110 protein-coding genes, 1 other RNA gene and 1 other annotated feature (2 of these 112 cut by a window edge) are annotated in these 112,102 nt (G+C 57.1%); of the genes, 59 read left to right on the forward strand and 52 right to left on the reverse strand.

Features of this window, described 5'->3' with window-relative positions:
• Window positions 1–1,149, reverse strand: partial view of a CynX/NimT family MFS transporter gene (locus ACMWLG_RS02345; RefSeq protein WP_023311250.1) — the 5' portion only. 39 nt of this gene lie to the left of the window's left edge; the window shows 1,149 of its 1,188 coding nt (coding positions 1–1,149); it begins with the start codon at window positions 1,147–1,149; its stop codon lies off the left edge, out of view.
• A 99-nt stretch (window positions 1,150–1,248) separates the two neighbouring features.
• On the opposite strand from ACMWLG_RS02345, the gene ACMWLG_RS02350 reads away from it, so the two are divergent.
• Window positions 1,249–2,040 (forward strand): AraC family transcriptional regulator, encoded by a 792-nt coding sequence (locus tag ACMWLG_RS02350; protein ID WP_045401558.1) that lies wholly within the window; start codon window positions 1,249–1,251, stop codon window positions 2,038–2,040.
• On the opposite strand, the gene ACMWLG_RS02355 is transcribed toward ACMWLG_RS02350, so the two are convergent.
• Entirely contained in the window at window positions 2,024–2,470 is a 447-nt protein-coding gene (locus tag ACMWLG_RS02355) for a DUF441 domain-containing protein (protein WP_024908579.1), read from the reverse strand. The genes ACMWLG_RS02350 and ACMWLG_RS02355 overlap by 17 nt on opposite strands.
• 145 nt (window positions 2,471–2,615) lie before the next feature.
• On the opposite strand from ACMWLG_RS02355, the gene yoaI reads away from it, so the two are divergent.
• Window positions 2,616–2,720, forward strand: a complete 105-nt coding sequence (gene yoaI, locus ACMWLG_RS02360; protein ID WP_010430055.1) for a small membrane protein YoaI — start codon at window positions 2,616–2,618, stop codon at window positions 2,718–2,720.
• Between the two features lie 20 nt (window positions 2,721–2,740).
• Here the strand turns inward: yoaI and ACMWLG_RS02365 are convergent, their stop codons facing one another.
• The 3 genes from ACMWLG_RS02365 to yeaG form a co-directional block, all read right to left on the reverse strand.
• Window positions 2,741–3,241, reverse strand: a complete 501-nt coding sequence (locus tag ACMWLG_RS02365; RefSeq protein ID WP_023311253.1) for a YbaK/prolyl-tRNA synthetase associated domain-containing protein — start codon at window positions 3,239–3,241, stop codon at window positions 2,741–2,743.
• Window positions 3,242–3,340: 99 nt separating this feature from the next.
• Entirely contained in the window at window positions 3,341–4,624 is a 1,284-nt protein-coding gene (locus tag ACMWLG_RS02370) for a YeaH/YhbH family protein (RefSeq protein WP_032651499.1), read from the reverse strand.
• Between the two features lie 75 nt (window positions 4,625–4,699).
• The gene (yeaG, locus tag ACMWLG_RS02375) at window positions 4,700–6,634 is read right to left on the reverse strand and encodes a protein kinase YeaG (RefSeq protein WP_008500713.1); all 1,935 of its coding nucleotides are present in this window, start codon (window positions 6,632–6,634) and stop codon (window positions 4,700–4,702) included.
• 431 nt (window positions 6,635–7,065) lie between these two features.
• Here yeaG and ACMWLG_RS02380 point away from each other — a divergent pair, with 431 nt between their 5' ends.
• Window positions 7,066–7,812: a MipA/OmpV family protein gene (locus ACMWLG_RS02380; RefSeq protein ID WP_023311255.1), complete on the forward strand. Its 747-nt coding sequence runs from the start codon at window positions 7,066–7,068 to the stop codon at window positions 7,810–7,812.
• A gap of 78 nt (window positions 7,813–7,890) precedes the next feature.
• Here ACMWLG_RS02380 and ACMWLG_RS02385 read toward each other — a convergent pair whose 3' ends face one another.
• Complete coding sequence (locus ACMWLG_RS02385; RefSeq protein WP_045401555.1) at window positions 7,891–8,775, reverse strand: D-hexose-6-phosphate mutarotase; 885 nt, start codon at window positions 8,773–8,775, stop codon at window positions 7,891–7,893.
• Window positions 8,776–8,848: 73 nt separating this feature from the next.
• Window positions 8,849–9,844: a glyceraldehyde-3-phosphate dehydrogenase gene (gene gapA / locus ACMWLG_RS02390; protein WP_023311257.1), complete on the reverse strand. Its 996-nt coding sequence runs from the start codon at window positions 9,842–9,844 to the stop codon at window positions 8,849–8,851.
• Window positions 9,845–10,184: 340 nt separating this feature from the next.
• On the opposite strand from gapA, the gene msrB reads away from it, so the two are divergent.
• Together msrB and ACMWLG_RS02400 are read left to right on the forward strand one after the other, a co-directional pair.
• Window positions 10,185–10,598 (forward strand): peptide-methionine (R)-S-oxide reductase MsrB, encoded by a 414-nt coding sequence (gene msrB, locus ACMWLG_RS02395; RefSeq protein WP_008500710.1) that lies wholly within the window; start codon window positions 10,185–10,187, stop codon window positions 10,596–10,598.
• A gap of 56 nt (window positions 10,599–10,654) precedes the next feature.
• Window positions 10,655–10,918 (forward strand): YeaC family protein, encoded by a 264-nt coding sequence (locus ACMWLG_RS02400; RefSeq protein ID WP_196238666.1) that lies wholly within the window; start codon window positions 10,655–10,657, stop codon window positions 10,916–10,918.
• A gap of 45 nt (window positions 10,919–10,963) precedes the next feature.
• Here ACMWLG_RS02400 and pncA read toward each other — a convergent pair whose 3' ends face one another.
• From pncA to sppA, 3 genes are all read right to left on the reverse strand, one after another.
• A complete protein-coding gene (gene pncA, locus ACMWLG_RS02405; RefSeq protein WP_023311259.1) occupies window positions 10,964–11,605 on the reverse strand; it encodes a bifunctional nicotinamidase/pyrazinamidase in 642 nt (213 codons plus the stop codon).
• A gap of 9 nt (window positions 11,606–11,614) precedes the next feature.
• Window positions 11,615–12,631 (reverse strand): asparaginase, encoded by a 1,017-nt coding sequence (gene ansA / locus ACMWLG_RS02410; RefSeq protein ID WP_045401552.1) that lies wholly within the window; start codon window positions 12,629–12,631, stop codon window positions 11,615–11,617.
• A gap of 63 nt (window positions 12,632–12,694) precedes the next feature.
• Window positions 12,695–14,551: a signal peptide peptidase SppA gene (sppA, locus tag ACMWLG_RS02415; protein ID WP_045401549.1), complete on the reverse strand. Its 1,857-nt coding sequence runs from the start codon at window positions 14,549–14,551 to the stop codon at window positions 12,695–12,697.
• A 167-nt stretch (window positions 14,552–14,718) separates the two neighbouring features.
• Here sppA and ACMWLG_RS02420 point away from each other — a divergent pair, with 167 nt between their 5' ends.
• The 3 genes from ACMWLG_RS02420 (at window position 14,719) to ACMWLG_RS02430 (ending at window position 18,341) form a co-directional block, all read left to right on the forward strand.
• Complete coding sequence (locus ACMWLG_RS02420) at window positions 14,719–15,270, forward strand: NAD(P)H nitroreductase (RefSeq protein ID WP_045401546.1); 552 nt, start codon at window positions 14,719–14,721, stop codon at window positions 15,268–15,270.
• Window positions 15,271–15,385: 115 nt separating this feature from the next.
• The gene (selD, locus tag ACMWLG_RS02425) at window positions 15,386–16,429 is read left to right on the forward strand and encodes a selenide, water dikinase SelD (protein ID WP_045401543.1); all 1,044 of its coding nucleotides are present in this window, start codon (window positions 15,386–15,388) and stop codon (window positions 16,427–16,429) included.
• A 4-nt stretch (window positions 16,430–16,433) separates the two neighbouring features.
• Entirely contained in the window at window positions 16,434–18,341 is a 1,908-nt protein-coding gene (locus ACMWLG_RS02430; protein WP_045401540.1) for a DNA topoisomerase III, read from the forward strand.
• 70 nt (window positions 18,342–18,411) lie between these two features.
• Here the strand turns inward: ACMWLG_RS02430 and gdhA are convergent, their stop codons facing one another.
• Window positions 18,412–19,755, reverse strand: a complete 1,344-nt coding sequence (gdhA, locus tag ACMWLG_RS02435; RefSeq protein WP_045401537.1) for an NADP-specific glutamate dehydrogenase — start codon at window positions 19,753–19,755, stop codon at window positions 18,412–18,414.
• A gap of 228 nt (window positions 19,756–19,983) precedes the next feature.
• On the opposite strand from gdhA, the gene ACMWLG_RS02440 reads away from it, so the two are divergent.
• Entirely contained in the window at window positions 19,984–20,259 is a 276-nt protein-coding gene (locus tag ACMWLG_RS02440) for a DUF1496 domain-containing protein (RefSeq protein ID WP_023311264.1), read from the forward strand.
• On the opposite strand, the gene ACMWLG_RS02445 is transcribed toward ACMWLG_RS02440, so the two are convergent.
• Window positions 20,222–20,638 (reverse strand): pyrimidine (deoxy)nucleoside triphosphate diphosphatase, encoded by a 417-nt coding sequence (locus ACMWLG_RS02445; RefSeq protein ID WP_045353667.1) that lies wholly within the window; start codon window positions 20,636–20,638, stop codon window positions 20,222–20,224. The genes ACMWLG_RS02440 and ACMWLG_RS02445 overlap by 38 nt on opposite strands.
• A gap of 75 nt (window positions 20,639–20,713) precedes the next feature.
• On the opposite strand from ACMWLG_RS02445, the gene ACMWLG_RS02450 reads away from it, so the two are divergent.
• A complete protein-coding gene (locus ACMWLG_RS02450; protein ID WP_045401534.1) occupies window positions 20,714–21,283 on the forward strand; it encodes a carboxymuconolactone decarboxylase family protein in 570 nt (189 codons plus the stop codon).
• Window positions 21,276–21,893, forward strand: a complete 618-nt coding sequence (locus ACMWLG_RS02455) for a CDP-alcohol phosphatidyltransferase family protein (RefSeq protein WP_045353669.1) — start codon at window positions 21,276–21,278, stop codon at window positions 21,891–21,893. Before ACMWLG_RS02450 ends, ACMWLG_RS02455 begins: the two co-directional genes overlap by 8 nt.
• Here the strand turns inward: ACMWLG_RS02455 and ACMWLG_RS02460 are convergent.
• From ACMWLG_RS02460 to xthA, 6 genes are all read right to left on the reverse strand, one after another.
• Entirely contained in the window at window positions 21,890–23,197 is a 1,308-nt protein-coding gene (locus tag ACMWLG_RS02460; protein ID WP_045401531.1) for a sulfurtransferase, read from the reverse strand. The two genes, ACMWLG_RS02455 and ACMWLG_RS02460, sit on opposite strands and share 4 nt — an antisense overlap.
• Before the next feature lie 73 nt (window positions 23,198–23,270).
• Entirely contained in the window at window positions 23,271–23,891 is a 621-nt protein-coding gene (locus tag ACMWLG_RS02465) for an ATP-binding cassette domain-containing protein (RefSeq protein ID WP_045401528.1), read from the reverse strand.
• A complete protein-coding gene (locus tag ACMWLG_RS02470; RefSeq protein ID WP_045401526.1) occupies window positions 23,891–25,420 on the reverse strand; it encodes a thiamine ABC transporter permease in 1,530 nt (509 codons plus the stop codon). The genes ACMWLG_RS02465 and ACMWLG_RS02470 overlap by 1 nt, the downstream gene beginning before the upstream one ends.
• Window positions 25,393–26,553 (reverse strand): ABC transporter substrate-binding protein, encoded by a 1,161-nt coding sequence (locus tag ACMWLG_RS02475; protein WP_414762951.1) that lies wholly within the window; start codon window positions 26,551–26,553, stop codon window positions 25,393–25,395. The genes ACMWLG_RS02470 and ACMWLG_RS02475 overlap by 28 nt, the downstream gene beginning before the upstream one ends.
• A 15-nt stretch (window positions 26,554–26,568) precedes the next feature.
• Entirely contained in the window at window positions 26,569–27,252 is a 684-nt protein-coding gene (locus ACMWLG_RS02480; RefSeq protein WP_045401523.1) for a TVP38/TMEM64 family protein, read from the reverse strand.
• Window positions 27,253–27,258: 6 nt separating this feature from the next.
• Window positions 27,259–28,065 (reverse strand): exodeoxyribonuclease III, encoded by an 807-nt coding sequence (gene xthA, locus ACMWLG_RS02485; RefSeq protein WP_045401521.1) that lies wholly within the window; start codon window positions 28,063–28,065, stop codon window positions 27,259–27,261.
• 433 nt (window positions 28,066–28,498) lie between these two features.
• Between xthA and ACMWLG_RS02490 the strand changes: the two genes are divergently transcribed.
• From ACMWLG_RS02490 to ves, 7 genes are all read left to right on the forward strand, one after another.
• Window positions 28,499–29,719 (forward strand): aspartate aminotransferase family protein, encoded by a 1,221-nt coding sequence (locus ACMWLG_RS02490; protein ID WP_029742016.1) that lies wholly within the window; start codon window positions 28,499–28,501, stop codon window positions 29,717–29,719.
• Complete coding sequence (astA, locus tag ACMWLG_RS02495; protein ID WP_045401518.1) at window positions 29,716–30,750, forward strand: arginine N-succinyltransferase; 1,035 nt, start codon at window positions 29,716–29,718, stop codon at window positions 30,748–30,750. Before ACMWLG_RS02490 ends, astA begins: the two co-directional genes overlap by 4 nt.
• Window positions 30,747–32,234: a succinylglutamate-semialdehyde dehydrogenase gene (gene astD, locus ACMWLG_RS02500; RefSeq protein WP_045401515.1), complete on the forward strand. Its 1,488-nt coding sequence runs from the start codon at window positions 30,747–30,749 to the stop codon at window positions 32,232–32,234. The genes astA and astD overlap by 4 nt, the downstream gene beginning before the upstream one ends.
• Entirely contained in the window at window positions 32,221–33,546 is a 1,326-nt protein-coding gene (astB, locus tag ACMWLG_RS02505; protein ID WP_045401512.1) for an N-succinylarginine dihydrolase, read from the forward strand. Before astD ends, astB begins: the two co-directional genes overlap by 14 nt.
• 10 nt (window positions 33,547–33,556) lie before the next feature.
• Complete coding sequence (astE, locus tag ACMWLG_RS02510; protein ID WP_045401509.1) at window positions 33,557–34,522, forward strand: succinylglutamate desuccinylase; 966 nt, start codon at window positions 33,557–33,559, stop codon at window positions 34,520–34,522.
• A gap of 337 nt (window positions 34,523–34,859) precedes the next feature.
• Window positions 34,860–35,354, forward strand: coding sequence for an ATP-independent periplasmic protein-refolding chaperone Spy (gene spy / locus ACMWLG_RS02515; protein ID WP_023311279.1), 495 nt, complete (start codon window positions 34,860–34,862; stop codon window positions 35,352–35,354).
• Window positions 35,355–35,651: 297 nt separating this feature from the next.
• Window positions 35,652–36,209 carry an environmental stress-induced protein Ves gene (gene ves, locus ACMWLG_RS02520; RefSeq protein ID WP_045401506.1) on the forward strand — a complete coding sequence of 186 codons (558 nt, stop codon included), beginning with the start codon at window positions 35,652–35,654 and terminating at the stop codon, window positions 36,207–36,209.
• Here ves and cho read toward each other — a convergent pair.
• Both cho and nadE read right to left on the reverse strand, forming a co-directional pair.
• The gene (gene cho / locus ACMWLG_RS02525; RefSeq protein WP_045401611.1) at window positions 36,187–37,065 is read right to left on the reverse strand and encodes an excinuclease Cho; all 879 of its coding nucleotides are present in this window, start codon (window positions 37,063–37,065) and stop codon (window positions 36,187–36,189) included. The genes ves and cho overlap by 23 nt on opposite strands.
• Window positions 37,066–37,243: 178 nt before the next feature.
• Entirely contained in the window at window positions 37,244–38,071 is an 828-nt protein-coding gene (nadE, locus tag ACMWLG_RS02530; protein WP_414762945.1) for an ammonia-dependent NAD(+) synthetase, read from the reverse strand.
• A gap of 232 nt (window positions 38,072–38,303) precedes the next feature.
• Here nadE and osmE point away from each other — a divergent pair, with 232 nt between their 5' ends.
• The 7 genes from osmE to chbG all read left to right on the forward strand — a co-directional run bounded on the left by osmE (window position 38,304) and on the right by chbG (window position 44,153).
• Window positions 38,304–38,648 (forward strand): osmotically-inducible lipoprotein OsmE, encoded by a 345-nt coding sequence (osmE, locus tag ACMWLG_RS02535; protein ID WP_010430142.1) that lies wholly within the window; start codon window positions 38,304–38,306, stop codon window positions 38,646–38,648.
• A gap of 281 nt (window positions 38,649–38,929) precedes the next feature.
• Window positions 38,930–39,247 carry a PTS N,N'-diacetylchitobiose transporter subunit IIB gene (gene chbB, locus ACMWLG_RS02540; protein WP_008500676.1) on the forward strand — a complete coding sequence of 106 codons (318 nt, stop codon included), beginning with the start codon at window positions 38,930–38,932 and terminating at the stop codon, window positions 39,245–39,247.
• 78 nt (window positions 39,248–39,325) lie between these two features.
• On the forward strand, window positions 39,326–40,684 hold the full coding sequence (gene chbC / locus ACMWLG_RS02545) for a PTS N,N'-diacetylchitobiose transporter subunit IIC (RefSeq protein ID WP_023311283.1): 1,359 nt from the start codon (window positions 39,326–39,328) through the stop codon (window positions 40,682–40,684).
• A 47-nt stretch (window positions 40,685–40,731) separates the two neighbouring features.
• Window positions 40,732–41,079 carry a PTS N,N'-diacetylchitobiose transporter subunit IIA gene (chbA, locus tag ACMWLG_RS02550; RefSeq protein WP_023311284.1) on the forward strand — a complete coding sequence of 116 codons (348 nt, stop codon included), beginning with the start codon at window positions 40,732–40,734 and terminating at the stop codon, window positions 41,077–41,079.
• A gap of 5 nt (window positions 41,080–41,084) precedes the next feature.
• On the forward strand, window positions 41,085–41,927 hold the full coding sequence (chbR, locus tag ACMWLG_RS02555; RefSeq protein WP_071789366.1) for a transcriptional regulator ChbR: 843 nt from the start codon (window positions 41,085–41,087) through the stop codon (window positions 41,925–41,927).
• Window positions 41,928–42,036: 109 nt separating this feature from the next.
• Window positions 42,037–43,392 carry a 6-phospho-beta-glucosidase gene (locus tag ACMWLG_RS02560; protein ID WP_045401502.1) on the forward strand — a complete coding sequence of 452 codons (1,356 nt, stop codon included), beginning with the start codon at window positions 42,037–42,039 and terminating at the stop codon, window positions 43,390–43,392.
• Between the two features lie 11 nt (window positions 43,393–43,403).
• Window positions 43,404–44,153: a chitin disaccharide deacetylase gene (chbG, locus tag ACMWLG_RS02565; protein WP_045401499.1), complete on the forward strand. Its 750-nt coding sequence runs from the start codon at window positions 43,404–43,406 to the stop codon at window positions 44,151–44,153.
• A 124-nt stretch (window positions 44,154–44,277) separates the two neighbouring features.
• Here the strand turns inward: chbG and katE are convergent, their stop codons facing one another.
• Complete coding sequence (gene katE / locus ACMWLG_RS02570) at window positions 44,278–46,506, reverse strand: catalase HPII (RefSeq protein ID WP_045401497.1); 2,229 nt, start codon at window positions 46,504–46,506, stop codon at window positions 44,278–44,280.
• Between the two features lie 188 nt (window positions 46,507–46,694).
• Between katE and cedA the strand changes: the two genes are divergently transcribed.
• Window positions 46,695–46,949, forward strand: a complete 255-nt coding sequence (gene cedA / locus ACMWLG_RS02575; RefSeq protein WP_071845469.1) for a cell division activator CedA — start codon at window positions 46,695–46,697, stop codon at window positions 46,947–46,949.
• A gap of 48 nt (window positions 46,950–46,997) precedes the next feature.
• Here cedA and tcyP read toward each other — a convergent pair whose 3' ends face one another.
• From tcyP to hxpB, 3 genes are all read right to left on the reverse strand, one after another.
• Window positions 46,998–48,389 carry a cystine/sulfocysteine:cation symporter gene (gene tcyP / locus ACMWLG_RS02580; RefSeq protein ID WP_008500667.1) on the reverse strand — a complete coding sequence of 464 codons (1,392 nt, stop codon included), beginning with the start codon at window positions 48,387–48,389 and terminating at the stop codon, window positions 46,998–47,000.
• A 127-nt stretch (window positions 48,390–48,516) separates the two neighbouring features.
• Window positions 48,517–49,107: a metal-dependent hydrolase gene (locus tag ACMWLG_RS02585; RefSeq protein WP_014883483.1), complete on the reverse strand. Its 591-nt coding sequence runs from the start codon at window positions 49,105–49,107 to the stop codon at window positions 48,517–48,519.
• Window positions 49,108–49,208: 101 nt separating this feature from the next.
• Window positions 49,209–49,880 (reverse strand): hexitol phosphatase HxpB, encoded by a 672-nt coding sequence (gene hxpB, locus ACMWLG_RS02590; protein ID WP_045401495.1) that lies wholly within the window; start codon window positions 49,878–49,880, stop codon window positions 49,209–49,211.
• Between the two features lie 148 nt (window positions 49,881–50,028).
• On the opposite strand from hxpB, the gene ACMWLG_RS02595 reads away from it, so the two are divergent.
• A complete protein-coding gene (locus tag ACMWLG_RS02595; RefSeq protein ID WP_023311291.1) occupies window positions 50,029–50,565 on the forward strand; it encodes a YniB family protein in 537 nt (178 codons plus the stop codon).
• 36 nt (window positions 50,566–50,601) lie between these two features.
• Here the strand turns inward: ACMWLG_RS02595 and ACMWLG_RS02600 are convergent, their stop codons facing one another.
• From ACMWLG_RS02600 to pfkB, 3 genes are all read right to left on the reverse strand, one after another.
• Window positions 50,602–51,462: a fructosamine kinase family protein gene (locus tag ACMWLG_RS02600; protein ID WP_414762946.1), complete on the reverse strand. Its 861-nt coding sequence runs from the start codon at window positions 51,460–51,462 to the stop codon at window positions 50,602–50,604.
• Between the two features lie 105 nt (window positions 51,463–51,567).
• The gene (ghoS, locus tag ACMWLG_RS02605; RefSeq protein WP_045401492.1) at window positions 51,568–51,858 is read right to left on the reverse strand and encodes a type V toxin-antitoxin system endoribonuclease antitoxin GhoS; all 291 of its coding nucleotides are present in this window, start codon (window positions 51,856–51,858) and stop codon (window positions 51,568–51,570) included.
• Window positions 51,859–51,964: 106 nt separating this feature from the next.
• Window positions 51,965–52,897 carry a 6-phosphofructokinase II gene (gene pfkB / locus ACMWLG_RS02610; protein ID WP_023311294.1) on the reverse strand — a complete coding sequence of 311 codons (933 nt, stop codon included), beginning with the start codon at window positions 52,895–52,897 and terminating at the stop codon, window positions 51,965–51,967.
• A gap of 295 nt (window positions 52,898–53,192) precedes the next feature.
• On the opposite strand from pfkB, the gene ACMWLG_RS02615 reads away from it, so the two are divergent.
• On the forward strand, window positions 53,193–53,951 hold the full coding sequence (locus ACMWLG_RS02615; protein WP_029740435.1) for a YdiY family protein: 759 nt from the start codon (window positions 53,193–53,195) through the stop codon (window positions 53,949–53,951).
• A gap of 80 nt (window positions 53,952–54,031) precedes the next feature.
• Here ACMWLG_RS02615 and yniD read toward each other — a convergent pair whose 3' ends face one another.
• Both yniD and yncL read right to left on the reverse strand, forming a co-directional pair.
• Window positions 54,032–54,139, reverse strand: a complete 108-nt coding sequence (gene yniD / locus ACMWLG_RS02620) for a small membrane protein YniD (protein ID WP_008500658.1) — start codon at window positions 54,137–54,139, stop codon at window positions 54,032–54,034.
• A 98-nt stretch (window positions 54,140–54,237) separates the two neighbouring features.
• A complete protein-coding gene (gene yncL / locus ACMWLG_RS02625) occupies window positions 54,238–54,510 on the reverse strand; it encodes a stress response membrane protein YncL (protein WP_080298627.1) in 273 nt (90 codons plus the stop codon).
• 142 nt (window positions 54,511–54,652) lie between these two features.
• On the opposite strand from yncL, the gene thrS reads away from it, so the two are divergent.
• The 14 genes from thrS (at window position 54,653) to selO (ending at window position 67,304) form a co-directional block, all read left to right on the forward strand.
• The gene (gene thrS / locus ACMWLG_RS02630) at window positions 54,653–56,581 is read left to right on the forward strand and encodes a threonine--tRNA ligase (RefSeq protein ID WP_008500657.1); all 1,929 of its coding nucleotides are present in this window, start codon (window positions 54,653–54,655) and stop codon (window positions 56,579–56,581) included.
• Between the two features lie 3 nt (window positions 56,582–56,584).
• Window positions 56,585–57,127: a translation initiation factor IF-3 gene (gene infC / locus ACMWLG_RS02635; protein WP_014069901.1), complete on the forward strand. Its 543-nt coding sequence runs from the start codon at window positions 56,585–56,587 to the stop codon at window positions 57,125–57,127.
• 97 nt (window positions 57,128–57,224) lie between these two features.
• The gene (gene rpmI / locus ACMWLG_RS02640; protein ID WP_003030583.1) at window positions 57,225–57,422 is read left to right on the forward strand and encodes a 50S ribosomal protein L35; all 198 of its coding nucleotides are present in this window, start codon (window positions 57,225–57,227) and stop codon (window positions 57,420–57,422) included.
• 51 nt (window positions 57,423–57,473) lie between these two features.
• Window positions 57,474–57,830, forward strand: a complete 357-nt coding sequence (gene rplT, locus ACMWLG_RS02645) for a 50S ribosomal protein L20 (protein ID WP_000124850.1) — start codon at window positions 57,474–57,476, stop codon at window positions 57,828–57,830.
• Window positions 57,831–57,947: 117 nt separating this feature from the next.
• Window positions 57,948–58,072, forward strand: a sequence feature (Phe leader region).
• Window positions 57,953–57,997, forward strand: a complete 45-nt coding sequence (gene pheM, locus ACMWLG_RS02650; protein ID WP_001386830.1) for a pheST operon leader peptide PheM — start codon at window positions 57,953–57,955, stop codon at window positions 57,995–57,997. Its footprint overlaps the feature before it by 45 nt.
• 62 nt (window positions 58,073–58,134) lie before the next feature.
• Window positions 58,135–59,118, forward strand: coding sequence for a phenylalanine--tRNA ligase subunit alpha (pheS, locus tag ACMWLG_RS02655; protein ID WP_029740434.1), 984 nt, complete (start codon window positions 58,135–58,137; stop codon window positions 59,116–59,118).
• 15 nt (window positions 59,119–59,133) lie between these two features.
• A complete protein-coding gene (gene pheT / locus ACMWLG_RS02660) occupies window positions 59,134–61,521 on the forward strand; it encodes a phenylalanine--tRNA ligase subunit beta (RefSeq protein ID WP_045620386.1) in 2,388 nt (795 codons plus the stop codon).
• Window positions 61,522–61,525: 4 nt separating this feature from the next.
• Window positions 61,526–61,825, forward strand: a complete 300-nt coding sequence (gene ihfA, locus ACMWLG_RS02665) for an integration host factor subunit alpha (RefSeq protein WP_003857805.1) — start codon at window positions 61,526–61,528, stop codon at window positions 61,823–61,825.
• Window positions 61,826–61,928: 103 nt separating this feature from the next.
• Window positions 61,929–62,909, forward strand: coding sequence for a vitamin B12 ABC transporter permease BtuC (btuC, locus tag ACMWLG_RS02670; protein WP_045401490.1), 981 nt, complete (start codon window positions 61,929–61,931; stop codon window positions 62,907–62,909).
• Between the two features lie 34 nt (window positions 62,910–62,943).
• A complete protein-coding gene (locus tag ACMWLG_RS02675; protein WP_414762947.1) occupies window positions 62,944–63,495 on the forward strand; it encodes a glutathione peroxidase in 552 nt (183 codons plus the stop codon).
• The gene (btuD, locus tag ACMWLG_RS02680; protein ID WP_045401488.1) at window positions 63,495–64,250 is read left to right on the forward strand and encodes a vitamin B12 ABC transporter ATP-binding protein BtuD; all 756 of its coding nucleotides are present in this window, start codon (window positions 63,495–63,497) and stop codon (window positions 64,248–64,250) included. Before ACMWLG_RS02675 ends, btuD begins: the two co-directional genes overlap by 1 nt.
• A 74-nt stretch (window positions 64,251–64,324) precedes the next feature.
• A complete protein-coding gene (locus ACMWLG_RS02685; protein ID WP_008500650.1) occupies window positions 64,325–64,789 on the forward strand; it encodes an NlpC/P60 family protein in 465 nt (154 codons plus the stop codon).
• Between the two features lie 294 nt (window positions 64,790–65,083).
• Window positions 65,084–65,800 (forward strand): EAL domain-containing protein, encoded by a 717-nt coding sequence (locus ACMWLG_RS02690; RefSeq protein WP_045401484.1) that lies wholly within the window; start codon window positions 65,084–65,086, stop codon window positions 65,798–65,800.
• A gap of 61 nt (window positions 65,801–65,861) precedes the next feature.
• The gene (gene selO, locus ACMWLG_RS02695) at window positions 65,862–67,304 is read left to right on the forward strand and encodes a protein adenylyltransferase SelO (RefSeq protein ID WP_045401482.1); all 1,443 of its coding nucleotides are present in this window, start codon (window positions 65,862–65,864) and stop codon (window positions 67,302–67,304) included.
• A gap of 40 nt (window positions 67,305–67,344) precedes the next feature.
• Here the strand turns inward: selO and ACMWLG_RS02700 are convergent, their stop codons facing one another.
• Genes ACMWLG_RS02700 through ACMWLG_RS02720 form a run of 5 tightly spaced genes read right to left on the reverse strand, consistent with a single transcriptional unit; the run spans window position 67,345 to window position 72,119 of the window.
• Window positions 67,345–68,115: a 3-hydroxybutyrate dehydrogenase gene (locus ACMWLG_RS02700; protein ID WP_039262084.1), complete on the reverse strand. Its 771-nt coding sequence runs from the start codon at window positions 68,113–68,115 to the stop codon at window positions 67,345–67,347.
• A 10-nt stretch (window positions 68,116–68,125) separates the two neighbouring features.
• Window positions 68,126–69,517, reverse strand: coding sequence for a GntP family permease (locus ACMWLG_RS02705; protein ID WP_023311304.1), 1,392 nt, complete (start codon window positions 69,515–69,517; stop codon window positions 68,126–68,128).
• Between the two features lie 44 nt (window positions 69,518–69,561).
• Window positions 69,562–70,743 carry an acetyl-CoA C-acetyltransferase gene (locus ACMWLG_RS02710; protein ID WP_045401478.1) on the reverse strand — a complete coding sequence of 394 codons (1,182 nt, stop codon included), beginning with the start codon at window positions 70,741–70,743 and terminating at the stop codon, window positions 69,562–69,564.
• Window positions 70,744–70,752: 9 nt separating this feature from the next.
• Entirely contained in the window at window positions 70,753–71,409 is a 657-nt protein-coding gene (locus ACMWLG_RS02715) for a CoA transferase subunit B (RefSeq protein ID WP_023311306.1), read from the reverse strand.
• Window positions 71,410–71,411: 2 nt separating this feature from the next.
• Window positions 71,412–72,119, reverse strand: a complete 708-nt coding sequence (locus ACMWLG_RS02720; protein ID WP_045401475.1) for a CoA transferase subunit A — start codon at window positions 72,117–72,119, stop codon at window positions 71,412–71,414.
• 140 nt (window positions 72,120–72,259) lie between these two features.
• Between ACMWLG_RS02720 and ACMWLG_RS02725 the strand changes: the two genes are divergently transcribed.
• Entirely contained in the window at window positions 72,260–73,183 is a 924-nt protein-coding gene (locus ACMWLG_RS02725; protein ID WP_023311308.1) for a LysR family transcriptional regulator, read from the forward strand.
• Here the strand turns inward: ACMWLG_RS02725 and ACMWLG_RS02730 are convergent.
• The 8 genes from ACMWLG_RS02730 to ACMWLG_RS02765 form a co-directional block, all read right to left on the reverse strand.
• Window positions 73,150–73,929 carry a heme ABC transporter ATP-binding protein gene (locus tag ACMWLG_RS02730; protein ID WP_045401473.1) on the reverse strand — a complete coding sequence of 260 codons (780 nt, stop codon included), beginning with the start codon at window positions 73,927–73,929 and terminating at the stop codon, window positions 73,150–73,152. The two genes, ACMWLG_RS02725 and ACMWLG_RS02730, sit on opposite strands and share 34 nt — an antisense overlap.
• The gene (locus tag ACMWLG_RS02735) at window positions 73,922–74,914 is read right to left on the reverse strand and encodes a FecCD family ABC transporter permease (protein WP_414762948.1); all 993 of its coding nucleotides are present in this window, start codon (window positions 74,912–74,914) and stop codon (window positions 73,922–73,924) included. The genes ACMWLG_RS02730 and ACMWLG_RS02735 overlap by 8 nt, the downstream gene beginning before the upstream one ends.
• Window positions 74,914–75,735, reverse strand: a complete 822-nt coding sequence (locus ACMWLG_RS02740) for a heme/hemin ABC transporter substrate-binding protein (protein WP_045401468.1) — start codon at window positions 75,733–75,735, stop codon at window positions 74,914–74,916. The genes ACMWLG_RS02735 and ACMWLG_RS02740 overlap by 1 nt, the downstream gene beginning before the upstream one ends.
• Complete coding sequence (chuS, locus tag ACMWLG_RS02745; protein WP_045401466.1) at window positions 75,732–76,760, reverse strand: hematinate-forming heme oxygenase ChuS; 1,029 nt, start codon at window positions 76,758–76,760, stop codon at window positions 75,732–75,734. Before chuS ends, ACMWLG_RS02740 begins: the two co-directional genes overlap by 4 nt.
• Before the next feature lie 35 nt (window positions 76,761–76,795).
• Window positions 76,796–78,778: a TonB-dependent hemoglobin/transferrin/lactoferrin family receptor gene (locus ACMWLG_RS02750; protein ID WP_045620381.1), complete on the reverse strand. Its 1,983-nt coding sequence runs from the start codon at window positions 78,776–78,778 to the stop codon at window positions 76,796–76,798.
• A gap of 77 nt (window positions 78,779–78,855) precedes the next feature.
• Window positions 78,856–79,038: a hemin uptake protein HemP gene (hemP, locus tag ACMWLG_RS02755; RefSeq protein WP_032668210.1), complete on the reverse strand. Its 183-nt coding sequence runs from the start codon at window positions 79,036–79,038 to the stop codon at window positions 78,856–78,858.
• A gap of 209 nt (window positions 79,039–79,247) precedes the next feature.
• Window positions 79,248–80,294 carry a 3-deoxy-7-phosphoheptulonate synthase AroH gene (gene aroH / locus ACMWLG_RS02760; RefSeq protein WP_033145292.1) on the reverse strand — a complete coding sequence of 349 codons (1,047 nt, stop codon included), beginning with the start codon at window positions 80,292–80,294 and terminating at the stop codon, window positions 79,248–79,250.
• Window positions 80,295–80,446: 152 nt separating this feature from the next.
• Window positions 80,447–81,280 carry a pyruvate, water dikinase regulatory protein gene (locus tag ACMWLG_RS02765; protein WP_023311315.1) on the reverse strand — a complete coding sequence of 278 codons (834 nt, stop codon included), beginning with the start codon at window positions 81,278–81,280 and terminating at the stop codon, window positions 80,447–80,449.
• Window positions 81,281–81,615: 335 nt separating this feature from the next.
• On the opposite strand from ACMWLG_RS02765, the gene ppsA reads away from it, so the two are divergent.
• From ppsA to ACMWLG_RS02780, 3 genes are all read left to right on the forward strand, one after another.
• The gene (ppsA, locus tag ACMWLG_RS02770; RefSeq protein ID WP_045401462.1) at window positions 81,616–83,994 is read left to right on the forward strand and encodes a phosphoenolpyruvate synthase; all 2,379 of its coding nucleotides are present in this window, start codon (window positions 81,616–81,618) and stop codon (window positions 83,992–83,994) included.
• Between the two features lie 233 nt (window positions 83,995–84,227).
• On the forward strand, window positions 84,228–85,628 hold the full coding sequence (locus tag ACMWLG_RS02775) for an MFS transporter (RefSeq protein WP_045401459.1): 1,401 nt from the start codon (window positions 84,228–84,230) through the stop codon (window positions 85,626–85,628).
• A 3-nt stretch (window positions 85,629–85,631) separates the two neighbouring features.
• Entirely contained in the window at window positions 85,632–88,007 is a 2,376-nt protein-coding gene (locus tag ACMWLG_RS02780) for a glycoside hydrolase family 3 N-terminal domain-containing protein (protein WP_045401456.1), read from the forward strand.
• Window positions 88,008–88,012: 5 nt separating this feature from the next.
• Here ACMWLG_RS02780 and rprA read toward each other — a convergent pair.
• Together rprA and ydiK are read right to left on the reverse strand one after the other, a co-directional pair.
• Window positions 88,013–88,120, reverse strand: an RNA gene (gene rprA / locus ACMWLG_RS02785) — antisense sRNA RprA.
• Between the two features lie 209 nt (window positions 88,121–88,329).
• Complete coding sequence (gene ydiK / locus ACMWLG_RS02790; protein ID WP_023311319.1) at window positions 88,330–89,445, reverse strand: AI-2E family transporter YdiK; 1,116 nt, start codon at window positions 89,443–89,445, stop codon at window positions 88,330–88,332.
• A 199-nt stretch (window positions 89,446–89,644) separates the two neighbouring features.
• On the opposite strand from ydiK, the gene ACMWLG_RS02795 reads away from it, so the two are divergent.
• From ACMWLG_RS02795 to ACMWLG_RS02805, 3 genes are all read left to right on the forward strand, one after another.
• Window positions 89,645–92,701, forward strand: a complete 3,057-nt coding sequence (locus tag ACMWLG_RS02795) for an FAD-binding and (Fe-S)-binding domain-containing protein (RefSeq protein ID WP_045401452.1) — start codon at window positions 89,645–89,647, stop codon at window positions 92,699–92,701.
• On the forward strand, window positions 92,698–93,108 hold the full coding sequence (gene menI, locus ACMWLG_RS02800) for a 1,4-dihydroxy-2-naphthoyl-CoA hydrolase (protein WP_023311321.1): 411 nt from the start codon (window positions 92,698–92,700) through the stop codon (window positions 93,106–93,108). The genes ACMWLG_RS02795 and menI overlap by 4 nt, the downstream gene beginning before the upstream one ends.
• 85 nt (window positions 93,109–93,193) lie before the next feature.
• Complete coding sequence (locus ACMWLG_RS02805; RefSeq protein ID WP_003857766.1) at window positions 93,194–93,388, forward strand: YdiH family protein; 195 nt, start codon at window positions 93,194–93,196, stop codon at window positions 93,386–93,388.
• A gap of 88 nt (window positions 93,389–93,476) precedes the next feature.
• Here ACMWLG_RS02805 and fdhF read toward each other — a convergent pair whose 3' ends face one another.
• The 4 genes from fdhF to ycgZ all read right to left on the reverse strand — a co-directional run bounded on the left by fdhF (window position 93,477) and on the right by ycgZ (window position 96,690).
• The gene (gene fdhF, locus ACMWLG_RS02810) at window positions 93,477–95,627 is read right to left on the reverse strand and encodes a formate dehydrogenase subunit alpha (RefSeq protein WP_045401449.1); all 2,151 of its coding nucleotides are present in this window, start codon (window positions 95,625–95,627) and stop codon (window positions 93,477–93,479) included.
• Window positions 95,628–95,818: 191 nt separating this feature from the next.
• The gene (locus ACMWLG_RS02815; RefSeq protein ID WP_023311323.1) at window positions 95,819–96,097 is read right to left on the reverse strand and encodes a biofilm/acid-resistance regulator YmgB/AriR; all 279 of its coding nucleotides are present in this window, start codon (window positions 96,095–96,097) and stop codon (window positions 95,819–95,821) included.
• Window positions 96,098–96,125: 28 nt separating this feature from the next.
• A complete protein-coding gene (locus ACMWLG_RS02820) occupies window positions 96,126–96,446 on the reverse strand; it encodes a hypothetical protein (RefSeq protein WP_045401446.1) in 321 nt (106 codons plus the stop codon).
• Window positions 96,447–96,450: 4 nt separating this feature from the next.
• Window positions 96,451–96,690 carry a regulatory protein YcgZ gene (gene ycgZ / locus ACMWLG_RS02825; RefSeq protein WP_045401442.1) on the reverse strand — a complete coding sequence of 80 codons (240 nt, stop codon included), beginning with the start codon at window positions 96,688–96,690 and terminating at the stop codon, window positions 96,451–96,453.
• A gap of 338 nt (window positions 96,691–97,028) precedes the next feature.
• Between ycgZ and ACMWLG_RS02830 the strand changes: the two genes are divergently transcribed.
• The 9 genes from ACMWLG_RS02830 (at window position 97,029) to ldtE (ending at window position 106,108) form a co-directional block, all read left to right on the forward strand.
• Window positions 97,029–98,249, forward strand: coding sequence for a diguanylate phosphodiesterase (locus tag ACMWLG_RS02830; RefSeq protein ID WP_023311325.1), 1,221 nt, complete (start codon window positions 97,029–97,031; stop codon window positions 98,247–98,249).
• A 188-nt stretch (window positions 98,250–98,437) separates the two neighbouring features.
• The gene (locus ACMWLG_RS02835; RefSeq protein WP_023311326.1) at window positions 98,438–99,166 is read left to right on the forward strand and encodes a MerR family transcriptional regulator; all 729 of its coding nucleotides are present in this window, start codon (window positions 98,438–98,440) and stop codon (window positions 99,164–99,166) included.
• A gap of 313 nt (window positions 99,167–99,479) precedes the next feature.
• Window positions 99,480–99,848, forward strand: a complete 369-nt coding sequence (sufA, locus tag ACMWLG_RS02840) for a Fe-S cluster assembly scaffold SufA (protein ID WP_008500631.1) — start codon at window positions 99,480–99,482, stop codon at window positions 99,846–99,848.
• Window positions 99,849–99,856: 8 nt separating this feature from the next.
• Window positions 99,857–101,347 (forward strand): Fe-S cluster assembly protein SufB, encoded by a 1,491-nt coding sequence (gene sufB, locus ACMWLG_RS02845; protein ID WP_045401439.1) that lies wholly within the window; start codon window positions 99,857–99,859, stop codon window positions 101,345–101,347.
• A gap of 9 nt (window positions 101,348–101,356) precedes the next feature.
• Entirely contained in the window at window positions 101,357–102,103 is a 747-nt protein-coding gene (gene sufC / locus ACMWLG_RS02850; protein ID WP_045401437.1) for a Fe-S cluster assembly ATPase SufC, read from the forward strand.
• Complete coding sequence (gene sufD / locus ACMWLG_RS02855) at window positions 102,078–103,349, forward strand: Fe-S cluster assembly protein SufD (RefSeq protein ID WP_045401433.1); 1,272 nt, start codon at window positions 102,078–102,080, stop codon at window positions 103,347–103,349. Before sufC ends, sufD begins: the two co-directional genes overlap by 26 nt.
• On the forward strand, window positions 103,346–104,566 hold the full coding sequence (gene sufS, locus ACMWLG_RS02860; protein ID WP_045353784.1) for a cysteine desulfurase SufS: 1,221 nt from the start codon (window positions 103,346–103,348) through the stop codon (window positions 104,564–104,566). The genes sufD and sufS overlap by 4 nt, the downstream gene beginning before the upstream one ends.
• A 14-nt stretch (window positions 104,567–104,580) precedes the next feature.
• Window positions 104,581–104,997, forward strand: coding sequence for a cysteine desulfuration protein SufE (gene sufE, locus ACMWLG_RS02865; RefSeq protein WP_023311331.1), 417 nt, complete (start codon window positions 104,581–104,583; stop codon window positions 104,995–104,997).
• Between the two features lie 97 nt (window positions 104,998–105,094).
• On the forward strand, window positions 105,095–106,108 hold the full coding sequence (gene ldtE, locus ACMWLG_RS02870; RefSeq protein ID WP_045401430.1) for a L,D-transpeptidase LdtE: 1,014 nt from the start codon (window positions 105,095–105,097) through the stop codon (window positions 106,106–106,108).
• Between the two features lie 60 nt (window positions 106,109–106,168).
• Here the strand turns inward: ldtE and lpp are convergent, their stop codons facing one another.
• From lpp to ACMWLG_RS02890, 4 genes are all read right to left on the reverse strand, one after another.
• Complete coding sequence (gene lpp / locus ACMWLG_RS02875) at window positions 106,169–106,405, reverse strand: murein lipoprotein Lpp (protein WP_001082307.1); 237 nt, start codon at window positions 106,403–106,405, stop codon at window positions 106,169–106,171.
• A gap of 309 nt (window positions 106,406–106,714) precedes the next feature.
• Window positions 106,715–108,136 carry a pyruvate kinase PykF gene (gene pykF, locus ACMWLG_RS02880; protein ID WP_029739779.1) on the reverse strand — a complete coding sequence of 474 codons (1,422 nt, stop codon included), beginning with the start codon at window positions 108,134–108,136 and terminating at the stop codon, window positions 106,715–106,717.
• A gap of 377 nt (window positions 108,137–108,513) precedes the next feature.
• Window positions 108,514–109,659: a trans-sulfuration enzyme family protein gene (locus ACMWLG_RS02885; RefSeq protein WP_045401427.1), complete on the reverse strand. Its 1,146-nt coding sequence runs from the start codon at window positions 109,657–109,659 to the stop codon at window positions 108,514–108,516.
• Between the two features lie 11 nt (window positions 109,660–109,670).
• Window positions 109,671–111,041 (reverse strand): pyridoxal-phosphate dependent enzyme, encoded by a 1,371-nt coding sequence (locus ACMWLG_RS02890; RefSeq protein ID WP_045401424.1) that lies wholly within the window; start codon window positions 111,039–111,041, stop codon window positions 109,671–109,673.
• Between the two features lie 400 nt (window positions 111,042–111,441).
• Between ACMWLG_RS02890 and ACMWLG_RS02895 the strand changes: the two genes are divergently transcribed.
• Window positions 111,442–112,102: the 5' portion of a methionine ABC transporter ATP-binding protein gene (locus tag ACMWLG_RS02895; RefSeq protein ID WP_045401420.1), read on the forward strand. The gene runs 362 nt beyond the window's last position; only the first 661 of its 1,023 coding nucleotides appear in the window; the start codon lies at window positions 111,442–111,444; its stop codon lies beyond the right edge, outside the window.

Genomic DNA, 112,102 nt, shown 5'->3' on the forward strand with positions numbered 1-112,102 from the left:
GCCGCAAATAGCCATTATCACGGCGGCCAGGGCGCAGCCCAGAAGCGGGATCCGCCAGTCTCCCGCGCTATCGTGAATTTTCCCCATCAGCGGAGGGCCGCAGGCGGCGAGCAGATAGCCAATCGACTGCGCCATGCCGGACAGCGCCGCAGCCTGGTGCGCAGAGCTGGCGCGCAGGCCGATGAACGTCAGGCCGAGGATCATCGTTGCTCCGGAGCCAAAGCCAAACACCAGCGTCCACATCACCGCCATGTCAGGCATAAACCATAGCCCCGCCGCGCTTACCGCGCACATCAGCGCCACCGCACCTGCGATCCCCCGCTGATCTTTCAGACGGTGGAGTACCAGAGGAACGGCAAGCCCCGGCACGGCCGTGGCCAGCTGCAACAGCCCGTGCACCGAGCCGGCCTGCGCTTCGCTGTAGCCGTGGCTGAGCAATATCGCCGGCAGCCAGCCGATGATGACGTAGTAAATCAGCGAGTTAATCCCCAAAAAGAGCGTCACCTGCCAGGCGAGGGCCGAGCGCCAGATGGCGCGATTATGCAGCGCGCCAGCGCCCGTTACCGTCGCAACGTGTTTCTGACGCCACTGCGGCAGCCATAGCAGCAGCGCGACCAGCGGAAACGCCATCAGCATCAGCAGCGCGCCATGCCAACCCGCGCTACCCTGCGCCAGGGGAACAATCATCGCTGAGCCAAAGGCCGCCGAGACGCCCATCGTCAGGGAATAGGCTCCGGTGAGTCGGGCTACCTGGCCCGGGAAGTCACGCTTAATTAATCCGGGTAACAGCACGTTACCGAGCGCAATCCCGCAGCCGATGACCGCCGTTCCGATGAAAAGCAGCGCGGCGGAAGGCAGCGAGCGAAGTGCAATTCCGGCGCAAATCAGCAGCAGGGCGACAAACAGGCTGCGCTCCATGCCGATACGTCGGGCAACGCCTGCGGCAAGCGGTGAGACAAGGGCGAAAGCCAGCAGGGGCAGGGTGGTCAGCAGACCGGTTTGCGCTGTGCTTAAGCCATAATCAAGACGAATAGTGTCGAGCAGCGGGGCTGCGCCGGTAAAGGTGACGCGAAGCGTAGTGGCAATCATCAGGATGCCTGCAATTAACAGCGCGCCGTGTTTTCCTGAGGTGCGAATAGCAGTAGTCATTATGTTCTCATACGTTCAAGCGAGCGCACACAATACCGATTTTCCAGGCGGTTGAAATCAGGCTAAAATGACAGTTTATCGCTAAAATCGGACAAACTGATGATTGGTCTGGGACTGGACGGCTATGATCCCGATAGCCAGCACGATGCGGCCGTCGCATTTCGCATCCGCGTGGTGGCGGAGGAACAGTATATTCCCCGACATCATCACCGTAAGGGGCAGCTCATTCTCGCCCTCGGCGGCGCGATCACCTGCGAAGTGGAAAATGCCATGCTGATGGTTCCGCCCCAGTACGCCGTCTGGATCCCCGGCCAGATGCCGCACAGCAACAGGGCCACCCCGGGCGCGCAGCTCTGCTTTTTATTCATTGAACCGGGGGCGGCAAGCTTGCCCGACCGCTGCTGCACCCTGAAAATCTCTCCCCTGGTGCGGGAGCTGATTTTATCCCTGGCGGAAAAATCGCCTGAACAGCTCACTCTTGCGGCCACCTCGCGCCTGGTGGACGTTCTGTTTGACGAGCTGCCGCTCCAGCGTCAGGAGCATCTGCAGCTGCCCGTCTCGCCTCATCCTAAAATTCGGCTGATGAGCGAGAAAATGGCGGAAGAGCCCGCCGCCTGGCAAACGCTGGCGCAGTGGGCGAGCCACTTTGCCATGAGCGAACGCAGCCTGGCGCGGCTGGTGGTGAAAGAGACCGGTTTAAGCTTTCGCCGCTGGCGGCACCAGCTGCAGCTGATCGTGGCGTTACAGCATTTGATTGGCGGGAAATCGGTACAGCAGGTGGCACAGTCACTGGGCTATGACTCGACCACCGCGTTTATCACCATGTTCAGAAAGGGGCTGGGCCAGACGCCTGCGCGATATATGGCCAGCCTGACTAGGACTTCCCGATAAACAGAGAGACAAGGCCTGCCGCAATCAGCGGCCCCACCGGAACGCCGCGAAAGAGCGCCACGCCCAGCACGGTGCCCACCAGCAGACCCGCCACCAGCGAGGGCTGGCTGCTCATCAGCGTAACGCCGCGCCCGCCCAGCCACGAAACAAAAATCCCCACCGCGATCGCCACCAGCGATTTCCAGTTTACAAACGAGTGCAGCAGGGTTGAGGCGGGAAGCGTGCCGCTGGCGATGGGCGCCATTACCCCGATGGTTAAAATGATGATCCCGATGGTGAGGCCTTGTTTTTCTATCCATGGGAAGAAGGTATTTAACGGGGTCACGCGAACAATAATCAGCACCAGAATCGAGATGGCGACGGTGGTGTTATGGCTGACAAAGCCGAGCGCGGCGAGTGCCAGAAGAATGAGCAGAGTAGGGTCAAACATAGGGAATCCTTGCCAGAAAAATTGTGCTATTTACTGTACGCGCAAACGCGGCGGAGGACAGTTTTAAAAAGATTTTGTCGTTGTCATAACCTTGTCATTTACGCGGATTAAAACGAAGGCAGATATCGCAAAAGGGGTCGCCATCATGAACGATCACATGTTTGTGGAAACGCTGATTATCTCCTCATCGTTTTTCGCTATTGCCGTTATTCTCGTCGCCTCCGTGCTGTTTCTGGAAAGAAAAGGCTGACAGGTCGTCAGACATCACGGTTACGCTTTGTGGAAGGTCACCAGCTCAGGACGGGCGATGCGCAGGTAATCCTGGGTATCCATAATTACGGATTTCTCCAGCAGGCCGGCGTTAAAGGCGATTTCGTCAAAACGCTCGAACAGCAGCGGGTCGGCAACCAGCGCCAGATCAGGATGGAAGCTAAAGGGCGGGATCGCGCCGAAAACGCAGGCGGTCAGGGTATCGACCTCAGCCGGGCTGGCGAGGGAGGCCTTCAGCCCGCCAAAATGGCGGGCAAGCTGGCTCAGGTCGGCCTGCAGATCGGCGGCGAGGATAGCCAGAACGTGTTTTTTTACGCCGTTTCCCTTCACCTTGCAGACGAGGGCCTTTGCGCCTTGTCGCAGATCGGTCCCGCGAATTTCACTTACCGCTTCACATTTCCCGACCGCCTCGTGCTCCATGACGCGAAACCGCGCGCCCTGCTCGGTGAGTAAGGTAATCAGCTGCTGGTGGGTGCCTGTTCCAATAACGTCGTCAGTCATAACGATTTTCCCGGTGATAATCCAGTATGCAGCGTTCTACATTAGCACGGGATGAACGGGGTCGAAAGAAAACAGCCAGCGCGTTCGCTGGCTGTTGGATTATGCGTTGCTGGTAGCAGATTGCTTGTGGAACAGCTCCCTGAACACCGGATAAATATCATCCTGGTCACGGATATGCTGCATGGCAAAATTATCGAACATTGCTTGCAGATGTTCATACTCCCGCCACAGGGTCTGGTGCGCGCGACGGGTAATTTCGATATAGCTGTAGTAACGCACCACCGGCAGAATTTTCTTCGCCAGAATCTCGTGACACAGCGGTGAGTCATCGGCCCAGTTGTCGCCATCGGACGCCTGCGCGGCATAAATGTTCCACTGCGCCGGGTCGTAACGCTCTTTGACCACTTCATCCATCAGCTTCAGAGCGCTTGATACGATGGTCCCGCCGGTTTCCTGAGAGTAGAAGAACTCATGCTCATCCACCTCCTTCGCCTGGGTGTGGTGGCGGATATAGACCACCTCTACGTTCTTATAGGTTCTGCTCAGGAAAAGGTAGAGCAAAATATAAAAACGCTTCGCCATATCCTTGGTTGCCTGGTCCATCGAGCCGGACACGTCCATCAGACAGAACATCACCGCCTGGCTGGAGGGCTCAGGGCGTTTTTCGTAGTTCTTGTAGCGCAGGTCAAAGGTGTCGATAAACGGGACCCGTTCGATCTTCGCCCTCAGCTCTGCAATCTCTTTACGCAGGCGCTCCTCTTCCAGCAGTTGCGCCGGTTCCGTGTTTTCAACCACCTTCAGGCTGCTCTCCAGCTCGCGCAGCTCGCGCCGTTTTCCTGCCGTCATGGCCGTGCGTCGCGCCAGCGAATTCTGCAGCGAACGTACGACGCTGATGTTGGCGGGTACGCCGTTGGCGGTGTAGCCCGCGCGGTGGGTTTTATATTCATTAAGCTGACGATGCTGATTCTTTTTCAGATTCGGCAGCGCCAGGTCTTCGAACAGCAGGTCGAGATATTCATCTTTTGAAATCTGGAAGACAAATTCGTCCTGACCTTCACCGTCCTGGCTGGCCTGTCCCTGACCGCTTCCTGAACCACCGCCGCCGCCCTGAGGGCGCTCAATTCTGTCGTTCTGAACGAAGTGGTCATTACCTGGGTGTACGCGATGGCGCAGGCCGCCTCGCCCCTGATGAAACATCGGTTCGCTGATGTCATCGGTGGGGATGGAGACAGACTCGCCGCTGTCGACGTCGGTCACCGAGCGTTTGTTGATGGCCTCGGAGATAGACTGTTTAATTTGCGCTTTATAACGACGCAAGAAGCGCTGGCGGTTCACCGTGCTCTTGTTTTTGCCGTTAAGACGCCGGTCAATAAACCAGGTCATATACCCCCCGTACTGCATTTGCCAACTTGCATTTTGTAGGCCCGGCAGGCTCTAAGCGCCACCGGGCACTTGTTTTTAAGACGATTTACGCACGCGCAGATACCATTCGCAGAGCAGGCGGACCTGCTTGCGGGTGTAGCCTTTTTCCATCATACGGTCGACAAAGTCGTCGTGCTTTTTCTGCTCATCGGTTGAGGTTTTGGCGTTAAACGAGATCACCGGCAGCAGCTCTTCGGTATTGGAGAACATTTTCTTCTCAATGACCGTGCGCAGCTTCTCGTAGCTGGTCCAGTTCGGATTGCGCCCGTTGTTATGCGCTCTGGCGCGCAGGACGAAGTTCACAATCTCGTTACGGAAGTCTTTCGGGTTGCTGATCCCGGCAGGTTTCTCGATTTTCTCCAGCTCCGCGTTCAGGGATTCACGGTCAAACAGCTGGCCGGTATCAGGGTCGCGGTACTCCTGATCCTGGATCCAGAAGTCAGCATAGGTGACGTAACGGTCGAAAATGTTCTGCCCGTATTCTGAATAGGATTCCAGGTAGGCCGTCTGGATCTCTTTGCCAATGAACTCGGCGTATTTCGGGATCAGGTAACCTTTGAGGAACTCAAGGTAGCGTTCAGCCTGCTCCTGCGGGAACTGCTCGCGTTCGATTTGCTGCTCCAGCACGTAGAACAGATGAACCGGGTTGGCCGCCACTTCCGCATGGTCGAAGTTAAAGACGCGGGAGAGGATCTTAAACGCGAAACGCGTGGACAGACCGTTCATCCCCTCGTCGACGCCAGCGTAATCGCGGTACTCCTGATACGACTTCGCTTTCGGGTCGGTATCTTTCAGGCTTTCACCGTCATAGACGCGCATTTTCGAATAGATGCTGGAGTTTTCCGGCTCTTTCAGACGCGAAAGGATGGAGAAGCGCGACAGCGTTTCCAGTGTTCCCGGTGCGCAAGGAGCGTGCACCAGCTCGCTGTGGTTAAGCAGTTTCTCGTAAATTTTGATCTCTTCGGAGATCCGCAGGCAATAAGGCACCTTGACGATGTACACGCGGTCAAGGAAGGCCTCATTGTTTTTGTTATTACGGAAGGTCACCCATTCAGATTCGTTCGAGTGGGCGAGAATAATCCCGTTAAACGGCAGGGCGGAGATACCTTCCGTCCCGTTGTAGTTGCCTTCCTGGGTAGCCGTCAGCAGAGGATGCAGCACTTTAATCGGTGCTTTAAACATCTCGACGAATTCCATAATCCCCTGGTTCGCACGGCACAGCGCGCCTGAGTAACCGTAGGCGTCCGGATCGTTTTGCGCGAAGTTTTCCAGCTTACGGATATCGACTTTACCTACCAGAGCCGAGATATCCTGGTTGTTCTCATCACCCGGTTCTGTTTTGGCGATGGCGATCTGCTCAAGGATAGACGGCCAGACCTTCACCACGCGGAATTTGGTGATGTCGCCACCAAACTCATGCAGGCGTTTTGCCGCCCACGGCGACATGATGGTCCCGAGATAGCGACGCGGGATGCCATACTCTTTATCCAGAATCTGCGCGTCTTCCTGCGGATTGAACAGGCACAGCGGATGGTCGTTCACCGGGCTGCGTTCACCGTTGGCGCTCAGCACATAGATAGGGACGCGCTGCATCAGCGACTTCAGGCGTTCAGCCAGCGAGGATTTACCGCCACCCACCGGGCCGAGTAAATAGAGGATCTGTTTCTTCTCTTCCAGACCCTGAGCGGCATGCTTCAGATAGGAGACAATCTGTTCGATGGCATCTTCCATACCATAGAACTCTTCAAACGCCGGGTATCGGGCGACCACCCGATTCGAAAAGAGACGGGAAAGCCGGGGTTCCAGGGCAGTGTCAACCATGTTTGGCTCACCAATAGCCATCAATAGCCGTTCTGCCGCATTGGCATAGGCACTGCGATCTTGCCGACAGATGGTAAGAAACTCCTGCAGTGTGAACTCTTCGTCCTTGGCAGCTTCATAGCGCTGGCGATAGTGATCGAATATATTCATGGCATGCCGTCCTTTCGTTTTTTAGCACAGGATAAGAGCCGTTCGTATGAGTAGTGGAGGCTCCCGGAAGAGAATCTCTCGCACCTCACTGCCAGAGCAGCAACCTGTGTGCCAGGTCAGACGCTAAGAACCGCAGGGTGTTCAGGAAAACTCTTCTTAAATTAAAGCGTAGATGGCATTTGCAAAACTTGCATGCCCAGAAAATCTACTTTCAATGACATATCAATAACTCATCCAAAAATTTCCACTGTCGTTATAAGACAAATGCACGTTTTTCATTCAGTGGTCATATAAATGAAAGCAGGTTGTCATCTGATAAGTTAAAAATAATGGGTTAATCGGACTGATTAGCAGGCAAAAAATTTTGGGATGTACGGGAATGGCGGTTACACTTCATCCGCTGATTATTTGACTACAGGAAAGAATGGATTGTGACCAAACTCAAACTTCTGGCATTAGGCATCTTTGCCGCGACCGCAGTGAACACCGCACAGGCGGAAAGTCAGTGGACGGTTGGCGCGGGTGTTGGCGTCATTAACAGCCCGTATAAACAGTATGACCGTGATGTTTATCCTGTTCCCGTTATCACCTATGAAGGCGACAACGTCTGGTTCCGCGGGCTCGGCGGCGGCTACTATCTCTGGAACGATAAGGCCGATAAGCTCTCCATCATGGCCTACTACGACCCAACGCACTTCAAGCCGGGTGACAGCGACAGCCATGCGCTTCGCCAGCTCGACAAGCGTAAAAGCACCATGATGGCCGGGCTCTCCTATGTACATAACACCGAGTATGGCTTCCTGCGTACGGCCCTGGCGGGTGATACGCTGGATAACAGCAACGGCTTTATCTGGGATCTGGCGTGGTTGTACCGCTACACCAACGGCGGGCTCACCCTGACGCCGGGTATCGGTGTGCAGTACAACAGCGAGAACTACAACGACTACTATTACGGCGTCTCTAAAAACGAGTCACGCCGAAGTGGTCTGAAAAGCTACAGTGCAGATGACGGCTGGGATCCTTATCTGGAGCTGACCGCGAGCTACAACTTCCTTGGCGACTGGAGCGTGTACGGTACCGGCCGCTATGAGCGTCTGAGCGACGAAGTGAAGGATAGCCCGATGGTCGATAAGTCCTGGGCAGGCATCTTCTCTGTGGGTGTGAGCTACAAGTTCTGATTGCGCACTAATATCGTGCAATTGATGCATTAAAACGGGGCGCTTGCGCCCCGTTTGCTTTAGCGTGGTGCAGAGAATTTATCGCTTAACAATGCGAATCGTCTGCCCTAAACGAGACGGTTTTTCTTCACTCGCTTTCTGCGGGTTGGTCACGCGAGCCGTTTCCACGCAGACAAACGTTTTATACCCATCATCCGTCATGTCGGCCATGCTGACGGACAGCGCCGGACCCGGGTTCCAGCCCACCACGTCGCTGTGATGATGATGAACCACTTCAATGCCGCGGTTCAGGGCGCCGTCGCGGATCACGCTGCACGCTTCCGGGTGCAGGTAAACGCGGTCGGTACGGTCAGGGAATGCCTGAACGCCGTCGCTCAGTTTGCCTTCTTTCGCGTTATCGACTTTATCAATATAGGTATCGCCAAGGCCGCTCACCTTCACGGCGCTGATATCACCCACGTTGAAATAGGTGTGCAGGGCAGAGGTGGTTTCGAACTCGCCGTGAGCTTCCAGTTCGATTTCACAGGTTTTACCCAGTTTGAAGCGGGCATACAGGGTGAAATCGTGCGGCCAGAGGGCGCGGGTTTCATCGTTTGCCTGCAGCTCAAAGGTCAGCGCTGCGCCGTTGTCATCTTCGTTATGCGCTTTCAGCGTCCACTGCTGGTTGCGGGCAAAACCGTGAGACGGCAAACCCGGCTGTGCGGACGGGCCGAACCACGGCCAGCAGATCGGCACGCCGCCGCGAATAGCCGCCCCTTTTTTGAAGGAGGTCGCATCGCTCAGCCACAAACCTTCGGCTTCACCTTCCGGTTTCCAGGAGAGCAGGTGAGCGCCGTTCAGCGCCACGGACGCTTTAACACGCGGATGGTCAACGACGATGATATCAGCACCGTCAATCTGACGGCGGGAGAGCACAGGGGTAAGCTGTTCGACTACCGGAAGTGCAAAAATTTTATTAATCATTAAGCAATCCTCTGTCTTATAAATAAAAAAAGGCGACCGAAGTCGCCTTTTTGGATCAAGCACTCATCTCAACTTATTTAGAGATGTGAGCGATCAGGTCCAGTACTTTGTTAGAGTAGCCAGTTTCGTTGTCGTACCAGGAAACCAGTTTAACGAAGTTGTCGTTCAGTGCGATACCTGCTTTAGCATCAAACACGGAAGTGCAGATTTCGCCGTTGAAGTCGGTAGAAACAACGTCGTCTTCGGTGTAGCCCAGAACGCCTTTCATTGCGCCTTCGGAAGCAGCTTTGATTGCTTTCTTAATTTCTTCATAAGAAGCAGCTTTTTCCAGACGAACGGTCAGGTCAACAACGGATACGTTAGGAGTTGGAACGCGGAACGCCATACCAGTCAGTTTGCCATTCAGTTCTGGCAGTACTTTACCTACAGCTTTAGCAGCACCGGTAGAGGATGGGATGATGTTCTGAGCCGCGCCACGGCCGCCGCGCCAGTCTTTGTGAGACGGGCCATCAACGGTTTTCTGAGTAGCGGTGGTTGCGTGAACGGTAGTCATCAGACCTTCGATGATGCCGAAGTTGTCGTTGATAACTTTAGCCAGCGGTGCCAGGCAGTTGGTGGTGCAGGATGCGTTAGACACGATATCCTGGCCAGCGTAAGTTTCGAAGTTTGCACCACGAACGAACATTGGGGTGTTGTCTTTGGAAGGACCAGTCAGAACAACTTTCTTCGCACCCGCAGTGATGTGTTTACGTGCAGTTTCGTCGGTCAGGAAGATACCGGTTGCTTCAGCAACAACGTCAACACCGATTTCGTTCCATTTCAGGTTAGCTGGGTCTTTTTCAGCAGTAACGCGGATGGTTTTGCCATTAACAACCAGGTGGCCGTCTTTCACTTCAACGGTGCCGTCGAAACGACCGTGAGTTGAGTCGTACTTCAGCATGTACGCCATGTATTCAGCGTCCAGGAGATCGTTGATACCAACGATTTCGATGTCAGAACGTTTCTGAGCAGCACGGAAAACAATACGGCCGATACGGCCAAAACCGTTGATACCTACTTTGATAGTCATATATTCCACCAGCTATTTGTTAGTGAATAAAAGGTTGCCTGTAAAATTACAAAAACCTTACGCAGCGTCAAGCGGAATCGTGTCAATCATTGCGACAAATCAATCCTGTGACTAACGTTTGTGCGACTGACTCGCCTCACTTTCCCTTTGAGCTTGCACCCATATGGGGGCTGAGCCGGGATTTTAAAGTCCTCGCAGGATAAAAATGTGAACATGATCACAATTGCCTGACCGCTTATTCGCGACACATAAGTTTAGATCAAAAGTGCACGCAAGGGTGTTAATGTTTTGTTAGAATCCGGGTTGAAAGATGTCTGTTTCTACAGCGAGATGTAAGCATATGTCGAACCAACGTAACCCTGACGATTTGAAAAAAAACCTCACAGAAATGCAGTTTTACGTGACGCAGAATCACGGAACGGAACCGCCGTTCACCGGGCGTTTACTGCACAACAAGCGAGACGGCGTCTACCACTGTCTGGTCTGTGATGCCCCGTTGTTCAATTCACAAACGAAATTTGATTCTGGCTGCGGCTGGCCGAGTTTTTACGAGCCGGTGAGCGATGAGGCCATCCGCTACCTGACCGACTCGTCGCACGGCATGGTGCGCACGGAAATTCGCTGCGGCAACTGCGATGCGCACCTTGGGCACGTCTTCCCGGATGGCCCACAGCCTACGGGCGAGCGTTTCTGCGTAAACTCTGCCTCAATGAGCTTCACCGATGATGAGAACGGTGACCAAATTAAGGGTTGAAAAAACGATTCAGCAAATTATTCCTTTGAAAGGGCGCGAGTGTGAATATTGATGACATGATTAGCGGCATGACGCCGGAAATTTATCAGCGTCTGGTGACCGCCGTAGAACTGGGAAAATGGCCCGACGGCGTCGCGCTGACGCCGGAGCAAAAAGAGAACAGTTTGCAGCTGGTGATGCTGTGGCAGGCGCGCAATAACACCGACGCGCAGCACATGACGATCGACACCAAAGGCCAGATGGTGATGAAGAGCAAGCGCGAGCTGAAAGAAGACTTCGGCATCACGCCGAAGCCGATTGCGACGATGAAAATGCAATAACGGTGCGGGTTGATGCCCTCTCCCACAGGGAGAGGGCGTAAAAGACTACGCCTGCGTTTCCAGCCAGTCTTCGAGCGTATACAGCGTTGCGCCTTCCGCAGCCATATCCATAAACGCCTGAGCGCTGTCCTGCGGATGAATGTTTACCCCGCGGCAGCCGTCGGTGATGACGCTGACGGTATAACCTAACTGGAGCGCGTCCAGCACGGTAAACTTCACGCAGTAATCCGTCGCCAGGCCCAGCACGATCAGCTCCGTGATTTCGTGATGACGTAACCACGCGTCCAGCGCCGTTTTCTGGCGATGCCCGTTATCAAAAAACGCGCTATAGCTGTCGATAGCCGGGTTTTCACCTTTATGGAACACCGCGTCGACGGCTTTCTGATTCAGGAGCGGATGCAGCTCCGCGCCTTCCGTCTGCTGTACGCAGTGATCCGGCCAGAAGGTTTGCGCCAGCCCGTCGAGTTCACCCTGAGTGAAAGGCTCGACGTTGTGCTGGCTGGCAAAGCTGCCGTGGTTCGCCGGGTGCCAGTCCTGGCTTGCGACAACCGCTTCGCCGCGGGCTTTGCACCAGTCAATCAGCGTGTTTGCCACGTCAACGGTGCTGTCACCTTCGGCGACGGCCAGCGCACCGCCCGCGCAGAAATCATTTTGCAAATCGACCAGTAGCAGGGCGCGTTGCTTCATGAGCACTCCTTATTCGTCCGGGGTCAGCTCGCCGCGCAGGTTTTGCATCATCGCGTTGCGAATGGACTGAATGTCCAGATCCTGACTCAGTAAATAGTGAAGTTTAGTCAGCGTTGCCTCAACGGTCATATCGAAGCCGCTAATAACCCCTGCATGCGCCAGCGCGTTGCCGGTGGCATAGCCGCCCATATTCACTTTACCGGACATACACTGGGTCAGGTTCACGACCACAATTCCGCGCTCGCTGGCTTCCTGGAGCTCTTTCAGGAATTCGCTGTTCTGCGGGGCATTACCTACGCCATAGGAGCGCAGAATCAGCGCTTTCACCGGCTGGCGGAGGAAGTTACGCACTACGTCGGCAGAGATACCCGGGTAGATAGTGACCACGCCAATCGGTTGCGGAGTGATCGGATGCACGATCAGCTCGCCGGCGGTGTTCGGCGCAGGCGGCGTGCCCAGACGACGGATATGAATTCCGGCCTCCAGCAGCGGCTGCAGGTTAGGGGAGGCGAAGGCGTCAAAACCGTCAGCATGGGCTTTGGTGGTGCGGTTGCCGCGATACAGACGGTTATTAAAGAATAGCGACACTTCGTTGATCGGATAATTCGCCGCCACGTACAGGGAGTTCAGCAGGTTGATCTGCCCGTCCGAGCGCAGCTCCGCCAGCGGGATTTGCGACCCGGTGACGATAACCGGCTTGCTCAGGTTCTCCAGCATAAAGGAGAGCGCCGAGGCGGTAAACGCCATGGTGTCGGTGCCGTGCAGGATCACGAAGCCGTCGTACTGGTCGTAATGGGCTTTAATGTCATCCGCGATGTGCTGCCAGTCTTCCGGCGTCATGTCGGAGGAGTCCATCAGCGGCTCGTATTCGTGGATGGTGAAGTCAGGCATTTCCGGACGGTGGAATTCCGGCATCAGCGCAAGCTGACGCTGAAGGTGGCCGGAGACAGGGATATAGCCGTTTTCAGAGCGCTGCATACCGATGGTACCGCCAGTGTAGGCTACATAAATCGATTTCTTCTGCATGGTAGTGAGTTCTTGTTCTTCAAAAGAAAAAAATCCCCTCTTCGCGGGAAGAGGGGACGGTTTTTAACGGACGTTAGCGCAGGTCAGGCAAAACGCGTAACGACTCTGTGGATCGTTAAAGGCCGCGAGCTTATCGCTTTCCGCCTTCATCGCTTTCGCTGCCGTGGCGACCGGCGCAGGCAGGTAAGCCTGCATCGCCTCCGGCAGCATGGCGCGTACCGAGCCGGACATGCTGTCCATGACCATATCGAAGAACGAAGGCTCGTCCTGGTAATACTCGATATGCCATTGCTTGAGCTTCGCCAGCTCGGCGGCTTTTTTCACCGCGTCATCGAAGTCGCCCAGGCTGTCCACCAGACCGTTGCTCTTCGCATCCTGGCCGGTCCAGACGTGGCCCTGCGCGATCTGGTCGATCTGCTCAGGCGTCTTTTTACGCGAGTCCGCTACCAGGGTGATAAAGCGCTTATAGCCGTTCTCAATGCTGAGCTGCATCATCTCAGAGACTTCTGGCGGCAGGGATTTGGTCACCGACACATCAGCCAGCGGAGAGGTGGCCACGCCATCGGTATGCACGCCCAGAGAATCCAGGCTGTTTTCCACGGTGTTGATCACCCCGAAGATGCCAATCGAACCGGTCAGCGTGCTTGGGTTGGCCACGATGTAGTTGGCTGGCGTTGAGATCCAGTAACCCCCGGAGGCGGCCATTCCGCCCATGGATACGACGACCGGCTTGCCGGCGGCACGCGCCGCAGCCAGTTCAGCGCGGATCACCTCGGAGGCGCTGACGCTGCCGCCAGGGCTGTTCACCCGCAGGACGATCGCTTTCACTTTCGGATCCAGGCGAGCATCGCGGATTTGTGACGCGGTAGTATCGCCGCCCACGTTCCCCGGAGTCTCCTGGCCGTCCATGATGGCGCCGTTGGCAAACACCACCGCGACGCTGTTACCGCTGTCATCAGGCTTTTTCGTCGAGTAATCATACATGCTGATGGCGCTGTAATTTTTGTCCTCTTTGCTCCAGCCAAACTGTTTGCTAAGGGATTTTTCAATCTCGGCGCTGGTGCCCAGGGCATCAACCAGTTTGTTATCGAGCGCATATTTTGCGGTATCACCGTCAACCTTACGCAGGCCATCCAGCACGCCCTGTGCGCCCGGGAACGCCTGCTCAGGCGTAATCTGGCGGTTGGCGGCAACGGTGCCGAGATAGTTCTGCCACAGCTCGCCAATCCAGCGGCTGTCCGCTTCACGGGCGGCTGGAGACATGTCGTCGCGGATAAACGGCTCGACGGCGGATTTGTACGTGCCGACGCGGAAGACGTGGGTGGTAACCTTAAGCTTGTCGAGCAGGGATTTATAGTACAGGCCGTTGGTGGCAAAACCGTGCAGATCCACCGTCCCCTGTGGGGAGAGCCAGATCTTATTGGCGAAGCTCGCCAGATAATATTGCCCCTGGCTGTAGCTGTCGCCTACGGCAATCACCGGCTTGCCGCTGTCGCGGAATTCGCGCAGCGCTTTACCGATGTACTGCATCGACGGCTGATCGCCTCCGGCAAAATCTTTCAGATCCAGCACGATCCCGGTGATGTTCCGGTCGTCTTTCGCCTGGCGGATGGTATCGACGATATCGAACAGGGAGTTTTCCTGCAGACGGTCTGACGTCGCGCCAAACAGCTGGCGGCTGATTGCCCCCAGACGGTTGCTGGCGGACGGTTTATCAACGATAACGCCGGTGATATCGAGTAACAGGGCCCCGCGAGTCGAATGCTGCGCCTGATTCGCGTTGCTGATATGCATCCAGATGCCCGCGCAAACCAGAACCAGCAGGATGAAGAAGATGTTCATCACCAGGTTGCGGACGAAGTTGAGCAGTCTCCACGTCCATTTAAAGAAACCGGCAATGATTCGCCAAAGGGTTCGCATGTATTCTCCCTAACCAGAAAATGACTGTTTCCGTCGCCACTGGACGGTAATGTTGGGTTATCGTAATGACCCAACCGCCACTTGTCAGCAGGAATCGCCTGCCAGGCTGTAACAAAATCTGCGGTCGTGTTAATTTTGTGAGTAAATTTCAAGAAAGGAGTTAACCAATGGACGCACTCGAACTGCTTGTTAACCGCCGTAGCGCTTCCCGTCTGGCCGAACCAGCCCCGGCAGGCGAGCAGCTGGAGAACATTCTGCGTGCCGGCATGCGTGCCCCCGATCACGGCACGCTGCAGCCGTGGCACTTCTTTGTGATTGAAGGCGAAGGCCGCGATCGTTTCAGCCAGCTGCTGGAGCAGGGCGCGATTGCCGCCGGGCAGGATGAGAAAGGTATCGACAAGGCGCGCAATGCCCCGTTCCGCGCCCCGATGATTATCGCCGTCGTGGCGAAATGCCAGGCTGACCATAAGGTGCCGGTCTGGGAACAGGAAATGTCCGCAGGCTGTGCGGTGATGGCGATGCAGATGGCCGCCGTCGCGCAGGGCTTTAACGGTATCTGGCGTACCGGTGCGCTGACCGAAAGCCCGGCGGTCCGTGACGGTTTTGGCTGCGGTGAGCATGACAAAATTGTCGGTTTCCTCTATCTCGGCACCCCGCAGCTTAAAGCCTCCAGCACCATCAGCATTCCGGACACCACGCCTTTCGTCAGCCATTTCTGATAACGCACCTGAACTGTCTGGATTCTGAGCATCTGCCGCAGAATTCAGACAGTCATACTTACCTCTTTATGGAATGAGCGCTACCATAGCGCGATTGAGATGACAGGAGACGTCCATGAGCGAGCAAACCATTCGTTTAACGCAGTACAGCCACGGAGCCGGTTGCGGTTGTAAAATTTCGCCGAAAGTGCTGGAGACCATCCTGCACAGTGAACAGGCGAAGTTTGTCGACCCGAACCTGCTTGTCGGCAACGAAACGCGTGACGATGCTGCAGTTTATGACTTAGGTAACGGCACAAGCATTATCAGTACTACCGACTTCTTTATGCCGATTGTCGACAACCCGTTCGACTTCGGGCGCATTGCGGCCACCAACGCCATCAGCGATATCTTCGCGATGGGCGGTAAGCCGATCATGGCGATTGCCATTCTGGGCTGGCCGATCAACACCATCCCGCCGGAAGTGGCCCGTGAAGTGATTGATGGCGGTCGTTTTGCCTGCCAGCAGGCGGGGATTGCGCTGGCCGGTGGACACTCTATTGATGCGCCGGAGCCAATCTTTGGCCTGGCCGTTACTGGCGTAGTGCCGACCGAACGCGTGAAGCGCAACAGCACCGCGCAGGCGGGCTGCAAACTGTTCCTCACCAAGCCGCTGGGTATTGGCGTGCTGACCACCGCCGAGAAAAAATCCCTGCTGAAACCGGAGCACAAAGGTCTGGCAACCGAAGCCATGTGCCAGATGAACCTCGCCGGTGCGGCGTTTGCCAATATCGACGGCGTGAAGGCGATGACCGACGTCACCGGTTTTGGTCTGCTGGGGCACCTCTCTGAAGTGTGTCAGGGCGCGGGCGTGCAGGCGCAGGTCTGGTATCAGGACGTGCCGAAGCTGCCGGGCGTGGAGGAGTATATTGCTCAGGGCGCGGTGCCGGGCGGTACCCAGCGCAACTTCGCCAGCTACGGTCACCTGATGGGCGAAATGCCTGCGGAGTGGCGCAACCTGCTGTGCGATCCGCAAACCTCCGGCGGCCTGCTGCTGGCGGTCACGCCGGAATCGGAAGCCGAGGTTCAGGCAACGGCCGCCGAGTTCGGCATCACCCTGACGGCAATCGGCGAGCTGGTGACCGCGCGCGGCGGTCGTCCGATGATTGAGATCCGTTAATTCGATGCGGTTGTTTATTGCCGAAAAGCCGAGCCTGGCCCGCGCCATCGCTGATGTGCTGCCTAAACCGCATCGCAAAGGTGACGGTTTTATCGAATGCGGTAACGGGCAGGTGGTCACCTGGTGTATCGGTCACCTGCTTGAGCAGGCGCAGCCGGATGTCTATGACAGCCGCTACGCCCGCTGGAATTTAAACGATCTCCCCATCGTGCCGGAAAAATGGCGCCTGCAGCCCCGACCTTCAGTCACCAAACAGCTCAACGTGATCAAGCGCTTCCTGCATGACGCCGCTGAAATCGTGCACGCAGGTGACCCGGACAGGGAAGGGCAGCTGCTGGTGGATGAGGTGCTGGACTATCTTGAGCTGGCGCCGGAAAAGCGCCAGCAGGTGCAGCGCTGCCTGATCAACGACCTCAACCCGCAGGCCGTCGAGCGGGCGATTTCGCGCCTGCGTGCCAACAGCGAATTTATTCCGCTGTGCGTCTCGGCATTAGCCCGCGCCCGCGCCGACTGGCTGTACGGCATCAATATGACCCGCGCCTACACCATACTCGGGCGCAACGCGGGCTATCAGGGCGTGCTCTCCGTGGGGCGCGTGCAGACGCCGGTGCTGGGGCTGGTCGTGCGTCGTGATGAAGAGATTGAGAACTTCGTCGCCAAAGATTTCTTTGAAGTGAAAGCGCATATCGTCACGCCTAAGGACGAGCGCTTTACCGCCGTCTGGCAGCCGAGCGATGCCTGCGAATCTTACCAGGATGAAGAGGGGCGCTTGCTGCACCGTCCGCTGGCGGATCATGTGGTTAACCGCATTACCGGCCAGCCGGCTATCGTCACCAGCTATAACGATAAACGGGAATCAGAACCCGCGCCGCTGCCGTTCTCTCTGTCGGCCCTGCAGATTGAGGCCGCGAAGCGCTTTGGCCTCAGCGCGCAGAACGTGCTGGACATCTGCCAGAAGCTCTACGAAACCCATAAGCTCATCACCTACCCGCGTTCGGACAGCCGCTATCTGCCGGAAGAGCACTTTGCCGGTCGCCACTCGGTGATGAACGCCATCGGCGTGCACGCGCCGGATCTGCTCCCGCAGCCTGCGGTAAACCCGGACACCCATAACCGCTGCTGGGATGATAAAAAAGTCGATGCCCACCACGCGATTATCCCGACGGCCCGCGCCAGCATCGTCAACCTGACCGAGAACGAAGCGAAGGTCTATCACCTGATTGCCCGTCAGTACCTGATGCAGTTCTGCCCGGACGCGGTATTCCGCAAGTGCGTGATTGAGCTTGAGATTGCCAAAGGTAAGTTTGTCGCCAAAGCGCGTTTCCTCGCAGAAGCGGGCTGGCGTACGCTCCTCGGCAACAAAGAGCGTGATGAGGAGAACGACGGCACGCCGCTGCCGGTGGTCGCCAAAGATGACGAACTGCTGTGCGAGAAGGGCGAAGTGGTTGAACGTCAGACCCAGCCTCCGCGCCATTTCACCGATGCGACGCTGCTGTCGGCGATGACCGGGATCGCCCGGTTCGTTCAGGATAAAGATCTGAAGAAGATCCTGCGCGCCACCGACGGTCTGGGAACGGAAGCGACGCGAGCGGGGATCATCGAGCTGCTCTTTAAGCGCGGCTTCCTGGAGAAAAAGGGACGCTATATCCACTCAACGGAGCCGGGCCGGGCGCTAATCCACTCTCTGCCGGAGCTGGCCGCCAGGCCGGACATGACCGCGCACTGGGAATCGGTGCTGACGCAGATCAGCGAGAAGCAGTGCCGCTATCAGGACTTTATGCAGCCGCTGGTCGGGACGCTTTATCAGCTGATCGATCAGGCGCGCAGCACGCCGGTGAAAACGTTCAGAGGCATGGTTGCGCCCGGTGGCGGCGCGAAGAAACCGTTCAAGAAGAAAAAGAGCGCGGCCTGACACACGTTTTTCTCCCCTCTCCCGGTGGGAGAGGGCCGGGGTGAGGGCACCCGGCCGCACGCGATAAACCTTAAATCACGCCCTGACCAATCATCGCATCCGCCACCTTCACGAACCCGGCGATATTCGCCCCGCGCACGTAGTTGGTTTGCGACGCCTCGCCGCCGTACTCCACGCAGGCATGGTGAATATCCAGCATGATGTGGTGCAGGCGCGCATCCACTTTCTCCGCCTTCCAGCCGAGACGTGCGGCGTTTTGCGCCATCTCGAGGCCGGAGGTCGCCACGCCGCCCGCGTTAGCAGCCTTGCCCGGCGCAAACAGCACGCCCGCTTCCAGGAACAGGTCCGTCGCATCGATAGTGGTCGGCATATTTGCCCCTTCGGCCACCGCTTTTACGCCGCTGCTAATCAGGGTACGCGCGGCGTCCGCATCCAGCTCGTTCTGCGTGGCGCACGGCAGGGCGATATCCACCGGAACGCCCCACGGCTGTTTCCCTTCCAGGTAGGTCAGGCCAAACTCCCGGGCATAATCCGCCACGCGGCCATCGCGGCTGGCTTTGATTTCACACAGGCGCGCCAGCTTCTCTGCCGTGAAGCCCGCTTCATCCACCACCGTGCCGCTGGAATCAGAGGCGGTCACCACGCGAGCGCCAAGCTGCATCGCTTTCTCAATCGCGTACTGCGCCACGTTACCGGAGCCGGACACCGCGACGCGCATGCCTTCAAAGCCTAAACCGTGACGCTTGAGCATCGCCTCGGTGAAGTAAACCAGGCCGTATCCTGTCGCTTCCGGGCGGATCAGGCTCCCGCCAAACGACAGCCCCTTGCCGGTAAAGACGCAGGCGCTGTTGTTGGATAGCTTTTTCATCATCCCGGCCATAAAGCCCACTTCACGTCCGCCCACGCCGATATCACCGGCAGGAACGTCGGTATCCGGGCCGAGGTGGCGGTAGAGTTCGGTCATCAGCGCCTGGCAGAAGCGCATCACTTCCCCTTCGCTTTTGCCTTTCGGGTCGAAATCGCTGCCGCCTTTCCCGCCGCCCATCGGTAGCGTGGTGAGGGCGTTTTTAAAGGTCTGCTCGAAGCCGAGGAATTTCAGAATCGACAGGTTCACGGACGGATGAAAACGCATGCCGCCCTTAAACGGGCCAATCGCCGAGTTAAACTGAACGCGCCACGCGCGGTTAACCTGTACCTGGTTGCGATCGTCAACCCACGTCACGCGGAACTGGATCACGCGCTCTGGCTCGATCATGCGTTCAAGCAGAGACATCTGGCGATAACGCGGGTTTTGTTCAAGGAAGGGCCACAGGGTGGTCATAACTTCACGCACGGCCTGAGCGAACTCGCTTTGGTGCGGGTCGCGCTGCTGAACATGGGCAAGGAAACTTTCCAGAGAGCGTGTCTGATCCATAGATATAAGAACCTCTTATCGTATTTTATGTGTATTACTTATGCGATTTGTGTTGTTTTTTTGACTATACCACCCGTACCGCTTTGTGAGGCAAGCAGAAATTTATGACGAAAGGGAAATTAATGAGAGGGCGGGCGTCATAACGAAAAGCGATGAAGAGATAAATTAAAGGTTCGGCTCTGGTTTACCGTTATAGTCAATATCAGGACACAACAGGAAGACAAGTCGATGAACCGTTATGTGATGACCGCGTTATGTTTGATGTTTACCGCTGGCGCTCAGGCTGACCGCATTCGTCCGGATGTGGAAGTGAATGTGCCGCCGGAAGTGTTTAGCTCCAGCGGCCAGAATCAAACGGTGCAGCCCTGCAATCAGTGCTGTATCTATCAGAATCAGAACTACTCGGAAGGGGCCGTTGTGAAAGCGGACGGCATTCTGCTGCAGTGCCAGCGCGACGAGCGCGCCATCAGCACGAACCCGCTGGTCTGGCGTCGCGTAAAATAATAAACGCTTCCAGCAGCGGAATATCCGCGGGGGCTAAGGGGTAGCCAAACGCCTCTTCCGGCGTACACCACGCCAGCGCGCTGTGGTAGTGCGCCGTGATATCGCCGCGGAAAGCAGGAACGTGCCAGGCATGCAGGTTAATCAACCGCTGGGAGACTTCCCGCTGGTGGCTTGCCACGTATTGTCCCGGCAGGGCGTCAATGCCCAACTCTTCACGCAGCTCGCGGATAAGCGCTTCTGGCTGGGTTTCTCCGGCCTCGACTTTACCGCCTGCAAATTCCCACATTCCCGGCTGGTCGGCGTGGACAGGGCGCTGCGCCAGTAAAATGTTGCCGTCTTTTTCGATGATGGCGGCAACGACATCGAGTGTTTTCAGCATGGTCGTCAATAATTGATAGCGAAAAAAGACATATTATCGTGCCCTTTCTCAGAGTCCAGTAAACAGGAGAATCAGGTGAAAGAGTCCCCCGCCTGGGTTGCCCCCCTCGAATCCCTTCCCGCCAGCCTAAAACCGATAGCCGCCATGCAGAAAAAGCATTTTGGCGCGGAGCTGAATCCCACCCGCTGGTGGGGGCGAATGCCGCGTCTGTTCTGGCTGGTGGCGCTGTTTGTCGGCTTTCTGGAGCGTCGTCGCGCGCGCCTGACGCCCGCGCTGCGTTCGCTACTCATGACGCGGGTATCCCAGCTCTGTCACTGCGCTTTCTGCATTGATGCCAACAGCCTGCGTCTGGCCGAGCGCTGCGGCACGCTGGATAAGGTTCAGGCCGTGAGCGACTGGCAGGATTCCGCCTTGTTCACCGAGCAGGAGCGCGCGGCGCTGGCCTACGCCGAGGCGATGACCGCCACGCCGCCCCGGGCGGATGAGGCAGTGAGAACGGCGCTGAAACGCCACTTCACGGACGATGCCATTACCGAGATGACGGCGCTGATTGCGTTTCAGAATCTCTCCGCCCGTTTTAATGCCGCGCTGGATATTCCGGCGCAGGGGCTGTGCGCCACGTTTAGCGAGACTCCCCATGCTTGACCGTCACCTGCATCCGCGGGTTAAGCCCGCTCTGAATCGTCTGGTTTCCGTGCTGGATAAGCCGGGCATCACGCCCGACGGATTAACCCTGACCGGGTTTGCCATCGGCGTGCTGGCGCTGCCGTTTCTGGCCCTCGGCTGGTATCCGGCTGCGCTGGCTGCCATCGTGCTTAACCGCCTGCTGGATGGTCTGGACGGCGCGCTGGCGCGCAGGAGAGGGCTGACCGATGCGGGGGGATTTCTTGATATCGCGCTCGATTTTCTGTTCTACGCCCTGGTGCCGTTTGGCTTTGCGCTCGCGGCACCCGCTGAGAATGCGCTGGCGGCCGCCTGGCTGCTGTTTGCGTTTATCGGGACCGGCAGCAGCTTTCTGGCGTTTGCGGCGCTGGCGGCGAAGCACGATATCGACAACCCCGGCTATGCGCACAAGTCGTTTTATTACATCGGTGGGTTAACGGAAGGGACGGAGACCATCGCGCTGTTCGTGCTGTGCTGCCTCTTCCCGGCGCACTTTACGCTGTTCGCGTGGGTATTCGGCGCGCTGTGCTGGCTGACCACCACAACTCGCGTCTGGAGCGGCTATGTGACGCTGAAGTCACTCAGCCCTTAGAGAGCGCTCTCTGGCCCGCGCTCTCCGGTGGTGACCGGGTTCTGCGGATGACTGCTCCATTCGTACCAGCCGCCGTCATAGACGGCGACATTCTTCCAGCCCATCGCCCGGGCGTACATAAAGGTTTCTGACGCCCGCCACCCGGTGCCGCAGTAAAACGCGACGTGCAGTTCCGGCAGAATATTCCAGCGCTTCCACTGGGCGGCGATATCGTCCGCGCTGCGCATGGTGCCATCCGGGTTATGGAAATCTTCCATATGGGTCGCGTCGCTGCCCGCATGACCCCAGCGGGCACCGGCAATTTCACCTTTTGGCTTGATGTAGCTGTAGCCGCTGGTTTCGCCGATGAACTCCGGCCAGGAACGAATGCTGACCAGGGAGGCATCCTGACGGTGCAGCATCCCGCGCGCCTGTTCCATATCAACCATCAGCTGCGGCTGGCCGGGGATCGGCGCGCCAAAATCGAGGGCTGGCTTCACTTTCGCGGGCGTGCCGCGTTCAACCGGCAGGCCTGCATCGGACCACGCCTTCCAGCCGCCGTCGAGAATACGCACATCCTTCACGCCTGCATACAGCATGATCTGCGCCACGCGCGCGGCGGCGTAAACGTCACGGCCATACAGAATGACGGTGGTGTCGTGACGGATCCCGTGCTTCGCCAGCATCGCTTTCAGCTTGTCGTCGGAGACTTTATTCCACAGCGGCTCGCTTTCCACCTCGTTGGTGTCGATGTAGCCCGCGCCGGGAATGTGGTTTAGCAGGTAAAACTTCGGTGCGCCCCAGGCGGCTTCAATCACTTTCCAGTCACCCGCCGGCGCGGCGGTCACGGGTTTACCCTGCTGGAGGCGGTGGATCCACTGCGGGTAAACCAGCTGTTCAAAGTGAGGCAGGCGCTGAAGGCGGTCGGGCGTCTTCAGAGCGTCGCTGAGCAGCGAGACGTGGCGGTATCCGGCTTTCTCCAGGCGCGATTTCACCGCCAGGTTATCGTTCTCGTCGCCGTACAGGGCGATGGCCGTCGCGGGCGTAAGCTGATGCTGTTTTGCCCAGCTCGCAATCTGTTCGTCGCTCATTGCACCCAGCCAGACGGCAGCCAGGTTGAGTGCGGCGGGTTCATGCCCGGAGGGGCCGCTGAGGGTCTGCGGCCAGCCGTTATAGAACGCGCTGGGGCGGGTGTCGACAGGCGTGCCGTGCTGTGCCTGAAGCTGGGAGAGCGTCATCGCGTTGGCCAAATCAGCCGCCAGAGAGGAAAAGGATGCGAGGCCGCAGAGCAGGGCCAGCGCGGTCAGTTGAGAAACACGTTTCATCGAATAACCTGACGTCAGTAAAAGAGGGGGGCATTGTCGTCTCTCCCGAAACGGAAAACATTGCGTTAGCACATTATTGCCAGCGAGAAATCTCAATCAGCTCGCCGCCGGGCGGAATATCGTCCTCATCGTGCGTGACCAGCACCACCGGGATATTGCGCGCGCGGACGGCGTCAAAAACCCATGTCCGAAACGTCGTGCGCAGCGTTTTATCGAGGCGGCTGAACGGTTCGTCCAGCAGCAGCGCCTGCGGCTCTGCGAGCAGGGCCCGCAGCAGGCTGACCCGGGCACGCTCCCCGCCGGAGAGGGTGGCCGGATCGCTGGCGTAATGACCGCACAGCCCGGCGGAATCCAGCGCCTGCTCGACCGCTTCCCGACGCGCTCTCCCGACGATCCGCTCAGGCAAGGCCAGCAGCAAATTTTGCCCGACGCTGAACTGTTCAAACAGCAGCGCATCCTGAAAGAGAATGCCCAGCCCGCGGGCTTCAACGGGAAGGCCGTCGCAGCGACGCGCGTCGAGCCACAGTTCGCCCCGCGCCTGGAAATCGTCTGACAGCGCGCCGACCATCCACGCAAAAAGGGTCGATTTGCCGCTGCCGGACGGCCCCATCAGGGTAACGATCTCCCCGCGAGGAACGCAAAAATTGACCTCGCGGAAAAGCGGTTCAATGGTGAGATCTTTAACCTTCAGCATTAACGTAATCCTTGACGGTAGCGGCCCGCGAGCCGGGATAACAGGGCGGCAAGACCGAACACCGTGCCCGTGACCAGCAGTAATCCCAGCGCCCGGTTAGCGAGGGTCGGGATGCTGCCCCCGCTGCTGAGCGCGACGGTTTCGGTGGTCAGCGTGGCGAAGCGCCCCGCGCCAAGCCAGAGCGTCGGCATGTATTGCGCCATGCTGACGGAAAAACCAATAGCAAAGGCCAGCAGAGCCGGGCGCACCAGCAGGGGGCATTTCAGCAGTAAGAATATTTTCGCCCGTCGCCAGCCGAGCGTTCTGGCGGTAAGAATAAGCCTGGGATCGATCCGCCGCCAGGCGGGCTGCAGAACCAGCAGCATCCACGGCAACACCCACAGCAGATGGCTCCAGAGCACGGCGGCATAGCGCCCGTCGAGCCCCAGACGCAATGCAATAAAGTATTGCCCGGTGACGAGCGGCAGCGCCGGCAGGGCGAGCGGTGACCACACCCACGCTGCGCTGCGCTGAGGTCCCCATTCCAGCCAGAGAAAAATGACGATGAGGGCGATCAGGCTCGACAGCAGGCCGAAGGAGAGGCTGGTCCCCACGGAACCCACGTCGCCCCCTTGCGCCAGCATCAGCAGTACCGCAGCGCACAGGATGCCGCACGCGGGCAGTAACCCGCTGAATGCCCGCTCAGGCAGGGTGCGCTGAGACCTTCGGCGCGTCCCCGCGAGGTCCGGAATTGTGCGACGCCATACCCTCCAGAGGCCGTATCCGAGGGCGGCAAGCGCGGCCAGCAGCATAAGAAGAAACAGGCACAGCAGCATTCCTTTTGCCTGCTGCTGCGCGTCGCCCTGGCTTAGCCACTGCCAGGCCAGCACGGCCAGGGTGGGCGGGTTGCCGGGCCCGAGAACGATCGCCACGTCCACGACCGAGAGCGACCATGCCAGCACCGCCAGCATCACCGCGCCGAGGACAGGCGCGATCGCCGGGAGGATCAGCCAGCTGAGCGTCTGATAACGCCCGTAGCCAAAGGTCTGCAGGACGATCTTCTGCTGCGCGAGCCGTTGTTCCGGCAGTACGGCGTAAATGGCCCACAGCACGAACGCGCTCTCTTTGACCGCGAGCGTCAGGCCCAGCCCGACGCCGTAGCGGTCAAACGGAGCCGTACAGACGGTACAGAGCTGATAAAACAGACCGCCCTCGGCAAACAGCAGTAACGCGCTGGTGGCGAACGCCACATGGGGGATCGCCAGCAGCCAGGGCAGCCGGGTCGTGAGGCGCCGCCAGCGTTGACCTGGCCACAAAAGGCAGACGAAGAAAAGGGCAATCAGCAACGCCCCCAGCGTGGCGATGAGCGTTGAGACCAGCGTGGCGACGGTCGCCTGCGGCAGCTGCGGATCGTTCAGCAGCCGCTGCCAGTTTGTCGCAGAAAGCGCCGGTGCGAACAGCATCACGCCGGCGGGCAGGATCGGCAGATAAATCACCGCCATCGCCAGCCAGACAAGCCCGCTCAGCGGGTGCCGTAACGACGCAGCCATTCCTGCTCCAGCGCGTTCACCCAGGCGGACTGCGGCTCTGCAAGCACCTGCGGCAGCCCCTGAGGCGTATGGACCAGCAGCTGTTTCGCTTCCTCTTCGGGCAGCGTTTTCGCATCCAGGACGCTCGGGTCTCCCCAGATGGCCGGGTCGGCCTTGCGGATTTGCGCCTGCGGTGACAGCAGGAAATTAGCGACCACCTTTGCGCCCGCGCTCGCGCCGGCATTGGCCGGGATAGCCACAAAATGGACGTTGCCGAGCATCCCGCTCTGGAAACCAAAGCTGTAGCTGTCGGCGGGCAGTTCGCCGCTCGCCACTTTCTGCTGCGCATGCGCCGGGTTAAAGGTCAGCGACAGGTTCAGACTGCCGCTGGCAAGCAGGGCATCCATTCGGGCTGGCGAGGGAGGGAAATCTTTTCCTTCGCGCCACAGCAGCGGGTGCAGCTTATCGAGGTAAGCCCAGAGCGGCGCCGTAACCTCAGCAAACGTTGCATCGGGCGCTTTTTGTAAAGCCTCAGGGCGATCGGTGAGCGTCAGCAGCAGCTGCTCAAGAAATGCCGTGCCGGTAAAATCGGGTGGGCGGGGATAGCTGATATTACCCGGGTGCTGCTGCGCGTAGGCCTGCAGCGCCTGCGGATCCACCTGCGGCGTCGGCATGCTGGCTTTGCGGGCGATAAAGGTTAGCTGCGCGCCGCCCCACGGGGATTCCGCCCCGTCGGTTGGAATCGCAAAATCTTCCATGACGGGTTTACGGGTATCGACATAGCGCCAGTTTGGCAACGTCTGCGCCCATCCGGTTTGCAGCAGGTTCGCCTCTTTTAACGTGCGGAAGTTTTCGCCGTTGACCCACAGCAGGTCAACCGAGCCGTTGGCCTTACGCCCCGCGGCGGCTTCCGTCTGGATCCGTTTTACCGCATCGGCGGCGTCCGCCAGCGGGACAATTTTTAGGGTAATGGCGTAGTGCGTTTGCATCTCACCGCTGACCCACTCAAGGTAGCGGTTGACCGCCGGATCGCCGCCCCAGGCGTTAAACCAGACGGTCTGGCCTTTGGCCTGCTGTTGGATAGCGTGCCAGCTATCGCCGGCACAGAGGGGGGCTGCCAGCAGCAGACCGGTCAGGAACGCGCAAAAACGCACACGGCGCATAATGCCTCACTTTTTAACAGACGGGAGATAACGGGAAAACAGCCGGCGTGTCGCCAGCGGCAATAACCCCAGTAGTGTAAAGGCGATTAGCATGCCCGGCGACAAAATATCGCGCAGCGACGCCACTTTCCCCAGCTCGCGTCCGGCGTTCAGAAAGACCACCGTCGCGGGCAGCATGGCGACCTGGCTGACCCACCAGTAGCGATATACGCCAATGCGGGTCAGCCCCATCAGCAAATTCACCAGGAAAAACGGGAACAGCGGCATCAGGCGCAGGGCAAAAAGATAGCCCGCGCCGTCATGCGCCATACCGGCGTTCACCGTTTTCATCTGCTGAGCAAACCGCCGCTGGACCCATTCGCGCAGCAGATAACGGCTGGCGAGCATCGCAAGCGTCGCCCCGAGCGTGGAGGCAAACGAGACCAGAAGGGTGCCTTCCCACAGGGGAAATAACGCTCCGCCCAGCAGGGTGAGGATAGCCGCACCGGGGATCGACAGGGCGGAGACCGCCACGTAGAGGGCAAAAAAGATCAGCGCGCTTCGCAGCGGCGCGTGGTCAACATGGGAGATGAGTGCCTGCTGGTGGGTTTTAATCCCGTCCAGGGAGAGTGTGCCTGGGGGAAGTATGACAAACGTCAGAATAAATGCGCCCAGAAGGGCGCACAGGAAAGCGAGTTTTCGAATGTTCACGCGTCATTACAGCTTGAATTTAGCCCACACCGGCGCGTGGTCAGACGGTTTTTCCATGCTGCGGATCTCGTAGTCGATCCCGGTTTCGATGCAGCGCTCTGCCAGCGGCGAACTGGCGAGCAGCAGGTCGATACGCAGGCCGCGGTTGTCGTCAAAGCCTTTTGAGCGGTAGTCAAACCACGAGAAGCGATCCTGCGTGTCCGGGTTGGCGGTACGGAAGGTATCCACCAGCCCCCAGTCCAGCAGGCGCTGCATCCACTCGCGCTCTTCCGGCAGGAAGGAGCATTTGCCGGTACGCAGCCAGCGTTTGCGGCTGTCTTCACCGATGCCAATATCCAGATCGGTCGGGCTGATATTCACATCACCCATGATCAGCACCGGATTGTCTTTGTTCAGTTCGGTGGTCAGATAGTCCTGCAGATCCTGATAAAACTTGGCTTTAGCCGGGAATTTGGTCGGATGGTCGCGGCTCTCGCCCTGGGGAAAGTAACCATTAATCACGGTGATGTTCCCCAGCGGGGAAGGCAGTTCCGCCATGATGATGCGGCGCTGTGCTTCTTCGTCATCGCCGGGAAACCCGCGGCGGACTGAAACTGGCGTCTCTTTGGTCAACAGCGCAACGCCGTAATGGCCTTTCTGCCCATGATAGAAGACGTTGTAGCCGAGCTTAGCCACCTCTTCGAGGGGGAACATGTCGTCGTGAACCTTGGTCTCCTGCAGGCCGATCACATCTGGCTGATGTTGTTCAACGATAGCTTCAAGCTGATGAGGGCGGGCGCGCAGGCCGTTGATATTAAAAGAGACAAATTTCATAGTCGCTGCCAGTGCAAGGTGAATAGTGCATGGATGGTAGCAGAATTTGCGTCAACTGTTACCGGGTTCGGCCAATAACTGCGACAGATAATGCCGGTGGTGCAATATTTGCACCATTCTGACGCGCATCGCCCTCAAACAGGGCGTAAATGACCGATAAATTTCGCGAGCGATCACAATTCCAGAATTATATTTGGCCTGTGCATACTCTTTCTGATTTTCATGCGGCAAAGTGCCGCTTGTCGTAAAAATATTCACTTTTTATGCACTAAAAGTGAATAACTCCATATTGTAACTTATTGATATTCTGTTACCTCAACCCGTTTATGCAATTTTATCGCTGGCTGGCACGAAGGCTGCAATCTACATTCACAGTGCAAACACTCAATTATTTAACATTCAAATAACTTTTTATTTACCGGATGAGGTCGCTATGTCTCTGTCAATTACGCGTGAAAATTTCGATGAATGGATGATGCCGGTTTACGCTCCGGCGGCTTTTATTCCGGTTCGTGGGGAAGGCTCGCGCCTGTGGGATCAGCAGGGTAAAGAGTATATCGACTTTGCAGGTGGGATTGCGGTCAACGCGCTGGGGCATGCGCACCCTGCGCTGCGTCAGGCGCTGAATGACCAGGCGGCGAAGTTCTGGCATACCGGCAACGGCTTTACCAACGAGCCCGCGCTGCGCCTGGCCAAAAAACTGATCGACGCGACGTTTGCCGAAAAGGTCTTTTTCTGTAACTCGGGGGCGGAAGCCAACGAAGCGGCGCTGAAGCTGGCGCGCAAATATGCGCACGATAAATTTGGTACCCACAAGAGCGGCATCGTGGCGTTTAAAAACGCCTTCCACGGGCGCACGCTCTTTACCGTCAGCGCGGGCGGCCAGCCTTCCTACTCGCAGGATTTTGCCCCGCTGCCGCCGGATATTCGCCACGGTATCTATAACGATCTGCAGTCCGCCAGCGAGCTGATTAACGACACCACCTGCGCGGTGATCGTCGAGCCGATGCAGGGCGAGGGCGGCGTGCTTCCGGCGCAAAAAGCCTTCCTGCAGGGGCTGCGCGAGCTGTGCGATCGCCACAACGCGGTCCTGATTTTCGACGAAGTCCAGACCGGCGTGGGCCGCACCGGCGAGCTGTATGCCTATATGCACTACGGCGTGACGCCGGACGTGCTTTCGACCGCCAAAGCGCTCGGCGGCGGCTTCCCGATTGGCGCGACGCTGACCACCGATAAATTCGCCAGCGTGATGACCGTGGGCACCCATGGCACCACCTACGGCGGCAACCCGCTGGCCACCGCCGTTGCCGGGCAGGTTCTCGACATCATTAACACGCCTGAGGTGCTGAAAGGCGTTAAGCAGCGTCACGACTGGTTTGTCGAGCGCCTGAATGCCATCAACGGCAAAACGGGGCTGTTTAAAGAAATTCGCGGCCTGGGGCTGTTAATCGGCTGCGAGCTCACCGCTGAGTTTGCCGGTAAAGCTAAACTTATTTCACAGGAAGCGGCAAAAGTGGGCGTGATGGTGCTGATTGCCGGTGCCAACGTGGTGCGTTTTGCGCCCGCGCTGATCGTCAGCGAGGAAGAGGTGCAAACCGGTCTGGACCGTTTTGCGCTGGCGTGTGAAAAAGTGAAATCCGGGGTGTCATCATGATGGTCATCCGTCCCGTTGAGCGCGGCGATCTCGCCGGGCTCATTCAGCTTGCCGGTAAGACGGGAGGCGGGCTGACCTCGCTTCCTGCCGATGAAAAAACGCTGTCGGCGCGCATTGAGCGCGCCCTGCAAACCTGGCAGGGGACGTTGCCAAAAAGCGAACAGGGGTATGTGTTCGTGCTGGAAGACACCGACACGGGGACCGTGGCTGGGATCTGCGCCATTGAAGTGGCCGTCGGGCTTAACGACCCGTGGTACAACTACCGCGTCGGCACCATGGTTCACGCCTCGAAAGAGCTGAACGTTTATAACGCGCTGCCCACGCTGTTTCTCTGCAATGACCACACGGGCGCCAGCGAGCTATGCACGCTGTTCCTCGACCCGGCGTGGCGCAAAGAGGGCAACGGCTATCTGCTCTCCAAATCGCGCTTTATGTTTATGGCCGCCTTCCGCGATCGCTTTAACGAAAAAGTGGTCGCGGAGATGCGCGGCGTGATCGACGACACCGGCTACTCGCCGTTCTGGGAGAGCCTGGGCGAGCGCTTCTTCTCGATGGAGTTCAGCCGGGCGGACTATCTCTGCGGCACCGGCCAGAAAGCCTTTATCGCCGAACTGATGCCGAAGCATCCTATCTATACCCATTTCCTCAGCCCGGAAGCGCAGGCGGTGATTGGCGAAGTCCATCCGCAGACCGCGCCTGCCCGCGCGGTGCTGGAGAAAGAGGGGTTCCGCTACCGGAACTATGTCGACATCTTTGACGGCGGCCCAACGCTTGAGTGCGATATCGACCGCGTGCGCGCGATCCGCAAGAGCCGTCTGGTTGAGGTCTCTGAAGGTCAGCCCGCGCCGGGTGACTGGCCCGCCTGTCTGGTGTCGAATGAAAATTACGCCAACTTCCGCGCCATGCTGGTGCGTACCAACCCGAAATGTGAACGTCTGGTGCTGACGGCTGCAGAACTGGATGCCCTGAAATGTAACGCCGGCGATACGGTTCGCCTGGTGCGTCTCTGCCCTGAGGAGAAAACAGCATGACATTATGGATTAACGGTGACTGGGTCACGGGCGAAGGCGAAGAGCGCGTAAAGACCAATCCGGTTGGAAAAGAGGTGCTCTGGAAGGGGCATGACGCCAGCGCCGCGCAGGTAGAACAAGCCTGCCAGGCCGCGCGCCGCGCCTTTCCGGCGTGGGCAAAACAGCCTTTCGCCGTGCGCCAGGAAATTGTTGAAAAGTTTGCCGGGCTGCTGGAGGCAAACAAGGCCGAACTGACGCGCATCATCGCGTCTGAAACCAGTAAACCTCGCTGGGAAGCGACAACCGAAGTGACGGCGATGATCAACAAAATCGCCATTTCGGTGAAGGCGTACCACACCCGCACCGGCGAACAGCACACCGACATGCCGGATGGCGCGGCCACGCTGCGTCACCGTCCGCACGGCGTGCTGGCAGTGTTTGGCCCGTATAACTTCCCGGGACACCTGCCGAATGGCCATATTGTGCCTGCACTGCTGGCGGGCAATACCGTTATCTTCAAACCGAGCGAGCTCACGCCATTCACCGGCGAGGCGGTGGTCAAACTCTGGGAACAGGCCGGCCTGCCGCCGGGCGTGCTGAACCTGGTTCAGGGCGGGCGGGAAACCGGTCAGGCGCTGAGCGCGCTGAGCGATATCGACGGTCTGCTGTTTACCGGCAGCGCCGGTACGGGCTATCAGCTGCACCGCCAGCTGGCAGGGCAGCCGGAGAAAATCCTGGCGCTGGAGATGGGCGGCAACAACCCGCTGATTGTGGAAGATCCTGATGATATCGACGCTGCGGTGCACCTGACGATTCAGTCTGCCTTTATTACCGCCGGACAGCGCTGTACCTGCTCCCGCCGCCTGCTGGTTAAGCGGGGCGCACAGGGGGATGCCTTCCTGAAGCGTCTGGTTGAAGTGAGCGCGCGTCTGGTGCCTGCCGCGTGGGATGCCGACCCGCAGCCGTTTATCGGCGGGCTGATTTCCGAACAGGCCGCGCTGAACGTGCTTAAGGCCTGGCACGACCACGTCGCGCGCGGCGCGAAAACCCTGCTGGAGCCGAAGCAGGTTCAGCCGGGTAGCTCGCTGCTGACGCCGGGCATTGTAGAGATGAGCGGCGCAAGCAACGTGCCGGATGAAGAGGTCTTTGGCCCGCTGCTGTGCGTCTGGCGTTACGACGATTTCGATGCGGCCATTGCGATGGCGAACAACACCCGCTACGGCCTGTCGAGCGGGCTGATTTCGCCGCATCGGGAGAAGTTTGAACAACTGCTGCTGGAAGCGCGCGCCGGGATTGTGAACTGGAATAAACCGCTTACCGGGGCCGCGAGCACCGCGCCGTTCGGTGGTGTAGGCGCGTCGGGCAACCATCGCGCCAGCGCGTGGTATGCCGCCGATTACTGCGCGTGGCCGATGGCGAGCCTGGAAACCCCGGCGCTGAGGCTGCCGGAGACGCTTAATCCGGGGCTGGATTTTACCGGAGGGGATCGTCATGAAAGCGCGTGAGGTTAACTTTGACGGGCTGGTGGGGCTGACGCACCACTATGCCGGTCTCTCTTTTGGTAATGAAGCCTCGACGAAGCACCGTTTTCAGGTCTCCAACCCGAAGCTGGCGGCGAAGCAGGGGCTGCTGAAGATGAAGGCGCTGGCGGATGCCGGTTTCCCGCAGGCGGTGATCCCGCCGCAGGAACGCCCGAACGTGGCTGTCCTTCGTCAGCTCGGCTTTAGCGGTACCGATGAGCAGGTCGTCGAAAAAGCGGGTACGCAGACGCCGCACCTGCTCTCCGCGGCAAGCTCCGCCTCCTCTATGTGGGTGGCAAACGCCGCGACCGTCGCGCCGTCAGCCGACACGCTGGATGGCAAAGTTCATCTGGCGGTGGCGAACCTGAACAATAAATTCCACCGCGCCACAGAAGCGGAAACCACCGAGCGCGTGCTGCGCGCCATTTTCAACCATGACGCCCATTTTGAGGTGCATCAGGCTCTGCCGCAGGTGGCGATGTTTGGCGACGAAGGCGCGGCCAACCATAACCGCCTGGGAGGCGACTATGGCGACCCGGGCCTGCAGCTGTTTATCTACGGGCGAGAAGAGGGGGGCCACGCCGCGCCAACCCGTTATCCTGCTCGTCAGACGCTGGCGGCCAGCCAGGCGGTTGCTCGCCTGAACCAGGTCAATCCTTCCCAGGTGGTTTTTGCCCAGCAAAACCCGCACGTGATTGACCAGGGCGTGTTCCATAACGACGTGATTGCCGTTTCTAACCGCCAGGTGCTGTTCTGCCACGACCAGGCGTTTGCCCATCAGGAGAAGCTGCTCGCCACGCTGCATGAGCGCGTGCGCGGCTTCACGCCAATCCAGGTGCCAACGGAGGCGGTGAGCGTGCAGGACGCGGTAGAAACCTATCTGTTCAACAGCCAGCTGCTGAGCCGTGACGATGGCAGCATGATGCTGGTCCTGCCGCAGGAATCACGGGATCACAAAGGCGTGTGGCGCTACCTGACGGAGCTGGTGAAGGCCGATAACCCGATTGACGAACTGCGCGTGTTTGACCTGCGCGAAAGCATGGCCAACGGCGGCGGGCCAGCCTGTTTACGTCTGCGCGTGGTCTTGACTCAGGACGAAATGCAGGCGGTGAACCCCGCGGTCATGATGAACGATACGCTCTTTACGCGGCTGAATGACTGGGTCGATCGCTACTATCGCGATCGTCTGACGCAGGCGGATCTGGTTGACCCGCAGCTTCTGCGTGAAGGACGCGAGGCGCTGGACGCGTTATCGACAATCCTGCAGCTGGGATCGGTTTACCCGTTCCAGCGCTAAAGGAGTGGATATGGAAAATTTACTGGCGCTGACCCTGGCCGATGAGACGCCGGAACAGAAAGAGGGGGACGGCCCCTCATTTCGCTGGCGGTGGCTGGGGCGCGGGGTGCTTGAGCTGACGCCGACCGTAAAAAGCGATCTCTCGCTGCTGCTTTCAACGGGTATCCACGGGAATGAAACCGCGCCCGTTGAGATTGTTGATCTGCTGCTGCGTGCGCTGTATCGCAATGAGATCGAACTAAAGTGCCGCGTGCTGGTGGTGCTCGGCAATCCCCCTGCGCTGGCGCAAAACAAACGGTATCTGGTGAGCGACATTAACCGCATGTTCGGCGGCCGCTGGTCGCAGTTTCCGCAGAGCGATGAAACGGCGCGGGCAGAGTGGCTGGAGAACGTCGTGACCGCGTTTTTTGCCGCCGCGGGGCCGGCGCGCTGGCATCTGGATCTGCACACGGCAATCCGCGCGTCTTACCACGTACGCTTCGGCGTTCTGCCGCAGCGCAGTCAGCCGTGGGATGAAGCGTTCCTGAGCTGGCTAGGTGACGCCGGGCTGGAGGCGCTGGTATTTCATCAGTCGCCGGGCGGAACCTTTACCCATTTCACCTGTGAACGTTTCGCTGCGCTGGCCTGCACGCTGGAGCTGGGAAAAGCGCTACCGTTCGGCCAGAACGATCTGACCCGCTTTGCGCCTACGCATCTCGCCCTTCGGGCGCTGCTGGGAGGAACGGCTCCCGAGCACGCGCATGAGCCCGTTGAGCGGTATCGGGTCGTACAGCAGATCACGCGCCGCAGCGATGCTTTCCAGCTCCACATGGCCGCGCACACCCTGAACTTCACCCCGTTCCGCAAAGGGGCGCTGCTGGCAGAGGATGGCGAGGAACGTTACGAGGTGCAGAACACCACCGAGTATGTCTTGTTCCCTAACCCCACCGTCGCGTTTGGCCTGCGGGCCGGGCTGATGCTGGAAAAAATATCCTGAACCTCTCCCCTCTCATCATCCGGGAGGGGGGGTAAAAAACTTTTCTTAACGATTAAAGCGCTTGCGCTTATTTTGCAGAATATTCCTGGTGAATTGCTTTATTATTGATCTGCACTTCGCTATACTTTTGCTAAATCTCTTTAAAATCATCGAATTGAATATTTTTTGTTGCAACTCTCCACGCTTTATCCTTATTTCCTCCACATTTGGCGAAAATTTGTTTTTTACACTTTCATTGTTTTACCGTTGCTCTGACTAATTGACGATAAACCCCGTAAAGTTAATCTCGTCAACACGGCATAGCGCCGAAGAATAACTGAAAGAAAGGAAATAAATTATGCGTAAGTTTACTGCACTGTTTGTTGCTTCTACCCTGGCTCTGGGCGCTACCAGCATGGCGTTCGCCGCAGATACTGCGACCACTACGACTGCCGCGCCTGCTGAAGGCAAAATGATGATGCATCATAAAGGTCCGGGTATGCACAACGAGATGATGATGTTTAAGGATCTCAACCTGACGGATGCGCAGAAGCAGCAGATCCGCGACATCAGAAAAGGTGAACGCGACCAGATGAAACGTCCTCCGCTTGAAGAGCGCCGTGCGATGCATGACATCATCGCCAGCGACAGCTTCGATAAGGCGAAAGCCGAAGCGCAGATCGACAAAATGGCCGAGCAGCACAAAGCCCGCATGCTGGCTCACATGGAAACCCAGAACAAGATCTACAACATTCTGACCCCGGAACAGAAAAAACAATTTAATGCGAATTTTGAGAAGCGTCTGACAGAACGTCCGGCGATGGAAGGTAAAATGCCAGCACCAACCGAATAATCGGTTCACACTCTTAAGACCGCCGGGATCCTGTCCACAAAAGCGCAACCGCTGTGGACAGGACCGGCGGTTTTTCTTTCCTGCCCTCTTGCCTGCCGCCGCCAGCGCGGTATCCTCCTGTAGTCGCTTCAGAGAATGTTTGCAGAGTCATGGCGTTAGAATTTTTATTAACGTTCCGCTAAGGCCTGCCCGCTCTGCTGCCGATACTGTTTCTGTGAATACCCAACGATAACAAACAAGACAGCAACGATAGCGATATCCTTGCCCTGGCACCGGTTGTGCCATTCAGGAGTGGTGATGGAGTTCTTTGATATCCGTAAGATGCCGGTCAGCCTCTGGCGCAATGGTGCTGGCGAAACGCGTGAGATTTGCTGCTTCCCTCCCGCGACGCGCGATTTTCAGTGGCGCGCCAGTATCGCGACGATTGCCAGCAACGGCGAATTCTCCTCGTTTCCCGGTGTTGACCGGGTGATTACCTTGCTGGAAGGGGGAGAGGTGACGCTGGACGCGGGTCAGGCGTTCTCCCATACCCTCAAGCATCATCAGCCCTACAGTTTTGCCGGCGATTTGCCGGTGAAAGCGCTGCTTTCAGATGGGCGGATGGCGATGGACTTTAATATCATGACCCGGCGCGACTGCTGCCGGGCGAAGGTGCGCGTTGCTGACCGAACCTTTACCACCTTTGGCTCACGCGGGGGCGTGGTGTTCGTGCTAAGCGGGGCGTGGCAGCTGGGCGATAAATTGCTGACGGCCGATCAGGGTGCCAGCTGGGAGGAGGGTACCCATACGCTGCGTCTGCTGGAGGCTCAGGGTACCTTATTGTTCAGCGAAATCACGTGGCTGCCGGGTCATTGAGCACAATGATCTCAAACTTTCCTGCCAGGACCGGTTTACAGAGAATTTTGTAGCCATCGTGGTCAAATCCGGCGGGCGTGCGCAGCAGGGTTGCCGCGTCGTTGAGGTCGTCGACAGCGCCCAGCCAGAGCCAGTTATTGACGATGTGATACTGGGTCATGGCCTCGCCCACTTCTTTTAGCGCAACGGCGCTCTCCCAGGGCCAGCAGTTTACGCTGATGGCCGCCAGACCGGTGAGAAGCCGGGCGTGATGCGCCTCAACGCTCTCTTTCCCGCAGCAGGCACCGGCGCAGCGCTTCAGCGCGGATCGAAAACAGGCGCGTCCGCGGGTAGTTGCCTCCAGACCTAAAAGGCTGTAGCAAAGCTGTAAATCGTCCGCCAGCGTCTGCAGCGCCTGGAGCGCGGCGCGTTTATTGGCGAACAGCCCATAGAGATTCGGGGCATGAGAAAAATCGACGTCGCGCGCGTAGACGACCTGCGGCTTGGCATCGTTTATCTGCAGCGAGCAGAGCTGACGGTTGCGGCGCAGGCGCTTATTGAACAGCGGCTGTTGTTCTTTTATCAACCGCGCCTCCAGCAGCAGCGCGCCCATTTCTCCCGCCGTCTGGAACCAGGTAATGCGTCGCGACTGGCGCAGCATGGCGGCCTCGTCCGGCGTACGCAGATGGGATAACACCCGGCTGCGAATGTTAACGCTCTTGCCGATATAGAGCGGCATGGTGTCGCTTTCACCGTGAAAGATGTACACGCCCGGCTGTTTAGGCAGCGCCTCAAGCCAGGGGCGAAGGTGTTCGGGATATTCGTAGATAGCCGCCGCTTCAAATTCAAGACGCGGGGCGGATTGACGCCTGCTCACATACTGCTCCATATACTGTTCAGGTATACAGTGTAGCAGGAGTGTGGTGGTTAAAAAAGAGCCGGGTGGCGGCTACGCCTTACCCGGCCAGGACGTGCGGCCTGATGCCCTCACCCCAACCCTCTCCCACGGGAGAGGGCGCAAACATTAAAAGCGGTAACCTGGTTACCGCTTTGCTTTATTTTTTCCAGAAGTCGTCAAACACCGTAATTGGCGTATGGCGCTTATGCTCGGTTTTCAGATACCAGCCTTCGATGATTTTCGCGGTACCTTCATCCAGCTTTTTGCCTTCCAGATAATCATCAATGTTGTCATAGGTGACGCCAAGGGCCGCTTCATCCGGCAGGGAAGGGCGATCGTCTTCAAGGTCCGCTGTCGGCGCTTTCTTATACAGATGCTCAGGACAGCCCAGCGCGGCCAACAGCTGCTTACCCTGACGCTTGTTAAGACGGAAGATAGGGTTAATGTCGGTGCCGCCGTCGCCGTATTTGGTGAAGAAACCGGTGATCGCTTCTGCCGCGTGGTCGGTGCCGACGACAACGCCTTTGGTCATCCCGGCGATGCTGTACTGCGCTTTCATGCGCTCGCGGGCTTTCTCGTTGCCGCGAACAAAATCGCTCAGCTCAATGCCCGCTTCGCGAAGCGCCTGCTCGCTTGCCAGCACCGAGCCCTTAATATTCACGGTCAGCACGCGGTCAGGCTGAATGAAGGCAATGGCATCCTGGCAATCCTGCTCGTCCGCCTGTACGCCATAAGGAAGACGCACCGCGATAAACTGCAGTTTCTCATCGCCCGTCTCTTCGCGAAGCTCTGAAATCGCCATCTGGCAGAGTTTACCGGTCAGGGTAGAGTCCTGGCCGCCGCTGATGCCCAGCACCATGGATTTCAGGAACGCGTTCTTTTTTAAGTACGATTTTAAAAAATCCACGCTGCGGCGGATCTCTTCATGTGCATCTACCGTAGGCTTCGCGCCCAGTGCCTGAATAATCTCTTGTTGCAGAGCCATCACGCCCTCCATATGCAGTACATAAACAGAATGTGTTAGCTGTTAAAACTAACCCTTTGGGCGAGAAACGACAAGGATCACAGTTTCGAGTGCGCTAATTTGCGCCGATTTAGCAGGTTATCGTTGTTTTATTAGAATTTTCCGAAATTCGTCTGGCGTAATCCACAAAGTTGAACAATAGTACTTTTTATCCCATGCTTAGATAACACGCTGATAAACAAGAGGACGGAATATGAACAAGAACGTAGCAGGAATTCTTAGCGCAGCGGCGGTACTGACTATGCTGGCAGGGTGTACGGCTTACGATCGCACCAAGGATCAGTTTACGCAGCCCGTAGTAAAAGACGTTAAAAAAGGCATGACTCGTTCGCAGGTAGCTGCGATTGCCGGTAAACCTTCTTCTGAAGTGACCATGATTCATGCGAAAGGGACCTGCCAGACCTATATCCTGGGTCAACGTGATGGTAAGGCAGAAACCTACTTCGTCGCCCTGGATGATACCGGTCATGTGATCAACTCCGGCTATCAGACCTGTGCTGAATACGACACCGATCCGCAGGCACCTAAGGCGCAGTAACCCTGCTTGCCTGAGGATGTTAACAAACCGGCCCATGGGCCGGTTTTTTTATGCATCAGAAAATCTTATTTCTTTGCGCGAATTATTTGCCCGAAATGTGAAGGGAGTCAACAAGCCAGGTCAATGAGAGACAATTTGAGTCTATCCAGAATTATCCCCTGTCTGTACCATTGCGTATACTCACTCCAACGATAAACAACAGTACGCAAGCTACCTGTCTGCCGGGACAGCGAGTCGAGTGATAACGCGATGGCAGGTAGTTATATAAGAGGGAAATCACGATGGAAAAGAAACATATCTACCTGTTCTGCTCAGCGGGCATGTCAACGTCGCTTCTGGTGTCAAAGATGCGTGCGCAGGCTGAAAAGTATGAAGTCCCTGTGGTGATTGAAGCGTTTCCAGAGACGCTGGCGGGCGAAAAAGGCCAGACAGCCGATGTTGTTTTACTGGGGCCGCAAATTGCCTATATGTTGCCCGAAATTCAACGACTGTTACCCAATAAACCGGTCGAAGTGATCGATTCGGGGCTTTACGGCAAAATTGATGGTTTAGGTGTTCTTAAAGCTGCTGTGGCAGCCATTAAAAAAGCTGCTAATTAATTTTTATTTTCCCGTCAAAGAGTTATTTCACACACAATACGCCGTAACATGCGTTACGGCATTTAAGGGTATTTTCCTATGAGTAAAGTCATCGCTTCACTTGAAAAGGTACTCCTTCCTTTTGCTGTTAAAATAGGAAAGCAGCCTCACGTTAATGCCATCAAAAACGGCTTTATTAAATTAATGCCGTTAACGCTGGCTGGGGCCATGTTCGTTTTAATTAACAACGTTTTTCTGAGCTTTGGTGAAGGTTCCTTCTTTTATTCATTAGGAATTCGGTTAGACGCATCCACTATTGAAACCCTTAATGGTTTTAAAGCCATTGGCGGCAACGTCTATAACGGTACGTTAGGGATTATGTCGCTGATGGCGCCTTTCTTTATTGGGATGGCACTGGCAGAAGAGCGTAAAGTGGATCCGCTGGCTGCCGGGTTATTATCCGTCGCCGCCTTTATGACCGTAACGCCTTACAGCGTGGGTGAAGCCTACGCCGTTGGCGCCAACTGGCTGGGCGGGGCCAACATCATCTCCGGTATTGTTATCGGCCTGGTGGTGGCAGAAATGTTCACCTTTATTATCCGTCGCAACTGGGTTATCCGCCTGCCGGATAGCGTACCGGCTTCCGTTTCTCGTTCATTTTCCGCGTTGATTCCAGGCTTCATTATTCTCTCCATCATGGGGATTATCGCCTGGGCGCTCTCCCACTGGGGCACTAACTTCCACCAGATCATCATGGACTCTATCTCTACGCCGCTGGCGTCGATGGGTGGCGTGGTCGGTTGGGCGTATGTGATTTTCACTTCTCTGCTGTGGTTCTTTGGCGTGCATGGTTCACTGGCACTGGCCGCGCTGGACAGCGGGATTATGACCCCCTGGGCACTGGAAAACGTTGCGCTTTACCAGCAGTACGGCTCCGTTGACGCGGCGCTGGCAGCGGGTAAAACCTTCCATGTGTGGGCGAAGCCGATGCTTGACTCCTATATCTTCCTGGGCGGTACCGGGGCGACCTTGGGTCTGATCATCGCGGTCTTTATTGTCTCTCGTCGTGCTGACTACCGTCAGGTCGCGAAGCTGGCGCTGCCATCAGGCATTTTCCAGATTAACGAACCGATTCTGTTCGGTCTGCCAATCATCATGAACCCGGTAATGTTCATTCCGTTCATCCTGATTCAGCCGCTGCTGGCCGCGATCACCCTGACGGCGTATTACATGGGCATCATTCCACCGGTCACCAACATTGCACCGTGGACCATGCCGGCGGGTCTGGGCGCCTTCTTCAACACCAACGGCAGCGTCGCAGCCTTCCTGCTGGCGATATTCAACCTCGGGATTGCCACCCTGCTGTACATGCCGTTCGTGGCGATTGCCAACAAAGCCGCCACCATTATTGATGAAGAAGAGAGCGAAGAGGATATTGCCCTCTCACTGAAATTCTAAGATTGACCGGCGCGGGGAAGCCCGCGCCAGCCACAAGGAGCTTAAACATGTTAGATTTGGATAGTATTGTCGCAGACGAAGCCGTCGAGAACGATCTCGAAGAAGTGGTGATGGGGCTTATCATCAACTCCGGACAGGCCCGCAGCCTGGCCTATGCCGCACTGAAGCAGGCCAAGCAGGGAGATTTCGCCGCGGCGAAAACCATGATGGACCAGTCCCGCACGGCGCTGAACGAAGCGCACCTGGTGCAGACAAAGCTGATTGAAGGCGATCAGGGCGAAGGGAAGATGAAGGTCAGCCTGGTGCTGGTCCACGCGCAGGATCACCTGATGACCTCGATGCTGGCGCGTGAGCTGGTGGCGGAGCTCATCGAGCTTCACGAGAAAATGCACTGAGTCGGATTTCGCAGCAGGAGGTCAGCACGATGGAAATTAAAACCGCACTTGAACAGCAGCTGTTTAATGGCAAAAATTTTCACGTGGTTATCTACAACAAGACGGAGAGCGCCAGCGGTCTGCACCAGCATGACTACTACGAGTTCACGATTGTTCTGACCGGCCGCTACTACCAGGAGATCAACGGTAAGCGCGTCCTGCTTGAGCGAGGGGATTTTGTCTTCCTGCCGATGGGGTCTTATCACCAGAGCTTTTACGAATTTGGTGCCACCCGTATTCTGAATGTGGGCGTCAGCAGACGCTTCTTTGAGAAGCACTATCTGCCGCTGGTGCCGTTCTGCTTTGTGGCCTCCCAGGTCTATCGGGTCAAAAACGAGTTTATGACCTGGATTGAAACGGTTATCGCCTCGCTTAACTTCCGCGACAATGAATTTGATGAGTTTATTGAAACGGTGACCTTCTACGTGATGAACCGGCTGCGCCATCATCGTGAAGAGCAGCAGGTGACGGATGATATTCCACAGTGGCTGCGCAGCACCGTTGAGCTGATGCATGATAAAGGCCAGTTCAGCGAAAATGCGCTGGAAAATATGGTGTCACTGTCGGGGAAATCCCAGGAATATCTGACCCGCGCGACGCAGCGCTATTATCGTAAAACACCCGTGCAAATTATTAATGAAATCCGCATTAATTTTGCAAAGAAACAGCTGGAAATTACCAACTACTCTGTCACCGATATTGCTTACGAGTCAGGATACAGTAGTCCAAGCCTGTTTATTAAGACCTTTAAAAAATTGACTTCATTCACACCGAACAGTTACCGGAAGAATTTAACGGTAATTAATTAACTTTCGGCGGATTACCCGCCACAAATATTGCTTTAATGGCTTGCCCAAATAGCGGGAAGAGTACGCTATACCTTGCAGGCGATTAACCTGATACGCTAAGGGAGATATTATGCAGAAGAAATTAAAAGTCGTAACCATTGGTGGCGGCAGCAGCTATACCCCGGAATTACTTGAAGGTTTTCTGAAACGTTATCATGAATTACCGGTCAGCGAATTATGGCTGGTTGACGTTGAGGAAGGTCAGGAAAAGCTGAATATTATTTTCGACCTGTGCCAGCGCATGGTGGAGAAAGCGGGCGTGCCTCTGACCGTGCATAAAACCCTCGATCGCCGTCTGGCGCTGAAAGATGCGGATTTCGTCACCACCCAGCTGCGCGTGGGCCAGCTGAAGGCGCGCGAGCTGGACGAACGTATCCCGCTGAGCCACGGCTATCTCGGGCAGGAGACCAACGGCGCGGGCGGTCTGTTCAAAGGCCTGCGTACCATCCCGGTCATTTTCGACATCGTCAAAGACGTGGAGGAGATCTGCCCGAACGCGTGGGTGATTAACTTCACCAACCCGGCCGGGATGGTGACCGAGGCGGTCTATCGTCATACCGGTTTCAAACGCTTTATCGGCGTCTGTAACATTCCGATCGGCATGAAGATGTTCATCCGCGACGTGCTGGCGCTGACCGACAGCGACGATCTCTCCATCGACCTGTTCGGCCTGAACCACATGGTATTCATTAAAGACGTGATCGTGAACGGTAAATCACGGTTTGCCGAACTGCTCGACGGCGTGGCTTCCGGTCGCCTGACGGCGGCATCGGTGAAAAACATCTTTGACCTGCCGTTCAGCGAAGGGTTGATCCGCTCGCTGAACCTGCTGCCGTGCTCGTACCTGCTTTACTACTTCAAGCAGAAAGAGATGCTGGCCATCGAAATGGGAGAGTACTATAAGGGCGGCGCGCGCGCGCAGATCGTTCAGAAAGTCGAGAAGCAGCTGTTCGATTTGTATAAAGATCCGAACCTGAACGTCAAACCGAAAGAGCTGGAGCAGCGCGGCGGGGCCTACTACTCCGATGCGGCGTGCGAGGTGATTAACGCCATCTACAACGACAAGCAGGCGGAGCACTATGTCAATGTGCCGCACCACGGCCATATCGACAATATCCCGGCGGACTGGGCGGTTGAGATGACCTGCATCCTGGGACGCGATGGCGCTAAACCGCATCCACGCATCACCCACTTCGATGATAAGGTCATGGGCCTGATCCACACCATCAAAGGCTTTGAAGTGGCGGCAAGCAACGCGGCGCTGAGCGGCGAGCTCAATGACGTGCTGCTGGCACTGAACCTCAGCCCGCTGGTACATTCCGACCGCGATGCGGAGCAGCTGGCCGGCGAGATGATCCTGGCGCATGAAAAATGGTTGCCGAACTTTGCCGCCACTATCGAGAAGCTGAAGTTCAAACACCACTGAGAGGACGCACAATGGAAAACCTGCTGATCGTTAATGCTGATGATTTTGGCCTCTCGAAAGGTCAGAACTACGGCATTATTGAAGCCTGTCGCCGGGGTGTTGTGACCTCGACCACGGCACTGGTGAATGGTGAGGCGGTTGAACACGCGGCGCAGCTGAGCCGCGAGGTGCCGGAGCTGGGCGTCGGCATGCATTTTGTGCTGACGCTCGGGATGCCGCTTTCGCCAATGCCGGGCCTGACGCGCGACGGCCAGCTGGGCAAATGGATTTGGGAACAGGCGGAGCAGGGCGCTCTGCCGCTCGAAGAGATTGCCGGCGAGCTGGAGCGTCAGTTCAACCGCTTTATTGACGCGTTTGGTAAGGCGCCGACGCACATCGACAGCCATCACCACGTGCATATGATCCCGGCGATTTTCCCGATTGTCGCGGAGTTTGCGCAGCGTAAAGGCGTGGCGATGCGCGTGGACAGGGAGGCGCACGGCGTGCCCGACTGCGCCGTGACCACCACTGAGGGGTTCAGCAGCGCATTTTACGGCGACGAGATCGGCGAAGCGCTGTTCCTGAAGGTGCTGGATGATTCCGCCGCGCGGGGGGAGCGATCGCTGGAGGTCATGGCGCATCCTGCTTTTGTCGATAACACCGTACGTAAGAGCGCCTACTGCTGGCCGCGCCTGGCGGAGCTGGACGTGCTGACGTCGGCGTCGCTGAAGTATGCTATTGCCGAGCGTGGGTATCGGTTGGGGACGTTCGGGGATCTTTAAGACAAAGCCCGGTGGCGAGGTAAAAGCAAAACGGTAACCAGGGTTACCGTTTTTATTGTTTTCTCCCTCTCCCGTGGGAGAGGGGCGGAGTGAGGGCATCAGGCCGCACGACCGGGAATGATTTTTACGCTGGAATCTGATCGATCTTACTGCTGCGCGACCAGACGCGGTGCGCGGCGAGCAAATCAAACAGCTTCGTCATAAAGGCATCGTCAACGTTGTCTCCCTCGACAATGCCGTCCTCACCCTGATCGGCCACCTTCAGCTGCGCCTTAAACCGTCGCGCGTCGCCGGACAGCGCGATCGGTTTCAGGTGCTTATAGGCTTCGAGCAGATAATACACCGCGTCACCGTTGGTCAGCAGGCTGTCAATATCCCCGCCCGGCACAATCACCGCATCAACGGTCAGCGATGGCGCCCCGGCAAAGGTTGCCGCCACCGGCAGCACGGAGCCGTCATCGGCGGTCACTTCCCCCATGCGGGAATAAAGCAGTTTCGCATGCACGCCCTGGGTCTTCAGCGCCTGCATAATCCCCAGCACGTCGCTGGCGCGGGTTTTGTCGTTCAGCAGGATGGCGACCACGCGGCCTTTAATTGACCCACCCGGCACGGCATACAGGCTCAGCGACGGATCTTTCTTCACGCCGTTAACCTCTTTCGGCGGGGCAATGTTGCGCTGCTCATCGGTCAGCGTAATGCCCAGGTTATCCGCAACGCTCTGGGCGAGCTGAATATCAATGCGCGCCAGCTGATCGACCACACGCTCGCGGATGTAGGTACGCACCACTTTGCTCAGCTCAAAGCTGAAGCCGCCGATGATGTGCTGCTGCTCAATCGGCGTCTGGCTGTTCCAGAACAGGCGAGGGTGGGCGTAATACTCGCCGAACGACGGGCTGCGCTCGCGGATTTTATTGCCGTCGATACGCTCCTGATACGATTCGAATCCACCGCGTTTCGGCCCCGGCGGCGTTTCGCGCGGCCAGTTATCGTTGATAGAGTTCGGCTCATAGTTCGCCGGGTTGGTATCAATATCCTGACGGTGCATCCCGTCGCGCTGGAAGTTGTGGTACGGGCAGGTTGGGCGGTTAATCGGGATTTCGTGGAAGTTCGGCCCGCCAAGACGGCTGATCTGCGTATCGGTGTACGAGAACAACCGTCCCTGCAGGAGCGGATCGTTGGTGAAGTCCAGCCCCGGCACGATATGCCCGGGGTGGAATGCGGCCTGCTCGTTTTCGGCGAAGAAGTTATCCGGGTTGCGGTTGAGCACCATTTTGCCCACCAGCTGTACCGGCACCAGCTCTTCCGGAATCAGCTTCGTCGGGTCAAGCAGGTCGAAATCGAACTTAAATTCGTCCTCTTCCGGTATGAGCTGCAGGCCCAGTTCGTATTCCGGGAAATCGCCCGCTTCAATGGACTCCCACAGCTCGCGGCGATGGAAGTCCGGGTCGCGCCCGGTCAGCTTCTGCGCCTCGTCCCACACCAGCGAGGCTTTGCCCGCCACCGGCTTCCAGTGGAAGCGCACAAACGTGGCTTTGCCCTCGGCATTGATCAGACGGAAGGTATGGATACCAAACCCTTCCATCGTGCGATAGCTGCGCGGAATGCCGCGGTCTGACATCGCCCACATCACGTTGTGTAAGGTTTCAGGCTGCAGTGAGACGTAGTCCCAGAAGGTGTCGTGCGCACTTTGTCCCTGCGGTATGGCCCAGTGGGGCTCCGGTTTTACCGCATGGACAAAGTCAGGAAATTTATGCGCGTCCTGAATGAAGAACACCGGGGTGTTATTGCCCACCAGATCGAAAATACCCTCTTCGGTATAAAACTTGGTGGCAAAGCCGCGGATATCCCGAACCGTATCTGCCGAACCGGCGCCGCCCTGCACGGTGGAGAAGCGCACAAACACCGGGGTGATTTTATCCGGGTCAGAGAGGAAATCCGCTTTGGTGATGTCTTTCAGACTCTTGTAGGGCTGGAAGTAGCCGTGCGCTGCCGAGCCGCGCGCGTGGACAATGCGTTCCGGTATCCGCTCGTGGTCAAAATGGGTGATTTTTTCCCGCATGATAAAGTCTTCCAGCAGGGTTGGCCCGCGCGCGCCTGCGCGAAGAGAGTTCTGATCGTCAGCAATCCGCACGCCCTGATTGGTGGTGAGCGCAAAGCCTTCGCCGCCTTTGCGGTGCGGCTCAAGCGATTTCAGCTTCTCGTTTCCCGTGTCCGGCGATTTCATGCTTCCCGGTGCGGAGGGGCCAGGGGAGGGGCGATGAGAGCCGTCAGCAGGGGCGAGAGAGTCCATACCCGGTTGAGATTCTTCAGTGCCATGAATCGGTGATTGATGTGTTTTATCTTTGTTCGACATTGCACGCTTCTCCTTTATCCATTGCTAAAAACCCTATTAAGGATAGAACAATGTCGCGAGATGGCTCGTGAACTAAGAGTTTTCACATGCCGCCATTGACGAAAGGAGCCTTCAGGCCCACTTGGGGCGCGACGGAAGGCAGCAGGATCGGCTATCATAGAATTTTCCTGCTTCAAGAATTTGCTTTAGTGAACCAGCCGCTTATGAAACCTCTTCGTCAACAAAACCGCCAGGTTATTAGCTATGTGCCCCGCGTTGAGCCCGCGCCGCCAGACCACGCCCTGAAAGTGGAGGGTTTTCGCGATGTCTGGCAGCTTCGGGGGAAATACGTGGCCTTCGTGCTGATCGGCGAACATTTCCGCCGCTCGCCCACGTTTACGGTGCCGGAGTCAGCGCAGCGGTGGGCGATGCAGATCCGCCAGGATGAAGAGGTCGAAGAATAACAGCCATAAAAAAACCGCCATCAGGCGGTTTTTTTATTTCTACCGAGATTAACGATGCGCCAGCTCGGCGTCGTCTTCACTTTCCAGAATCGCTTTGTCGGTCTGCTTCAGCCACTGGCTGGTCAGCGTACCGGCGGTCATGGAGCCGCTTACGTTCAGCGCGGTACGGCCCATGTCGATCAGCGGCTCAACGGAGATCAGCAGCGCGACCAGCGTCACGGGCAGACCCAGCGCGGGCAGCACAATCAGCGCGGCGAAGGTTGCGCCACCGCCAACGCCCGCAACGCCTGCGGAGCTTACGGTAACAATCCCGACCAGCGTGGCGATCCAGACCGGATCCAGCGGGTTAATCCCAACGGTAGGGGCAACCATAACCGCCAGCATCGCCGGGTACAGACCCGCACAGCCGTTCTGACCAATGGTGGCACCAAAGGAGGCAGAGAAGCTGGCGATGGATTCAGGCACGCCCAGACGACGGGTTTGCGCTTCAACGTTCAGCGGAATAGACGCGGCGCTGGAACGGCTGGTGAAGGCAAAGGTCAGCACCGGCCAGACTTTACGGAAGTATTTCAGCGGGCTGACGCCGTTTACGCCCAGCAGGATGCCGTGCACCACGAACATAATGCCCAGGCCCAGATAAGAGGCGACAACGAAGCTGCCCAGCTTGATGATGTCCTGCAGGTTAGAGCCGGCAACCACTTTGGTCATCAGCGCCAGCACGCCGTAAGGCGTCAGCTGCATAACCAGACGCACCAGCTTCATCACCCAGCTTTGCAGGGTGTCGATCGCGGTCAGCACGCGTTCGCCTTTAGGTGCGTCGTCTTTCAGCAGCTTCAGCGCCGCTACGCCCAGGAACGCGGCGAAAATAACCACGCTGATGATCGAGGTTGGGCTCGCACCGGTCAGGTCAGCAAACGGGTTCTTCGGAATGAAGGAGAGCACCATCTGCGGCACGGTCAGGTCAGCCACTTTACCAACGTAGTTGGTTTGAATCGCGGTAAGACGCGCCGTTTCAGCGGTACCCTGAACCAGGCCTTCTGCGGTCAGGCCAAACAGGTTGGTGACCAGCACACCCACCAGCGCGGCAATCAGCGTGGTGAACAGCAGCGTACCAATGGTCAGGAAGCTGATTTTTCCCAGCTGAGTCGCGTTATGCAGGCGAGCAACGGCGCTCAGAATAGAGGCGAACACCAGCGGCATAACGATCATCTGCAGCAGCTGAACATAGCCGTTACCGACGATGTTGAACCACTGAATGGAATCTTTCAGAACTGGATTATCGGAGCCATAAATTGCCTGTAATGCCAGACCAAATACGACACCCATGGCCAGACCAACCAGCACTTTTTTCGCCAGGCTCCACTGTTTGTGGCGCGCCTGCGCAAGAAGCAATAGCAATACAACGAACACAACGACGTTCGCGATGAGTGGAAAATTCATCCCCGTTCTCCTGATTTATTATTGGGTCGGTTTTTACCGATCCTGTTGGCGGAAGGTTAGCAGAAGTGTGATGTAGCGCTTATATCCAAATGGAATGGGTTATGACAAATGAGATAATTTTGTCGGTTTACTGTTCAATCTGGTGATGAATAAAGCGATTGAACTGAAATTGCAGCGAATTAATCATCTGGGATGACCAGCGAACTGCACTGTTTTCGGGCAAGGTTTGCGGCATCCAGACGGCGTAAGCAAACAGCGCCATGCACAATACGCGCTCAAGCTGGTTGCCTTTCTGCGGTGCGAGGATCGGAAAACGGAAACGCCAGCGGCAGGGCCAAAGAAGCGGTACGCCCGCAGGCGTCAGCATATCGGCGAGAATATGGCTTAAATAGCCCAGCACCATGCCCTGGATGGCATCGGCGGGGACTATCCAGCTTTCGGGCACCTTCAAATAGAAAAGCGTCAGCAGGCCAAACACGGCCAGCAGGCTGTGCGTGAAACCCCGGTGGCCGAACGCGCGGGCGATGGGTTTCGATACCCACTTCAGGCGTTGTCCGAGGAAAGATTTGGGATGGTCAATGTCGGGCAGCAGGCAGGTCAATACGGCAGAAGGGACAATATGCCACCAGTCCCCCTGTGCCAGCACGGGGGTGAGTTCAGCGTTTTTGGCAAATACCGCGCACGCAATAGAAAAAAGCAGGTGGCCTTCCGCCGTCATGATAAAACCCACAAAACTGTCAATTCATACAGTATAGGGTTTTTATACAGTAGGCGGAAGAGGTGACGGTGTAACTGTTTGTCACAAACCAGAGAAGGGCGTTAACCGCCCTGCAGGTGATGCGCCCTGAGTTCTGCCAGTGAGTTAAGCTTCACGTCGGCAAGGGCAAACCGGGGGTCGTGACGGCCTTCTTCTGCGGGCACCACAATGGCGCGCATCCGTGCAGCCTTCGACGCCACCATACCGTTAACGGAATCTTCCAGCGCAACGCAGTTGAGGGGATCCAGGCCGAGCTTAGCGGCGCAGTCCAGATAGACCTGCGGGTGCGGCTTGCTGTAAGGCAATTTTTCAGCGGACGCCAGCGCGTCGAAACTGTCGCGCAGTTCAAACATCGTCAGCACTTTTTCCAGCATGTGCAGCGGTGAAGCCGAGGCCAGTCCGACCTTCAGCCCCTGGGCTTTACACAGCGCGACGGCCTCACGTACGCCGGGCAGCAGCGGCCGGTTCTCTTCCACCAGAGAAATGGCGCGGCTGATAATGCGTGCGGTCACCTCATCGCGATTGGGACCTACCCAAGGCTGTTGGGCAAACCACAGGTCAACCACCATATCGATGCGCAGGCCCAGCGTATCGGGAAGTTCATTACGGCGGCTGATATCCACGCCGAGGCTGGCCATAACATCCAGTTCGGCGCGATCCCACAGCGGTTCGGAATCGATCAGTAATCCATCCATGTCAAAAATTGCGGCAAGAATTTGGCGCGGTGTCGACATCACAACGTCTCCTTATCCAGGGTGTTCGACAGACGATACGTGCTAAGCACAATCTGCGATTTAGCATATTGCTTTTAAAGAGCGGGCGAAATTGATGACCAGCAGGTAGACTTAGGCACAAATAACGCGTCTTTATGAAGAGGAACTGATGACGTATCAACAAGCTGGACGCATTGCGGTCTTAAAACGTATTGCTGGCTGGGTAATTTTTATTCCTGCCGTCATTTCTACGCTGATTTCTGTACTCAAATTTATGTACGATCACAGCGAAAAACAGCCGGGTATCAATGCGGTAATGCTTGATTTCGCTCATGTCATGATTGAGATGATGCGTTTTAATACGCCATTTTTGAATGTCTTCTGGTTTAACTCACCCACTCCGGATTTTCATCAACAGCTGAATATCGGCTTTTGGGTGATATATGCCCTGATCTTTGTCGCGCTGGCACTGCAGGCCTCTGGTGCGAGAATGAGTCGCCAGACGCGCTTTTTACGCGAAGGCGTTGAGGATCAGTTGATTCTGGAGCAGGCCAAGGGCCCGGAAGGAATGAGTCGTGAGCAGATTGAATCCCGCATCGTTGTGCCGCGTCACACCATTTTCCTGCAAATTTTCCCGCTCTATATCCTTCCCGTGATTATCATTGTGGCGGGATACTTCTTCTTCTCACTGCTCGGTTTTCTGTAAGCGATAAGGGTGGCGGCAAGGCCACCCTTTCTCTTCTCAGGCGGCAAGCATACGCTCGAGTGCCCGCTGCGCGTTAACAAGGTGTTCTCCGCCAAAAAGAATGGCACGGTTCATCAGCGTATAAAGCTGATACACCGGCTGGCGGTCGAGGAAACCGGGCGGCAGGGGGGAAACAGACTGGTATCCGTCGTATATTTGCGGCGGCTGCTCAGGATGAAGCGGCAACATGGCAAGATCGCACTCTCTGTCACCCCAGTAGCAGGCCGGGTCAAAGATGTACGGGCCGTTGGGACCCAGCGCGCAGTTATTGGACCACAAATCGCCGTGAAGCAGCGACGCCTGAGGCTGGTGGGATGCCAGACGCTGTTGAACGTGCTCGACGATGGCGTCGATATTGCCAAATTCCAGCCCTTTTTCGGCGGCCAGCTCAAGCTGCCAGCCAATGCGCTGCTCGGCAAAAAATGTCGACCAGCGACGCTGCCAGGTATTGGGCTGTGGCGTGGTGGAGAGATCGTTGTCAAAGTCGAGACCAAACTGCGGCTGGTCGCTCCATTGATGCAGGCGCGCTAGCTGTTGGCCGAGGATGAACGCATTATGGGCATCCAGCGGCCGGGCGGGGAGATACTCCATCACCAGGAAGCTGTAGTCGCGGTCGCTCCCCACGGCCAGAACCTGCGGGACCGTGACCGTTTTACTGCGCGACAACAGCTCCAGCTGGTCGGCTTCGGCGGTAAATATCGGAAGCAGCTCTCGCTCATCGCACTTAACGAAAAGATCGCGCCCTGCGTAGCGTAAATGCCACGCGGCGTGGATTTCACCGCCTGGCAGTTCGTTACGCAGTTCAATTTCACCTTCACCCAGCTGCTCACGTAAAAGATGACTGATAGCCTGCCACATGTTGTCTCTCCCATGTTGTCTGCCAGATCATAAAGTTAGCGCATAACTGCGGTAAAAAAATACGAACTAACGCACACCTGAGCGGTTTAAATTCATACAGCGCACTTATTGTTCTTTTTTCCGCCAGCTTTCCCAGGTATCCACGTCAATCTCGGCAGGCTTATCGGTCACGCTCTCCACCAGACTTGCGGCCAGTGCATGAACCTCTTCCTGGCTCAGGGCGCCGATCAGACCAAATGTCAGGGAGCCTAAATCATGAATATTGCCCTCGTCATCTGTCAGGGTGAGGAGAAAATTAGCCCGGGTGAAAGCATTGTTGAGCTCATTTAGCTCGGTCAGCGATGCTTCATGAAGGTTGATGGTCACGACGTAGCGTGTGATGTCACCACTGCTCATAATTCACCTCATTGTTATCATGGAAGTTTTCTTAGCATAGTCGATAGTTTGCGTTTGGCGACTCAGCGAGGACATTCCCCTCCGTAAAGACGAAGGGGAACAGGGGTTAATTTCGGGACAGGTAATCGACGATTTTTTGCGTATCGGCAAGCGAACAGAGACGCGTGCCCTGGTTGATGGTGGCGGCGCTACCCGCCGCCACGCCGTAGCGTGTCATTTCGAGCAGAGACGCACCCTGCGCCAGTTTTAGCGTCATCGCACCCACCATGCTATCGCCCGCGCCAACCGTGCTCTGGCTCTTCATCGGCGGTGGGACAACCTGAACGGACGATGATTCATCAACTGCCAGCGCCCCCTGAGGGCCAAGGGAGACGACTACACGCCGCGCTTTGCCGCTGCGCACCAGCTCCTGCGCGGCGGTGCGCACATCATCAGGCTGCGTCAGTTCACGGTTTACCAGCGCGCTTAGCTCTTTCTGGTTGGGTTTGACCAGCTCCAGATTGCCCGGCACCAGGGCCGCCTGCAGGGCCTCGCCGCTGCTGTCGACAATGCAGCGGATGCCGCGATGCTGCGCGGCCTGAATCAGCGCCGTTAATTTTTCCGTGCTTACGCCGGGCGGCAGGCTGCCGCTTATCACCAGCAGCGCGCCGCTCTCTATCGTCAGCACTTTCTCTTCAAGCTGACGAAACTCGTCATCGCTGAGTTTCGCGCCCGGCATGACAAAACGGTACTGTTCGCCGCTGGATCCTACGTGGACATGCAGGTTTTGCCGCGTCCAGTCTTTGGCCTCAACGGTTTCAACGGCAACCTGTTCATCAGCCAGCAGAGAGACCAGGTGTTCACCGGTGGCACCGCCTGCGGGAAAAATTGCCGTGGCTTTGCCGCCGAGATGTGTAATGGCGCGCGCCACGTTGATCCCGCCGCCGCCGGGCTCAAAGACCGGGGCGCTACAGCGCAATTTACCTTCCGGGTAAATCTGCGGCGTCAGGGTGGCGGAATCCAGGGAAGGGGAGAGCGTCAGAGTATAAATAGAAACCATCATTACCTCCTTTTAGCATGGGCTCTTATTAGCCTGGCACCATTTGTCAGGAAGGCAATGTAAATAACAGTATGATTTTAAATATGAATACTGACAAAAAGTGAGGTGGGGGATATATAAAATAAAACGCTTTTTGAGATCGTTCTTATTCAAAAAATGAAATAAGAAAACATTGCTATGTTATTTGCGGCTTTTTATAATTTGTTACCTTTCTCTGGACGCCTTGTCATTGATCCTCAAGAAAGATTCCGGGACCGTGTGGTCTCTTTTTTTGTTGTACGGACTCCTTAATAAAATGAAGCTTTTAAAGACAGTGCCCGCTGCACTGATGCTGGCGGGTGGCGTGTTTGCGGCTATGAACGCGACCGCTGATGATACCGTTTTTACTGTCATGGACGATCCTTCCACCGCGAAAAAACCGTTTGAAGGTAACCTGAACGCCGGGTACCTGGCACAATCCGGTAACACGAAAAGCTCTTCTCTGACGGCGGACAGTACGCTTACCTGGTACGGCAACACCACCGCCTGGTCTCTGTGGGGTAATGCCAGCAACACTTCCGCTAATGACGAACGTTCTTCCGAGAAATATGCGGTAGGCGGACGTAGCCGTTACAACATGACCGACTATGACTACCTGTTTGGACAGGCAAGCTGGTTAACTGACCGTTACAACGGTTATCGCCAGCGCGATGTGTTCACCGCCGGTTATGGTCGCCAGTTCCTGAACGGTCCGGTACACAGCCTCCGTTTTGAATTCGGTCCTGGTGTGCGTTATGACGAGTACACCAATGGCGATACCAAAACCCAACCCCTCGGTTACGCTTCCGGTACCTATGCCTGGCAGATGACTGACAACACCAAATTTACCCAAGGTGTTTCTGTATTTGGTGCCGACGACACGACGCTTAACTCTGAGACGGCGCTGAACGTGGCTATTAACGAACACTTTGGTCTGAAAGTGGCCTACAACGTGACCTGGAACTCTTCACCACCAGAATCTGCGCCGGATCATACCGACCGCAGAACCACGGTTTCACTGGGTTATAGAATGTAATAAAAGCGGGCCGATGATAAGGTCGGCCCGTTTATTGTCTGCGGTTTTTTGACGTCCCTTCTGATGACCTGTCTTCGCCCCTAGCCCCAAATCATTGCCGCCCAACGGAGTAGCAGCATTGCGCCGCAGATGGCAATCAGCACCAGCACCATTTTCCAGTGTTTTACGGCAAATCGTTTTGTTGGCATAACCTAATCCTTGTTTGTTGATATCCACAGTCTACCAAACAGGGCCGAAATATGCCCCTTCTTGGGATCGATTAGGTTATGCCAGCGCAGGGGTCGCCTCAGAACCAGTGGAATCGTTCGGCGAGAATCAACAATAAACCTGTGGCGGAAAGGACATTCAATATCACAACCGTTCTGCTGGATACGTTCATGGTATGCACCTTTGGGTTTAAAGACCTGTTCAAGAGTAGCCCAGCATCTTCGAAATGCGAGCGCAGGGGAGAAGCAACCTGCAAATTCGTGCGAAAGCGCCAGCCCATCAATCTGGCCGCAGAGGGTGCAATCTCCTTTCCGTTAGTGTTAACATTACGTCGCTTGCCGTAAATCCACATTAATCTGAATTCGGCTGGTGAATGATGACGAACCAATTTGACGATTGTTGGTCAGATGGTGTCGTAATCTATTGTCAAATCACGATTATTTTCTTTGTATATGCTCTTATGTGTGGGGCATCACTGCAAATAAGGATATAAAATGCCTGTAATTACTCTTCCTGATGGCAGCCAACGCCATTTCGACCGTGCTGTTAGCCCAATGGATGTAGCCCTGGACATTGGTCCTGGTCTCGCGAAAGCGACTATCGCTGGCCGCGTTAACGGTGAGCTGGTGGATGCTTCCGATCTGATCGAAAACGATGCGACGCTTGCAATCATTACCGCGAAAGACGAAGAAGGTCTGGAGATCATTCGTCACTCCTGCGCGCACCTGTTAGGCCATGCCATCAAACAGCTGTGGCCAAACACCAAAATGGCGATCGGTCCGGTTATCGACAACGGTTTCTACTATGACGTTGACCTTGACCACACCCTGACTCAGGAAGATATCGACGCGCTCGAAAAACGCATGCACGAGCTCGCCGAAACGAACTATGACGTCATCAAGAAGAAAGTCAGCTGGCACGAAGCGCGTGAAACCTTCGTGAAGCGCGGCGAGAGCTATAAAGTCTCTATTCTTGACGAAAACATTTCGCATGATGACAAGCCTGGCTTGTACCATCACGAAGAATACGTCGACATGTGCCGTGGACCGCACGTGCCGAACATGCGCTTCTGTCATCACTTTAAGCTGATGAAGATCGCGGGCGCCTACTGGCGTGGCGACAGCAACAACAAGATGTTGCAGCGTATTTATGGTACCGCGTGGGCTGATAAAAAAGCCCTGAACGCATACCTGCTGCGCCTGGAAGAGGCGGCGAAGCGTGACCACCGTAAAATCGGTAAGCAGCTTGACCTGTACCACATGCAGGAAGAAGCGCCGGGTATGGTGTTCTGGCATAACGACGGCTGGACTATCTTCCGTGAACTGGAAACTTTCGTACGCTCCAAGCTGAAAGAGTACCAGTATCAGGAAGTGAAAGGCCCGTTCATGATGGACCGTGTGCTGTGGGAAAAAACCGGCCACTGGGACAACTACAAAGATGCGATGTTCACCACCTCGTCTGAGAACCGTGAATACTGCATCAAGCCAATGAACTGCCCGGGCCACGTTCAGATCTTCAACCAGGGTCTGAAATCCTACCGTGACCTGCCGCTGCGTATGGCGGAGTTCGGTAGCTGCCACCGTAACGAGCCATCAGGTGCGCTGCACGGTCTGATGCGTGTTCGTGGCTTTACTCAGGATGATGCGCATATCTTCTGTACTGAAGATCAGGTTCGTGACGAAGTTAACGCCTGTATTCGTATGGTCTACGATATGTACAGCACCTTTGGCTTCGAGAAGATCGTCGTCAAACTCTCAACGCGTCCGGAAAAACGTATCGGTAGCGATGAGACATGGGATCGCGCAGAAGCGGATCTCGCCGTGGCGCTGGAAGAGAACGGCATTCCGTTCGAATACCAGCTGGGCGAGGGCGCATTCTACGGTCCGAAAATTGAATTTACCCTGTATGACTGCCTCGATCGCGCATGGCAGTGCGGTACTGTACAGCTGGACTTCTCCCTGCCGCAGCGTTTAAGCGCCTCTTATGTTGGCGAAGACAACGAGCGTCAGGTACCGGTAATGATTCACCGTGCAATTCTCGGTTCTCTGGAGCGCTTCATCGGCATCCTGACCGAAGAGTTCGCTGGCTTCTTCCCAACCTGGCTTGCGCCAGTGCAGGTCGTGGTGATGAACATTACCGATTCTCAGGCGGATTACGTTAAAGAATTGACGCAGAAACTACAAAATGCGGGCATTCGCGTAAAAGCAGACTTGAGAAATGAGAAGATTGGCTTTAAAATCCGCGAGCACACTTTACGTCGTGTCCCGTATATGTTGGTCTGTGGTGATAAAGAGGTGGAAGCAGGCAAAGTCGCCGTTCGCACCCGCCGTGGTAAAGACCTGGGCAGCCTGGACGTAAGTGAAGTGATTGAGAAGCTGCAACAAGAGATTCGCAGCCGCAGTCTTCAACAACTGGAGGAATAAGGTATTAAAGGCGGAAAACGAGTTCAAACGGCACGTCCGAATCGTATCAATGGCGAGATTCGCGCCCAGGAAGTTCGCTTAACAGATCTTGAAGGTGAACCACTGGGGATTGTGAGTCTGAGAGAAGCGATCGAAAAAGCTGAAGAAGCTGGAGTAGATTTAGTTGAAATCAGCCCTAACGCCGAACCGCCAGTTTGTCGTATCATGGACTACGGCAAGTTCCTTTATGAAAAGAGTAAGTCTTCTAAGGAACAGAAGAAGAAGCAAAAAGTTATCCAGGTTAAGGAAATCAAATTCCGTCCTGGCACCGACGATGGCGATTATCAGGTAAAACTCCGCAGCCTGATTCGCTTTCTGGAAGATGGCGATAAGGCCAAGATCACACTGCGTTTCCGCGGTCGTGAGATGGCCCACCAACAGATTGGTATGGAAGTGCTTAACCGCGTCCGTGACGATCTGAGTGAACTGGCAGTAGTCGAATCCTTCCCTACGAAGATCGAAGGCCGCCAGATGATCATGGTGCTCGCTCCTAAGAAGAAACAGTAAGGCCTTCAAGCAGCAAAATCTGTGGAGCCTTCGGGTTTCATAGGTTTTGTTCGCCTATGTTTCGTTTATTTAACAATGCGAAGTGGAAGTTATTAAGATGCCAAAAATTAAGACCGTACGCGGTGCTGCTAAGCGCTTCAAAAAAACCGGTGGTGGTGGATTTAAGCGTAAGCACGCAAACCTGCGTCATATTCTGACCAAAAAATCTACTAAGCGTAAACGTCACCTGCGTCCAAAAGGCCTCGTTTCTAAAGGCGATCTGGGTCTGGTTATCGCGTGCCTGCCGTACGCATAAGCCGTTAACGTTTAATTTTTTTACTAAGAATATAGATACAGGAGAGCACATATGGCTCGCGTAAAACGTGGTGTAATTGCACGTGCACGTCACAAGAAAATTTTGAAACAAGCTAAAGGCTACTACGGTGCGCGTTCACGCGTTTACCGCGTTGCCTTCCAGGCTGTTATCAAAGCAGGTCAGTACGCTTACCGTGACCGTCGTCAGCGTAAGCGTCAGTTCCGTCAACTGTGGATTGCGCGTATCAACGCAGCAGCACGTCAGAACGGTATTTCTTACAGCAAATTCATCAACGGCCTGAAAAAAGCTTCTGTTGAAATCGACCGTAAGATCCTGGCTGACATCGCAGTATTCGACAAAGTAGCGTTCACCGCTCTGGTCGAAAAAGCGAAAGCAGCACTGGCATAAGCCAGTTGAAAGAGGGGGCTTTGCTCCCTCTTTTCATTTAACACCATCAGAAGATTGACATTTATCCGTCCAGGCTTTTCAATAAGGTCTTAACGGTTTTTACCAGACAAGGTAACGCAAGCATGAATGCTGCTATTTTCCGCTTCTTCTTTTACTTTAGCACCTGATTTCAGGAGGCTAGCGCGTGAAAGATGAAACGAAAAACAGCGCCAGATAAGCCTCCCGATGGAGGCTTTTTTTGTGCCTGAATTTGAGAGAATAACTCCACCAAATCGGTGTCTGCACCGACATAATGAGGAAAATCATGTCACATCTCGCAGAGCTGGTTGCCAGTGCAACAGCCGCCATTAATCAGGCCTCAGATGTTGCCGCGTTAGACAATGTCCGCGTCGAATATCTTGGGAAGAAAGGGCACCTGACCCTTCAGATGACAACCCTGCGTGAGCTGCCGGCAGAAGAACGCCCGGCAGCGGGTGCGGTGATTAACGAAGCCAAAGAGCAGGTACAGCAGGCGCTGAACGCGCGCAAAGCCGAGCTGGAAAGCGCGGTGCTGAATGCGCGTCTGGCCGCAGAGACGATCGACGTTTCTCTGCCGGGTCGCCGTATCGAAAACGGTGGTCTGCATCCCGTTACCCGCACCATCGATCGCATTGAAAGTTTCTTCGGTGAGCTCGGCTTTACCGTGGCGACTGGCCCGGAAATCGAAGATGATTACCATAACTTCGACGCCCTGAACATTCCTGGCCATCATCCGGCACGCGCTGACCACGACACTTTCTGGTTCGACGCTACGCGTCTGCTACGTACTCAGACCTCCGGCGTTCAGATCCGTACCATGAAGGATCAGGCGCCGCCAATCCGTATTATCGCGCCGGGCCGCGTCTATCGTAACGACTACGATCAGACCCACACCCCAATGTTCCACCAGATGGAAGGTCTGATTGTTGATAAAAACATCAGCTTCACCAACCTGAAGGGCACGCTGCACGATTTCCTGAACAACTTCTTTGAGGAAGATCTGCAGGTTCGTTTCCGCCCGTCCTACTTCCCGTTTACCGAACCGTCTGCGGAAGTTGACGTGATGGGTAAAAACGGCAAATGGCTGGAAGTGCTGGGCTGCGGCATGGTGCATCCAAACGTGCTGCGCAACGTGGGTATCGATCCGGAAGTTTACTCCGGCTTTGCCTTCGGCATGGGCATGGAGCGCCTGACTATGCTGCGCTACGGCGTGACCGACTTACGTGCATTCTTCGAAAACGATCTGCGTTTCCTCAAACAGTTTAAATAAGGGCAGGACAGAACAATGAAATTCAGTGAACTGTGGTTACGCGAGTGGGTGAACACCACGCTGGACAGCGACGCGCTTTCTAACCAGATCACCATGGCGGGTCTGGAAGTGGACGGTGTTGAGCCGGTTTCCGGAGCCTTCAACGGCGTGGTCGTCGGCGAAGTGGTAGAGTGCGGCCAGCACCCTAACGCTGACAAACTGCGCGTAACAAAAGTAAACGTGGGCGGTGACCGTCTGCTGGATATCGTCTGCGGTGCGCCAAACTGCCGTCAGGGCCTGAAGGTGGCCGTGGCGACCGTCGGCGCAGTGCTGCCGGGCGATTTCAAAATTAAAGCGGCTAAGCTGCGCGGCGAGCCGTCTGAAGGCATGCTGTGCTCCTTCTCCGAGCTGGGTATTTCCGACGATCATAACGGCATCATTGAGCTGCCGCTGGATGCGCCAATCGGCACCGATATCCGTGAATACCTGAAGCTTGATGACAACACCATTGAAATCAGCGTCACGCCAAACCGTGCCGACTGCTTAGGTATCATCGGCGTGGCGCGCGACGTGGCCGTGCTGAACCAGACCGAACTGAACGCGCCGGAAATCGCGCCGGTTGAAGCGACCATCAGTGACGTGCTGCCTATTCAGGTTGACGCTGCGGATGCTTGCCCGCGCTACCTCGGTCGCGTGGTGAAAGGCATCAACGTGAAAGCGCCAACTCCGCTGTGGATGAAAGAGAAGCTGCGCCGCTGCGGTATTCGCTCTATCGACGCAGTGGTCGACGTGACCAACTACGTTCTGCTGGAGCTGGGCCAGCCAATGCACGCGTTCGATAAAGACCGTATCGACGGCGGCATCGTTGTGCGCATGGCGAAAGAGGGCGAAACCCTGGTTCTGCTGGACGGCAGCGAAGCCAAACTGAACGCCGACACCCTGGTGATTGCGGACCACAGCAAAGCGCTGGCAATGGGCGGTATCTTCGGTGGCGAGCACTCAGGCGTCAACGACGAGACGCAAAACGTCCTGCTGGAATGCGCGTTCTTCAGCCCGCTCTCCATCACCGGTCGCGCACGCCGTCACGGCCTGCATACCGATGCCTCTCACCGCTACGAGCGCGGCGTTGACCCTGCTCTGCAGTATAAAGCGATGGAACGTGCGACCCGCCTGCTGATCGACATCTGCGGCGGCGAAGCGGGCCCGGTTATTGACGTCACCAACGAAGCGACCCTGCCGAAGCGTGCGACCATCACCCTGCGCCGCAGCAAGCTGGATCGCCTGATTGGCCACCACGTTGCCGATGCGCAGGTAACCGACATCCTGAAACGTCTGGGCTGTGAAGTAACCGAAGGGCAGGACGAGTGGAAAGCCGTTGCGCCATCATGGCGTTTCGACATGGAAATTGAAGAAGATCTGGTGGAAGAAGTGGCCCGCGTTTACGGCTACAACAACATCCCTGACGAGCCTGTCCAGGCGGGTCTGGTAATGGGCACCCACCGTGAAGCCGACCTGTCTCTGAAGCGTGTGAAAACCATGCTGAACGACAAAGGCTACCAGGAAGTGATCACCTACAGCTTCGTTGATCCAAAGCTGCAGCAGCTGATCCACCCGGGTCAGGAAGCGCTGATCCTGCCAAGCCCAATCTCCAGCGAAATGTCCGCGATGCGTCTGTCTCTGTGGACGGGCCTGCTGGGCACTGTCGTTTATAACCAGAATCGCCAGCAAAACCGCGTGCGAATTTTCGAAAGCGGTTTGCGCTTTGTACCGGATAATCAGGCAAATTTAGGCATCCGTCAGGATCTCATGCTGGCTGGCGCCATCAGCGGCAACCGCTATGAAGAGCACTGGGACCTGGCAAAAGGCACGGTTGATTTCTACGATATGAAGGGCGATCTGGAAGCGATTCTGGATCTGACCGGTAAATTATCTGAAATTGAATTCCGCGCAGAAGCTATCCCGGCCCTGCATCCTGGCCAGAGCGCAGCTATCTATTTAGACGGCAAACGCGTTGGTTTTATTGGGGTTGTTCACCCTGAGCTGGAGCGTAAGCTGGACCTGAACGGCCGTACCATCGTGTTCGAGCTGGAATGGAACCCGGTGGCTGACCGCGTTATTCCTCAGGCTCAGGACGTCTCCCGCTTCCCGGCAAACCGCCGTGATATCGCGGTTGTGGTCGCGGAAAATGTGCCTGCAGCAGATATTTTGGCCGAATGTAAGAAAGTTGGCGTAAATCAGGTAGTTGGCGTAAACTTATTTGACGTGTACCGCGGCAAGGGCGTAGCAAAAGGTTTCAAGAGCCTCGCTATTAGCCTTATCCTTCAGGATACCAGCCGTACACTCGAAGAAGAGGAGATTGCCGCTACCGTCGCCAAATGTGTAGAGGCATTAAAAGAGCGATTCCAGGCATCATTGAGGGATTGAACCTATGGCGCTTACAAAAGCTGAAATGTCAGAATATCTGTTTGATAAGCTTGGGCTTAGCAAACGGGATGCCAAAGAGCTGGTAGAGCTGTTTTTCGAAGAGATCCGTCGTGCTCTGGAAAATGGTGAGCAGGTAAAACTCTCCGGTTTTGGCAATTTTGATTTGCGAGACAAAAACCAACGTCCGGGCCGCAACCCGAAGACGGGGGAAGATATTCCCATTACAGCCCGCCGCGTGGTGACCTTCAGACCCGGCCAGAAGTTAAAAAGCCGTGTCGAAAACGCAACGCCCAAAGCAGAGTAATATGAACTAACTAAAAAGGCCGCCCACGCGGCCTTTTTTCTTTGCGCTCTCCGGCAAACCCGCCGTAAAATCAATTACATCTCACGCTACTAAAACCGTACACATGCTTGATTATGCCCATCGCCAGCACCGTTCAGATAAGCGTCGCCTGTTTTTGCTGGTGCTGTTGCTCATTGTCGCCGCAGGCGTGAGCCTCTGCGCGGGCGACAGATGGATCGGGCCTGAAAGCTGGTGGAGGTCGGACGGGCAGCTCTTCGTCTGGCAAATTCGCCTGCCGCGCACCGTCGCGGTGGTTCTGGTCGGCGCCGCGCTGGCGCTGTGCGGTACCATAATGCAGGCGTTGTTTGATAACCCTCTGGCGGAGCCCGGGCTGCTCGGCGTGTCAAACGGCGCAGGCGTAGGCCTGATTGCGGCGGTAATGCTCGGCGGAGGTGAACTCTCCGGATGGAGTATTAGCCTGAGCGCTATCCTCGGCGCGCTGCTGATCACCGCGATCCTTCTTCGTTTCGCCAGACGGCACTTATCGACCAGCCGTCTGCTGCTTGCCGGCGTGGCGCTGGGGATTATCTGCAGCGCGCTGATGACCTGGGCGGTCTACTTCTCAACATCCTTTGACCTGCGTCAGCTGATGTACTGGATGATGGGCGGTTTTGGAGGCGTTGACTGGCACCAGGGCTGGCTGATGGTGCTGCTGGTACCGGTTATCGTGTGGGCTACCCTGCAGGCGCAGCCGCTGAATATGCTCGCGCTGGGTGAAACCTCTGCCCGCCAGCTCGGCATGCCGATTGGGTTCTGGCGTAATGTGCTGGTAATAGCCATTGGCTGGCTGGTCGGCGTCAGCGTGGCTCTGGCGGGCGCGATCGGCTTCATCGGGCTGGTTATTCCGCACATGCTGCGCCTGTGTGGCCTCACGGACCATCGGACCCTGCTTCCGGCCTCGGCGGTTGCCGGGGCCGTCACGCTGCTGGTGGCCGATATCATCGCCCGGCTTGCCCTGACGGCCGCAGAGCTGCCGATTGGCGTGGTGACCGCTACGCTGGGCGCGCCGGTGTTTATCTGGCTACTATTAAAAGCTGGACGTTAAATCAACAAGCCGTAAGACAACCTGAGGGAATGCTATGCAGTCAGATATCCTGAATACTGAAGTGACCACCATTGATGGCGATAACACCACGCTGGAAGGCTACAAAGGCAACGTGCTGCTTATCGTCAACGTGGCATCGAAATGTGGCCTGACGCCGCAGTACGAGCAGCTGGAAAACATTCAGAAGGCCTGGGAGAAAGACGGTTTCACCGTGCTGGGCTTCCCGTGCAATCAGTTCCTGGGGCAGGAGCCGGGCAGCGAAGAGGAGATTAAAACCTTCTGCAGCACTACCTATGGCGTGACGTTCCCGATGTTCAGCAAAATCGATGTCAACGGCGAAGACCGCCATCCGCTGTATGCGAAGCTGATCGCTGCCGCGCCGAAGGCCGTTGCGCCGGAAGGAAACGGTTTTTATGAACGCATGGCCAGCAAAGGCCGCGCGCCGCTTTACCCGGACGATATCCTGTGGAATTTTGAAAAATTCCTGATTGGCCGCGACGGCCAGGTCGTTCAGCGTTTTTCGCCGGATATGACCCCTGAGGATCCGATCGTTATGGAATCGATCAAGCTGGCGCTGGCGAAATAATGTCGTTGCTGATGCAACTCACGGACGTTGCCGAGAGGGGACGTCTGGAGCCGATAACCGGTACCATCAATGCGGGAGAAATTCTGCATCTTGTCGGGCCAAACGGAGCAGGGAAGAGCACGCTGCTGGCACGGATGGCAGGCATGACCGACGGAGAAGGGCAGATAACGCTGCTGGAGCATACGCTCGCCGACTGGTCACCGGTCTCGCTGGCGCATCGGCGCAGTTACCTCGTGCAGCAGCAGGTGCCGCCCTTTGCGATGCCGGTCTGGCACTATCTGATGCTGCATTTGCACGACAAACAACAGACGGCACTGCTGACGGACGTTGCCGCGGCCCTGGGGCTGGAAGATAAACTGTCCCGGCATGCCAGCCAGCTTTCCGGCGGAGAGTGGCAGCGGGTACGTCTGGCGGCGGTCATTCTTCAGATCCACCCGACAGGTAATCCTCACGGGCGAATGCTGCTTCTCGATGAACCCATGAGCGGTCTGGACGTGGCGCAGCAGGCGGCACTGGATACGCTGTTAAGCACCCTGAGCCGAAAAGGTATCGCCGTGGTGATGAGCAGTCATGACCTCAACCACACCCTGCGTCATGCCCACCGGGTGTGGCTGCTGTCGCAGGGAAAGATGATCGCCAGCGGCGCGCGGGATCGGGTGCTTACGCCGCCCCATCTTGCCCGCGCGTACAACATGTCGTTCCGCAGGCTGGATATTGAGGGACATAAGATGCTGATTTCTACCGGGCAGACGTAACCGTTTCTTGCCTCTTCGCACAATTGCACGCTAAATTACGAAAAGAACAAAAAAAGCAGAGGATTCGTCTGAAAATGCGATTCTGGTTTCTCCTGATGGCAGCACTTTTTCTTGCGGGATGCAGTAGCCATCGTGCGCCGCCGCCTAACCCACGGCTTTCAGATTCGATCACCGTCATTGCCAGCCTTAACGATCAGCTGAGCAACTGGCGCGGCACGCCTTATCGCTACGGTGGAATGAGCCGCGGCGGCGTGGATTGCTCCGGCTTCGTGCTGATGACGTTTCGCGATAAGTTTGATTTACAGCTTCCGCGCGAAACGCGCAAACAGGCAGAAATAGGCACTGAAATTGATAAAGACGATCTTCTGCCCGGGGACCTGGTTTTCTTCAAAACCGGTTCGGGTGAAAGCGGTCTTCATGTGGGGATATATGATACAGACAATCAGTTCATTCACGCCTCGACAAGCCGCGGCGTGATGCGCTCTTCTCTTGATAATGTTTACTGGCGTAAAAATTTCTGGCAGGCTCGACGTATATAGTCTTTGTCAGACACTTCTCTTATGACGGCATGGTATCTAATAAATCATGCCGTTTTTTCTCAAATAAGATGCTTAAAGTTAAATTTATCTAAAATTAGCGAATCCTGCATGTGTCTGATTTATCTAAAACTGGCTATTATTCGACAACCAGGATAAAATTAATTTAGATTCAGGGATAAATCTGAAAATAAATACGGAACTAATGAAATTAATCTTATTAAAATCAAGACAGTGGAATTGTGTCGGCAATTGCTCCAGGATGTCCTCTCTCATCTTTAATGTGGAGCGAGTGCAATGATTATTACGCTAGATAATGCTTACCAGTCTGAACTGCTGCTTCTGCCTGCTCGTAATAGCGCAGGGGAGCTTAAAGGTTTAGAGGTTCTGGTTAACTTTACTGGCGTCGGCAGCGATGTGCGGATCCCCACTGAGCTTGTTATCCCTCGGCTTTCAGCAGCTGAAGAGTTAGTGCTGTTTAACGAAAAATTGCAATTGCTTGATACCTGTAAACTGTTTTTTATTCAGCATCAGTTAATTGCATGGATCAATATTACACCTACAATAGTTGAATTTTTATTAAGTAATGGAAACGCTGTTTCAATCCTTGAGCGTTACCCGTTTCTTGAGTTTACTGTTAATGAGAATTATCCAGGTTTAAATAACGGAAAGGACGATCTGCAGCTGGCGAGAATGGCCATCCATTTCCCGTTGGTCCTGGCAAACTTTGGCGCAGGCGCCGCATCGCTCAAAGCGGTCTATGATGGATTATTTAAACGGGTTATTCTCGACAAAGGCTTCATTCAGCAGCGTGCCCCGGAGCTCTCTTTTGAGCCTTTTATGCGCGCCATCCTCTGGCAAATCACACCGCACTGCCAGTCAGTGATTGTCTCAGGCATTGACGACCACGGCCTGTTGCAACGCGTTTTGTCCTTCAATGTTGGCGCCATGCAGGGCGCACTCTGGCCAGCCGTCTCTGCGGAGCACGTTACATCGCTGGTTCAGCAGCGATAACCCTTGCTTTCGCCCGTGTTTAAGTCCGGGTAAACCCTCTACACTAAAAGCAGGAGGACTTATGACCCTGTCTTTTACTGCTCACTGGCATGACGAGTTGCCTGGCTTTTACACCGCACTCAAACCAACACCGTTACAAAATTCACGCCTTATCTGGCATAACGATTTGCTGGCAGAAGAGCTGGCCATTCCGCCTGAGCTGTTTCAGCGTTCAGAAGGCGCAGGCGTCTGGGGCGGGGAAACGCTTCTCGCCGGGATGCAACCTCTGGCTCAGGTCTATAGCGGCCACCAGTTTGGCGTCTGGGCGGGACAGCTGGGCGACGGCAGGGGGATCCTGCTCGGCGAACAACGGCTTCCTAACGGGGGAACGGTTGACTGGCACCTGAAAGGCGCAGGCCTTACTCCCTATTCGCGAATGGGCGACGGGCGCGCGGTACTGCGTTCAACGATTCGCGAGTGCCTGGCGTCCGAAGCGATGCATGCCCTGGGGATTCCCACTACGCGCGCGCTGTCGATTATCACCAGCGATACGCCGGTAGCGCGCGAAACGGTGGAAAAAGGGGCAATGCTGATGCGTATTGCGCAAAGTCATTTGCGCTTCGGCCATTTTGAGCACTTTTACTATCGCCGCGAGCCGGACAAGGTTCGCCAGCTGGCTGACTTTGCCATTCGTCACCACTGGACGCATTTGCAGGACGAAGCGGACAAATACGTTCTCTGGTTCAGGGATGTGGTTGCCCGTACCGCAAGCCTGATTGCCCGCTGGCAAACGGTGGGCTTTGCGCATGGCGTCATGAATACGGACAACATGTCGATCCTCGGGCTGACCTTTGATTACGGTCCGTTTGGTTTCCTGGACGATTATCAGCCTGGCTATATCTGCAACCACTCCGACTATCAGGGACGCTACAGCTTTGACAATCAGCCCGCGGTTGGCCTGTGGAACCTGCAGCGGCTTGCGCAAACCCTGTCGCCGTTCATCGACGTAGATGCCCTTAATGATGCGCTCGACAGCTATCAGGACATATTGCTGCGAGAATACGGCACGCTGATGCGCAACAAGCTGGGGCTGGTGACGCAGGAGAGGGGCGATAACGACATCCTCAACGGTCTGTTTGCCCTCATGGCGCGTGAGGGCAGCGATTATACCCGCACCTTCCGGATGCTGGGACAGACGGAGCAGCACAGCGCCGCCTCGCCGCTGCGCGATGAGTTTATTGACAGACAGGCGTTTGACGACTGGTTTGCATTGTACCGCGCGCGGCTGCGGCAGGAACAGGTGGATGACGCCACTCGCCAGACGCAGATGAACGCGACGAATCCAGCGATGGTGTTGCGCAACTGGCTGGCGCAGCGGGCGATTGAACAGGCAGAGCAGGGTGAATACGACGAGCTACACCGCCTGCATGTGGCGCTGCGCACGCCGTTTGCCGACCGGGATGATGACTACGTCAGCCGCCCGCCTGACTGGGGCAAGCGGCTGGAGGTCAGCTGCTCAAGTTAGAGATTTTGCCGGGTGGCGGCGTCGCCTTACCCGGCAAAAATTACTGCGCAACCCAGCCGCCATCCATATTCCACGCGGCGCCGCGAACGTTCACGGCGCCCTCGCTGCACAAAAACAGCGCCAGTTCACCCAGCTGCTCCGGGGTTACAAACTCGCCCGAAGGCTGTTTCTCTGCCAGAAGCCTATCGCGAGCCTGCTCCGGCGGGACGCCCTCAGCGATACGCTGGTCGATTTGCTGTTGCACCAGCGGCGTCAGCACCCAGCCGGGGCAGATGGTGTTGGCGGTAATACCGGTGCGGGCGGTTTCCAGCGCCAGCGATTTCGTAAAGCCCACTACGCCATGCTTGGCGGCCACGTAGGCTGACTTCTCTTTTGACGCGACCAGCCCGTGAACGGAGGCGATATTGATGATGCGCCCCCAGTTTTTCTCGCGCATGGCGGGCAGCGCCAGCCGGCTGGTGTGAAACACCGACGAGAGATTAATGGCGATAATGTCGTTCCATTTCTCCACCGGAAACGCATCAACCGGGGCGACATGCTGTATCCCGGCGTTGTTGACAAGAATGTCCACGCCGCCAAACTGCGATTCGGCGTAGCGCATCATGGCTTCAATTTGCAGCACGTCACGCAGGTCCGCATCGTGATAGCCCGGCTTTTTGCCCAGCTGCGCAATCTCTTCTCTTGCTGATTCGCTGTCGCCGAAACCGTTGAGGATCAGCTGCGCCCCGGCCTTCGCCAGCACGCGGGCGATCCCAAGTCCAATGCCGCTGGTCGAGCCCGTCACCAGCGCGGTCTTACCGTTCAGATTCATCTTTCTCTCCTTACACAATGCCGGTCAGATAGAACACGGCAATGACAAAAAGCACTGCCAGACTTTTAATGAGGGTGATAGCGAAAATGCCGCCGTAGGCCTGACGATGGCTCAGGCCGGTAATCGCCAGCAGGGTAATCACCGCGCCGTTATGGGGCAGCGTATCCATCCCGCCGCTCGCCATCGAGGCCACGCGGTGCAGCACCTCAAGAGGGATATTGGCGGCGTGGGCGGCGGCGACAAACGAGTCGGACATGGCGGCGAGGGCAATACTCATCCCGCCGGACGCCGAGCCGGTGATCCCCGCAAGCACCGTCACGCTGATGGCTTCATTCAGCAGCGGATTCGGGATGGCCGCCAGCGCTTTGGATAACACCAGGAACCCGGGCAGGGCGGCGATAACCGCGCCGAAACCGTATTCCGAGGCGGTATTCATCGCCGCCAGAATGGCACCGCTCACCGCGGTCCGGCTGCCTTCAGCCAGACGCCCCCGGATATTGCGAAAGCCAAAAATCAGCACCAGCACGATACCGGAGATCAGCGCCGCCTCGACGGCCCAGATGGCGGTGATCTTGCCCACCTCGGTCACAATAGGTTTCGCCAGGCCTGGCAGAGTCAGCTCGTGGGTCGTGCCGTACCAGCCGGGGATCCAGCGGGTAAACAGCAGGTTCAGTATGCCCACGACAAGCAGCGGGGAGATAGCAATCAGCGGATGCGGGAGGTTAATGTTATCCGGCGTCTCGGGTTCATTTTTCAGATCCGTGCCGTAGCCTTCGTTGTTATTGAACGCCTTACGACGCTGGCGTTCCAGCCAGAGCAGGCCAAAGATGATAATAAACAGAGAGCCGATAAGCCCCAGCCACGGCGCTGCCCAGGCATTCGTGCCAAAGAAGCTGGTGGGGATGATATTCTGGATCTGCGGCGTGCCGGGCAGGGCGTCCATGGTAAACGAAAACGCCCCCAGCGCCACGGTGGCCGGGATCAGCCGCTTAGGGATGCCGCTCTGGCGGAACAGCTCCGCGGCAAAAGGGTAAACCGCAAACGCCACCACGAACAGCGACACGCCGCCGTAGGTTAACAGCGCGCACACCAGGACGATCACCGGAATAGCGTGGCGACGACCGAGGATCTGAATCGCGGCGGCGACGATGGAGCGTGAGAAACCGGAAAGCTCAATCAGCTTGCCGAAAACGGCCCCCAGCAGGAATACCGGGAAGTAGAGCTTGACGAAGCCGACCATTTTTTCCATAAACAGACCGGTAAACGTCGGGCCGACGGCACCCGGATCGGTCAGCAGCACGGCGCCGAGCGCCGCAATCGGCGCAAACAAAATAACGCTGTATCCGCGATAGGCCGCCAGCATCAGCAGCGCCAGCGCCGCCAGGGCAATTAACACACTCATTACGAATCCTCACTTTAATTATTATTCGGGTATCAACGAGATGCTTAACGCTCGACGGTCAGAGCAATGCCTTGCCCGCCGCCCACGCACAGGGTGACGAGCCCTTTTTTGACTTCACGGCGCTGCATTTCGTACAGCAGCGTCACGAGGATGCGGCAGCCGGAGGCGCCAATCGGATGACCCAGGGCGATAGCGCCGCCGTTAACGTTCACCCTACGCTCATCCCAGCCGAGCTGCTTGCCCACCGCCAGCGCCTGGGCGGCAAAGGCTTCATTGGCTTCAATGAGGTCCACGTCATCGAGCGTCCAGCCCGCCCGCGCCAGCGCCGTCCGGCAGGCGCTGACCGGTCCGATGCCCATCACCGACGGGTCAACGCCCGTCACGGCGTAGCTCACGATGCGACCGAGGATCGGCAAACCGCTCTCCCGCGCCTTTTCGCCGCTCATCAGCAGCACCGCGGCGGCACCGTCGTTGAGCGTTGACGCATTTCCGGCCGTAACCGTGCCTTCCGCCTGCAGAAAGGCGGGGCGCAGCTGCGCCAGCTGCTCAGCGGTGGTGCCAGGCCGGGGCTGTTCGTCACGGCTGACGATAAGCGGCGGTTTTTTGCCCTGTTTTACCGTCACCGGCGCTATCTCGGCGTCAAACCGACCCGCTTCGATGGCAAAGGCCGCTTTGTGCTGCGACCGGGCGGCGAAGGCGTCCTGCTGCTCGCGGGAAATGGCATTCTCCCGGGCGACGTTTTCAGCGGTGATCCCCATGTGGTAATCGTGGAACGCGTCCCACAGGCCGTCGGTAATCATGCTGTCCTGCAGGCCCGTATGGCCAAAACGCAGCCCTGAACGCGCGCCGTCCAGCAGATAGGGGGCGTTGCTCATGCTCTCCTGACCGCCAGCGATAGCCACGTCCGCGTCGCCGCAGCGGATCGCCTGCGCGGCGAGCTGCAACGCTTTTAGGCCCGCGCCGCACACCAGGTTGACCGTTGTCGCCGGCGTGCTGACGGGTAACCCGGCGGTGATGGCCGTCTGACGCGCCGGGTTTTGCCCGCATCCCGCGGTTAGCACCTGCCCGAAAATCACCTCATCGACCGCTTCAGCAGGAAGACCGCTTTTTTCAAGCAGACGACGTACCGCGACGGCACCCAGATCAGCCGCAGAGAGGGGGGCGAGCGATCCGCGAAAACTGCCAATGGGGGTTCGCGTTGCCCCGACAATCATGATCTCTTTCATCGTGAGTCCTCAGTTGAAGCGCATCTCGCGAACGTCGTCCGCCACAATCATTTTCCCGGCCGTCTTAGCCGCAATTTCGTCGATACTGACGCCGGGGGCGTATTCCCGCAGGATGAACGCGCCGTCCTCGATCTCCAGCAGTGCGAGGTCGGTTAAGACCCGACGGATACAGCCCGCGCCCGTGAGCGGCAGCGTGCAGCGCGGCAGCAGCTTTGACTCACCGCTTTTCGACGCGTGGGTCATCACCACAATGATGTTCTGCGCCCCGGCCACGAGATCCATCGCGCCGCCCATGCCCTTCACCATCTTTCCGGGGATCATCCACGAGGCGATATTGCCCTCGACGTCCACTTCAAACGCGCCCAGCACGGTCAGATCCACATGACCGCCGCGGATCATGGCAAACGACTGGGCCGAGTCGAAAATGGCCGCGCCGGTGCGCGCGGTCACGGTCTGTTTACCGGCGTTGATCATGTCGGCGTCAAGGCTCCGCTCGTCAGGAAAAGCCCCCATCCCCAGCAGCCCGTTTTCGGACTGAAGCATCACGTCCATCCCGTCCGGAATGTAGTTCGCCACCAGAGTAGGGATGCCGATCCCCAGGTTGACGTAATACCCGTCGCGCAGCTCGCGGGCGACGCGCATGGCCATCTGTTCACGGGTTAACATCGTCAGACTCCTTCCGCGCGCAGGGTGCGCTGTTCAATGCGTTTTTCAAACTGGCCGACAATCAGCCTGTCGACGTAAATTCCCGGGGTATGAATGGCTGACGGGGGCAGCTCGCCCGGGGGAACTATCTCTTCCACCTCGACGACCGTTATCCGGCCCGCCGTTGCCATCAGCGGATTGAAATTTTGCGCGGTATGGCGATAGACAACGTTGCCGTACCAGTCCGCTTTCCAGCCCTTAATGAGCGCGAAATCACCGGTAATCGCCTCCTCGAGGATGTAGTGCTTTCCCGCAAACTGGCGCACGTCTTTGCCGACAGCCACTGGCGTGCCGTAGCCGGTGGCCGTGTAAAATGCCGGAATACCCGCGCCGCCCGCGCGCACCTTTTCCGCCAGCGTGCCCTGAGGCGTGAGTTCAATCTCCAGTTCGCCGCTCAGCACCTGCCGCTCGAACAGGGCGTTCTCGCCGACGTAAGAGGCCACCACTTTGCGAACCTGCCGTGTTTCGAGCAGTATCCCGAGACCGAAACCGTCCACGCCGCAGTTGTTTGATACCACCGTCAGATCTTTCACCCGACGGCGTCTGACCTCTGCAATCAGGTTCTCCGGAATCCCGCACAGGCCGAAGCCGCCCGCCAGCAAGGTCATTCCGTCCGTCAGCCCTTCCAGCGCCTGCGCATAGCTGCCGACGCGCTTATCCAGTCCCGCCATCCTCATTCCTCCTCTTAACCGTGGCGGTATCATTAGGGGCGGCGACTCATTTGTTAATTTTGAATTTGTGACCCAATTATTTGGTTTTTTTATTAATTTCCTGTTAACTAAATTTTTTCAATTAGTTAACAGGATGAAAAATGAGAATGAGTGTCAAACAGTTACGCGCGTTTTTAGCGGTAGCTCACACTCTCAATTTCGCGCACGCCAGCGAACGGCTGAATCTTTCCCAGCCGGCCCTGAGCCTGACGATTAAGGCGCTGGAGGATGCGCTCGGCGGGCCGCTGCTGCAGCGGAGCACGCGTAAGGTCGCGCTGACGCAGGAGGGCGAGACGTTTTTGCCGATGGCGCGCCAGCTGCTTGCCGACTGGGATAACGTCGAAGAGGCGATGCACCAGTGCTTTACCCTGCAGCGCGGTAAAATCTCGGTCGCGGCCATGCCGTCGTTTGCCGCGAATGTCCTGCCCGAGGTGCTAAAAGCGTTTCGCGATCGCCACGCCGGGATCAACGTCACCGTGCATGATGTCATTAACGAGCAGGTGATAGAGATGGTGCGGGAAGGGCGGGTCGAGATGGGCATCGCCTTTGAGCCCGCGCCAACGCACAACCTGCTGTTTACCCCGCTGGGCCTCGACAGGTTTGTTGCTATTGTGCCGAAAGATTCCTCGCTGGCAGGCAAGAAGCGCCTGTCATGGGAAGATCTGCTGACGCTGGATTTCATCACCCTGCAGCGCCCGTCGGCGGTACGTCTGATGATGGAGGAGGAGCTGGCGCGAAGCGGCAGAAAGCTGGACGTGGCGCTGGAGAGTCATCAGCTGGTGACGGTCGGGCGAATGGTCGCGAGCGGTCTGGGCGGCAGCGCCGTCCCGGCGCTCTGCGAGGCGCAGATGACGGCGCTGGGCGCGGTCTGTATCCCGCTTGATAACCCGCCGATTGAAAAGTGCATCGGGGCGATCCATCCAGGGCACACGCAGCTCTCTAAGGCGGCGCATGCCCTGCTGGAAACGCTGAAGGATTTTTATCAGCCCGATCAGGGGGCGAGAAACACCTGCGGCGCGGCGTGAGCCGGATGCCTGCCGACGATAACCTGCGCGCCGTACCAGCGCGCCAGCGTATCGGCCTGCAAAACGGTTTCCGGTTCCCCCCGGGAGACGATTTTACCGCCGTGCAGCAGCAGGATGCGATCTGCCCACAGCGCCGCTAAATTGAGGTCGTGCAGCACCGCGCACACGTGCAGATGTCCCCGGCTGGTCAGGGATTTCAGCAGGCGCAGCAGATGCTGCTGGTGATAGAGATCGAGCGCAGACGTCGGTTCATCAAGAAACAGCCAGCCGCGCGGCGCGCCGTCGCACCAGAGCTGAGCCAGCGCGCGGGCGAGCTGGATGCGCTGCTGCTCGCCGCCGGAGAGCGCGGCAAACCGCCTACCCGCCAGCGGTAAACAGCCGGTGACGTCCATGACCTCCTCAATAACCGACGCCTCGGGCGTGCGGGTCCAGGGCGCTCGCCCCATACCGACGACCGCCTCAACCGGCCAGTCAAATCCTAGCTGCGTGTTCTGGCGCATTACCGCCCGGTAGCGGGAGAGTCTGTGCGGCTGCCAGGCCGCAAGCGGTGTGCCCGCCAGGCTGCACCGTCCGCCCGCAGGTTTAAGGTAGCCGGTCAGCAGCCGCAACAGCGTCGATTTTCCGGCGCCGTTGGGGCCAATCAGCGCCACCAGCTCGCCCTGAGATAAGGTCAGCGACACGTCGTCAATCAGCGTGCGTTGTCCGGCGCGAAAAACAAGGTTTTCAGCACAATAGCGTTCAGCCATGCGCACCTCCGCGACGAAAGATAAGCCGCAGAAACCACGGCGCGCCGAGAAGGCTGGTCAGTAAGCCGACCGGCATTTCCGCCGGGGCGACCAGGCTGCGCGCCAGCGTATCGGCAACCAGCAGAAGCAACGCGCCGGCCAGCACCGAGCCGGGGAGTACGGCCCGGTGGTCGGCTCCCAGCCACATGCGCACCAGGTGCGGCACCAACAGGCCGACAAAGCCGATCACGCCGCTGACCGCAACGGCGGCGGCCACCAGCAGGGCGCTGCACAACAGCAGGATCCGCTGCACGGCGGCAACCTCCACGCCGAGGTAGTGCGCCTCTTCGTCCCCCAGCTGGAGAAGGTTGAGGGCGCCTGCCAGACGCCAGATCGCGAGCGCGGTGGGAACCATCAGCGACGCGACGGCCAGCAGCGTTGACCACTGCGCCTGGCCGAGGCTGCCCATTCCCCAGAGCGAAAGCTGGCGAAGCTGGGCATCATTGCTGAGCCATGACAGCACCCCGACGGCCGCGCCGCACAGGGCGTTGATGGCAATTCCCACCAGCAGCAGGCGCGACAGGGAAGCATCACGCTGTCGGCTGAGCAGGAAAATCACGAAGGTGGCGGCCAGCGCGCCGAGAAACGCCGCCAGCATCGGGGCATACAGCATCACCAGTGCAGGCAGCGAGAGCGGAAGAACCACCCACAGCGCAACGGCGAGCGCCGCGCCGCTGCTGATGCCGAGCAGTCCCGGGTCCGCCAGCGGATTTCGAAACAGCCCCTGCATCACGCAGCCCGCCAGCGCCAGTGAACCGCCGATAGCCAGCGCCAGCAGCACGCGAGGCAGGCGGATCGTCAGCCAGATTTGACGCAGCGCCTCGTCGGTGCCGTTCCACAGCAGGCTGATCGGCAGGCGTAATGCCCCAACCCCGGTCGCTGCGAGGGTCATGACGGTCAGGATCGCGGTCAGCATCCATAAAGATAAGGCTATCCGCCGGGACATCAGGGCAGTTGCTCCGCTTTGGCACGCAGCTGCTGGATGGCTTCCGGCGTTCGCACGCTGAAGCCCAGCAGCGCCATATCGTCAATCGCCAGCACCTGCTTGTTCCGTCCCGCCGGGGTTTGCGCCAGGCCGGGCAGCGTCCACAGATTTGCTTCACCGCCCAGGGCGTTGAGACCGTCCTGAGAAATCACCACCAGATCGGGTCGGCTGGCGATCGTGCCTTCCTGAGACAGCGGCTGATAGCGGGTAAACCCCTGCATCGCGTTCTGCAGTCCCGCCGCACGAATGGCAGCATCCGCGCCGGTCTGTTGTCCGGCGGCCATGGCGGTCATCCCGCCGTGGTTGAGAATAAACAGCACCCGCTTATTGAGCGGCGACGCGGGAAGCGCCGACAGCGCCTGGCGCAGGGTGCTGCGCAGGACCTCCCCCTCGGCCTCGCGGTGCGTCGCTTCAGCGACGATCCGCACCTTTTCGTCAATGACGTTCAGGTCGTTACTGGCAGGAACAGCGATCACCCTGACGTGGCTTTGCTCAACCTGCTTTAGCGCCAGAGACGGCTGCGCCTGGGCGCTGGCCAGCACCAGCGTGGGGCGCATGGACAAGATCCCTTCCGCATTGAGCTGGCGCAGATAGCCCACGTCAGGCAGTGAATTCGCCGCCTGCGGCCACTGGCTGGTGCTGTCGCGCGCCACCAGGGAAGACGCCGCGCCGAGGGCGTAGACAATCTCGGTGACGTCGCCGCCGAGGGTAACGATTTTCTCCTGCGGCGCAGCAAACGCCAGCAGGGGCAGGGCGCTGAGCAGGGCAAGCCACCGTTTCATGCGGCCAGCCCTTTCGCCGTTAAGGCGTCAATCTGGCTGCGCCACTGGCTCTGCTCCGGTTCGCCTTCCGTACGCTGGCCGTACAGCTGTGCGATTTGCGTTCCATCGGCGGCAAACAGCTCCAGGCTGGTGACATGCCCGTCAGCCGTCGGCTTGCGCGTGACCCACGTTTCCGCAATGGATCCTTCAAGCAGATGCAGAGTAAAGGTTGGGTTAAAGACGTTCAGCCACCCTTTCATTGGCACCAGCTTTTCCACCGCGCCGGTGAAGATCTGCACGCAGCCGCGGTTGCCAACGAAGACCATGATTTCGTTACCGTCCCGACGCGCCGTCTCCAGGAGCTGCGCCAGCGCGGTGTTTTCTACCCGGCAGGCCAGATCGTCACCCACCAGGCGAAACGCCTGCTGGCGGCTGAGGTTATGGCGCTTGAGCAGGCTGAAGAACTGATGAACGTCGGTCATGGCGCGCCACTCGTTATCCACGAGAGCAGCATTTGCGTTTTCTGCATGAGCCGGGGCATCGGCCATCTTCAACGCCAGCGGAGGATTCTCGGCAAAGATAAAGCGGGTCAGCACGTCGCCCCAGGCTGAAACGTCGGTATAATCCGTGGCGTAGACCTTCAGCAGGGCATCGCCCTGGTGGTCGAAGAACTGAATGCTCTGCCGCTCGCCGCGGGCGGTGGCTTCACTGATGTGAAACGCGCTCGCCCACTGATTGAGGAACAGGCGCAGATCCAGCGCGCGCGGGTTCAGCACCAGCCCGGCGTGGCCGTTCAGGTGCTGGTTGGTAAATTTCCCGACCTGCTCGTGTACGGCGTATTCGTTGCGGCAGATACATTTGGTTTCGCCCACCGCCTCCAGCGCGCCCAGGATCTCGCGGATTTCACCGCGCAGTCGCCAGGCGTCGTGACCTACGCGGGCAAAGGTCAGCTCTGCTTCACTGATGTTCATTAACCCCGCGACGTCGCGCGCGTACTTACCCGGATTGGCTTCTTTTAGCTCAAGCCAGCGCGTGTAGTGATTCATTGTCTCTTCCTTCTGAATAGTTGCCCCGAAGGGAATTACCACTGATAGCTTACGAAAATCTTGCCGTTACGACCGTCCTGCGGAATGCCCTGAGGTGACCAGTACGCTTTGTCAAAGGCGTTGCCCAGCACCAGCGTGGTGGTCACGCCCTTGAGCTGCTCCTGGCCCTTATAGCTGACGTAGAAATCGTTGACCGCATAGCCCGGCTGCTTGCTGTAGCTGCTGCTGACGTGGGTTGAGCGATCGGCAAAGGTGCCGATCCAGCCGACGGAGAACCCGCTTTGCGCCACCGGGATATCCAGCTTGCTGGTGACGGTGTCCGGGTTAATGCTGGAGATGTACTCGCCCGTATCGGTGTCTTTCCCGCGCGTGCGGTTATAGGCCAGATCGAGGCTGAAGAGATCGGCCGAATATTTTGCCATCATATCCCAACCCCAGATTTTGGCATTCGGGACGTTGTACGACATGGTGGTCGCGGCGGCAAAATCGACGGTGGTGGAGATATAGTCTTTGGCTTTGGTATCGAAATAGCTGGCTTTAAACTCCAGCGCATCGTTGGCAAGCATCAAATCGTCAAAGCGCAGGCCAAAACCAAACTCCTGCGTTTCGTTGGTTTCCGGGCGCAGGTTCGGGTTTGGCACCCAGTAGTTGGTATAGAAGCGGCCAATGGAGAAGTGTTTGGCGTCGTTATACATCTCGCCCATGGTCGGCGCGCGGAAGGCCTGCGCGTAAGAGCCAAACAGCATCAGCCAGTCGGTTGGGCTGACGGTTAACCCGGCGCGGGATGACCACTTGTCTGCATCCACATCGTTGTAGCCGTCGCTGCTGCCGCGGTAGTTGTCATAGCGCGTGCCGCCCAGCAAGGTAACAGGCAGATCGCGCAGGGTGATCTCATCCTGCAGCCAGCCGGAGCTGAAGTCGATTTTCGCGTCCGGGAAGCCGGTGGTTGCCCCGCCCGGATGCTGCTCCTGACGATAGTATTCCCCGCCGTAGGTCAGAAGGTGTGCTGCAAAGGTGTCGCTGAACAGACGGGTGCGGTTTTCCACCTTGCCGCCTTTGGTCGTCTGCTTACGAAACTCACCGCTGCCGTCGACGTTCTGGGCATTAATGCGCGCTTCGGACCAGTAGACCTTCGCGTCGGCGTCCAGCCAGTCGTACCCTTCCGGTGCAATGTGGTAGCCAACCTGCGCATCGCGCTGGATGGTGGAACGGTCGGTCATCGGGTTACTGCTGTCCGCCCCGGTGGTTTGCGGATTTTTTGGCTCCTGGGCGGCGTTGTTGTAGTAGCGCAGGGAGCCGCTCAGGGTCTGGGCCGGGTCGATTTTCCAGCTGCCTTTCGCCAGCATGTTGTTGATGGATTCGTCGTTAGGCGCGGTAGCACCGTCGCTCTGGCGGATGTCACCGCGATCCCGGCTGGACCAGGAGACCAGACCGTCCAGCGTATCGGTGCGGCCATAGGCGCTGGCGCCCATCCCGAGGCTACGATCGCCCGTCGCGCCCGTTCCAAACACGCGGTAGCCGCTGTTTTTACCCGGTTCGAGCAGATCGTTGGCATCGGCGGTGTCATAAGAGATCACGCCGCCCAGCGCGCCGCTGCCGTACAGCAGGGCCGACGGGCCGCGGACCACCTCGATACGTTTGATTAGCGCGGGATCGAGGAAGGTGCTGTTCAGGTGGCCGGTATCGGTTCCCTGGCGCACGCCGTCAACCAGCACCAGCACGCCGCGGCGGTCATAGCCGCGCAGGTTGACGTCCTGCCCGTTGGTGCGCCCAGTGCCGTCAAGCGTCAGACCGGGGACGTTACGCAGCAGATCGGCCGCCGAGCTGGCGGTTTGTTTCTCCGGCGCGCTGGCGTCAATCACGCTTACCATCATGGGCGCTTCAAAGGCGCTGCGGGCGTTGCCCGTGGCGGTGACGGTAATGTCGTCTGTGGCGGCGAACGCGATGCCCGGCAGGGCGCTAACAATCGCCAGCGCCAGAAATGACGGACGTAAAGATGCGGAAGGCAGGTGTGGCATAGCAACTCTCCATAAGAAGTGAAAAGCGCTGGCTGCCTGGGTATCACCTGGGTGGCTGGCGTATTTTTAGGTGTTGTTTATTTTGTGAGGATCAGTTTTCCGGCATGGGTCTGGCGCAGAAGATAGCGCTGTCCGTCATGCTCGATAATGACCCGTCCCTCATCGCCGAGGAGGGTTTTGCTGTCAATGCGACGCTCGGTAAGGGCTGGTGCTGTGTCTGTTTTTGCTGGCGTTGCCGCGCTGTTATCCGTACGTGACATAATGTATATAAATAACAATCAATGTAACAATGATAATCATTATCAATAAACTGCAAATTGACGGCAAGAGTTTTTGTGAAAAAAGGGTGAGGGGATCAAATTTGGGGGTGAGGTGCGGTCTGATGCCCTCACTCCGACCCTCTCCCACTGGGAGAGGGAGAAGGGCACAATCGTAGGTCGGGTAAGCGCAGCGCCACCCGACAATAACATCAGAAGCGAGAATCTACCGCAGCTGCCAGCTTCTCCAGCAGCAGTTCGCTGTCTTCCCAGCTCAGGCACGGGTCGGTGATCGACTGGCCGTAAACCATCTGCTGTCCGGCAACGATTTTCTGCGTGCCTTCTTTGATAAAGCTCTCAGCCATAATCCCTGCAACGGCGGTCGAGCCGCTGCGGATCTGCTGGCAGATCTCATCGCAGACGTCCAGCTGGCGGCGATGCTGCTTCTGGCAGTTGCCGTGGCTGAAATCCACCACCAGATGTTCCGGCAGGTCGAACTCGGCCAGCGTTTCGCAGGCCGCCGCAATATCTTGGGCATGGTAATTGGGCTTCTTTCCGCCGCGCATAATGATATGCCCGTAAGGGTTACCGCTGGTCTGGTAGATGGTCATATGACCGCTCTTATCCGGCGACAGGAACATGTGGCTGGCACGGGCAGCGCGGATGGCATCAACCGCGATACGGGTGTTGCCATCGGTCCCGTTTTTGAAGCCGACCGGGCATGAGAGGGCCGAGGCCATCTCACGGTGGATCTGGCTTTCGGTGGTGCGCGCGCCAATCGCGCCCCAGCTGATCAGATCGGCGATAAACTGCCCGGTCACCATATCGAGAAACTCGGTCGCCGTCGGAACGCCCAGCTCGTTGACCTGTAAAAGCAGCTTCCGCGCCAGCTCGATACCGTGGTTAACGCGATAGCTGCCGTTGAGGTCAGGGTCGGAAATCAGGCCTTTCCAGCCCACCACGGTGCGCGGTTTTTCAAAGTAGGTGCGCATCACGATCTCAAGGCGATGCTGGTACTTATCCCGCAGTCCCTGAAGTCGTTTTGCATAATCCATCGCGGCATCCAGATCGTGGATGGAGCAAGGCCCAATCACTACCAGAAGACGTTTGTCTTCACCGTTCAGGATTTTTTCAATGCGGCGGCGGGAGGCCGTCACATGTTCCGCGACGGCGGCGGAAACGGGATGCCGCTGTGCCAGTTCAGCCGGCGTGACCAGGCTGTCAATGCGCGCAGTGCGGAGTTCATCGGTTTTATTCATGGAATGTCTCAGAAAATTTTTGCTTCATCGGCAGACTACCGGGAAGTGATGGGCATCACCTTAAACCAATCCCTGCTGATTTCAAGTTCGGGGCGACACCGCCCCGTGGTTGCAGATGATGATACCTGAATCCGAGCTAATGTACTAGCATATTAGTACATGCGGCGATTAAGCCCCATGATGTCGAGAATTTTGGTGGCAATTTCTTCAACCGAATAGTTGGTGCTGTTCAGCCACGGGATCTGGTTTTTGCGGTACAGCGCTTCCACTTCGGAGACCTCCATCCGGCACTGGCGCATGGAGGCGTAGCGGCTGTTCTCGCGGCGCTCCTCGCGGATGGCAGCAAGGCGTTCCGGGTTGATCGTCAGGCCGAACAGCTTGTGCTGCAGCGGCTTAAGGGCGGCGGGCAGCACCAGGTTATCCATGTCGTCGGCGATAAACGGGTAGTTTGCGGCTCGAATGCCAAACTGCATTGCCAGATAGAGGCTGGTCGGGGTTTTACCGCAGCGCGACACGCCAAGCAGGATCACCTGCGCCTGGTCGAGATTTCGCAGCGAAATACCGTCGTCGTGGGCGAGGGTGTAGTCGATAGCGGCGATACGCGCGTCGTACTTGGTCAGGTTGCCGGGGTTCAGCCCGTGGGTACGGTGGGCAATCGGGGTCGGGTCGAGCTTCAGCTCGCTTTGCAGCGGAGCCACCAGCGCCTGTACGATATCCTGGCAGAAGCCTTCACTTTGCAGAATGATGGAGCGAATCTCCGGGATCACGATAGAGTAGAACACCAGCGGGCGGACGCCGGTCTGCTGGTAGATGGCGTCAATCTGGTCCTTCACCGCTTTGGCGCGGCTCTCGTTTTCAACAAACGGCAGCGTGATGCTGTTAATCGAGACGGGAAACTGCGACATCACCGCGTGGCCCAGCACCTCGGCGGTGATCGCCGTACCATCAGAAATATAAAAAACGTGGCGATCGACAGCACTATCCATTTTACTCACCCTGAATATCAGACCTAATTGTCTGAAAGCATAAATTAAAAAAGTAAATTACACAGCAAAGAACTTATCCTAATTATGAATGAAACGCTGTTTTTGATTTTCCTGAAAAGTGGATTTCATTTTTCAAATAGCGACTTTATTTTTGGGGTTTCTGGCTGAATATAGAGGAATCATCGGGTTAATCGTTGATGGGAAAGTATCCGAAAAGTTGAAATTTTAAATTGCTTACACGATTCACCGTTTTTTTAGCGGAAATAAATATGCCAGTATAAATACGTAGTCAGGTGTTACTTACTCCGATCAAATATCACAAAAGGATTGTTTCGATGTCCAACAATGGCTCGTCACCGCTGGTGCTTTGGTATAACCAACTCGGCATGAATGATGTAGACAGAGTTGGGGGCAAAAATGCCTCCCTGGGTGAAATGATTACAAATCTGTCAGGTATGGGTGTCTCCGTACCGAACGGGTTTGCCACCACCGCCGATGCCTTTAACCTGTTTTTAGACCAGAGCGGTGTTAACCAGCGCATTTACGACCTGCTGGATAAAACGGATATTGATGACGTCACCGAGCTTGCCAAAGCCGGGGCGCAGATCCGCCAGTGGATCATCGACACACCTTTCCAGCCGGAACTGGAAAAAGCCATTCACGACGCGTACGACCAGCTCTCTGCTGACGACGCGCAGGCCTCCTTTGCCGTACGTTCCTCTGCGACCGCAGAAGATATGCCGGACGCCTCGTTTGCCGGGCAGCAGGAAACCTTCCTGAACGTCCAGGGTTACGATGCGGTGCTGGTGGCGGTGAAGCACGTGTTTGCTTCCCTGTTTAACGACCGCGCCATCTCCTATCGCGTGCACCAGGGCTATGACCATCGCGGCGTGGCGCTCTCCGCTGGCGTGCAGCGCATGGTGCGCTCGGACGTGGGCTCATCCGGCGTGATGTTCTCCATTGATACCGAATCCGGCTTCGACCAGGTGGTGTTTATCACCTCCGCGTGGGGTCTGGGTGAGATGGTGGTGCAGGGTGCGGTAAACCCTGACGAATTCTATGTCCACAAGCCAACGCTGGCCGCTGGCCGTCCGGCGGTGGTGCGCCGCACCATGGGCTCGAAAAAAATCCGCATGATCTATGCCCCGACCCAGGAGCATGGCAAGCAGGTTAAAATTGAAGATGTACCGCAGGAGCAGCGCGACCGCTTCTCCCTGACCGACGCCGAAGTGCAGGAACTGGCGAAGCAGGCGGTGCAGATCGAAAAACACTACGGTCGTCCGATGGACATCGAATGGGCGAAAGACGGTAACACCGGCAAGCTGTTTATCGTGCAGGCGCGTCCGGAAACCGTCCGCTCGCGCGGTCAGGTGATGGAGCGTTATACGCTGCACGCGCAGGGTAAAATCGTGGCGGAAGGCCGCGCCATCGGTCACCGCATCGGTGCCGGTCCGGTCAAAGTGATCCACGACATCAGCGAGATGAACCGTATTGAGCCCGGCGACGTGCTGGTAACCGACATGACCGACCCGGACTGGGAACCGATCATGAAGAAAGCGGCGGCTATCGTCACCAACCGCGGCGGTCGTACCTGCCACGCGGCGATCATTGCCCGCGAGCTGGGTATTCCTGCGGTTGTCGGCTGCGGTGACGCCACCGAGCGCATGAAGGACGGGCAGAACGTGACCGTCTCCTGTGCCGAAGGTGATACCGGCTACGTCTACGCCGATATCCTCGACTTCAGCGTGAAGAGCTCAAGCGTGGATACCATGCCGGACCTGCCGCTGAAGATCATGATGAACGTCGGCAACCCGGACCGCGCGTTTGACTTCGCCTGCCTGCCGAACGAAGGCGTTGGCCTGGCGCGTCTGGAATTTATCATCAACCGTATGATCGGCGTTCACCCGCGTGCGCTGCTGGAGTTTGACGACCAGGATCCGAAGCTGCAGAACGAAATCCGCGAGATGATGAAAGGCTACGACTCGCCGAAAGAGTTCTACGTCGGCCGTCTGACAGAAGGGATCGCGACGCTGGGCGCTGCCTTCTATCCAAAACGCGTGATCGTGCGTCTGTCTGACTTTAAGTCTAACGAGTACGCCAACCTGGTCGGCGGCGAGCGCTACGAGCCGGAAGAAGAGAACCCGATGCTGGGCTTCCGCGGGGCCGGACGCTACGTGTCCGACAGCTTCCGCGACTGCTTCGCGCTGGAGTGTGAAGCGGTGAAACGCGTGCGCAACGACATGGGACTGACCAACGTCGAAATCATGATCCCGTTCGTGCGTACCGTGGATCAGGCGAAAGCCGTTGTGGACGAGCTGGAGCGTCAGGGTCTGAAGCGCGGCGAGAACGGGCTGAAGATCATCATGATGTGCGAAATCCCGTCCAACGCCCTGCTTGCCGAGCAGTTCCTCGAGCACTTCGACGGCTTCTCTATCGGCTCGAACGACATGACGCAGCTGACGCTGGGTCTGGACCGCGACTCCGGCGTGGTCTCCGAGCTGTTCGACGAGCGCAACGAGGCGGTGAAAGCGCTGCTCTCCATGTCCATCCGTGCGGCGAAGAAGCAGGGTAAATACGTCGGGATCTGCGGTCAGGGTCCATCCGACCATGAAGACTTTGCCGCATGGCTGATGGAAGAGGGGATCGATAGCCTGTCCCTGAACCCGGACACCGTGGTGCAAACCTGGCTGAGCCTGGCGGAACTGAACAAGTAACGCCACGCTGACCCGAAAAGGCGAGGATATTATTCCTCGCCTTTTTTATTTCATTTCTTATTTGCTCCCCATCACAAATAAAGTAAAAAACCAAATATCATAATTTGTCTGTCAATTTAGACAATTGTTAGCGCGCAAACCGTTGCTAATACTTGAGCCTTACTGCGCATTTCCCTTAAGAAGATGCGCAACTGGTTGAAATACGTTTTAACCTGATAAAAAGGCAAATAACAATGACACTCTCCTCTGTATTGCGTACCAAAGATAAAATAGGTTATGGCTTAGGCGATATGGCCAGCGCGCTGGTCTGGCAAACGGCAACCTTATTTCTCGCTTATTTTTATACAGACGTATTTGGGCTACCCGCCGCGATTATGGGCACCATGTTTTTAGTGGTGCGCGTGGTCGATGCGTTTGTCGATCCGTGCATTGGCGCACTGGTTGACCGCACCCGGACGCGCCACGGTCGTTTCCGTCCCTGGCTGTTGTGGTTTGCCATTCCGTTCGGGGTGAGCTGCCTCATTACCTTCTATGTGCCGGACGTTGGGCCGACGGGAAAAATCGTTTATGCCTGCGTGACCTACGCGATTTTAAGCCTGATTTACTCCGCGATTAACGTGCCTTACTGCGCCATGCCCGGCGCGCTGACGCTGGATCCGCGCGAGCGTCATTCTCTGCAGTCGTGGCGCTTTGGCCTGTCGTTTATCGGCGGGCTGATCGTGACGGTTATTGCCCTGCCGCTGGTCTCACTGTTAGGCCAGGGCAACGTGCAGAAAGGCTATTTCTATGCCATGAGCCTGATGGGGCTGTTAGGCATTGTGCTGTTCTTCTGCTGTTTCCTGATGACCCGAGAGCGTTATTCTCCGCGCAATGATACCTCCGGCTCCATGCTCACCGATTTAAAACTGCTGGCCGGTAACAGCCAGTGGCGTATTGTGTTCCTGTTTAATATTTTGCTGTTAACGGCGGTGGTGACGCGCGGTTCCGCCACCATGTATTACGTGAACTATGTGCTGCTGCGTCCGGATCTGGTTTTTGCCTTTATTGTTTCCGGCATGGTGGCCTCCTTAAGCGGCGCATTATTATCTGAACGACTGCTGGGGAAATTTGACCGCGTGCGCGCCTACCAGTGGACGATTATCTCCTTCGTTATCTTCGGCGCGCTGATTTTCTTCCTGCCTCCTTCACAGGTGTGGCTAATCTTTGGCCTTAACATTGTCTTTAGCTTTATTCAAAACCTTACCACGCCGCTGCAGTGGACCATGTTCTCCGATGTGGTCGACTACGAAGAGCACCGGAGCGGCCGTCGTCTGGACGGGCTGGTTTTCTCCACCGCGCTGTTTGCCATCAAGTTTGGCCTGGCGCTGGGCGGGGCGGTCGTCGGCTGGGTGCTTGGCATGGTGGATTACGCCCCGGGCCAGGCAACCCAGTCGCCAGGCGTTCTCTCGACCATCAACGCGCTTTTCACCCTTATCCCGTGCGCGCTGTTCCTCTGCATGGTCGCGCTGCTTGCCATCTACAAGCTAAACAGCCGGCTGGTGGATTCCATCGCCCGGGAGCTGGCCAGCAAGCGTGAAGTCAGACCCGAAGCGGGGCAGCTCAGCCCGGCAACCCCTTCCGCACTACAGGAGTAAAACATGACGACTATCTATAAGGACGCGGGACGTCCCTTGCACGAGCGCGTCGCCGATTTACTGGCGCGCATGACCCCGGAAGAGAAGTTCGCCCAGATGCACGCGTACTGGCTGATCCTCGATGAAAACGGTAACCACCGCGAGCGCAGCGATCTGAGTGACGAATTCGCCGGCGTGAGCGAGCAGGCTGCGCTCAGCGAACGGCTTAAGCTGGGCGTCGGGCAGATCACGCGGCCGCTGGGCACCCACATCGTTGACGCGAAAACCGGCGTGCGCGCGGCGAATCGCCTGCAGCGCATGATGATGGAAGAGACGCGGCTCGGCATTCCGGCGCTGTTCCATGAAGAGTGTCTGGTGGGGCTGCTGTGCAAAGACGCCACCCTCTTCCCGTCGTCATTGAACTACGGTTCGACCTGGGATCCGGAGCTGGTGCAGAGGGCGGCAGAGCAGATCGGCAAAGAGGCGCGCTCCGTCGGCTGCCAGCAGGGGCTTGCGCCGGTGCTGGACGTGTCCCGAGACGTGCGCTGGGGGCGAACCGAAGAGACCTTCGGGGAAGATCCCTGGCTGGTGGGCGTGATGGCGACCGCCTACGTGAAGGGTTTACAGGGCGATAAGCGCGACCTGCTGGCAACCCTGAAACATTACGTGGGTCACTCGTTCAGTGAAGGAGCGCGCAACCATGCGCCGGTCCATCTGGGGTTCAGCGAGCTGAACGACACCTTCCTGCTGCCGTTTGAAATGGCGGTCAAGCTGGCAAACGCCGGTTCGGTTATGCCCGCGTACCACGATATTGATAACCAGCCGGGGCACAGCGACAGCTTCCTGCTGACCGCCGTCCTGCGCGAGCAGTGGGGATTCGACGGTATTATTGTGGCGGATTACGGCGGCGTCAGCCTGCTGCACCAGCACCACGGGATTTCCCACGACGCGGCCGAATCTGCCGCGCTGGCGTTCAACGCCGGGCTGGACGTTGAGCTGCCGAAAGACGACTGCGCGCGGCATCTGGCGGAAGCGGTAGAGCGCGGGCTGATCTCTATGGCGAAGGTCGATGAGATCGTGGCGCGTACGCTGACGGAAAAATTCCGCCTTGGCCTGTTTGAAAACCCGTACGCGGATGAAAACGGTATCGACCTGCAAAACGATATGACCCGCCGGGCCGCGCGGGAGGTGGCGACGAAATCGCTCACGCTGCTGGAAAATAACGGCATTTTACCGCTAGGCGGCAAACCTCGGGTCGCGGTAGTGGGGCCGACGGCAGACGATCCGCTGGCGTTACTAAGCGGCTACAGCTTCCCGGTGCATTTGATCATCAGCGATATGGTGGAAGAGACCTCGCAGGTCACGACCCCGCGCGCGGCGCTGGAGCAGTATCTCGGTGCTTCGAACGTCCGCTATGCCAAAGGGTGCCACATCATCGAAAAACGGATGGCGGGCGCGCCGGTCTTCCCGGGCGACAGCGGCGGCAAACCGATGCAGCAGTCACCGGTATCGCAAAGTATCGCTCTGATCCCCGAGGCCGTGAACGCCGCGCAGGAGAGTGACGTGGTGGTGGCCTGCGTGGGCGATCTCGCCGGGCTGTTCCAGAGCGGTACCGTGGGGGAAGGTTCCGATACCGACTCCCTGAACCTGCCGGGCGTGCAGCAACAGCTGCTGGAAGCGCTGGTCGCCACCGGTAAACCGGTGATTGTGGTGATGACCGGGGGGCGTCCATACAACCTGCAAGGTCTGGAAGACAAGGTCGCGGCGCTGATGATGGCCTGGGGGCCGGGGCAGGAAGGGGGCTGGGCGATTGCGGACGTGTTAACCGGACGTGCGGAGCCGCAGGGTCGCCTGGTGGTGAGCGTGCCGAAAAGCGCCGGCGCGATGCCGTATTACTACAATCACAAGCTCAAAAGCGGCGGTACGCCGTTTGCGTTCCATTTCGGTTCGCGTTACCCGTTTGGCTTCGGCCTCGGCTGGACGCAGTTTAGCTGGGGTGCAGCCCGCGTCGCCGAAAGCAGCGTGCCGGTCGACGGAGAGGTGATACTCAGTGTCGATATCACCAATACCGGGGAGCGCAGCGGCAGCGAGGTGGTGCAGGTTTACGTCAGGGATAAGGTCGCCACCCAGGTGCGGCCGCTTCAGGAGCTGAAGGCCTTCCAGCGCGTCACGCTCTCACCGGGCGAAACCGCCACGCTCACCTTTACGCTGCCGGTTGAGATGTTCAACTTCACCCGTCGCGACGGAAAACGCATCGTTGAGCCGGGCGAGTTTGAGCTTCAGGTTGGCGCATCGTCGGCGGATATCCGCGAGGCGGTGACGGTCAATGCGACAGGAGAAACGCGGGTGCTGCCTGCTGAGTGGCGGATGCTCAGTACCTGTGAGGTCAGACGCGCGTAGTCAGGATAAAAAAAAGCCCATCGTGGGAGATGGGCAAAGACTACACACAGCAATTCGTTGTTTCACTCAGGGGATTTCCATGCTTATAAATCAAGGTGTTGATTTATAACCGTGTGCTAATAGTAGGCATTGTGTTATTTAGCGTCGATCGGATTCGTCTCAATAGTTAAAGAGACGTAAAGAATTCTTGAGGTTATTAGTAGACTTACTGCTGAAAAGGCGGGTCTGACCAGTGAGCAACGAATAAATACTTTAGCAGCGTTTAAGTATCATGCGGGAGAGTGTAGGCCGGGTGGGCGTTAACGCCACCCGGCAGCATACCTTAATGCGTGTTCTTCTCTTCCAGCTCTTCCAGTTCGCTCAAAATCACGTCCGGGTCAGTTCCCGGCGGCGGAATTTCATGCACCCAGGCAGAGAACAGACGCCAGGTGACGGCGAGCAGCACCGGGCCAATAAACAGGCCAATCATGCCAAAGGCAATCAATCCGCCAATGACCCCGGAGAGGATCAGGATCAGCGGCAGGTCTGCGCCCATGCGGATGAGGATCGGACGAATCACGTTATCCATGGTGCCGACCACGCAGCTCCAGACCAGCAGCACCGTTCCCCACGTGGTATCGCCCGTCCAGTAGAGCCAGATAATGCTGGGGACCAGCACCAGCAACGGTCCCAGTTGCGCAAGACAGGTCATCAGCATGACAACGGTGAACACGGTGGCGTACGGTACGCCGGAAATTGCCAGACCGATCCCGCCCAGCACCGCCTGCACCAGCGCGGTGACCACCACCCCCAGCGCAACCGCGCGCACGGCCTGTGCGGCCAGCAGTACCGCGGCGTCACCGCGTTTGCCCGCCAGGCGGGTGGCAAAGTGACGAACGCCTAAAGCCACCTGCTCGCCGCGCCAGTAGAGCAGGGCGCTGAAGAGCAGCATCAGGGTACAGTGCATCATAAAGCGGCCGATATGCGCCGCCTGACCGACAAACCAGGTGGTAGTGGTGCCAATATACGGGCGGACTTTTGCCATCAGCGCGCTGCCGCCCATCTCCAGCAGGCTATGCCAGCCGCTGTAGAGTTTTGAGCCCACCACCGGAATGCTGTTCAGCCAGGCGAGATCCGGCAGCGTCAGGTCACCGCTGCTAATGGCGCGAATAACCGGGCCACTGGAATCCACCAGGCTATTCACCAGCAGGGCGATCGGAATAATAAACAGCAGGAACAGCAGGAGCGTCATGACCAGTACGGCGAGCCCGCGGCGGCCAAACAGCAGCTTCTGCAAGCGCAGCAGCAAAGGCCACGTGGCAACGACTACGGTCGCGGCCCACGCAAAGCCGAGAATAAAGGGTTGAACAATCCACAGACACGCAATAATCATGAGGGCCAGAAACAGCACCGACAGCAAAATTTGCGCAACATCCCTGGGCTGGCGAAGATTGACCATAAATGAAACTTTCCTTAAAAGAACGCCAGTACGACTGGCGGGAACGGAAAACCGCGTCTCTTTAATCATTAATGATCTCAGCGGTTTTTAACAGGCGAATTCTGCCTGTAATTCAGCAGAGATTATAAGAAAAAAATGTGATAAAACTTTTAAGATACACGCAAACGATTTCATACAACTCTAATTAGGGTCGACAGTCATGATCCCACAGATTTCTCAGGCACCTGGCGTCGTTCAGCTGGTGCTTAATTTTTTGCAGGCACTGGAGCAACAGGGTTTTACAGGTGATACCGCCACGAACTATGCCGACAGGCTGACGATGGCGACCGATAACAGTATCTACCAGCTTCTTCCCGATGCCGTGGTTTTCCCCCGTTCAACGGCCGACGTCGCGCTTATCGCCCGGCTCGCCACGCAGGAGCGGTTTGCCTCGCTGGTCTTTACGCCGCGCGGCGGCGGCACCGGGACCAACGGTCAGGCGCTGAACCAGGGCATCATTGTTGATATGTCGCGCTATATGAACCGCATCATTGAGATCAACCCGGAGGAGGGGTGGGTGCGGGTCGAAGCGGGCGTCATCAAAGATCAGCTTAATCAGTATCTCAAGCCTTACGGCTACTTTTTTGCCCCGGAGCTCTCCACCAGCAACCGCGCGACCCTTGGCGGGATGATTAACACGGATGCCTCCGGCCAGGGCTCGCTGGTCTACGGTAAAACCTCCGATCACGTGCTGGGCGTTCGTGCCGTTCTGCTGGGTGGCGATATTCTTGATACGCAGCCAATGCCGGTCGAACTGGCGGAAACGTTGGGTAACGATAATACCGCTATCGGGCGCATCTATCGCACCGTGCTGGAACGCTGTCGCGACAACCGCCAGCTTATTCTCGATAAATTCCCCAAGCTGAACCGCTTCCTGACCGGGTACGATCTGCGTCACGTCTTTAACGATGACCTGACCCAGTTTGATTTAACCCGCGTGCTGACCGGCTCCGAAGGGACGCTGGCGTTTATTACCGAAGCGCGGCTGGATATCACCCGCTTGCCGAAAGTGCGTCGCCTGGTAAACGTCAAATACGACTCCTTCGACTCCGCGCTGCGCAATGCGCCGTTTATGGTGCAAGCGCAGGCGCTGTCGGTGGAGACCGTCGACTCTAAGGTACTCAATCTGGCCCGGGAAGATATTGTCTGGCACTCCGTAAGCGACCTCATTACCGACGTGCCGGACAAAGAGATGCTCGGTCTCAACATCGTGGAATTTGCCGGCGATGATGCGGAGCTGATTGAGCGGCAGGTCACCACGCTCTGCCAGCGGCTGGATGAGCTGATTGCGCAGGGTGAAGGCGGCGTGATCGGCTGGCAGCTCTGTAACGATCTGGCCGGGATTGAGCGTATCTATGCGATGCGTAAAAAAGCCGTGGGCCTGCTCGGTAATGCGAAAGGGGCGGCGAAGCCCATTCCCTTTGCCGAAGATACCTGCGTGCCGCCCGAGCATCTGGCGGATTACATCGTGGAGTTTCGCGCCCTGCTGGACAGCCACGGCCTGAGCTATGGCATGTTCGGCCACGTCGACGCCGGGGTACTGCACGTGCGTCCGGCGCTGGACATGTGCGACCCGCAGCAGGAGATCCTGATGAAGCAGATCTCCGACGACGTGGTGGCCTTAACCGCCAAATACGGCGGCCTGCTGTGGGGAGAGCACGGGAAAGGGTTCCGCGCGGAATACAGCCCGGCATTCTTTGGCGAACAGCTCTACGCGGAATTGCGTAAGGTGAAAGCGGCGTTCGACCCGCACAACCGCCTCAACCCGGGTAAAATCTGCCCGCCTGAAGGCGTAGACGCGCCAATGCTGCAGGTGGATGCCGTCAAGCGCGGCACCTACGACAGGCAGATCCCGATTGCGGTGCGCTCGTCCTGGCGCGGCGCGATGGAGTGCAACGGCAATGGCCTGTGCTTTAACTTTGATGTGAAAAGCCCGATGTGCCCGTCGATGAAAATCACCAGCAACCGTATCCACTCGCCGAAAGGGCGGGCGACGCTGGTGCGCGAGTGGCTGCGTCTGCTGGCCGACCGCGGGGTGGATCCGCTCAGGCTGGAGCAGGAGCTGCCGGAAAAACGGGCCAGCCTGCGCTCGCTGATTGAGCGCACCCGCAACAGCTGGCATGCCAACAAGGGCGAGTACGATTTCTCCCATGAGGTGAAAGAGGCGATGTCCGGCTGTCTGGCCTGTAAAGCCTGCTCTACCCAGTGCCCGATTAAAATCGACGTGCCGGAATTCCGCTCGCGTTTCCTGCAGCTTTACCACACCCGATACCTCCGCCCGGTGCGCGACCATCTGGTGGCGACGGTGGAAAGCTACGCGCCGCTGATGGCGCGGGCGCCAAAGACCTTCAACTTCTTTATCAACCAGCCGCTGGTGCGCAAGCTCTCCGAAAAACACATCGGCATGGTCGATCTCCCGCTGCTGTCGGTCCCGTCTCTGCAGCGCCAGCTTGTCGGCCACCGTTCGGCGAACATGACCCTCGAACAGCTGGAGGCGCTCGCTCCGGAGCAAAAAGCGAATGTGGTGCTGGTGGTGCAGGATCCGTTCACCAGCTACTACGATGCGCAGGTTGTGGCCGATTTCGTCCGTCTGGCGGAGAAGGTGGGTTACCAGCCGGTGGTTCTGCCGTTCTCTCCCAACGGCAAGGCGCAGCACATTAAGGGTTTCCTGAAGCGATTTGCGAAGACCGCGCAGAAAACGTCTGACTTCTTAAACCGCGTGGCGCAACTCGGGATACCGATGGTCGGCGTCGATCCGGCGCTGGTGCTTTGCTATCGCGATGAATATAAGCAGACGCTGGGCGATAAGCGCGGCGATTTTAACGTCATGCTGGTGCACGAGTGGCTTCCGGTGGCGCTGGCAGATAAGGCCGTTCAGGACGTCAGCGGTGAACCGTGGTATCTGTTCGGCCACTGCACGGAAGTGACCGCGCTGCCGGGTGCCCCCGCGCAGTGGGCGTCCGTTTTTGCCCGCTTCGGTGCGAAGCTGGAGAGCGTCAACGTAGGCTGCTGCGGGATGGCCGGAACCTACGGACACGAAGTGAAAAACCACGCCAACTCGCTCGGCATCTATGAGCTGTCCTGGCATCAGGCGATGCAGCGTTTGCCGCGAAACCGCTGTCTGGCGACAGGCTACTCCTGCCGCAGCCAGGTAAAACGGGTAGAAGGTAACGGTGTGCGTCACCCATTGCAGGCTTTACTGGAGATAATTGGATGATCTGGAAACGTGCCGTCACGCTGCAGGCGCTGAACGCCATGGGCGAGGGGAATATGGTGGGGCTGCTGGATATCCAGTTCATCCGCATTGGCGACGATGAAATTGAGGCCACCATGCCGGTCGATAGTCGCACCCACCAGCCGTTTGGTTTATTGCACGGCGGGGCCTCCGTCGTGCTGGCCGAAACGCTGGGCTCGGTGGCGGGGTATCTCTGTACCGAAGGGGAGCAGAAGGTTGTCGGACTCGAGGTGAATGCTAACCACATTCGCTCGGTGCGCAGCGGGCGCGTGCGCGGTGTTTGCCGCGCGCTGCACGCCGGAAGCCGCCATCAGGTGTGGCAGATAGATATTCTCGATGAGCAGGATCGCCTGTGCTGCTCGTCGCGGCTGACCACGGCGGTTGTGTAAAGTTTTCAGATGTTTTGCCTTTGGTCAAAAACTAGCCAGTCCGTTGTGATATACTGGTCAGGTTTTGTACATAAGCGAGGACATCATGGATACTGAAATAACCCCAACACAGCTGGCAATTGAATATTTACGTCGCGATAAAAGCAACCTGTCTCCGGCGCAGTACCTGAAAAAGCTGAAACAGCTTGAGCTGGAATTTACAGATTTGCTGGCGCTCTCTTCGAATGAACTGAAAGAAGAGATCTACTTTGCCTGGCGGTTGGGCGTTCACGTCCATTAAGTACATGAGAGTAAAAGGGCCGCGAGTGCGGCCTTTTTTGTGTCTGAAATTCAGTATCGGGCGGCGGTGACGCCACCCGATATTTTCCTCAGACATTGACGGCGTTGATCAGCCGCGACTTCATGGACTGATACGCAGACGCCGCAAAATCCTCCGCCCAGCGCTGGTCCTCAATCGCCTCCAGCTGCACCGCGCAGTACTTCGTTTCCGGCGTTTTGGAGATGGGATCGAGATTATCCTGGGTCAGCTCGTTGCAGGCGCCAATCCACCATTGATAGGTCATATAGACCGCCCCGGGGTTGATACGCTCGCTAATGCTGGCGCGGGTAATCACTTTGCCGCGACGCGAACGCACCCAGACCAGCTGGCCCTCTGAGATGCCCAGCTTTTCCGCATCGGCTGGGTTCATTTGCACCCGGCCCGGCTCATCGGCCAGGCTTTGCAGCGCGGCGCAGTTCCCGGTCATCGAGCGGCAGGAGTAGTGTCCCACTTCACGAACCGTACACAGCACCAGCGGGAAATCCGCGTCCGGAGTTTCCGCCGGCGCGCGCCACGGGGCGGCAAAGAGCTGGCCTTTACCGGTTGGGGTGTCGAACTGATTGTCTTTATACAGGTACGGCGTTCCCGGATGATCCAGCGTCGGGCACGGCCACTGCACGTGGCCCATCTCGCCCATTTTTTCATACGTCACGCCGTAGAAGAGCGAGCACAGCTCGCGCATTTCATCCCAGACCTGCTGGTTGTCGTCATAATGCATCGGGTAGCCCATCTCGGTGGCGAGCAGGCTGATGATTTCCCAGTCGCGCTTCACGTTGCCGCTGGCCTCAATGGCTTTGCCAAAACGCTGGAACCCGCGATCGGCACAGGTAAAGACGCCGCCGTGTTCACCCCAGGAGGTGGCAGGAAGCAGGACGTCCGCCACTTCTGCCGTTTTGGTCATAAAGATGTCCTGAACCACCACAAAGTCGAGCGCCTCAAAACCGCTGCGAACGAGACCGAGATCGGCTTCGGTCTGAAGCGGATCTTCCCCCATGATGTAGTAGGCCTTGACCTTGCCTTCCAGCGCCAGATGGGGCACCTCGGTAATGCGCGTTCCGACCCGATCGTCCATTTTATTGACGTCAATTCCCCAGGCATCGGCAAACTTCTGCCTGACCGCCGGATCGGTCACATCCTGATAGCCCGGGAACATATTCGGCAGAACGCCCATATCGCAGGCGCCCTGAACGTTGTTTTGTCCGCGCACCGGCCCGACGCCGACGGCAGGGCGGCCGAGGTTGCCGGTCAGCAGCGCCAGGCTGGAAAGCCCTTTAACCACATCCACGGCCTGACCAAACTGGGTCACGCCCATCCCCCACATCACGGTGGCGGAAGGGGCCGCCGCGAAGGTGCGCATCGCCTGGCGAACGTCGCGGGCGGGAATGCCGGTAAGATGCTCAACCGTCTCTGGCGCATAGTCTTTCACCGTCTGGCGATAGGCCTCAAGCCCCTCGGTAAAGCGTGCCACGTAGCTTTTGTCGTAGAGCTCCTCTTCCAGCAGCACGTAGCCAAAGGCGTTTACCAGCGCCATGTTGCTGCCGTTTTTCAGCTGCAGATGCTGGTCGGCAATGCGCGCCGTTTCAATGCGCCGCGGATCGCAGACGATAATTTTTGCGCCGTTTTCACGCGCTTTCAGCACGCGCCGGGCGACGATGGGGTGGGAGTCCGCGCAGTTATAGCCAAACACCAGCAGGCATTTTGAGTTTTCAATATCGTTGATTGAGTTGCTCATCGCGCCGTTGCCGAGCGTCTCCTGTAAACCGGCCACGGAAGGGCCGTGACAGACGCGCGCGCAGCAGTCCACGTTGTTGGTGTTCAGCACCGCGCGGGCAAATTTTTGCATCACATAGTTTGTTTCATTGCCGGTTCCGCGAGAGGATCCGGTGGTCATGATCGACCGCGGCCCGTGCTGCGCTTTAATGCTGCTGAGTTTGTGCGCGGTGTAGCGGATAGCCTCTTGCCAGGTAACGGGAGTGAATGCCTCGCCTTTATGGTAGCGGATCATCGGCTGGGTCAGACGCGGGGTGAGCAGACGGGTATCGTTGAGGAAGTCCCAGCCGTAAAAGCCTTTCAGACACAGGGTACCCTGGTTTGTGACGCCTTCTGCGGCTTCGGCACGGATGATACGGTTATTTTCAACGACAAGGTTTAATTTACAGCCTGCACCGCAGTAGGGGCAGACGCTGGCGATCTTTTTCATCAATAACAGACCTGTTAAGAAATGAAGCAAAGTTGACTGGAAAACCCAGTCCCGTAAGCAGAGGTAAGCAGGAACCGTGCCAGGTTGGCTTTGCTGGTTTAACAGGGTGTTAAGCGGGGAAGGCGCGTGTCATCGTCAGAACATTTGTCAGTTTTGACGATGACACGAAAGCAGGATGAGTGGCCGTGAAATTACAGGTCGTCCATGGTGTAGCCCACGACAATTTCTAGCGTCTTGCGAATCACATCCGCCTGAACCACGTCGTGAGTGGCTTCTAGTGTCTGAATGAGCCAGAGGATAATCGCTTTATTGGACAGATGACCTTCGGAGGCCAGAACACAGCGTACTGCAGTAGAAAAAACAGCGGACTCTTCAGCAAAACGATCGCCTGCGTGACGGAAGTATTCCGACAGCGCACTGTCTAAAAACGCAGAATGATATTCGGGTTGAAGCTGAATATTTTGTCTCATTTGTTCTCACCGTAGCTGTTAATTGCAGTCAATGTATTTTCTTTGGATCGGACGGTTTTCCACTTCCAAACAACGGCACAACATTGTCCCGGTTATCGTTGAGAGGTCCCTCTCTTTTCGTTCGTCCTTGCGCGGTTCTGCGACGTGTAAAGGCGATGCTGTTTGAGCCGATCTCGGCAATCACCACCGCAAGTGTCTCCCGCCGCCGGGGATCCTTTTCATGTTCTTTCATGATCCGCAGACGCTGAAGCAATCCTTCGGTTGTTACCGGTCCCCGCTCTTTCAAAAGAGAGAGAACGGCTTCACCGATAAGCGTGTCGATCAGTTTGTCTGCGTTACTGCTCTTCATATCCTTACCGTTCGAAGAGCAGACCAAGCAGCTTGTGGTAATGCTCTTCCTCTTCCGGGCCATCGGCCTTTTCGAGGCGGCTGAGCAATTTTGTACAAAGCGATTTGCGATTCAGATTTCGCCCGTCGCTGAGAATTTCAACAACCACCTGGCCCAGCGTCTCCTGCTGGGTAGGAAGCACGGCTTTATCGAAGTACTGTGCGATTGCTGCTGCGGAATCTGCGACGTAACCTTTCTGCTGCATGTTTCGCTCCTGTAAAATTTTGTAATCAGTAACGTTACATTTAAGGTATACATAATTTCAAAATCTGTACATAGAAAATGTACAATTTTTTAAATTTTTTTCGATATATTTTATAAATTATTTATTTTTCATTTTGTTAGGTGTTGAGTGGGGTGCGGTAGCTATGCAGGATATATTGTACAAAAAGCGCGGCCGCTGGTAAGTTGTACAGTTGAGAAAAAAGGCCATATTAACTGCCGTAAATGATTGAGATGTAGATTATTTGTCAGGCAATTAATGTGCTATAAATGAACCTTATCCACCTCTTTTGTGGCCAAACCCCTAACCCCAGGAATCGCATGCTCACCACCATCATTTACCGCAGTCATATCTGCGAGGACGTTCCAGTGAAAGCGCTGGAAGTCATGGTTGCTGCTGCAAATAGTAAAAACCAGCAATCCAATATCACGGGGATCCTGCTGTTTAATGGCACACATTTTTTTCAGCTGCTTGAAGGGCCAGTGGAACACGTTTCTGCCATCTATGAGCAGATTTGCAACGACCCTCGCCACCACAACGTAGTGGAGCTGATGCGCGATCACGGACCTGTCCGTCGTTTTGGCAACGTGGGCATGGAGCTTTTTGATTTACGCCACTTCGACAGGGACGAGGTGCTGCAAGAGGTGCTCAACAGGGGGACGACGCGCTATCAGCTGACGTACAACGACCGCCCGCTGCAGTTTTTCCGCACCTTTGTCGAGGCCACGGAAAAAGCGAACTATTTTGAACTGCCTCCTGCGGATTCCTGGGAATTCGTGCGCGAAGAGACGCGCTTGTCCGCGCAGCCCGAGGTGGTCGCGAAAGGGGCGGATTGCAGCTTCGCGTTCCAGCCGATAGTCGATCCATTTATGCAGCAGGTCGTCTCCTGGGAGGCGCTTCTCCGCACGCCTGACGGCGGCGCGCCGGGAGTTTACTTCGCCAGTCTGCCGCGTGACGACGTGTATGCCTCGGATTTACAAAGCAAGCAGGTTGCGCTCTCCATGGCCAGCGCGCTGGGGCTACAGGACCAGACGTTATCCCTTAACCTGCTGCCGATGACGCTGGTCAACATTCCAAACGCCGTGGATTTCCTGCTCACCGCCATTGAAGCAAATGGGTTTGTACCCGAGCAAATTGTGGTGGAGTTTACCGAGAGCGAAGCCATTTCCCGATTCGATGAATTCACGGATTCGGTCAGGCAGTTAAAAAGCGCGGGCATCAGCGTGACGATCGATCACTTTGGTGCCGGATTTGCCGGGTTGCAGCTGCTGGCTCAGTTTCAGCCGGACAGAATTAAGATTAATCGCGATCTGGTCGCAAACGTGCACAAAAGTGGTCCCCGACAGGCCATTATCCAGGCGATTATCAAATGCTGTGCCTCGCTTGAGATCCAGTTCTGCGCGGTGGGGGTAGAGAAGGCTGAAGAGTGGATGTGGCTGGAGTCAGCGGGAATATCCCAGTTCCAGGGGCATCTTTTTGCCAGCCCGCGACACGGCGGTATTCCCGCGATTGCGTGGCCGGAGAAAAAGTTCGAATTCTGATAAAGCTGTACACAATCCGGCAGAGTTAACTGTACGAACGGCAAATTTTATACAACAATGTATTAACAGGTGGATGGAAAAGAACCCCGTTCACCGGTTCAAAATGCGGTCTTAGTTATACAAATAGTGTGTACAATCTGATAAGGTTGGTGCAGTTAGGTATGGAAGTTCTGAGCGTGAGGGAGTTAATGGCCTATTACAGTATCGGCGAAGTGGCCGAACGATGCGGTATCAACCCCGTTACGCTGCGTGCCTGGCAGCGCCGTTATGGATTGTTGAAGCCGCAGCGCAGCGAAGGGGGCCATCGTCAGTTTGACGATGAAGATATCCTGCGTATCGAAGAGATCAAACGCCTGATGAAAAGCGGCGTCTCGGTCGGAAAAGTCAAAGCCTTGCTGGAAAACAAAGAAGTTTTGACGCAGGGCAACTGGGTTTCATTCCAGGAAGAGATGATGACCGTTCTGCGTTACGCCAGCCCGGCAAAGCTGCGTGCCAAAATTGGCGAGTTCCGCCGAGATCACGCGATAGACGCGCTGATTGACAATATTATTTCTCCCGTCCGTCAGCGCATGAACCAGGACCAAAATACCGTGCGTCACATGGCAAGCCTCTTAGACGGAGTTCTGATTGAATTCGCGATTGCAAGCCTGGCGGAGTCCCGCAAGAAAGCCGGTAAAGACGCACTGTTGATTGGCTGGGAATGCGATGACCGCACCCACCTGTGGCTGGAAGCCGCGCGCCTGGCGCAGAAGGGCTGGCACATTGACGTCCTGGCGGAACCCATCGATTCGCCGCGTCCTGAACTGTTCCCCGGGCAAAAAATCTTCGTCTGGACGGGGAAATCCCCAACGCCTCGCCAGCAGGAACAGCTCGACCACTGGCGTGAACAGGGATTTGCTGTCGCATTTCATCATTGAGTATTAAGAGGCCTTAAGGGCCTTTTTTGTTTTTGTCATTTTCTGTGCAAAATCTATCTCAAAAATAGGCATTTCCGATGCATATTTTACTTTTCTTCTCTTCGTTATGAATGCCGCGACGAAATGCATTATTAATCAATGCATTGAACAAATACATCCATCCTGACTGCATCCTCTCACAGGGTCTATGCTTAATAAAACCAGGCAAAAAGGGCGCTTTAGCCGAATGCCCCTGCTGACAGAGGGTTGAAGTGATAATCGTTATCACTAACATGGTGTTATGCCCTGATGGCTTATCAGATGAGGTGGACCTATGGAACTGCATTCAGAAACCTTTAATCCTGCCGATTTCGCCTGGCGCGGCTTAACGCTCACGCCAGCGGCGGCAGCACATATTCACGAGCTGGTGGCGAAAAAGCCCGAGATCCTCGGCGTGCGTTTAGGCGTCAAACAGACCGGCTGCGCGGGTTTCGGCTACGTGCTCGACACCGTCACCGAACCCGAGAAAGATGACCTGGTGTTCGAGACTGACGGCGCGAAGCTGTACGTTGCGCTGCAGGCTATGCCCTTTATCGACGGCACCGAAGTGGACTACGTCCGCGAAGGCTTAAACCAGTTATTCAAATTTCATAACCCGAAAGCCCAGAACGAATGCGGCTGTGGCGAAAGCTTTGGGGTATAGGCGGTGCTATGTCTCGTAATACTGAAGCAACGAGTGAAGTAAATACCTGGGGCGGTGGACACCTCAACTATAAAGAGGGGTTCTTCACCCAGCTCCAGACAGATGAGCTGGCGAAAGGCATTAACGAAGATGTCGTGCGGGCGATCTCGGCGAAACGTAACGAACCCGAGTGGATGCTGGAGTTCCGCCTGAGCGCCTTCCGTGCCTGGCTGGAGATGGAAGAGCCGCACTGGCTGAAAGCGCACTACGACAGGCTGAACTATCAGGATTACAGCTACTATTCTGCGCCCTCCTGCGGCAGCTGTGACGATACCTGCGCCTCGCAGCCCGGCGCGGTGCAGCAAACTGGCGCTGAAAACAGCTTCCTCAGCAAAGAGGTGGAAGAGGCCTTTAACCAGCTTGGCGTGCCCGTTCGCGAAGGGAAAGAGGTGGCGGTGGACGCCATTTTCGACTCCGTCTCGGTGGCCACCACCTACCGCGAGAAGCTGGCAGAGCAGGGGATCATTTTCTGCTCCTTCGGCGAAGCGATTCACGATCATCCGGAACTGGTGAAAAAGTACATCGGGACCGTAGTGCCTTCAAACGATAACTTCTTTGCGGCGCTCAACGCGGCGGTAGCCTCTGACGGCACCTTTATCTATGTACCGAAAGGCGTGCGCTGTCCGATGGAGCTTTCCACCTATTTCCGCATCAATGCCGAAAAAACCGGCCAGTTCGAACGCACGATTCTGGTCGCGGATGAAGGCAGCTACGTCAGCTATATCGAAGGGTGCTCCGCCCCGGTTCGCGACAGCTACCAGCTGCACGCGGCGGTGGTGGAGGTCATTATTCATAAAGACGCCGAGGTGAAATACTCCACGGTGCAAAACTGGTTCCCGGGCGACGGCAATACCGGCGGTATCCTGAACTTCGTCACCAAGCGCGCGCTGTGCGAAGGCGAAAACAGCAAGATGTCGTGGACCCAGTCTGAAACCGGCTCGGCCATCACCTGGAAATACCCGAGCTGCATTCTGCGCGGGGATAACTCCATCGGTGAGTTTTACTCCGTGGCGCTGACCAGCGGCCACCAGCAGGCCGATACCGGCACCAAGATGATCCACATAGGTAAAAACACCAGGTCGACCATTATCTCGAAAGGCATTTCCGCCGGGCACAGCCAGAACAGCTATCGCGGGCTGGTGAAAATCATGCCGACGGCCACCAATGCGCGAAACTTTACCCAGTGTGATTCGATGCTGATCGGCGCAGACTGCGGGGCGCACACCTTCCCGTACGTTGAGTGCCGTAACAATACGGCCCAGCTTGAGCACGAGGCGACGACGTCACGCATTGGGGAAGATCAGCTCTTCTACTGCCTGCAGCGGGGGATCAGCGAAGAAGACGCCATCTCGATGATCGTTAACGGCTTCTGTAAGGATGTGTTCTCTGAACTGCCCCTGGAATTTGCCGTTGAAGCCCAGAAACTCCTCGCCATTAGTCTTGAACACAGCGTCGGTTAAGGAAAGCACATGTTAAGCATTAAAGATTTACAGGTCAGCGTAGAAGACAAAGCCATCCTGCGTGGCCTCAATTTTGACGTCAAGCCGGGGGAAGTCCACGCTATCATGGGGCCGAACGGTTCCGGGAAAAGTACGCTTTCCGCGACGCTGGCGGGGCGCGAAGATTATGAGGTGACCCACGGCTCGGTCGAGTTCAACGGCAAAGATCTGCTGGAGATGTCGCCGGATGACCGCGCGGGAGAGGGCATCTTTATGGCCTTCCAGTACCCGGTCGAAATTCCGGGCGTCAGCAACCAGTTCTTCCTGCAGACGGCGCTGAATGCGGTTCGCAAGTATCGCGGCCTGGAGGCGCTGGACCGCTTTGACTTCCAGGACCTGATGGAAGAGAAGATCAAGCTGCTGAAAATGCCGGAAGATCTGCTCACCCGCTCGGTGAACGTTGGCTTTTCCGGCGGCGAGAAAAAGCGTAACGACATTCTGCAGATGGCCGTGCTGGAGCCCGAGCTGTGCATTCTGGATGAGACCGACTCCGGTCTGGATATCGACGCCCTGAAGATTGTCGCTGACGGGGTGAACTCCCTGCGCGACGGCAAGCGTTCGTTCATTATCGTCACCCACTACCAGCGCATTCTGGACTACATCAAGCCGGATTACGTTCACGTGCTTTATCAGGGGCGTATTGTGAAATCTGGTGATTTCACGCTGGTTAAACAACTGGAGGAGCAGGGCTATGGCTGGCTTACCGAACAGCAGTAATGCGCTCCAGCAGTGGCACCGGCTGTTTGAAGCCCAGGGTGGCACCCGCTCTGAGCAGGCGCAGCAGCATCTGCAGCAGATGCTGCGTCTCGGCCTGCCGACGCGTAAGCATGAGAACTGGAAATACACCCCGCTCGATGGCCTGCTGAACGCCGAGTTTGTGACCCGTCTGGCGGATCTTACCCCGGCGCAGCGTGACGCGCTGGCCGTAAACGTGGACGCCGTGCGCCTGGTGTTTGTCGACGGTGAGTTCCGTCCGGAGCTGAGCGACGCCCTTCAGGGGAGCGGATTTGAGATTGAGATAAACGACGATCGCCGGCCCCTGAGCGCCCCGGTTCAGCCTGAGGTTTTCCTGCACCTGACCGAGAGCCTGGCCCGCAGCGTGACGCATATCGGCGTGAAGCGTAACCAGCGTCCGGCAAAACCGCTGCTGCTGATGCACATCACCCAGGGGCTGGACGGCGACGAAATCAACACCGCGCACTATCGCCACCATCTTGAGCTGGCGGAGGGGGCTGAGGCCACGGTGATTGAACATTACGTCAGCCTCAACGAGACGCGCCATTTTACCGGCTCGCGTTTGACGATGAATGTGGCGGCCAATGCCCAGCTTCACCACGTCAAGCTGGCGTTTGAGAATGCGCAGAGCCACCACTTTGCCCATAACGACATTGTGCTGGGTCAGGATGCCGCAGCGTACAGCCATAGCTTCCTGCTCGGCGGGTCTGTGCTGCGCCACAACACCAGCACGCAGCTTAACGGCGAAAATACCACGCTGCGCATCAACAGTCTGGCGATGCCGGTTAAATCAGAGGTGTGCGACACGCGCACCTGGCTGGAGCACAACAAGGGCTACTGCAACAGCCGCCAGCTGCACAAAACTATCGTGAGTGACAGAGGTCGCGCGGTGTTTAACGGCCTGATTAACGTGGCGCAGCACGCCATTAAAACCGACGGGCAGATGACCAACAACAATCTGCTGTTAGGGCGCCTGGCGGAGGTGGACACCAAACCGCAGCTTGAGATCTACGCCGACGACGTGAAGTGTAGCCACGGTGCGACGGTCGGGCGCATCGACGACGAGCAGATGTTCTACCTGCGTTCCCGCGGTATCGACCAGCAGGCGGCGCAGAAAATGATTATCTACGCGTTTGCCGCCGAACTGACGGAAGCGCTGCAAGATGGTCAGTTGAAACAGCAGGTGCTGGCGCGTATCGGTAAGCGCCTGCCTGGAGGCGAAGCATGAGTTTTCCCGTCGAGAAAGTGCGGGCAGATTTCCCGGTTCTGACCCGTGAAGTGAACGGTCTTCCTCTGGCCTATCTGGACAGCGCGGCCAGCGCGCAGAAGCCGAACCCGGTCGTGGATGCGGAAGCCGAGTTTTATCGCCACGGCTACGCCGCCGTGCATCGCGGTATTCATACCCTGAGCGCCGAGGCGACCCAGCGTATGGAAAACGTGCGCACGCAAATTGCCGCCTTCCTCAATGCAAAATCGCCCGAGGAGCTGGTCTTCGTGCGCGGAACCACCGAAGGAATCAACCTTGTCGCTAACAGCTGGGGCAACGCGCAGGTCCACACGGGGGATAACATCATCATCACCCAGATGGAGCACCACGCCAATATCGTGCCGTGGCAGATGCTCTGCGAGCGCGTTGGCGCGCAGCTGCGGGTGATCCCGCTGAACGCCGATGGGACGCTGCAGCTCGAGCAGCTCGATGCACTGCTAGACGATAAAACGCGGCTGGTGGCGGTCACCCAGGTCTCTAACGTGCTCGGGACTGAAAACCCGGTGGCAGAGATTGTCGAAAAAGCCCATCAGGCCGGCGCGAAGGTGCTGATTGACGGCGCCCAGGCCGTAATGCACCACGCGGTTGACGTTCAGGCGCTGGACTGCGATTTCTACGTCTTCTCAGGCCACAAGCTCTATGGGCCGACCGGGATCGGCGTGCTCTACGTGAAGGAAGACATTCTGCAGGCGATGCCGCCATGGGAAGGGGGCGGCTCGATGATCGCCACCGTCAGCCTGACCGAAGGCACCACCTACGCGCGCGCGCCGTGGCGTTTTGAGGCGGGTACGCCCAACACCGGCGGGATTATCGGGCTGGGGGCGGCGGTTTCCTACGTCTCCGCAATCGGCCTTGATAGCATTCAGGAGTACGAACAGCTGCTGATGCACTATGCGCTTGCCGAGCTTGCCAGCGTGCCGGATCTGACCCTCTACGGGCCTGCCGACCGGCAAGGGGTGATCGCGTTTAATCTCGGGAAACATCACGCCTATGACGTGGGCAGTTTCCTCGATAACTACGGCGTGGCGGTCCGTACCGGGCACCACTGCGCCATGCCGCTGATGGCGTTTTACCAGGTGCCGGCAATGTGCCGCGCGTCGCTGGTGATGTACAACACAACGGAAGAGGTCGACAGGCTGGTGGCGGGGCTTAAGCGCATTCACCAGCTGCTGGGCTAACGGAGAGGCAAAAGATGGCAGAACTGCCGGACAGAGACAAATTGCTGCGCAACTTTGGGCGTTGCGCAAACTGGGAAGAGAAGTACCTTTATATCATCGAGCTGGGGCAGCGTCTGCCGCCGCTCGGTGAAGAGGCGCATAACCCGGAAAACAGTATTCAGGGCTGTCAGAGCCAGGTGTGGATTGTGATGGAGCAGTCTGACGACGGCACGATAGCACTGCACGGCGACAGCGATGCGGCCATTGTAAAAGGGCTTATTGCGGTCGTCTTTATTCTTTACCACCGGATGTCGGCGCAGGATATTGTTGCGTTTGACGTCCGCCCGTGGTTTGAAAAAATGGCCCTGACCCAACACCTCACCCCGTCACGCTCCCAGGGACTGGAAGCGATGATTCGCGCGATTCGCGCCAAAGCTGCAATCCTTAGCTAGACTTACAGAACAGCATTCATTCTGTTTCGCGAGGTGGTTCCCGCCTCGCTGGTTTTTCAGCTTTCTGGCGTCCTGCCAGTGAATAAGGAATCTCAGCATGAAGCGCGCGTCTCTCATAACTCTATTACTCCTCAGTTCGCTCGGCGCACTTAATTCGGCCCGCGCGATGGACTATCCGTTGCCGCCCGCAGGCAGTCGCCTGATTGGGCAAAATCAAACCTACACGATACAGGAAGGGGATAATAAGCTGCAGACCATCGCCCGCCGGTTTAATACCGCGGCGCAGGTGATTCTGGAAACGAACAATACCATTGCGCCGGTAAACCCTGCGCCGGGAACCGTCATTACCATTCCGTCGCAAATGCTGTTGCCGGACACGCCGCGCGAGGGGATTGTGGTGAATCTCGCAGAGCTTCGGCTCTACTACTTCCCGCCGGGAGAGAACATCGTTCAGGTTTTTCCGCTGGGTATCGGACAGCTGGGGCTGGAAACGCCGGTGACGACCACGCGGGTGAGCCAGAAGATCCCGAATCCCACCTGGACACCCACGCCGGGCATCAGAGCACGCTCTCTGGAGCAGGGCATTAAATTGCCTCCGGTGGTACCTGCCGGGCCAAACAACCCGCTGGGGCGCTTTGCACTGCGTTTAGGCGTGGGCAACGGGGAATATCTCATCCACGGCACCAGCGCGCCGGACAGCGTGGGCCTGCGAGTCAGCTCCGGCTGTATGCGGATGAACGCCCCGGATATCAAAGCGCTGTTCGAACAGGTGCGGGTTGGCACGCGGGTACAGATTATTAATGAACCCGTGAAGTTCTCCGTGGAGCCGGACGGTAAACGCTATATTGAGGTCCACCGTCCGCTGGCGCAGGCTGAGGGAGAAAACCCGCAGGTCTCGCCCATTACCCACTCCGCCGACTTTGCGAACTTTGTTTCTCAGGCTGGAAGCGATAAGGCGCTGATTGAGAAAGCCCTGGCACGTCGTGCGGGCATCCCGGTTATCGTGTCGTCAGGGAGCGGTCCTTCAGCCAGCAATAGCGTATTGTCGGTGCAGAACAGCCGGGTGTCTGCTGCGGTAGCGGAAGATGAAGGGGAGAAGGTGACGCAGTAGCCGTTTGACTCAGGCAAAAAAAATGGCGCACAATGTGCGCCATTTTATTAACAGGTACTATTACTTACGGTATTTAGTAGCCTGGTTGTCCAGACGCTGGTTAGCGCGAGCTGCGTCGTCTTTAGCAGCCTGAACGTCGGAACGCATTGCGTTCACGTCGTTGCTCAGCTGGTCAACTTTAGCGTTCAGAGTCTGAACGTCAGAAGACAGCTGATCGATTTTAGCGTTGCTGGAGCAACCAGCCAGCAGAGTAGAACCCAGGATTACCGCGCCCAGTACCAGTTTAGTACGATTCATTATTAATACCCTCTAGATTGAGTTAATCTCCATGTAGCGTTACAAGTATTACACAAAGTTTTTTGGGTTGAGAATATTTTTTTGATGGGAATACACCTATTTTTGATCGTTCGCTCAAAGAAGCATCGAATCAGCCCTTTTCGGGCAAAAATCTAAGGAAAAAAAGGCATTTATCATCGGATTCATCTTAGATAAATCGCAATTAAATAGAGAAACCCGATTTGCAATTTGAATGACTTTGGCTAATGCCAGGAATAAAAAAAGCGCCCGGAGGGCGCTTTTTATCAAAATTAATTCGTTCGGGAATTATTACAGCACGTGAACAGATGCGGTATTGGTGGTTCCGCTTGGTACCAGCGCGCCAGAAACCATGACCACAACGTCACCTTTCTGTGCCAGACCACGATCAACCAGCTCCAGAGCCACTTCTTTACCCAGACGGTAAAAATCATCCGTAGACGCGATCTCTTTCACCAGGTGAGGGATCACGCCTTTGCTCAGCACCAGCTGACGAGCCGTGGTTTCGTTGGTGGTCAGCGCCAGGATAGTCGCATCCGGGAAGTATTTACGCACCGCCCGAGCTGATTTACCGCCCTGGGTGGCAACCACGATCAGCGGCGCTTCCAGCTTCTCAGCCGTTTCTACTGCACCGCGGCATACCGCTTCGGTGATGCGCAGCTTGCGGCTGTCGTTGTTGTAGTCCAGACGGCTTTTCATTACGCGGTCGGTACGTTCGCAGATGGTGGCCATGATGGACACCGCTTCCAGCGGATATTTACCTTTTGCGGATTCGCCGGACAGCATAACGGCATCAGTACCGTCGAGGATGGCGTTAGCCACGTCGCCTGCTTCTGCGCGGGTTGGGCGTGGGTTTTTGATCATGGAGTCCAGCATCTGCGTTGCGGTGATAACCACTTTGCGCGCGCGAACACATTTCTCGATCATCATCTTCTGCGCGAAGATCACTTCTTCAACCGGGATTTCTACGCCCAGGTCGCCACGTGCAACCATGATGCCGTCAGACGCTTCGAGGATTTCGTCGAAGTTGTTCAGGCCTTCCTGGTTTTCAATTTTAGAGATGATCTGGATCTTCTCGCCGCCGTGCGCTTTCAGGTGCTCACGAATTTCAACCACGTCTGAGCGCTTACGGATGAAGGAGGCCGCAACAAAGTCAACGCCTTGTTCGCAACCGAAGATCAGGTCCTGTTTGTCTTTTTCAGCCAGTGCTGGCAGTGCGATAGAGACGCCCGGCAGGTTAACGCCTTTGTTTTCGCCCAGGTCGCCGTTGTTCAGCACTTTACAGATAACCTTGTTGCCTTCGATAGCGGTGACTTCCATACCGATCAGACCATCGTCTACCAGCACGGTGTTACCGACGGACAGGTCGTTGGTGAAGCCTTCATAGGTCACTGCAACGATTTCGCTGTTGCCGACAACGGATTTGTCGGTGGTGAAGGTGAAGGTCTGGCCCGCTTTCAGAGAGACGTCGTTACCGCCTTCCAGTTTGATGGTACGGATTTCTGGACCTTTGGTGTCCAGCAGGATGGCAGCTTTTTTACCGGTCTTGCTCATCACGTTGCGCAAGTTCTGGATACGCTGACCGTGTTCTGCGTAATCACCGTGGGAGAAGTTCAGACGCATCACGTTCATGCCGGCGTCCAGCATTTTGGTCAGCATCTCTTCAGATTCGGTTTTCGGGCCGATAGTACAAACAATTTTCGTCTTTTTCATGACAGTCTTAGTCTTTAAGTTGGGAAGGATATGGAAATCTCGCTCCGGGGGCGCACCGCCGCGGAGTCAAACCTGTGTTGCAAAAGAGTATATGACACGCACTAAGGATAGGAGACATCAAATGAGCGTGCAGAAGAAAGTGTGCCTGAGTGACAGCCCAACGAAGGAGAGGAGAAGTTGTACGTTGTTTTTTGTATTCCAAGCGCTGAAACCATTCACCAGGGATTAGGCGCGCATTATACGCTGATTTTAAGATAAAAGGAAAATGGAAACGGTGTTTCAGAAATAATCTGTGCAGTTTCACATAATATTGTTATCAAGGCGTTAAGCCATGATGACAACTTATGACGGCAGGTGATTGACCTGCCGCGTTTTACTTATTTTTGCAGCGCCTGGCTGAGATCGGCAATCAGGTCTTTCGGATCTTCAATCCCGACTGACAGACGGATAAGCTGCGGCACAATGCCGTTTGCCAGGCGTTGCTCCAGCGGAATCGAGGCGTGCGTCATGCTATAAGGCTGGCTCACCAGACTTTCCACACCGCCGAGGCTTTCCGCGAGGGTGAACAGCTTCAGGTTGCGAATCACCTCGGTGGCGCGTTGCGCATCGCCTTTTACCACGACGGAAATCATCCCACCGGGCAGGGCCATCTGCGTGCGGGCAAGCTGATATTGCGGATGCGATTCCAGGCCGGGATAGAACACTTTTTCGACCAGAGGGTGCTGATCCAGCCATTGCGCAATCGCCAGCGCGTTGGTGCTGTGCTTTTCTACCCTCAACGCAAGCGTGCGAATACCGCGCAGCGTCAGGAAGCTGCTGAACGGATCCAGTACGCCGCCTACCGCGTTTTGCAGATAGCCCAGCTTATCCGCCAGTTCCCTGTTGTCCCCGACAATCGCCAGCCCGGCCACCACGTCAGAGTGGCCGTTCAGGTATTTGGTGGCGGAGTGCACCACGATATCGAAACCCGACTCCAGCGGACGGTGGATCACCGGCGACGCGAAGGTGTTATCCGCCACGCTGATGACGTTATGACGGCGGGCGATCGCCGCAATGGCCGCCAGATCCGCCAGCTTCAGCAGCGGATTGGTTGGCGTTTCGACCCACACCATGCGGGTATCCGGGCGAATGGCGGCCTCGAGACCGGCTAAGTCGTCCGGTTTAACCCAGCTGACCTGCAGGCCGGTGCTGCGCTTGCGCACGTTTTCAATCAGGCGGTACGTCCCGCCGTAAACGTCATCAATGGCGACAATATGGCTGTCTTTGTCCAGCAGTTCGAGCACCGTGGAGATGGCCGCCAGACCGGAGGCGAAGGCGTAGCCGCGCGTGCCGCCTTCCAGTTCGGCGATGGCGGTTTCCAGCGCATGGCGTGTAGGGTTGCCGCTACGGGAATATTCATAGCCGGTATGCTCGCCGGGTGACGGTTGCGCAAACGTCGAGGTGGCGTAAATCGGCGGCATGACGGCGCCGTGCTGGTCGTTGAACTCGCCGCTGTGTACGCTCAGGGTAGCCAGGTTTTTCATCATCGATTCCTTTATTGCTGAAGACGGTTGCGCCAGGCGGTCAGAACGTCGCTGCGCGTAATCAGACCGAGAAAACGGTCGTTGTCATTAATCACGGCCACCAGACCGCGGTCGAAGATGGCGTTCAGGGCGCTTTCCGGGGCATGTTTATCAAGAAACTCCACCTGGCGCGTCATGGCTGCCGTCACCGGAAGCGCGAAGCGATCGCCGTCGCCGCCGATATGCCGCAGAAGATCCCACTCGTCGATAATACCCACCACCTTGCCGTTCTCCAGCACCGGCAGCTGGGAGATGTCATACAGGCGCATGCGTGCCAGTACGGTGGAAAGCGTGTCGTCCGGGGCGGCGGTAACGGTGGCGCCTTCATCGTGGCGCAGGGCGATGTAGTCAGAGAGATCGCCGGCCTGAGGGCGCGTGATGAGCCCTTGCTGACGCATCCAGTCGTCGTTGAACATCTTCGAGAGATACTTATTGCCGCTGTCGCAGGCGAAGGTCACCACGCGTTTCGGCGCGGTCTGCGCCTGGCAATATTTCAGCGCGGCCGCCAGCAGCGTGCCGCTGGAAGAGCCAGCCAGAATGCCTTCCGTTTTCAGCAGGTCGCGCGCGGTGGTGAAGGCCTCTCGGTCGGTGATGCGCCAGGCGTGATTCACCCCTTCAATGTGGGCCAGCGGCGGAATAAAGTCTTCGCCAATACCCTCAACCAGCCAGGAGCCCGCGTCGTGATAGCGTCCGGTTTCCACCTGGTCGGCCAGAACGGAACCGGCCGGGTCAGCCAGGACAAACTCCGTGTGCGGAGAGTGCTCGGCGAACCACGCCTGCAGGCCGCCCAGCGTACCGCCTGAGCCGACGCCCACCACGATGGCGTCGATCTGGCCGTCAAGCTGCTCGTACAGTTCCGGTGCCGTGGTGGTGCGGTGCGCCAGCGGGTTGGCCTCGTTATTGAACTGGTCGATGTAAAACGCGCCGGGCAGCTCGTTGGCCAGGCGCTGGGCGTAATCCTGGTAATAGGCGGGATGGCCCTTGTTGACGTCGGAGCGGGTCAGCACCACCTGGGCACCCAGCGCGCGCAGGTGGAAAATCTTCTCGCGGCTCATTTTGTCCGGCACCACCAGGATCAGCGAGTAGCCTTTCTGGGCGGCAATCAGGGCCAGGCCGAGACCGGTATTCCCCGCCGTCGCCTCAATAATCGTGCCGCCCGGCTGCAGCTGGCCGGTACGCTCCGCTTCGTTAATCATCGACAGCGCAACGCGATCCTTAATAGAGCCGCCCGGATTTTGGTTTTCCAGCTTCAGGAACAGCGAGCAGGGACCGGTATCAAGCTTATGCAGCTGTATCAGCGGGGTACGACCAATCAGTTCGGTGACGGAGTGATAAATCGTCATGATGTTTTCCTTTCTGGATGTAATGACGGGATGATAGGGCGGTGAAATTTTCTCAATAAAGAACCATTCACTGCCGTTTAGAACAGAAAGGAATATAAATGCCATTTCTGGATGGCAGGACAGCAAGACGTAAAGTTGTCTGGATGTGAGGATGGCTATATCGGGATAAAATGCTGCAAAAATGACCGTTTTTTGCGCCCGTCCGCCAGCGGATATGCATCCGGCAGATAATCATTGCTGAAATTGGTCTAAATGCTTCCCACCCGGTAGATCCGCTGTTTATTGCCGAAAGTTATAACACATTCTTTTTTGTTCATTTAAAAGCTGATAACGCCTGTTTACTATCGTTTGGACATCCATACTGCTAAACAGCCATGCGCGAAACGGATAAAGAATAATAATGATCGTACTCAGGAATATTTCGAAGGTTTTTGACAACGGAAAGGTCGCGCTGACTGCCGTTGATAACGTCAATTTGACGATAGAGCAGGGACAGATTTACGGGATTATCGGCTACAGCGGAGCCGGGAAAAGCACGCTGATTCGTCTGCTAAACGGCCTGGAAAAACCCAGCGCCGGAAGCGTGACCATTAACGGGCAGGATATCTCTGCGGCAAAGGGCGAAGCGCTGCGCCAGGCGCGCCTGAAAATCAGCATGGTGTTCCAGCACTTCAACCTGCTGTGGTCGCGCACGGTAAGCGAAAACATTGCTTTTTCCATGCAGATAGCCGGAGTACCTAAAGCAAAAATCACCGCTCGCGTCACGGAACTGGTGGAGTTGGTAGGGCTGAAGGGGCGCGAGAATGCGTACCCGTCCCAGCTGAGCGGCGGGCAAAAGCAGCGCGTGGGCATTGCGCGTGCTTTGGCTAACAGCCCTGACGTGCTGCTCTGCGATGAAGCCACGTCCGCGCTCGACCCGCAGACCACCGACCAGATCCTCGATTTGCTGCTGGATATTAACCGCCGCTTCAGGCTGACCATCGTGCTGATCACCCACGAGATGCACGTGGTGCGCAAAATCTGCGACCGCGTGGCGGTGATGGAGAACGGTAAAGTCGTGG

Source organism: Enterobacter sp. 01-M-02-SI-ECC (assembly GCF_047530595.1).
GTDB lineage: Bacteria > Pseudomonadota > Gammaproteobacteria > Enterobacterales > Enterobacteriaceae > Enterobacter > Enterobacter cloacae_M.

Excerpts from the sequence above, each read along its gene's own strand:
- ACMWLG_RS02350 (WP_045401558.1), top strand. The coding sequence starts at position 1,249 with ATGATTGGTCTGGGACTGGACGGCTATGATCCCGATAGCCAGCACGAT.
- ACMWLG_RS02355 (WP_024908579.1), bottom strand. The coding sequence starts at position 2,470 with ATGTTTGACCCTACTCTGCTCATTCTTCTGGCACTCGCCGCGCTCGGC.
- yoaI (WP_010430055.1), top strand. The coding sequence starts at position 2,616 with ATGAACGATCACATGTTTGTGGAAACGCTGATTATCTCCTCATCGTTT.
- ACMWLG_RS02365 (WP_023311253.1), bottom strand. The coding sequence starts at position 3,241 with ATGACTGACGACGTTATTGGAACAGGCACCCACCAGCAGCTGATTACC.
- ACMWLG_RS02370 (WP_032651499.1), bottom strand. The coding sequence starts at position 4,624 with ATGACCTGGTTTATTGACCGGCGTCTTAACGGCAAAAACAAGAGCACG.
- yeaG (WP_008500713.1), bottom strand. The coding sequence starts at position 6,634 with ATGAATATATTCGATCACTATCGCCAGCGCTATGAAGCTGCCAAGGAC.
- ACMWLG_RS02385 (WP_045401555.1), bottom strand. The coding sequence starts at position 8,775 with ATGATTAATAAAATTTTTGCACTTCCGGTAGTCGAACAGCTTACCCCT.
- gapA (WP_023311257.1), bottom strand. The coding sequence starts at position 9,844 with ATGACTATCAAAGTAGGTATCAACGGTTTTGGCCGTATCGGCCGTATT.
- msrB (WP_008500710.1), top strand. The coding sequence starts at position 10,185 with ATGTCGAACCAACGTAACCCTGACGATTTGAAAAAAAACCTCACAGAA.
- ACMWLG_RS02400 (WP_196238666.1), top strand. The coding sequence starts at position 10,655 with ATGATTAGCGGCATGACGCCGGAAATTTATCAGCGTCTGGTGACCGCC.
- pncA (WP_023311259.1), bottom strand. The coding sequence starts at position 11,605 with ATGAAGCAACGCGCCCTGCTACTGGTCGATTTGCAAAATGATTTCTGC.
- ansA (WP_045401552.1), bottom strand. The coding sequence starts at position 12,631 with ATGCAGAAGAAATCGATTTATGTAGCCTACACTGGCGGTACCATCGGT.
- sppA (WP_045401549.1), bottom strand. The coding sequence starts at position 14,551 with ATGCGAACCCTTTGGCGAATCATTGCCGGTTTCTTTAAATGGACGTGG.
- ACMWLG_RS02420 (WP_045401546.1), top strand. The coding sequence starts at position 14,719 with ATGGACGCACTCGAACTGCTTGTTAACCGCCGTAGCGCTTCCCGTCTG.
- selD (WP_045401543.1), top strand. The coding sequence starts at position 15,386 with ATGAGCGAGCAAACCATTCGTTTAACGCAGTACAGCCACGGAGCCGGT.
- ACMWLG_RS02430 (WP_045401540.1), top strand. The coding sequence starts at position 16,434 with ATGCGGTTGTTTATTGCCGAAAAGCCGAGCCTGGCCCGCGCCATCGCT.
- gdhA (WP_045401537.1), bottom strand. The coding sequence starts at position 19,755 with ATGGATCAGACACGCTCTCTGGAAAGTTTCCTTGCCCATGTTCAGCAG.
- ACMWLG_RS02440 (WP_023311264.1), top strand. The coding sequence starts at position 19,984 with ATGAACCGTTATGTGATGACCGCGTTATGTTTGATGTTTACCGCTGGC.
- ACMWLG_RS02445 (WP_045353667.1), bottom strand. The coding sequence starts at position 20,638 with ATGCTGAAAACACTCGATGTCGTTGCCGCCATCATCGAAAAAGACGGC.
- ACMWLG_RS02455 (WP_045353669.1), top strand. The coding sequence starts at position 21,276 with ATGCTTGACCGTCACCTGCATCCGCGGGTTAAGCCCGCTCTGAATCGT.
- ACMWLG_RS02460 (WP_045401531.1), bottom strand. The coding sequence starts at position 23,197 with ATGAAACGTGTTTCTCAACTGACCGCGCTGGCCCTGCTCTGCGGCCTC.
- ACMWLG_RS02465 (WP_045401528.1), bottom strand. The coding sequence starts at position 23,891 with ATGCTGAAGGTTAAAGATCTCACCATTGAACCGCTTTTCCGCGAGGTC.
- ACMWLG_RS02470 (WP_045401526.1), bottom strand. The coding sequence starts at position 25,420 with ATGGCTGCGTCGTTACGGCACCCGCTGAGCGGGCTTGTCTGGCTGGCG.
- xthA (WP_045401521.1), bottom strand. The coding sequence starts at position 28,065 with ATGAAATTTGTCTCTTTTAATATCAACGGCCTGCGCGCCCGCCCTCAT.
- ACMWLG_RS02490 (WP_029742016.1), top strand. The coding sequence starts at position 28,499 with ATGTCTCTGTCAATTACGCGTGAAAATTTCGATGAATGGATGATGCCG.
- astA (WP_045401518.1), top strand. The coding sequence starts at position 29,716 with ATGATGGTCATCCGTCCCGTTGAGCGCGGCGATCTCGCCGGGCTCATT.
- astD (WP_045401515.1), top strand. The coding sequence starts at position 30,747 with ATGACATTATGGATTAACGGTGACTGGGTCACGGGCGAAGGCGAAGAG.
- astB (WP_045401512.1), top strand. The coding sequence starts at position 32,221 with ATGAAAGCGCGTGAGGTTAACTTTGACGGGCTGGTGGGGCTGACGCAC.
- astE (WP_045401509.1), top strand. The coding sequence starts at position 33,557 with ATGGAAAATTTACTGGCGCTGACCCTGGCCGATGAGACGCCGGAACAG.
- spy (WP_023311279.1), top strand. The coding sequence starts at position 34,860 with ATGCGTAAGTTTACTGCACTGTTTGTTGCTTCTACCCTGGCTCTGGGC.
- ves (WP_045401506.1), top strand. The coding sequence starts at position 35,652 with ATGGAGTTCTTTGATATCCGTAAGATGCCGGTCAGCCTCTGGCGCAAT.
- nadE (WP_414762945.1), bottom strand. The coding sequence starts at position 38,071 with ATGGCTCTGCAACAAGAGATTATTCAGGCACTGGGCGCGAAGCCTACG.
- osmE (WP_010430142.1), top strand. The coding sequence starts at position 38,304 with ATGAACAAGAACGTAGCAGGAATTCTTAGCGCAGCGGCGGTACTGACT.
- chbB (WP_008500676.1), top strand. The coding sequence starts at position 38,930 with ATGGAAAAGAAACATATCTACCTGTTCTGCTCAGCGGGCATGTCAACG.
- chbC (WP_023311283.1), top strand. The coding sequence starts at position 39,326 with ATGAGTAAAGTCATCGCTTCACTTGAAAAGGTACTCCTTCCTTTTGCT.
- chbA (WP_023311284.1), top strand. The coding sequence starts at position 40,732 with ATGTTAGATTTGGATAGTATTGTCGCAGACGAAGCCGTCGAGAACGAT.
- ACMWLG_RS02560 (WP_045401502.1), top strand. The coding sequence starts at position 42,037 with ATGCAGAAGAAATTAAAAGTCGTAACCATTGGTGGCGGCAGCAGCTAT.
- chbG (WP_045401499.1), top strand. The coding sequence starts at position 43,404 with ATGGAAAACCTGCTGATCGTTAATGCTGATGATTTTGGCCTCTCGAAA.
- katE (WP_045401497.1), bottom strand. The coding sequence starts at position 46,506 with ATGTCGAACAAAGATAAAACACATCAATCACCGATTCATGGCACTGAA.
- tcyP (WP_008500667.1), bottom strand. The coding sequence starts at position 48,389 with ATGAATTTTCCACTCATCGCGAACGTCGTTGTGTTCGTTGTATTGCTA.
- ACMWLG_RS02585 (WP_014883483.1), bottom strand. The coding sequence starts at position 49,107 with ATGACGGCGGAAGGCCACCTGCTTTTTTCTATTGCGTGCGCGGTATTT.
- hxpB (WP_045401495.1), bottom strand. The coding sequence starts at position 49,880 with ATGTCGACACCGCGCCAAATTCTTGCCGCAATTTTTGACATGGATGGA.
- ACMWLG_RS02595 (WP_023311291.1), top strand. The coding sequence starts at position 50,029 with ATGACGTATCAACAAGCTGGACGCATTGCGGTCTTAAAACGTATTGCT.
- ACMWLG_RS02600 (WP_414762946.1), bottom strand. The coding sequence starts at position 51,462 with ATGTGGCAGGCTATCAGTCATCTTTTACGTGAGCAGCTGGGTGAAGGT.
- ghoS (WP_045401492.1), bottom strand. The coding sequence starts at position 51,858 with ATGAGCAGTGGTGACATCACACGCTACGTCGTGACCATCAACCTTCAT.
- pfkB (WP_023311294.1), bottom strand. The coding sequence starts at position 52,897 with ATGGTTTCTATTTATACTCTGACGCTCTCCCCTTCCCTGGATTCCGCC.
- ACMWLG_RS02615 (WP_029740435.1), top strand. The coding sequence starts at position 53,193 with ATGAAGCTTTTAAAGACAGTGCCCGCTGCACTGATGCTGGCGGGTGGC.
- yniD (WP_008500658.1), bottom strand. The coding sequence starts at position 54,139 with ATGCCAACAAAACGATTTGCCGTAAAACACTGGAAAATGGTGCTGGTG.
- yncL (WP_080298627.1), bottom strand. The coding sequence starts at position 54,510 with ATGTGGATTTACGGCAAGCGACGTAATGTTAACACTAACGGAAAGGAG.
- thrS (WP_008500657.1), top strand. The coding sequence starts at position 54,653 with ATGCCTGTAATTACTCTTCCTGATGGCAGCCAACGCCATTTCGACCGT.
- rpmI (WP_003030583.1), top strand. The coding sequence starts at position 57,225 with ATGCCAAAAATTAAGACCGTACGCGGTGCTGCTAAGCGCTTCAAAAAA.
- rplT (WP_000124850.1), top strand. The coding sequence starts at position 57,474 with ATGGCTCGCGTAAAACGTGGTGTAATTGCACGTGCACGTCACAAGAAA.
- pheS (WP_029740434.1), top strand. The coding sequence starts at position 58,135 with ATGTCACATCTCGCAGAGCTGGTTGCCAGTGCAACAGCCGCCATTAAT.
- pheT (WP_045620386.1), top strand. The coding sequence starts at position 59,134 with ATGAAATTCAGTGAACTGTGGTTACGCGAGTGGGTGAACACCACGCTG.
- ihfA (WP_003857805.1), top strand. The coding sequence starts at position 61,526 with ATGGCGCTTACAAAAGCTGAAATGTCAGAATATCTGTTTGATAAGCTT.
- btuC (WP_045401490.1), top strand. The coding sequence starts at position 61,929 with ATGCTTGATTATGCCCATCGCCAGCACCGTTCAGATAAGCGTCGCCTG.
- ACMWLG_RS02675 (WP_414762947.1), top strand. The coding sequence starts at position 62,944 with ATGCAGTCAGATATCCTGAATACTGAAGTGACCACCATTGATGGCGAT.
- btuD (WP_045401488.1), top strand. The coding sequence starts at position 63,495 with ATGTCGTTGCTGATGCAACTCACGGACGTTGCCGAGAGGGGACGTCTG.
- ACMWLG_RS02685 (WP_008500650.1), top strand. The coding sequence starts at position 64,325 with ATGCGATTCTGGTTTCTCCTGATGGCAGCACTTTTTCTTGCGGGATGC.
- ACMWLG_RS02690 (WP_045401484.1), top strand. The coding sequence starts at position 65,084 with ATGATTATTACGCTAGATAATGCTTACCAGTCTGAACTGCTGCTTCTG.
- selO (WP_045401482.1), top strand. The coding sequence starts at position 65,862 with ATGACCCTGTCTTTTACTGCTCACTGGCATGACGAGTTGCCTGGCTTT.
- ACMWLG_RS02700 (WP_039262084.1), bottom strand. The coding sequence starts at position 68,115 with ATGAATCTGAACGGTAAGACCGCGCTGGTGACGGGCTCGACCAGCGGC.
- ACMWLG_RS02705 (WP_023311304.1), bottom strand. The coding sequence starts at position 69,517 with ATGAGTGTGTTAATTGCCCTGGCGGCGCTGGCGCTGCTGATGCTGGCG.
- ACMWLG_RS02710 (WP_045401478.1), bottom strand. The coding sequence starts at position 70,743 with ATGAAAGAGATCATGATTGTCGGGGCAACGCGAACCCCCATTGGCAGT.
- ACMWLG_RS02715 (WP_023311306.1), bottom strand. The coding sequence starts at position 71,409 with ATGTTAACCCGTGAACAGATGGCCATGCGCGTCGCCCGCGAGCTGCGC.
- ACMWLG_RS02720 (WP_045401475.1), bottom strand. The coding sequence starts at position 72,119 with ATGGCGGGACTGGATAAGCGCGTCGGCAGCTATGCGCAGGCGCTGGAA.
- ACMWLG_RS02725 (WP_023311308.1), top strand. The coding sequence starts at position 72,260 with ATGAGAATGAGTGTCAAACAGTTACGCGCGTTTTTAGCGGTAGCTCAC.
- ACMWLG_RS02730 (WP_045401473.1), bottom strand. The coding sequence starts at position 73,929 with ATGGCTGAACGCTATTGTGCTGAAAACCTTGTTTTTCGCGCCGGACAA.
- ACMWLG_RS02735 (WP_414762948.1), bottom strand. The coding sequence starts at position 74,914 with ATGTCCCGGCGGATAGCCTTATCTTTATGGATGCTGACCGCGATCCTG.
- ACMWLG_RS02740 (WP_045401468.1), bottom strand. The coding sequence starts at position 75,735 with ATGAAACGGTGGCTTGCCCTGCTCAGCGCCCTGCCCCTGCTGGCGTTT.
- chuS (WP_045401466.1), bottom strand. The coding sequence starts at position 76,760 with ATGAATCACTACACGCGCTGGCTTGAGCTAAAAGAAGCCAATCCGGGT.
- ACMWLG_RS02750 (WP_045620381.1), bottom strand. The coding sequence starts at position 78,778 with ATGCCACACCTGCCTTCCGCATCTTTACGTCCGTCATTTCTGGCGCTG.
- hemP (WP_032668210.1), bottom strand. The coding sequence starts at position 79,038 with ATGTCACGTACGGATAACAGCGCGGCAACGCCAGCAAAAACAGACACA.
- aroH (WP_033145292.1), bottom strand. The coding sequence starts at position 80,294 with ATGAATAAAACCGATGAACTCCGCACTGCGCGCATTGACAGCCTGGTC.
- ACMWLG_RS02765 (WP_023311315.1), bottom strand. The coding sequence starts at position 81,280 with ATGGATAGTGCTGTCGATCGCCACGTTTTTTATATTTCTGATGGTACG.
- ppsA (WP_045401462.1), top strand. The coding sequence starts at position 81,616 with ATGTCCAACAATGGCTCGTCACCGCTGGTGCTTTGGTATAACCAACTC.
- ACMWLG_RS02775 (WP_045401459.1), top strand. The coding sequence starts at position 84,228 with ATGACACTCTCCTCTGTATTGCGTACCAAAGATAAAATAGGTTATGGC.
- ACMWLG_RS02780 (WP_045401456.1), top strand. The coding sequence starts at position 85,632 with ATGACGACTATCTATAAGGACGCGGGACGTCCCTTGCACGAGCGCGTC.
- ydiK (WP_023311319.1), bottom strand. The coding sequence starts at position 89,445 with ATGGTCAATCTTCGCCAGCCCAGGGATGTTGCGCAAATTTTGCTGTCG.
- ACMWLG_RS02795 (WP_045401452.1), top strand. The coding sequence starts at position 89,645 with ATGATCCCACAGATTTCTCAGGCACCTGGCGTCGTTCAGCTGGTGCTT.
- menI (WP_023311321.1), top strand. The coding sequence starts at position 92,698 with ATGATCTGGAAACGTGCCGTCACGCTGCAGGCGCTGAACGCCATGGGC.
- ACMWLG_RS02805 (WP_003857766.1), top strand. The coding sequence starts at position 93,194 with ATGGATACTGAAATAACCCCAACACAGCTGGCAATTGAATATTTACGT.
- fdhF (WP_045401449.1), bottom strand. The coding sequence starts at position 95,627 with ATGAAAAAGATCGCCAGCGTCTGCCCCTACTGCGGTGCAGGCTGTAAA.
- ACMWLG_RS02815 (WP_023311323.1), bottom strand. The coding sequence starts at position 96,097 with ATGAGACAAAATATTCAGCTTCAACCCGAATATCATTCTGCGTTTTTA.
- ACMWLG_RS02820 (WP_045401446.1), bottom strand. The coding sequence starts at position 96,446 with ATGAAGAGCAGTAACGCAGACAAACTGATCGACACGCTTATCGGTGAA.
- ycgZ (WP_045401442.1), bottom strand. The coding sequence starts at position 96,690 with ATGCAGCAGAAAGGTTACGTCGCAGATTCCGCAGCAGCAATCGCACAG.
- ACMWLG_RS02830 (WP_023311325.1), top strand. The coding sequence starts at position 97,029 with ATGCTCACCACCATCATTTACCGCAGTCATATCTGCGAGGACGTTCCA.
- ACMWLG_RS02835 (WP_023311326.1), top strand. The coding sequence starts at position 98,438 with ATGGCCTATTACAGTATCGGCGAAGTGGCCGAACGATGCGGTATCAAC.
- sufA (WP_008500631.1), top strand. The coding sequence starts at position 99,480 with ATGGAACTGCATTCAGAAACCTTTAATCCTGCCGATTTCGCCTGGCGC.
- sufB (WP_045401439.1), top strand. The coding sequence starts at position 99,857 with ATGTCTCGTAATACTGAAGCAACGAGTGAAGTAAATACCTGGGGCGGT.
- sufC (WP_045401437.1), top strand. The coding sequence starts at position 101,357 with ATGTTAAGCATTAAAGATTTACAGGTCAGCGTAGAAGACAAAGCCATC.
- sufD (WP_045401433.1), top strand. The coding sequence starts at position 102,078 with ATGGCTGGCTTACCGAACAGCAGTAATGCGCTCCAGCAGTGGCACCGG.
- sufS (WP_045353784.1), top strand. The coding sequence starts at position 103,346 with ATGAGTTTTCCCGTCGAGAAAGTGCGGGCAGATTTCCCGGTTCTGACC.
- sufE (WP_023311331.1), top strand. The coding sequence starts at position 104,581 with ATGGCAGAACTGCCGGACAGAGACAAATTGCTGCGCAACTTTGGGCGT.
- ldtE (WP_045401430.1), top strand. The coding sequence starts at position 105,095 with ATGAAGCGCGCGTCTCTCATAACTCTATTACTCCTCAGTTCGCTCGGC.
- lpp (WP_001082307.1), bottom strand. The coding sequence starts at position 106,405 with ATGAATCGTACTAAACTGGTACTGGGCGCGGTAATCCTGGGTTCTACT.
- pykF (WP_029739779.1), bottom strand. The coding sequence starts at position 108,136 with ATGAAAAAGACGAAAATTGTTTGTACTATCGGCCCGAAAACCGAATCT.
- ACMWLG_RS02885 (WP_045401427.1), bottom strand. The coding sequence starts at position 109,659 with ATGAAAAACCTGGCTACCCTGAGCGTACACAGCGGCGAGTTCAACGAC.
- ACMWLG_RS02890 (WP_045401424.1), bottom strand. The coding sequence starts at position 111,041 with ATGACGATTTATCACTCCGTCACCGAACTGATTGGTCGTACCCCGCTG.